At 60.1% G+C, this 114222-nt stretch carries 104 protein-coding genes (2 of these 104 only partly in view); 68 read left to right on the forward strand and 36 right to left on the reverse strand.

Annotation, left to right across the window (positions count from 1 at the left end):
- From CFBP6623_RS22695 to CFBP6623_RS22745, 11 genes are all read left to right on the forward strand, one after another.
- Positions 1 to 277 carry the 3' portion of a hypothetical protein gene (locus CFBP6623_RS22695; RefSeq protein WP_046800947.1) on the forward strand. Its footprint begins 107 nt before the window's first position, so only the last 277 of its 384 coding nucleotides appear in the window; the start codon falls outside the window, past its left edge; the stop codon is at positions 275 to 277.
- Positions 278 to 426: 149 nt separating this feature from the next.
- Positions 427 to 1410: an ABC transporter substrate-binding protein gene (locus tag CFBP6623_RS22700; RefSeq protein ID WP_046800946.1), complete on the forward strand. Its 984-nt coding sequence runs from the start codon at positions 427 to 429 to the stop codon at positions 1408 to 1410.
- 5 nt (positions 1411 to 1415) lie between these two features.
- Positions 1416 to 2225, forward strand: a complete 810-nt coding sequence (locus CFBP6623_RS22705; RefSeq protein ID WP_046800945.1) for an ABC transporter permease — start codon at positions 1416 to 1418, stop codon at positions 2223 to 2225.
- Positions 2222 to 2974 carry an ATP-binding cassette domain-containing protein gene (locus tag CFBP6623_RS22710; protein ID WP_046800944.1) on the forward strand — a complete coding sequence of 251 codons (753 nt, stop codon included), beginning with the start codon at positions 2222 to 2224 and terminating at the stop codon, positions 2972 to 2974. The genes CFBP6623_RS22705 and CFBP6623_RS22710 overlap by 4 nt, the downstream gene beginning before the upstream one ends.
- Positions 2971 to 4158, forward strand: a complete 1188-nt coding sequence (locus tag CFBP6623_RS22715) for an NnrS family protein (protein ID WP_046800943.1) — start codon at positions 2971 to 2973, stop codon at positions 4156 to 4158. Before CFBP6623_RS22710 ends, CFBP6623_RS22715 begins: the two co-directional genes overlap by 4 nt.
- A gap of 198 nt (positions 4159 to 4356) precedes the next feature.
- Positions 4357 to 4542 carry a periplasmic nitrate reductase, NapE protein gene (gene napE, locus CFBP6623_RS22720; RefSeq protein ID WP_046800942.1) on the forward strand — a complete coding sequence of 62 codons (186 nt, stop codon included), beginning with the start codon at positions 4357 to 4359 and terminating at the stop codon, positions 4540 to 4542.
- Positions 4543 to 4549: 7 nt separating this feature from the next.
- A complete protein-coding gene (locus CFBP6623_RS22725) occupies positions 4550 to 5050 on the forward strand; it encodes a ferredoxin-type protein NapF (protein ID WP_046800941.1) in 501 nt (166 codons plus the stop codon).
- On the forward strand, positions 5043 to 5330 hold the full coding sequence (locus tag CFBP6623_RS22730; protein WP_052819247.1) for a chaperone NapD: 288 nt from the start codon (positions 5043 to 5045) through the stop codon (positions 5328 to 5330). The genes CFBP6623_RS22725 and CFBP6623_RS22730 overlap by 8 nt, the downstream gene beginning before the upstream one ends.
- Positions 5305 to 7809, forward strand: coding sequence for a periplasmic nitrate reductase subunit alpha (gene napA, locus CFBP6623_RS22735; RefSeq protein WP_046800939.1), 2505 nt, complete (start codon positions 5305 to 5307; stop codon positions 7807 to 7809). Before CFBP6623_RS22730 ends, napA begins: the two co-directional genes overlap by 26 nt.
- Positions 7779 to 8270: a nitrate reductase cytochrome c-type subunit gene (locus CFBP6623_RS22740; protein WP_046800938.1), complete on the forward strand. Its 492-nt coding sequence runs from the start codon at positions 7779 to 7781 to the stop codon at positions 8268 to 8270. The genes napA and CFBP6623_RS22740 overlap by 31 nt, the downstream gene beginning before the upstream one ends.
- Before the next feature lie 2 nt (positions 8271 to 8272).
- Positions 8273 to 8968 (forward strand): cytochrome c3 family protein, encoded by a 696-nt coding sequence (locus tag CFBP6623_RS22745; protein ID WP_269747854.1) that lies wholly within the window; start codon positions 8273 to 8275, stop codon positions 8966 to 8968.
- 105 nt (positions 8969 to 9073) lie between these two features.
- Here CFBP6623_RS22745 and CFBP6623_RS22750 read toward each other — a convergent pair whose 3' ends face one another.
- The 6 genes from CFBP6623_RS22750 to CFBP6623_RS22775 all read right to left on the reverse strand — a co-directional run bounded on the left by CFBP6623_RS22750 (position 9074) and on the right by CFBP6623_RS22775 (position 16425).
- On the reverse strand, positions 9074 to 10987 hold the full coding sequence (locus tag CFBP6623_RS22750; protein ID WP_046800937.1) for a PhoX family protein: 1914 nt from the start codon (positions 10985 to 10987) through the stop codon (positions 9074 to 9076).
- A gap of 130 nt (positions 10988 to 11117) precedes the next feature.
- Positions 11118 to 11834, reverse strand: coding sequence for a 4'-phosphopantetheinyl transferase family protein (locus tag CFBP6623_RS22755; protein ID WP_046800936.1), 717 nt, complete (start codon positions 11832 to 11834; stop codon positions 11118 to 11120).
- 26 nt (positions 11835 to 11860) lie between these two features.
- Entirely contained in the window at positions 11861 to 12616 is a 756-nt protein-coding gene (dhbA, locus tag CFBP6623_RS22760) for a 2,3-dihydro-2,3-dihydroxybenzoate dehydrogenase (RefSeq protein ID WP_046800935.1), read from the reverse strand.
- Positions 12617 to 12629: 13 nt separating this feature from the next.
- Entirely contained in the window at positions 12630 to 13499 is an 870-nt protein-coding gene (locus CFBP6623_RS22765) for an isochorismatase (RefSeq protein WP_062654457.1), read from the reverse strand.
- A 95-nt stretch (positions 13500 to 13594) separates the two neighbouring features.
- The gene (locus CFBP6623_RS22770; RefSeq protein ID WP_046800933.1) at positions 13595 to 15220 is read right to left on the reverse strand and encodes a (2,3-dihydroxybenzoyl)adenylate synthase; all 1626 of its coding nucleotides are present in this window, start codon (positions 15218 to 15220) and stop codon (positions 13595 to 13597) included.
- A 29-nt stretch (positions 15221 to 15249) separates the two neighbouring features.
- Positions 15250 to 16425, reverse strand: a complete 1176-nt coding sequence (locus CFBP6623_RS22775; RefSeq protein ID WP_046800932.1) for an isochorismate synthase — start codon at positions 16423 to 16425, stop codon at positions 15250 to 15252.
- 81 nt (positions 16426 to 16506) lie between these two features.
- Here CFBP6623_RS22775 and CFBP6623_RS22780 point away from each other — a divergent pair, with 81 nt between their 5' ends.
- Both CFBP6623_RS22780 and CFBP6623_RS22785 read left to right on the forward strand, forming a co-directional pair.
- A complete protein-coding gene (locus tag CFBP6623_RS22780; protein ID WP_080842934.1) occupies positions 16507 to 20955 on the forward strand; it encodes an amino acid adenylation domain-containing protein in 4449 nt (1482 codons plus the stop codon).
- A 53-nt stretch (positions 20956 to 21008) separates the two neighbouring features.
- Complete coding sequence (locus tag CFBP6623_RS22785) at positions 21009 to 22355, forward strand: condensation domain-containing protein (protein ID WP_046800930.1); 1347 nt, start codon at positions 21009 to 21011, stop codon at positions 22353 to 22355.
- 201 nt (positions 22356 to 22556) lie between these two features.
- On the opposite strand, the gene CFBP6623_RS22790 is transcribed toward CFBP6623_RS22785, so the two are convergent.
- From CFBP6623_RS22790 to CFBP6623_RS22820, 8 genes are all read right to left on the reverse strand, one after another.
- Complete coding sequence (locus tag CFBP6623_RS22790; protein ID WP_046801105.1) at positions 22557 to 25382, reverse strand: condensation domain-containing protein; 2826 nt, start codon at positions 25380 to 25382, stop codon at positions 22557 to 22559.
- A 75-nt stretch (positions 25383 to 25457) separates the two neighbouring features.
- The gene (locus CFBP6623_RS22795) at positions 25458 to 25736 is read right to left on the reverse strand and encodes a phosphopantetheine-binding protein (protein WP_046800929.1); all 279 of its coding nucleotides are present in this window, start codon (positions 25734 to 25736) and stop codon (positions 25458 to 25460) included.
- Entirely contained in the window at positions 25729 to 26178 is a 450-nt protein-coding gene (locus tag CFBP6623_RS27125; protein WP_232370462.1) for a siderophore-interacting protein, read from the reverse strand. Before CFBP6623_RS27125 ends, CFBP6623_RS22795 begins: the two co-directional genes overlap by 8 nt.
- 15 nt (positions 26179 to 26193) lie before the next feature.
- On the reverse strand, positions 26194 to 26568 hold the full coding sequence (locus tag CFBP6623_RS27130) for a siderophore-interacting protein (protein WP_232370463.1): 375 nt from the start codon (positions 26566 to 26568) through the stop codon (positions 26194 to 26196).
- A 235-nt stretch (positions 26569 to 26803) separates the two neighbouring features.
- Positions 26804 to 27757: an ABC transporter substrate-binding protein gene (locus tag CFBP6623_RS22805; protein ID WP_046801104.1), complete on the reverse strand. Its 954-nt coding sequence runs from the start codon at positions 27755 to 27757 to the stop codon at positions 26804 to 26806.
- A gap of 23 nt (positions 27758 to 27780) precedes the next feature.
- Positions 27781 to 28845 (reverse strand): FecCD family ABC transporter permease, encoded by a 1065-nt coding sequence (locus CFBP6623_RS22810; RefSeq protein ID WP_046800927.1) that lies wholly within the window; start codon positions 28843 to 28845, stop codon positions 27781 to 27783.
- Positions 28842 to 29855 carry a FecCD family ABC transporter permease gene (locus CFBP6623_RS22815; protein ID WP_046800926.1) on the reverse strand — a complete coding sequence of 338 codons (1014 nt, stop codon included), beginning with the start codon at positions 29853 to 29855 and terminating at the stop codon, positions 28842 to 28844. Before CFBP6623_RS22815 ends, CFBP6623_RS22810 begins: the two co-directional genes overlap by 4 nt.
- Positions 29852 to 30652, reverse strand: coding sequence for an ABC transporter ATP-binding protein (locus tag CFBP6623_RS22820; RefSeq protein ID WP_046800925.1), 801 nt, complete (start codon positions 30650 to 30652; stop codon positions 29852 to 29854). The genes CFBP6623_RS22815 and CFBP6623_RS22820 overlap by 4 nt, the downstream gene beginning before the upstream one ends.
- 214 nt (positions 30653 to 30866) lie before the next feature.
- Here CFBP6623_RS22820 and CFBP6623_RS22825 point away from each other — a divergent pair, with 214 nt between their 5' ends.
- The gene (locus CFBP6623_RS22825; RefSeq protein ID WP_046800924.1) at positions 30867 to 32168 is read left to right on the forward strand and encodes an NtaA/DmoA family FMN-dependent monooxygenase; all 1302 of its coding nucleotides are present in this window, start codon (positions 30867 to 30869) and stop codon (positions 32166 to 32168) included.
- A gap of 3 nt (positions 32169 to 32171) precedes the next feature.
- Here CFBP6623_RS22825 and CFBP6623_RS22830 read toward each other — a convergent pair whose 3' ends face one another.
- Positions 32172 to 32948: an IclR family transcriptional regulator gene (locus CFBP6623_RS22830; RefSeq protein WP_080843255.1), complete on the reverse strand. Its 777-nt coding sequence runs from the start codon at positions 32946 to 32948 to the stop codon at positions 32172 to 32174.
- Positions 32949 to 33261: 313 nt separating this feature from the next.
- Here CFBP6623_RS22830 and CFBP6623_RS22835 point away from each other — a divergent pair, with 313 nt between their 5' ends.
- Entirely contained in the window at positions 33262 to 35328 is a 2067-nt protein-coding gene (locus tag CFBP6623_RS22835) for a TonB-dependent receptor (protein ID WP_080842935.1), read from the forward strand.
- An 86-nt stretch (positions 35329 to 35414) separates the two neighbouring features.
- Here CFBP6623_RS22835 and CFBP6623_RS22840 read toward each other — a convergent pair whose 3' ends face one another.
- Complete coding sequence (locus CFBP6623_RS22840) at positions 35415 to 36602, reverse strand: acyl-CoA dehydrogenase (protein WP_046800922.1); 1188 nt, start codon at positions 36600 to 36602, stop codon at positions 35415 to 35417.
- A gap of 97 nt (positions 36603 to 36699) precedes the next feature.
- Between CFBP6623_RS22840 and CFBP6623_RS22845 the strand changes: the two genes are divergently transcribed.
- The 8 genes from CFBP6623_RS22845 to CFBP6623_RS22880 all read left to right on the forward strand — a co-directional run bounded on the left by CFBP6623_RS22845 (position 36700) and on the right by CFBP6623_RS22880 (position 45343).
- Positions 36700 to 37626 carry a LysR family transcriptional regulator gene (locus CFBP6623_RS22845; RefSeq protein WP_046800921.1) on the forward strand — a complete coding sequence of 309 codons (927 nt, stop codon included), beginning with the start codon at positions 36700 to 36702 and terminating at the stop codon, positions 37624 to 37626.
- Positions 37627 to 37753: 127 nt separating this feature from the next.
- On the forward strand, positions 37754 to 38815 hold the full coding sequence (locus CFBP6623_RS22850) for a LacI family DNA-binding transcriptional regulator (protein ID WP_046800920.1): 1062 nt from the start codon (positions 37754 to 37756) through the stop codon (positions 38813 to 38815).
- The gene (locus CFBP6623_RS22855) at positions 38812 to 39834 is read left to right on the forward strand and encodes an ABC transporter substrate-binding protein (protein ID WP_046800919.1); all 1023 of its coding nucleotides are present in this window, start codon (positions 38812 to 38814) and stop codon (positions 39832 to 39834) included. Before CFBP6623_RS22850 ends, CFBP6623_RS22855 begins: the two co-directional genes overlap by 4 nt.
- A gap of 174 nt (positions 39835 to 40008) precedes the next feature.
- Positions 40009 to 40836, forward strand: a complete 828-nt coding sequence (locus CFBP6623_RS22860; RefSeq protein ID WP_046800918.1) for an ABC transporter permease — start codon at positions 40009 to 40011, stop codon at positions 40834 to 40836.
- Positions 40833 to 41612 carry an ABC transporter permease gene (locus CFBP6623_RS22865; protein WP_006315562.1) on the forward strand — a complete coding sequence of 260 codons (780 nt, stop codon included), beginning with the start codon at positions 40833 to 40835 and terminating at the stop codon, positions 41610 to 41612. The genes CFBP6623_RS22860 and CFBP6623_RS22865 overlap by 4 nt, the downstream gene beginning before the upstream one ends.
- A complete protein-coding gene (locus CFBP6623_RS22870) occupies positions 41605 to 42630 on the forward strand; it encodes an ABC transporter ATP-binding protein (protein WP_046800917.1) in 1026 nt (341 codons plus the stop codon). The genes CFBP6623_RS22865 and CFBP6623_RS22870 overlap by 8 nt, the downstream gene beginning before the upstream one ends.
- A gap of 2 nt (positions 42631 to 42632) precedes the next feature.
- Positions 42633 to 43553 carry a nucleoside hydrolase gene (locus CFBP6623_RS22875; RefSeq protein ID WP_046800916.1) on the forward strand — a complete coding sequence of 307 codons (921 nt, stop codon included), beginning with the start codon at positions 42633 to 42635 and terminating at the stop codon, positions 43551 to 43553.
- Complete coding sequence (locus tag CFBP6623_RS22880) at positions 43550 to 45343, forward strand: adenine deaminase (RefSeq protein ID WP_046800915.1); 1794 nt, start codon at positions 43550 to 43552, stop codon at positions 45341 to 45343. The genes CFBP6623_RS22875 and CFBP6623_RS22880 overlap by 4 nt, the downstream gene beginning before the upstream one ends.
- A 27-nt stretch (positions 45344 to 45370) precedes the next feature.
- Here the strand turns inward: CFBP6623_RS22880 and CFBP6623_RS22885 are convergent, their stop codons facing one another.
- On the reverse strand, positions 45371 to 46294 hold the full coding sequence (locus CFBP6623_RS22885) for a LysR family transcriptional regulator (RefSeq protein WP_046800914.1): 924 nt from the start codon (positions 46292 to 46294) through the stop codon (positions 45371 to 45373).
- Positions 46295 to 46386: 92 nt separating this feature from the next.
- On the opposite strand from CFBP6623_RS22885, the gene CFBP6623_RS22890 reads away from it, so the two are divergent.
- Complete coding sequence (locus CFBP6623_RS22890; RefSeq protein ID WP_046800913.1) at positions 46387 to 47643, forward strand: MFS transporter; 1257 nt, start codon at positions 46387 to 46389, stop codon at positions 47641 to 47643.
- A gap of 12 nt (positions 47644 to 47655) precedes the next feature.
- Here the strand turns inward: CFBP6623_RS22890 and CFBP6623_RS22895 are convergent, their stop codons facing one another.
- Positions 47656 to 48828, reverse strand: a complete 1173-nt coding sequence (locus tag CFBP6623_RS22895; RefSeq protein ID WP_046801102.1) for a M20 aminoacylase family protein — start codon at positions 48826 to 48828, stop codon at positions 47656 to 47658.
- A 211-nt stretch (positions 48829 to 49039) separates the two neighbouring features.
- Here CFBP6623_RS22895 and CFBP6623_RS22900 point away from each other — a divergent pair, with 211 nt between their 5' ends.
- The 14 genes from CFBP6623_RS22900 to CFBP6623_RS22965 all read left to right on the forward strand — a co-directional run bounded on the left by CFBP6623_RS22900 (position 49040) and on the right by CFBP6623_RS22965 (position 63675).
- A complete protein-coding gene (locus CFBP6623_RS22900) occupies positions 49040 to 49747 on the forward strand; it encodes a phosphoribosyltransferase (protein ID WP_046800912.1) in 708 nt (235 codons plus the stop codon).
- Positions 49748 to 49952: 205 nt separating this feature from the next.
- Positions 49953 to 51008, forward strand: a complete 1056-nt coding sequence (locus CFBP6623_RS22905) for a dipeptidase (RefSeq protein ID WP_046800911.1) — start codon at positions 49953 to 49955, stop codon at positions 51006 to 51008.
- A 50-nt stretch (positions 51009 to 51058) separates the two neighbouring features.
- Positions 51059 to 52699 (forward strand): ABC transporter substrate-binding protein, encoded by a 1641-nt coding sequence (locus tag CFBP6623_RS22910; protein WP_046800910.1) that lies wholly within the window; start codon positions 51059 to 51061, stop codon positions 52697 to 52699.
- An 18-nt stretch (positions 52700 to 52717) separates the two neighbouring features.
- Entirely contained in the window at positions 52718 to 53785 is a 1068-nt protein-coding gene (locus CFBP6623_RS22915; protein WP_003499026.1) for an ABC transporter permease, read from the forward strand.
- The gene (locus tag CFBP6623_RS22920; RefSeq protein WP_046800909.1) at positions 53782 to 54714 is read left to right on the forward strand and encodes an ABC transporter permease; all 933 of its coding nucleotides are present in this window, start codon (positions 53782 to 53784) and stop codon (positions 54712 to 54714) included. Before CFBP6623_RS22915 ends, CFBP6623_RS22920 begins: the two co-directional genes overlap by 4 nt.
- Complete coding sequence (locus tag CFBP6623_RS22925) at positions 54711 to 55547, forward strand: ABC transporter ATP-binding protein (RefSeq protein WP_046800908.1); 837 nt, start codon at positions 54711 to 54713, stop codon at positions 55545 to 55547. Before CFBP6623_RS22920 ends, CFBP6623_RS22925 begins: the two co-directional genes overlap by 4 nt.
- Positions 55544 to 56293, forward strand: a complete 750-nt coding sequence (locus CFBP6623_RS22930) for an ABC transporter ATP-binding protein (protein ID WP_046800907.1) — start codon at positions 55544 to 55546, stop codon at positions 56291 to 56293. Before CFBP6623_RS22925 ends, CFBP6623_RS22930 begins: the two co-directional genes overlap by 4 nt.
- A gap of 265 nt (positions 56294 to 56558) precedes the next feature.
- Positions 56559 to 57461 carry a LysR family transcriptional regulator gene (locus CFBP6623_RS22935; protein WP_046800906.1) on the forward strand — a complete coding sequence of 301 codons (903 nt, stop codon included), beginning with the start codon at positions 56559 to 56561 and terminating at the stop codon, positions 57459 to 57461.
- A 182-nt stretch (positions 57462 to 57643) separates the two neighbouring features.
- The gene (locus tag CFBP6623_RS22940) at positions 57644 to 59179 is read left to right on the forward strand and encodes an ABC transporter substrate-binding protein (RefSeq protein ID WP_080843256.1); all 1536 of its coding nucleotides are present in this window, start codon (positions 57644 to 57646) and stop codon (positions 59177 to 59179) included.
- A 194-nt stretch (positions 59180 to 59373) separates the two neighbouring features.
- A complete protein-coding gene (locus CFBP6623_RS22945; protein ID WP_080842937.1) occupies positions 59374 to 60324 on the forward strand; it encodes an ABC transporter permease in 951 nt (316 codons plus the stop codon).
- Positions 60321 to 61139, forward strand: coding sequence for an ABC transporter permease (locus CFBP6623_RS22950; protein ID WP_167379190.1), 819 nt, complete (start codon positions 60321 to 60323; stop codon positions 61137 to 61139). The genes CFBP6623_RS22945 and CFBP6623_RS22950 overlap by 4 nt, the downstream gene beginning before the upstream one ends.
- 53 nt (positions 61140 to 61192) lie before the next feature.
- Entirely contained in the window at positions 61193 to 62590 is a 1398-nt protein-coding gene (locus tag CFBP6623_RS22955) for an amidase (RefSeq protein WP_080842938.1), read from the forward strand.
- A 97-nt stretch (positions 62591 to 62687) separates the two neighbouring features.
- Positions 62688 to 63254, forward strand: coding sequence for a DJ-1/PfpI family protein (locus CFBP6623_RS22960; RefSeq protein WP_167379191.1), 567 nt, complete (start codon positions 62688 to 62690; stop codon positions 63252 to 63254).
- 70 nt (positions 63255 to 63324) lie between these two features.
- Positions 63325 to 63675 carry a ribbon-helix-helix domain-containing protein gene (locus CFBP6623_RS22965; protein ID WP_080842939.1) on the forward strand — a complete coding sequence of 117 codons (351 nt, stop codon included), beginning with the start codon at positions 63325 to 63327 and terminating at the stop codon, positions 63673 to 63675.
- A 39-nt stretch (positions 63676 to 63714) separates the two neighbouring features.
- Here the strand turns inward: CFBP6623_RS22965 and CFBP6623_RS22970 are convergent, their stop codons facing one another.
- From CFBP6623_RS22970 to CFBP6623_RS22980, 3 genes are all read right to left on the reverse strand, one after another.
- Positions 63715 to 64635: an ABC transporter permease gene (locus CFBP6623_RS22970; protein ID WP_046800899.1), complete on the reverse strand. Its 921-nt coding sequence runs from the start codon at positions 64633 to 64635 to the stop codon at positions 63715 to 63717.
- Entirely contained in the window at positions 64628 to 65638 is a 1011-nt protein-coding gene (locus CFBP6623_RS22975; RefSeq protein WP_080842940.1) for an ABC transporter permease, read from the reverse strand. The genes CFBP6623_RS22970 and CFBP6623_RS22975 overlap by 8 nt, the downstream gene beginning before the upstream one ends.
- A gap of 141 nt (positions 65639 to 65779) precedes the next feature.
- Positions 65780 to 67489 carry a peptide ABC transporter substrate-binding protein gene (locus tag CFBP6623_RS22980; RefSeq protein WP_052819286.1) on the reverse strand — a complete coding sequence of 570 codons (1710 nt, stop codon included), beginning with the start codon at positions 67487 to 67489 and terminating at the stop codon, positions 65780 to 65782.
- Between the two features lie 305 nt (positions 67490 to 67794).
- Between CFBP6623_RS22980 and CFBP6623_RS22985 the strand changes: the two genes are divergently transcribed.
- The 11 genes from CFBP6623_RS22985 to CFBP6623_RS23035 all read left to right on the forward strand — a co-directional run bounded on the left by CFBP6623_RS22985 (position 67795) and on the right by CFBP6623_RS23035 (position 81143).
- Complete coding sequence (locus CFBP6623_RS22985) at positions 67795 to 68958, forward strand: M20 aminoacylase family protein (RefSeq protein WP_052819287.1); 1164 nt, start codon at positions 67795 to 67797, stop codon at positions 68956 to 68958.
- Positions 68959 to 69006: 48 nt separating this feature from the next.
- Positions 69007 to 70857 carry an ABC transporter ATP-binding protein gene (locus CFBP6623_RS22990; RefSeq protein ID WP_080842941.1) on the forward strand — a complete coding sequence of 617 codons (1851 nt, stop codon included), beginning with the start codon at positions 69007 to 69009 and terminating at the stop codon, positions 70855 to 70857.
- 306 nt (positions 70858 to 71163) lie between these two features.
- A complete protein-coding gene (locus CFBP6623_RS22995) occupies positions 71164 to 72117 on the forward strand; it encodes a sugar-binding transcriptional regulator (protein WP_080842942.1) in 954 nt (317 codons plus the stop codon).
- A gap of 144 nt (positions 72118 to 72261) precedes the next feature.
- Positions 72262 to 73575 carry an ABC transporter substrate-binding protein gene (locus CFBP6623_RS23000; protein ID WP_052819290.1) on the forward strand — a complete coding sequence of 438 codons (1314 nt, stop codon included), beginning with the start codon at positions 72262 to 72264 and terminating at the stop codon, positions 73573 to 73575.
- A 166-nt stretch (positions 73576 to 73741) separates the two neighbouring features.
- Positions 73742 to 74614, forward strand: a complete 873-nt coding sequence (locus tag CFBP6623_RS23005; protein WP_080842943.1) for a carbohydrate ABC transporter permease — start codon at positions 73742 to 73744, stop codon at positions 74612 to 74614.
- 12 nt (positions 74615 to 74626) lie between these two features.
- Positions 74627 to 75451 carry a carbohydrate ABC transporter permease gene (locus CFBP6623_RS23010; protein ID WP_046800892.1) on the forward strand — a complete coding sequence of 275 codons (825 nt, stop codon included), beginning with the start codon at positions 74627 to 74629 and terminating at the stop codon, positions 75449 to 75451.
- 12 nt (positions 75452 to 75463) lie between these two features.
- Positions 75464 to 76462, forward strand: coding sequence for an ABC transporter ATP-binding protein (locus CFBP6623_RS23015; protein WP_080842944.1), 999 nt, complete (start codon positions 75464 to 75466; stop codon positions 76460 to 76462).
- A complete protein-coding gene (locus CFBP6623_RS23020; protein WP_080842945.1) occupies positions 76459 to 77235 on the forward strand; it encodes an L-iditol 2-dehydrogenase in 777 nt (258 codons plus the stop codon). Before CFBP6623_RS23015 ends, CFBP6623_RS23020 begins: the two co-directional genes overlap by 4 nt.
- A 61-nt stretch (positions 77236 to 77296) precedes the next feature.
- On the forward strand, positions 77297 to 78781 hold the full coding sequence (locus CFBP6623_RS23025) for a mannitol dehydrogenase family protein (RefSeq protein WP_080842946.1): 1485 nt from the start codon (positions 77297 to 77299) through the stop codon (positions 78779 to 78781).
- Between the two features lie 7 nt (positions 78782 to 78788).
- Entirely contained in the window at positions 78789 to 79508 is a 720-nt protein-coding gene (locus CFBP6623_RS23030; RefSeq protein WP_046802083.1) for an HAD family hydrolase, read from the forward strand.
- Positions 79509 to 79568: 60 nt separating this feature from the next.
- Positions 79569 to 81143, forward strand: coding sequence for an FGGY-family carbohydrate kinase (locus tag CFBP6623_RS23035; protein WP_175415506.1), 1575 nt, complete (start codon positions 79569 to 79571; stop codon positions 81141 to 81143).
- A 222-nt stretch (positions 81144 to 81365) separates the two neighbouring features.
- Here CFBP6623_RS23035 and CFBP6623_RS23040 read toward each other — a convergent pair whose 3' ends face one another.
- A complete protein-coding gene (locus CFBP6623_RS23040) occupies positions 81366 to 82199 on the reverse strand; it encodes a MurR/RpiR family transcriptional regulator (protein ID WP_080842948.1) in 834 nt (277 codons plus the stop codon).
- Positions 82200 to 82497: 298 nt separating this feature from the next.
- Here CFBP6623_RS23040 and CFBP6623_RS23045 point away from each other — a divergent pair, with 298 nt between their 5' ends.
- Positions 82498 to 83235: a sulfate transporter family protein gene (locus tag CFBP6623_RS23045; RefSeq protein WP_080842949.1), complete on the forward strand. Its 738-nt coding sequence runs from the start codon at positions 82498 to 82500 to the stop codon at positions 83233 to 83235.
- Here the strand turns inward: CFBP6623_RS23045 and nth are convergent.
- On the reverse strand, positions 83197 to 83979 hold the full coding sequence (nth, locus tag CFBP6623_RS23050) for an endonuclease III (RefSeq protein ID WP_080842950.1): 783 nt from the start codon (positions 83977 to 83979) through the stop codon (positions 83197 to 83199). The genes CFBP6623_RS23045 and nth overlap by 39 nt on opposite strands.
- Positions 83980 to 84016: 37 nt before the next feature.
- On the opposite strand from nth, the gene CFBP6623_RS23055 reads away from it, so the two are divergent.
- Complete coding sequence (locus CFBP6623_RS23055; protein ID WP_046802078.1) at positions 84017 to 84499, forward strand: DUF2244 domain-containing protein; 483 nt, start codon at positions 84017 to 84019, stop codon at positions 84497 to 84499.
- Between the two features lie 132 nt (positions 84500 to 84631).
- Here the strand turns inward: CFBP6623_RS23055 and CFBP6623_RS23060 are convergent, their stop codons facing one another.
- Positions 84632 to 85318 (reverse strand): HAD family hydrolase, encoded by a 687-nt coding sequence (locus CFBP6623_RS23060; protein ID WP_080842951.1) that lies wholly within the window; start codon positions 85316 to 85318, stop codon positions 84632 to 84634.
- Positions 85319 to 85729: 411 nt separating this feature from the next.
- Here CFBP6623_RS23060 and minC point away from each other — a divergent pair, with 411 nt between their 5' ends.
- The 3 genes from minC to minE are packed head-to-tail and all read left to right on the forward strand — an operon-like array spanning position 85730 to position 87568.
- A complete protein-coding gene (gene minC / locus CFBP6623_RS23065) occupies positions 85730 to 86458 on the forward strand; it encodes a septum site-determining protein MinC (protein ID WP_046802076.1) in 729 nt (242 codons plus the stop codon).
- A 37-nt stretch (positions 86459 to 86495) separates the two neighbouring features.
- Positions 86496 to 87311, forward strand: coding sequence for a septum site-determining protein MinD (minD, locus tag CFBP6623_RS23070; protein ID WP_046802075.1), 816 nt, complete (start codon positions 86496 to 86498; stop codon positions 87309 to 87311).
- Positions 87308 to 87568, forward strand: coding sequence for a cell division topological specificity factor MinE (gene minE / locus CFBP6623_RS23075; RefSeq protein ID WP_046802074.1), 261 nt, complete (start codon positions 87308 to 87310; stop codon positions 87566 to 87568). Before minD ends, minE begins: the two co-directional genes overlap by 4 nt.
- A 40-nt stretch (positions 87569 to 87608) precedes the next feature.
- Here the strand turns inward: minE and CFBP6623_RS23080 are convergent, their stop codons facing one another.
- The 3 genes from CFBP6623_RS23080 to CFBP6623_RS23090 all read right to left on the reverse strand — a co-directional run bounded on the left by CFBP6623_RS23080 (position 87609) and on the right by CFBP6623_RS23090 (position 91849).
- Positions 87609 to 88514, reverse strand: a complete 906-nt coding sequence (locus tag CFBP6623_RS23080; protein WP_080842952.1) for an amino acid ABC transporter substrate-binding protein — start codon at positions 88512 to 88514, stop codon at positions 87609 to 87611.
- Between the two features lie 68 nt (positions 88515 to 88582).
- Positions 88583 to 89476 carry an amino acid ABC transporter substrate-binding protein gene (locus CFBP6623_RS23085; RefSeq protein WP_080842953.1) on the reverse strand — a complete coding sequence of 298 codons (894 nt, stop codon included), beginning with the start codon at positions 89474 to 89476 and terminating at the stop codon, positions 88583 to 88585.
- A 30-nt stretch (positions 89477 to 89506) separates the two neighbouring features.
- The gene (locus tag CFBP6623_RS23090; protein ID WP_052820686.1) at positions 89507 to 91849 is read right to left on the reverse strand and encodes an EAL domain-containing protein; all 2343 of its coding nucleotides are present in this window, start codon (positions 91847 to 91849) and stop codon (positions 89507 to 89509) included.
- A 345-nt stretch (positions 91850 to 92194) separates the two neighbouring features.
- On the opposite strand from CFBP6623_RS23090, the gene CFBP6623_RS23095 reads away from it, so the two are divergent.
- On the forward strand, positions 92195 to 93553 hold the full coding sequence (locus tag CFBP6623_RS23095; RefSeq protein WP_080842954.1) for an amidase: 1359 nt from the start codon (positions 92195 to 92197) through the stop codon (positions 93551 to 93553).
- A 163-nt stretch (positions 93554 to 93716) separates the two neighbouring features.
- On the opposite strand, the gene CFBP6623_RS23105 is transcribed toward CFBP6623_RS23095, so the two are convergent.
- The 3 genes from CFBP6623_RS23105 to CFBP6623_RS23115 are packed head-to-tail and all read right to left on the reverse strand — an operon-like array spanning position 93717 to position 96745.
- Positions 93717 to 94358 (reverse strand): ThuA domain-containing protein, encoded by a 642-nt coding sequence (locus tag CFBP6623_RS23105; RefSeq protein WP_003523774.1) that lies wholly within the window; start codon positions 94356 to 94358, stop codon positions 93717 to 93719.
- A gap of 33 nt (positions 94359 to 94391) precedes the next feature.
- Positions 94392 to 95492, reverse strand: coding sequence for a Gfo/Idh/MocA family protein (locus tag CFBP6623_RS23110; RefSeq protein ID WP_046802069.1), 1101 nt, complete (start codon positions 95490 to 95492; stop codon positions 94392 to 94394).
- 53 nt (positions 95493 to 95545) lie between these two features.
- Positions 95546 to 96745, reverse strand: coding sequence for an ROK family transcriptional regulator (locus CFBP6623_RS23115; protein WP_052820683.1), 1200 nt, complete (start codon positions 96743 to 96745; stop codon positions 95546 to 95548).
- A gap of 196 nt (positions 96746 to 96941) precedes the next feature.
- Here CFBP6623_RS23115 and CFBP6623_RS23120 point away from each other — a divergent pair, with 196 nt between their 5' ends.
- The 6 genes from CFBP6623_RS23120 to CFBP6623_RS23145 all read left to right on the forward strand — a co-directional run bounded on the left by CFBP6623_RS23120 (position 96942) and on the right by CFBP6623_RS23145 (position 103643).
- Positions 96942 to 98243, forward strand: a complete 1302-nt coding sequence (locus tag CFBP6623_RS23120; RefSeq protein WP_080842955.1) for an ABC transporter substrate-binding protein — start codon at positions 96942 to 96944, stop codon at positions 98241 to 98243.
- Positions 98244 to 98315: 72 nt separating this feature from the next.
- Positions 98316 to 99254: a carbohydrate ABC transporter permease gene (locus CFBP6623_RS23125; protein ID WP_046802066.1), complete on the forward strand. Its 939-nt coding sequence runs from the start codon at positions 98316 to 98318 to the stop codon at positions 99252 to 99254.
- Positions 99247 to 100095 carry a carbohydrate ABC transporter permease gene (locus tag CFBP6623_RS23130; RefSeq protein ID WP_046802065.1) on the forward strand — a complete coding sequence of 283 codons (849 nt, stop codon included), beginning with the start codon at positions 99247 to 99249 and terminating at the stop codon, positions 100093 to 100095. Before CFBP6623_RS23125 ends, CFBP6623_RS23130 begins: the two co-directional genes overlap by 8 nt.
- A 17-nt stretch (positions 100096 to 100112) precedes the next feature.
- Complete coding sequence (locus tag CFBP6623_RS23135) at positions 100113 to 101186, forward strand: ABC transporter ATP-binding protein (RefSeq protein WP_046802064.1); 1074 nt, start codon at positions 100113 to 100115, stop codon at positions 101184 to 101186.
- Between the two features lie 145 nt (positions 101187 to 101331).
- A complete protein-coding gene (locus CFBP6623_RS23140) occupies positions 101332 to 102384 on the forward strand; it encodes a sugar phosphate isomerase/epimerase family protein (protein ID WP_052820680.1) in 1053 nt (350 codons plus the stop codon).
- Positions 102385 to 102455: 71 nt separating this feature from the next.
- Positions 102456 to 103643: a Gfo/Idh/MocA family protein gene (locus CFBP6623_RS23145; RefSeq protein WP_080842956.1), complete on the forward strand. Its 1188-nt coding sequence runs from the start codon at positions 102456 to 102458 to the stop codon at positions 103641 to 103643.
- 99 nt (positions 103644 to 103742) lie between these two features.
- Here CFBP6623_RS23145 and CFBP6623_RS23150 read toward each other — a convergent pair whose 3' ends face one another.
- The 3 genes from CFBP6623_RS23150 to CFBP6623_RS23160 all read right to left on the reverse strand — a co-directional run bounded on the left by CFBP6623_RS23150 (position 103743) and on the right by CFBP6623_RS23160 (position 106349).
- The gene (locus CFBP6623_RS23150) at positions 103743 to 104687 is read right to left on the reverse strand and encodes a rhodanese-related sulfurtransferase (RefSeq protein WP_080842957.1); all 945 of its coding nucleotides are present in this window, start codon (positions 104685 to 104687) and stop codon (positions 103743 to 103745) included.
- A 281-nt stretch (positions 104688 to 104968) separates the two neighbouring features.
- The gene (locus tag CFBP6623_RS23155; RefSeq protein ID WP_080842958.1) at positions 104969 to 105877 is read right to left on the reverse strand and encodes a CHAD domain-containing protein; all 909 of its coding nucleotides are present in this window, start codon (positions 105875 to 105877) and stop codon (positions 104969 to 104971) included.
- Positions 105861 to 106349: a CYTH domain-containing protein gene (locus CFBP6623_RS23160; protein ID WP_052820676.1), complete on the reverse strand. Its 489-nt coding sequence runs from the start codon at positions 106347 to 106349 to the stop codon at positions 105861 to 105863. The genes CFBP6623_RS23155 and CFBP6623_RS23160 overlap by 17 nt, the downstream gene beginning before the upstream one ends.
- A gap of 181 nt (positions 106350 to 106530) precedes the next feature.
- Here CFBP6623_RS23160 and CFBP6623_RS23165 point away from each other — a divergent pair, with 181 nt between their 5' ends.
- From CFBP6623_RS23165 to CFBP6623_RS23185, 4 genes are all read left to right on the forward strand, one after another.
- On the forward strand, positions 106531 to 107169 hold the full coding sequence (locus CFBP6623_RS23165) for a 2-dehydro-3-deoxy-phosphogluconate aldolase (RefSeq protein WP_052820675.1): 639 nt from the start codon (positions 106531 to 106533) through the stop codon (positions 107167 to 107169).
- Between the two features lie 109 nt (positions 107170 to 107278).
- Positions 107279 to 107974 carry a tellurite resistance TerB family protein gene (locus CFBP6623_RS23170; protein WP_046802057.1) on the forward strand — a complete coding sequence of 232 codons (696 nt, stop codon included), beginning with the start codon at positions 107279 to 107281 and terminating at the stop codon, positions 107972 to 107974.
- Positions 107975 to 108272: 298 nt separating this feature from the next.
- A complete protein-coding gene (locus tag CFBP6623_RS23180) occupies positions 108273 to 108959 on the forward strand; it encodes a GNAT family N-acetyltransferase (protein WP_080842959.1) in 687 nt (228 codons plus the stop codon).
- Positions 108952 to 109161, forward strand: coding sequence for a hypothetical protein (locus CFBP6623_RS23185; protein WP_046802055.1), 210 nt, complete (start codon positions 108952 to 108954; stop codon positions 109159 to 109161). The genes CFBP6623_RS23180 and CFBP6623_RS23185 overlap by 8 nt, the downstream gene beginning before the upstream one ends.
- A gap of 71 nt (positions 109162 to 109232) precedes the next feature.
- On the opposite strand, the gene CFBP6623_RS23190 is transcribed toward CFBP6623_RS23185, so the two are convergent.
- The 3 genes from CFBP6623_RS23190 to CFBP6623_RS23200 form a co-directional block, all read right to left on the reverse strand.
- A complete protein-coding gene (locus CFBP6623_RS23190; RefSeq protein ID WP_080842961.1) occupies positions 109233 to 110294 on the reverse strand; it encodes a nickel/cobalt transporter in 1062 nt (353 codons plus the stop codon).
- The gene (locus tag CFBP6623_RS23195; protein ID WP_046802053.1) at positions 110288 to 110929 is read right to left on the reverse strand and encodes a DUF1007 family protein; all 642 of its coding nucleotides are present in this window, start codon (positions 110927 to 110929) and stop codon (positions 110288 to 110290) included. Before CFBP6623_RS23195 ends, CFBP6623_RS23190 begins: the two co-directional genes overlap by 7 nt.
- Before the next feature lie 91 nt (positions 110930 to 111020).
- On the reverse strand, positions 111021 to 112199 hold the full coding sequence (locus CFBP6623_RS23200) for a hypothetical protein (RefSeq protein ID WP_080842962.1): 1179 nt from the start codon (positions 112197 to 112199) through the stop codon (positions 111021 to 111023).
- Between the two features lie 271 nt (positions 112200 to 112470).
- Between CFBP6623_RS23200 and CFBP6623_RS23205 the strand changes: the two genes are divergently transcribed.
- The 3 genes from CFBP6623_RS23205 to CFBP6623_RS23215 all read left to right on the forward strand — a co-directional run.
- Complete coding sequence (locus CFBP6623_RS23205) at positions 112471 to 112758, forward strand: hypothetical protein (RefSeq protein ID WP_046802051.1); 288 nt, start codon at positions 112471 to 112473, stop codon at positions 112756 to 112758.
- A 488-nt stretch (positions 112759 to 113246) separates the two neighbouring features.
- Positions 113247 to 113894, forward strand: a complete 648-nt coding sequence (locus CFBP6623_RS23210; protein ID WP_080842963.1) for an outer membrane protein — start codon at positions 113247 to 113249, stop codon at positions 113892 to 113894.
- Between the two features lie 288 nt (positions 113895 to 114182).
- On the forward strand, positions 114183 to 114222 hold the beginning of the coding sequence (locus tag CFBP6623_RS23215; protein WP_046802049.1) for an MFS transporter. It continues 1142 nt past the right edge of the window; the window shows 40 of its 1182 coding nt (coding positions 1-40); its start codon is at positions 114183 to 114185; its stop codon lies beyond the right edge, outside the window.

A 114222-nucleotide genomic window follows, 5' to 3' on the forward strand; every position in this document is an offset into this window, starting at 1 on the left:
GCTCGATTGCGGCTGCCGAGACAATGTGCATGAGGCGCTGCGCGAGCTTGAGGATTTTGAGCGCCAGCGCAATATCGTCAAGCTTCTGACCGCCGCCCGCGAGGAGCGGCGCAAGATCACGCTTCTGACCGAGATGCTCTGCGATTTCGCCGAAGACGACACGGTGGATGAAGGCGTCGTCGAGACGGCGAGCCTGATGTTTCTCGACATCGCCGCCGCCGCTCAGGAGGGATCGCGAATTCTGCGCGACGCGCTCTCACTCAAGAAGGGTGAATAAATCCCTGTTTTCGGCCCTGCTTGATCCTGCGCAAAGAGCGGGCGCTTGCAAAATGTCATTTCCGGGTTGGTGACGCGCCGGGACCGGAAGACAGGTCTGAGCGGGCGTCACGCGTATCTGGGCGCTTCCGGCGCGAAAGGATCAGGACCATGGCCCATCTCACCCGTCGTCAGGCTCTTTCAGCCTTTTCTGGGCTCGCGGTTGCGACACTTGCCGCACCGCATGTTGCGAAGGCGGAAGCGCCGCTCACCTTTTATGGCCCTCCGGCCGCGCCCTCCGCCGTGCTGGCTCATGCAGTAAAGGGCGGGTTTCTAAAGGATGTCGCGCCTGGGGCCATATTCAAAGCCTGGAAAACGCCGGATGAAATGCGCGCCGCCGTCGCCTCAGGCTCCATGGGGGCGGTGGTGATGCCGAGTTACGGGGCCGCCAATCTCCACAATCGCGGGCTTGGTCTTGGGCTGATGAACGTGCTGACCACCGGCCTGCTCTATATCGTTTCGAAAGACGAGACATTGAACTCCCTGCAAAGCCTTTCCGGCAAGACCCTCGCTTTGCCGTTCAAGAACGACATGCCCGATTTCGTGCTGCGCCGCCTTGTTGCCGAAAACGGCCTGAAGCCCGACGACATCAAGCTGGAATATGCCGCTTCGCCGCCGGAAGCCGTGCAATTGCTGCTGACGGGCCGGGTGGATGCCGCCCTGCTGAGTGAGCCGGCTGCGACCGCCGTGCTCATCAAGGCGAAGTCGTTTTTCATGACCGTCCATCGCACCATCGATATTCAGCGGGAATGGGCGAAGGTGGCCGGCAAGGCTGAAATTCCGCAGGCTGGCCTTGCCCTAACGTCGCAGGTTCAGCAAAAGTTTGGCAAGGCGGGTATAGAGGCCTTGCAGGCGGGCATGGAAGCCGCGCTCGCCAGTGCCGCCGCTGACCCGCAAACGGCTGCTGCTGCTGCCGCCGATACCCTCGGTTTCCCGGCGGAAATTATCGCCGCCTCCTTTCCGACAAGTCATCTGTGCGCCCTGAAGGCGAGCGCTGCGCGTGCCGATCTCGAGGCATTCTACGATGAACTCGCCAAGGCCGACCCGGCAATCATCGGCGGCCGGCGACCGGATGACGGCTTTTATCTGGTGTAGCAGGCATGAACCGCATTCTTGAAAGTCTTGGCTGGACCGGTCGCTATCTCTGGGCGGGCTGGGCCGGGCTTTCCGGCATTTTCTGTTTTCTCGCCGCCTGGCAGGCCGGGCATGAGATTTACGGCTCCTTCATCCTGCCCTCGCCGGGTGAGACTTTCGCGGCAATCGGGGGTCTGGCGGCGCGGCCGGATTTCTTCACCATCCTGTCGCAGAGTGCCGTCAGGGCATTGACCGGTTTTGCCATCGCCGCCGGCATCGGCACGGTGGCGGGTGTGGCGGCGGGCTACTCATTTGCCGCCATGCGGCTGATGAAGCCCGTTGTCACTGTTCTGCTCGGCGTGCCGCCCATCGGCTGGATCGTGCTGGCGCTCATCTGGTTCGGCTCATCCGGCGGCACGGCCATCATGACCGTTGTCATCGCCTCGGCTCCCGTTTCCTTCGCAGGTGCGCTGGAGGGTGTGGCCAAGCGGGACCGTCAGCTGGAGGTGATGGCGCAGGCCTTTGGCGCTCCGTGGTTTTACCGTCTGCGCACTGTCACCATGCCGCATGTGCTTTCCTATCTTTTCCCGGCCTGGACAACCACGGCCGGAAGCGCCTGGAAAGTGACCGTCATGGCCGAGCTTCTGTCGAATTCCGGCGGCATCGGCGGTGAACTGGCCACCGCACGGGCGCTGTTCGATATCGCGCAGGTGAGCGCCTGGCTCACCATCACCGTCGTGCTGGCGCTCATCACCGATTACGGCCTGCTGCATCTGCTGCGCGAAGCGCTGGAACGTTGGCGTGCCGCCGGACTGCCATGGGGTGTGAAACGATGAGCGACCATTTCGCCTTGAGTTTCGAACAGGTCGGTCACGCCTTTCTCGGCCGCAGCCTGTTCGAGAATTTCGATCTCCGCATCGCTCCGGGGGAAACCGTGGCGTTGCTCGGCCCCTCCGGCAGCGGCAAGACGACGATTTTGCAGATCGCGGCGGGTATCATCGATCCGGTTCGCGGTCGTGTGCGGCGCAATTACCGCCGGCAGGGTCTGGTGTTTCAGGAGCCGCGGTTGCTGCCTTGGATGACGTTGATCGACAATATCGCTTATGGTCTCGCTGCGGCGGGCATGCCGAAACGGCAACGGCGGGAGGCCGCTGGGCAGTTTGCCCTGGAAGTCGGTCTGGAGGAGACGGATTTTCAAAAATATCCGGTCGAGCTTTCCGGCGGCATGCGCCAGCGTGCCGGGGTGGCGCGGGCGCTCGCCGTGGAGCCGGATATGCTGTTTCTGGACGAACCCTTCAGCGCCGTGGATGTTGGCCTGCGCCGGCATTTGCAGGAGCTTCTGGTCGCCGCCGCGCGCAGGCGTGGTTTCTCCACGCTTCTCGTCACCCACGATCTTCATGAAGCGATGTTGGTGGCCGACAGGCTGATCGTGCTCTCTGGTGTCGATGGCGATGTCATTGCCGTACACACTCCGGCCGGTTCGCCGGGGCGGCGCATGGCGCGCGCGGTTTTCGACGAGGTGGAATTTCTGTCCGAAAGCCCGGCTTTCGCTGAATTGTTTTCGGCAAAGGAGCGGATGCGATGAGACAACCGCCGATCCTCTCCGAAGCCCTGCGGCTGTTTTTCCCTTTGGCCGCCCTGCATGGCGCGGTCTGGCCGTTCTTGTGGGTCGCCATCGGCGGCTACGCCCTGCCTTTCGCCGATGCCGTTCCGCCCTCGCAGTGGCATGCCCATGAAATGATTTTCGGCACCTATGGCATGGCGCTCGCCGGTTTTCTCGGTTCGGCAGTCCCTGAATGGACCGATACGAAAGCGGCATCGGGGCGCACGCTGCTTTGTCTCGCCGGCCTGTGGCTGCCGGGCCGGCTCATCGGTTTTGTGGGGGCCGATGCGTGGAGCCTGCTCGCAGGTTTTTTCGATCTGGCCTTTCTGCTCGCGCTCTCCGTCCTCATCGGCAAGGCGATGCTGGTGCGGCGAACGACGAAACATCTGGCGTTCCTCGTCTGGCTCATTCTGTTTGCGGTAATGGAGACGGGCGTGCGCTACGCCTGGTGGACCGGTGATCTGGAACTTGCAGCCCGCTGTCTGGAGGCGGCGCTGTGCATCTTCACCGTGCTGTTTTCGCTGTCGGCTGCGCGCATCAATGTGGTCGTCATCAATCTGGCGCTTGATCCGAGCGGCGAGACCACGCCTTACCGGCCACATCCCGGCCGCCAGCACATGGCGGGCGCCATGGTGACGCTATACATGGTGGCGAAACTCTTCTTTCCGGAAAGCGATGTCTGCGCCTGGCTGGCGCTTGCGGCCGGTGCGGCGTTTTTTGACCGGCTGGCCGAATGGTTCATCGGGCGTGCCGCCTTCAAGACCGAGGTTCTGCTGCTCGGTCTCGGCAATGCCTTTGCCGGTGCGGGTTTTCTGGCGCTCGGGGCGGTGCGGCTCGGTTTTTCCGTCACGCCCGCCGCTGGCCTGCACCTGTTGTCGGTGGGCGCGCTTGGCTGCGCCATCATGGCGGTGTTCATCATCGCCGGGCTACGACATACCGGACGCAACCTGACATATCTGCCGTGGCAGGCGCATGTGGCCGCCGCCTTGATGGTGGCGGCCGGGCTGATCCGCATAATGCCGGAATTCGATTTCGCAGCATTCCTGTCACCCTATCATCACGGCCTCAGTGCTATCCTGTGGGCGACAAGTTTCGGCGTCTGGCTTCAGGGCTTCCTGCCCTTCATGTGCGCGCCCGGTGTTGATGCAGCGGGAGCTTGTGGCTGAGGCGCAACCTGTTTCTCTCACCTTCGACGCTTTCGTATCTCCTGATTATTTTTTCGGCAAAAGCGCAATATGAAATCAGTGACTTAGGTCGACCCTATTGATGAATGTTATTTCTAATAAATAATCAATAAAATCAAGTGGTTGAATATTTCCGCCTTTTGGCCGATGATAACTCGAACAGAACAGGGAAACGCGAATATGCCCAAAATAGTCGCGCCTCTACATGCAGATGGAAAGCCGAGCCGGACGAGGGAGCTTATTACCTTCGCCGTCCTGGCCTTTGGGATCTGGCCTGTGCTGGCGGTCGGATTTGTCGGAGCCTATGGCTTCATCGTCTGGATGTTCCAGATCATTTACGGGCCGCCGGGACCACCCGGTCATTGAGGGTGAAATGACGATGGAAGTCTCTCTCAGCCGGCGTGACTTTCTGCGCGGCGGACAAAAACGGGAAACACGTATCTGTCCCCCCGGGGTCGCGTTGAGCGACCTCGCCGCCTGCAGCGGTTGCGCAAAATGTGTTGAAGCCTGTCCCACCGGCATCATCACCATGTCGGGTGGCTTACCTTCGGTCGATTTCTCGGCCGGGGAATGCACCTTTTGCGGCAAATGCGCAAAAGCCTGTCCCGAACCGGTTTTTACCGCCCCTGCGGCGCAGCGCTTCGATCATGTCATGGCAATTGGCGATGCGTGCCTCGCCTTCGGCAATGTTGATTGCCAGGCCTGTCGCGATGCGTGCCCGACCGAAGCCATTCGGTTTCGTCCCCGCCGCGGCGGCCCCTTCGTGCCCGAGCTTGTTGAGGATGCCTGCACCGGCTGCGGGGCCTGCGTGTCCGTCTGTCCGACGGGTGTGATCAAGATCAAGGAAACAGCCACGGAGATGCAATATGCCTGAAAATACAGGCCGGTATCATGTCTCAAGCGCTGTCGTGGCGGTGATGCCGCAGATGCGGGACGCCGTGTTCGCAACGCTTTTGACGCTCGACAATGTCGAGGTTCATGGCGAGGGCAATGGCAAGATCGTCATCGTCATAGACGGCACGAGCACCGGCATGCTGGGCGATACGCTCACTTATATTTCGACACTCGACGGTGTGATTGCCGCCAACATGGTTTTCGAACACGTCGACACAGAGGAGACAGGCGGCGATGAGCAGCGAACTGACGCGGCGTGATCTATTGAAGGCCCATGCCGCCGGCATTGCGGCGGCAACGGCGGGCATTGCGCTGCCGGCCGCCGCCCAGCCGGTGCCGGGCGGTGTTTCCGCATTGCAGATCAAATGGTCCAAGGCGCCCTGTCGTTTCTGCGGCACGGGCTGCGGCGTCATGGTTGGCGTCAAGGAAGGCAAGGTTGTCGCCACCCATGGTGACATGCAGGCGGAGGTCAATCGCGGCCTCAACTGCATCAAGGGCTATTTCCTGTCCAAGATCATGTACGGCAAGGACCGCCTGCAGACCCCGCTTCTGCGCAAGAGAAACGGCGTCTACGCCAAGGATGGCGAGTTCGAGCCGGTGAGCTGGGACGAGGCCTTCGATGTGATGGCCGCGCAGTGCAAGCGGGTGCTGAAAGAAAAGGGGCCGACCGCCGTCGGCATGTTCGGCTCGGGCCAGTGGACGATCTTTGAGGGCTACGCCGCGACCAAGCTGATGCGCGCCGGTTTCCGTTCCAACAATCTTGATCCTAATGCCCGCCACTGCATGGCGTCGGCTGCTTACGCCTTCATGCGCACCTTCGGCATGGACGAGCCGATGGGTTGTTACGATGATTTCGAACATGCCGATGCTTTCGTGCTCTGGGGTTCGAACATGGCGGAGATGCATCCGATCCTGTGGACGCGCATCGCCGACCGGCGGCTCGGCTTTGACCACGTGAAGGTGGCGGTGCTTTCGACCTTTACCCATCGCAGCATGGATCTGGCCGATGTTCCGATCATCTTCAAGCCAGGTACGGACCTCGTCATCCTCAATTATATCGCCAACCACATTATCAAGACCGGCCGCGTCAACGAAGACTTCGTGAGGAACCACACGAAATTCGTGCGCGGCGTCACCGATATCGGGTATGGCCTGCGGCCCGACAATCCGGTTGAGGTGAATGCCGCCAATTCCGCCGATCCGACCAAGACGGAAGCGATCGATTTCGAGACCTTCAAGGAATTCGTCTCCGAATACACGCTGGAAAAGACCGCCGCCATGACCGGGGTGGAAGCTGGTTTCCTGGAAGAATTGGCCGAGCTTTACGCCGACCCGAAACGCAAGGTCATGTCGCTGTGGACCATGGGGTTCAACCAGCATGTTCGCGGCGTCTGGGCCAACCAGATGGTCTACAACATCCATCTTCTGACCGGAAAGATCTCCGAACCGGGCAACAGCCCGTTCTCGCTCACCGGCCAGCCATCGGCCTGCGGTACGGCGCGTGAGGTGGGAACCTTCGCCCACCGCCTGCCAGCCGACATGACTGTGACCAACCCGGAACACCGCAAACATGCCGAAGAAATCTGGCGCATCCCGCACGGCGTCATCCCGGAAAAGCCGGGCTACCACGCCGTGCAGCAGGATCGCATGCTGCATGACGGCAAGCTGAATTTCTACTGGGTGCAGGTCAACAACAACGTTCAGGCCGGCCCCAACACCAAGAACGAGACCTATCTCGGTTATCGCAATCCCGAAAACTTCATCGTGGTCTCGGATGCCTATCCGACCATCACCGCCATGAGCGCCGACCTTATTCTGCCCGCCGCCATGTGGGTGGAGAAGGAAGGGGCCTACGGCAATGCCGAGCGGCGCACCCATGTCTGGCACCAGCTTGTCGAGGCGTCGGGTGAGGCGCGTTCCGACCTCTGGCAGCTGGTGGAATTCTCCAAGCGCTTCACCACCGACGAGGTGTGGCCGGTGGAACTGCTAGACGCCAATCCGGACTATCGCGGCAAGACGCTGTTTGAGGTTCTCTACAAGGATTGCGATGTCGGCAAATTCCCGCTGAGCGAAATCAATACGGATTATAAGAACCAGGAATCCACGGATTTTGGCTTCTACCTGCAAAAGGGTCTGTTCGAGGAATATGCCGCCTTCGGGCGTGGTCACGGCCACGATCTGGCGCCTTACGATGCCTATCACGAGGTGCGCGGCATGCGCTGGCCGGTGGTGGACGGCAAGGAAACGCTGTGGCGTTACCGCGAGGGTTACGACCCCTACGTCAAGCCGGGCGAAGGCGTGAAATTCTATGGCAACAAGGATGGCAAGGCGGTCATCATCGCCGTGCCTTACGAGCCGCCGGCGGAATCCCCGGATGAAGAATTCGATACCTGGCTGGTGACGGGCCGCGTGCTGGAGCATTGGCATTCCGGCTCCATGACCATGCGTGTGCCGGAACTCTACAAGGCCTTTCCTGGCGCCCGTTGTTTCATGAATGCCGCCGATGCGCGCAAGCGAGGGCTCAATCAGGGCGCTGAAATCCGCATCGTCTCGCGTCGCGGGGAAATCCGTTCGCGGGTGGAAACGCGCGGCCGCAACCGCATGCCGCCCGGCGTCATCTTCGTTCCCTGGTTCGACGCCAGCCAGCTCATCAACAAGGTCACGCTCGACGCAACCGATCCCATCTCCAAGCAGACGGATTTCAAGAAATGCGCAGTCAAGATAGAGCCAGTCGCATGATCAGGAAACACGGATGGATCGCCGCCACTCTTCTGGTCGTGGTGCTGGCGACGGGGGCCGTTGCGCAGATGGTGCCGGAATTGTCCGGCCCGCGCGGCGATGCCATGCGCACCGAACCCGCCAAACCCCTGCCGAAATGGGTGATCGACGATTTCAGGCGCATGCGCGCCTATCCCGAACAGCCGCCGGTCATTCCGCATTCGATCGACGGCTACCAGCTCTCGGTCAACGCCAATCGCTGTCTGTCCTGTCACAAGCGCGAATTCACGCAGGATTCCGGCGCGCCGATGATCAGCGTCACCCATTACATGACGCGGGAAGGCCAGATGCTGGCGGATGTTTCACCGCGCCGTTATTTCTGCACCGCCTGCCATGTGCCGCAGGCCGATACGCGGCCGCTCGTGCCCAACACCTTTCAGGACATGAGCGAGATGGGCGTCAAACCGGCGGGTAGCGAATGATGATCGCCCGTGTGAAAAAACTTCTCGCCTGGTTATGGGCGGTTCTGACCACCCCGGCCGGCACGCTCAGCCTTGCCTTTCTCACGCTTGGCGGCTTCGTCGGCGGGGTGATGTTCTGGGGCGCTTTCAACACCGCTCTCGAAATGACCAACAAGGAAGCCTTCTGCATTTCCTGCCACGAGATGCGCGCGAATGTTTATGAGGAACTGACGCGGACGGTGCATTTCTCCAACCGCTCCGGCGTGCGCGCTTCTTGCCCGGATTGCCATGTGCCGCATGAGTGGACGGACAAGATCGCCCGAAAGATGCAGGCTTCCAAGGAGGTCTGGGGCAAGATTTTCGGCACCATCGATACGCGCAAGAAGTTCCTCGACAAGCGGCTGGAGCTTGCCCAGCACGAATGGTCGCGCCTGAAGGCCAATGACAGCCTCGAATGCCGCAACTGTCATTCCTCCGCCGCCATGGACTTTACCAAGCAGACGCAGCGTGCCGCAGACATTCATTCCAAATATCTGCTGACGGGCAAGGCCACCTGCATCGATTGCCACAAGGGTATCGCCCATGAATTGCCGAATATGGAAGGCATCGATCCCGGCTGGAAAATGCCGCCAGCGCTCAACGATGAACCGGGACAGACGGCGTCCGCAGTCGATGACCTGCGCCGCGCCATGAGCGATGTGCACCGGAACGTTTTCTGATTTTCTTGATGGAATAAACGCCGTGTGTCCTTTGGGCGCACGGCGTTTTCAATGATGGAACCGGATCGTCGTTTTGCCGCGATCCGGTTCTCTTGTGCCTCTGCGTCAGCCGATCTGCGCGTTGTCGTCACGCTTGATGGCGATGACGGCCGAGCGCGGCAACTTGCCTTCGCCGTCCGGGAAGGGCGCGTCGGGGTGCTGGATGCCGACGAAGTGGGTGCGCTTGTCGCCGGACCATGTCTGGCCGGTGACTTCGGAACCCTTCGGTGCTGTCAGGAAGCGCTCGATACGGCCGGTGGCCGGGTCGCCCGCCAGCATCTGGTTGTTGCCCTGGCCGGCGAAGTTGCCTTCATTGCTGTCCTCGCCGTCGGTCTGGATCCAGAGCAGGCCGGTACTATCGAACATCATGCCGTCGGGCGAGTTGAACATGTTGCCTTCGTTGATGTTCGAAGAACCCGCAAATGCGTCCTTGTGAACGGAAGGGTTGCCGGCCATGCAGAACAGGTCCCACTTGAACTTGCCGTCGGCATGGTCGTCATTTTCCGGATACCAGCGCACGATCTGGCCGTATTCGTTCTTTTCGCGCGGGTTGGCGGCGTTGATCGCCATGGCGTCGCCGCCAGCATTGGCGCGCAGCTTGCCGTCCTTCATTTCGCCGCGGCGGCTGTTGTTGGTCAGCGCGCAATAGGCTTCGATGGCGACCGGGTTGATGGCGACCCATTCCGGGCGATCCATCGTCGTTGCGCCCACCTTGGAAGCGGCCTGACGGGTGAAGACGCAGATTTCATCGATCTTCATGCCGGTGGTCTCAGGCGTCAGCGCCAGCCATTCGCCGGCGCCGTCATCGGCGAACTTGGCGACGTAAAGCGTGCCTTCGTCGAGCAGCTTCGAGGTGTCGCCGCCCGGCACGTAAATGCCGTTGGAGACGAATTTGTAGAGGAATTCGCCACGCTCGTCGTCACCCATGTAAACGACGACGCGGCCGTCGCGGGCAATCACCACGGCGGCGTTTTCGTGCTTGATGCGGCCAAGCGCAGTGCGCTTGATCGGGGTGGAGGAGGCGTCCGAAGGATCGATCTCAACCACGTAGCCGGCGCGGCGCGGCTCGTTCGGGTTCTTGGCGACGTCGAAACGTGCGTCGAACTTCTCATAGGCATAACGCGTCTCGGCGACGATGCCGTAACGCTTGTAATCATCCGGCAGCTTGAAGGCGGCATCTGCGGTGCCGAAATAGCCGTTGAAGTTTTCCTCGCAGGTGAGGTAGGTGCCCCAGGGCGTGCGGCCGGCGCCGCAATTGTTGAAGGTCCCGAGACAGTTGATACCATCAGGGTCGGCGGCGGTCTTGACGAGATCGGAGCCTGCGGCCGGGCCGGAAAGCTTCATCGGCGTGTTGTGATGGATACGGCGGTTGAACGGGCTGTCGAGAACGATTTCCCAGCCTTCGTTGCCTTCCGCGACTTCCATGACGGTGACGCCCTGCATGTTCTGCAGGATCTTCACGTCGTCGGCCGTCTTCGGGTTGCCCTTGTCAGTGTGCGGCAGGTTGATTTCCGGGTTTACGTATTCATGGTTGACGGCGATCAGCTGATGAGCGCCCACCATGAAGAGTTCCATGCCGTCGGTGTTTTCACCGAAGACCTTGTCGGAATTCTCAACGCTCACGCCCTTGGCGGGGTCGAGATCGGGAACGTTGGAGAACAGCGGCTGACCCCATTTGGCAACCGGCTTCCAGCTATAACCTTCCGGCACATGGATGGTGTGGTCGGTTGCGGCGGCCACCGGCTTGAAGGGGAAGCGGCCGGCGGCTGCTTCCTGCGCTTCGGCCGAAGTGCTTGCCATCAGGTTGCCGAGCGTGCCCATGGCAGCTGCGGCCGAGCCGAAGGCCAGCACACCGCCGAGGAAACCGCGGCGGGAAATCGCGGTTTCGACCACGCGGTCGAAATCGGTTTCGGCCGGCGGCGGGTTTTGCAGTTCGTCCCATTCGTCCCAGGACAGCTTGCTCGTATCGATGTCGGTCATGTCGTGTCTCCACCGTTTGCATGTTTGGAATCATTCCAACAAGCTGCGTACCGTTTGAGTATTTCACACGGATGACGGGAGGAGCGGCTTTAAATATGAGTTTATGAGAACAGAATCTGTGCTTTTTCCCTCATTGCGGGAGGAGGATACGGGTGAGCAGGAGGCCTTCGAAATGGCCAAAGCGGAAGGAAATCTCCGTTCCCTCAAGCCAATCGCCGCTCAGGTCGGCGGTCAGGCGAAGCGACCCTGAGCCATCCGCATCGTAAGCGGATAATTCGGCCGCCTCGAAAAAGAAAAGCCGCTTTACCGTCGGATAAAGCGCCTTGAACAGGCTCTCCTTGGCCGAAAAAATAAGCCCGGTCATGAACGGGTCGACAATGTTGCCGAGGCTGTGAAGCTCATGCGCCGTCAAGGCCTGCGAAGCGATGTCGCGGGCTTCCTCTTCGGTCAGGCGTTTCTCGATATCGATGCCGATGCCGAGAAACCTGCTGCCGGAGCCGGCAAGGGCGATTGCCCGATCACTGCTATGAGAAATCGCGCCGACTACGCCTTCGGGCCAGATCGGCGCTCGGTCCTCTCCCATTCCGGGAAAGAATGCGTGGCCGGTAAGGCGGCGTATGGCTTCCGCCGCACATTTGCGTCCCGCCAAAAACTCCGCCTTGCGTTTCGGCACTGCCCGTAGCAGCTGCGCGGGCAGGGCAGGGGTGATGTTGGCACCGGTTTCGTGGTGGGGGCTGTAACGAAGGGTGAGGCAATGGCAATCGCTGCTGTCATCCGGCCATGGCCAGACGGCTTCCGGTGGGTCGCCGGAAACAGTCTCGCGATGCAATGCCGGCACGATCGCCATATCTGTCCCTCGTTCGGCCGGCCGGATCAGGCTGCGAGCGTTGCGCCGCCGTCGACCACGATCTGCTGCATCGTCACGTGGCCAGCCTGATCGGAGGCGAGAAACAGCACCGTGTCGGCTATATCATCCGGTCTTGCAATCTTGCCAAGCGGAATGCCGAGCTTGAACTGCTCCGGCAGGCCGGCGACGAGCCGTTCCTTGCCTGTGGGATCGCTCAACATACCGGCCAGCATCGGCGTATCGGTGGAGCCGGGCGAGACAACGTTGCAGCGCACGCCATAGGGCGCAAGCTCAAGGGCGGCGCAATGGCTGAGGCTGACCAGCGCCGCCTTGGAGGCGCAATAAGCCATCATGCCGATGCGCGGCACCACGGCGGCGTTGGAGCCGACGTTGACGATCGCGCCACGCCGCTGCCGTTTGAAGACGCCGCTCCATTGTCGCAGCAGATAGAACGGCCCCGCGGCATTGACATCCATGCAGGCTTTCCAGTCTTCCGGCGTCAGGCTTTCGCTGTCGCCAAGACGCAAAATGCCTGCGGCGTTGACGAGGATATCAAGGCCGCCCCATTCGCTTTCAATTGCCTTGCATACTCTCTCCACCGCCGCAGCGTCGGTGATATCGAGCGCTATCTGGCGGAAGGGTGCTTCCGTTGTGCCGGCCAGAAGGTCGAGGCCGATGACTTCGGCCCCTTCCTCGATGAAACGTTCGGCGATGCGGTGGCCAATGCCCTGGGCCGTGCCTGTCACCAGCACACGCCGCCCGGTAAATCTCTGTTGCGTCATCTTGTCCGTCCGCTCAGGCTGCGAGCCGCTTTTCTTCGATCAGTGCCCACCAGGCGGAAAGTGTGGGTACACGCGCTAGCTCATCGAAACCGACGGTGACGCCGCGTTCCTTCAACTCGCCGGCAAGCTTCATGACCTGCAGCGAATCCAGCCCGTAGAAGATGAGGTTCTCGTCGGGGTCGATGTCACTTTCATCCTCAACCATCTGCAGGACGCGGGCTTTCAGCCATTCGCGGGTGCCGGTGGCCTGCTCGGTACCGGTCAGGCTTGCGGTGTCGATCACCACGCCGCAACGCGTCGCCACATATTGCAGCGCCATGCGGTGTTCGGCTTCGGAAAAATCGGCGACGCCGTCACCGATCATGAAGGGTTGAATATCCTTCATGAAGGCTTCCACCGCCGTCATCATGCAGCCGATATGGGCGTAAACACCGCCGACGATGATCTGGTCGCGGCCCCAGCCTTTCATGCGTTCGGCAAGATCGGAACGCTGGAAGGCGCTGTAGCGCCACTTGGTCAGCACCACGTCGTCAGGCGTTGGCGCCAGCTTGTCCACCACCTTCTGCAATTCCGGATCAACGACGGTGAGACCCGGTCCCCACATGTCGTTCAGCAGCGCCCGGTCGCCCGGCGGCTGGTTGTGCGGCTGGGCGGTATAGATGACCGGCACGCCGTTCTGCACCGCCCATGCCTTTACCTTGGCGAGATTGTCGATGAGGGTCGTCATCAGCTTGCCGTCGGCCTCGTAGAACCGAAGGAAATAACGCTGCATGTCGTGAATGAGCAGCACGGCGCGCTTGGCGTCGGGCTGCCATTTTGTCTTGTTGGCCGGAAAGCTGGCGGCAACCGGCATCGGATAGTCGGAAATGGTGGGGATTGTCATGATGACCTCGGTTTTGTGCTGCGCCGGCTCGGGCGGCGCGTAATCTTTGGAGTTTGGGACGCCCTTTAGAGCGTCCCTTCGATTGGCGTTGCCTGTCAGGCGCTGATGGCGACGGGGGTTGTCAACAAATCGCGCAGGCGCTTCTTGTCGATCTTGCCGACGGCGGTGAGCGGCATCGCGTCGATGAAACGCACCCGGTCCGGCAACTTGTAATCCGCGACGCCGAGACCGGCGAGATGCTGGCGGATGGCCGGCGCTTTCAGCGCGGGATTGCGGGAGACGACGAAGACGCAGCTTTTCTCACCGAGAAGTTCGTCCTGCATCGCCACCAGTGCGGCATGCGTCACATCAGGATGCCGCAGGATCAGGTTTTCCACCTCCTCCGAAGCGACCTTTTCGCCGCCGCGGTTGATCTGGTCCTTCACCCGGCCGACGACCCGCAGATAGCCTTCGGGCGTGCGCTGCACGACATCGCCGGAATAATAGAAGCCATCCTTGTCGAAGACACGGGCACTGTGTTCGGGCGCGCGATAATAGCCCCGGAACGTATAGGGGCCACGGGTCGCCAGCATGCCGGCCTCGCCCTCGGGCACATCATTGCCATCCTCATCGACGATGCGGATTTCGTCGTCCGGGCTGATTGGCCTCCCTTGCGTGGTAAACACGATATGGTCGGGGTCACCGAAGCGGGTGTAGTTCACCAGACCTTCCGCCATGCCGAAGACCTGTTGCAGCGCGCAACCGAGCACTTCCGGCACCTGGCGGGCAAGAGCTTCGGCGAAGCTTGCGCCGCCAACCTGGAGGAGCTTGAGGGATTTCAGCCTTTGGCGATGTGCGGGGGCTGCCTGCAACCACAACGCCACGGCCGGCGGTACCAGCGGCACCATGTCGATGCCGTGTTTTTCGATGAGATCGAAGCAGGCGAGCGGCTCCGGATTGGCGGCCATGACCACAGTGCCGCCGGCGTGAAAGACACCGAGCGCACCGGGTGAACTCATCGGGTAATTATGCGCCACCGGAATGGCGCAAAGAAAACGGGTCTGCGGCGAGAGTTCGCAAATCTCCGCGCTGGCCCGTGCGCTGTAATCATAGTCGTTATGCGTCCGGGGGATCAATTTTGGCGTTCCGGTGCTGCCGCCGGAGAGCTGGAACAGAGCCACCTCGTCCGCCGCCGAAGGGGCGTAGGCGGGCGGATTTTCCGCAGGCGCGGCAAGCATCCGTTCAAGGCTGCGCTGCGGTTCCGTCGCGCCCAGCAACAGGGTCAGGGAAAGCTGTGGAGAGGAAGCCTTAAGCCCGTCCAGGAACGCGTCATTGGCAAAAAGCTCATGGCTGCGAGAGGCAATCACCAGTTTTGGCGCGATCTGTTCTGCATAGGAGGTCATTTCCAGCCGACGGTGGCTGAAGAGCGCGTTGACGGGTGCAACGCCGATTTTGATCAATGCAAAAAAGACGAGATAAAACTCGGCGATATTAGGCAATTGCACCAGCGCGGTATCGCCCTTGCCGATGCCTGCGGCCGCAAGATGGCCTGCGAGATTGGAGGATTGCCGGTCGAGTTCGGCATAGGTGAAGCGGCGATCACCGCAGATCAGCGCCGTTGCATCCGGCCGGTGTTGCACCTGTTCGGCGAGGATGCGGCTCAATGGCCTGTCGATCCAATAGCCGCGCTCGCGGTATCGGCGCGCCAGATCGTCGGGCCAGCGTGAAAATTCGATTGTCATGGTTTGTCCCCGGGAAAGTTCGGTCGTGCTCAGGCGGAGAGACCGCAGGCATTCAGCATGGTTTTGAGCTTGGTCTGCACCTCGGCCCATTCGGATTCGGGTTCCGAGGCCTCCACGATGCCGGCGCCGGCGAAAAGCCGCACGGTCTGGCGCTGCACGGTGCCGCAGCGGATTGTCACTACCCATTCGCCGTTACCTTGGGCATCCGTCCAGCCCACCATGCCGGTGAACAGGCCACGCTCGAAGGGTTCGACGAAACGGATGAGGCGATGGGCGCGCTCGGTCGGGAAACCGCAAACGGCCGGTGTCGGGTGCAGCAGGCACGCCAGTTGCAGCGCGTTGGTCTCGGGATCGGCGAGGCGGCCTTCGATGCGCGTCGAAAGATGCCAGAGCGCGGCCGTATTGATGAGGGAGGGTTTTTCCGGAACGTCGAGTTCCGCGCAGCATGGCGAAAGCAGCGAGCGGATATCCTCGATCACCAGGCTATGCTCATAATGGTCTTTTTCCGATGCCGAAAGCCGGTCCGCATTGGCCTTGTCCGCCACCGGGTCGGTCATGCGTTTTGCCGATCCGGCCAAGGGGTTCGAGATGATCTTCTCACCCTGCTTGCGGATAAGCAGTTCCGGGCTGACGCCGATCAGGTCGCCGCCATCCGGAAGCGGAATACGGAACTGGTAACCCTCGCGATTCTGCTTGGCGAGGCTGGCCAGCAATCTCTCGACATTGACCTCGGAGGCGAAGGTCAGTTCACGCATGACGGAAAGCACCGCCTTGCGCACTTCGGAATGGCGGAAATTGAGAATGGCATGCTCGACGGCATGTTTGAAACCAGCCTCGTCCGGCAGGCTGTTCTGGCCGACAAGCGCCGGCATGGCCGAATCAGTGGCAACCGGAACCGCGTCGCGCGGACTCCACTCATAGTTGTTGGGGATGTAAAGGCATGATGGTTCGCTGACATCGAAGGGGATTGCGCCGATGGCGATCGGATTGTCCTGTCCGGCCCGGCGTGCCCGTTCAAAAGCGCCTTTAATCGCCTGCTGCAAAGGGCTTTCCATGTCTTCGCCACCGCGGGCTGGAAGGGTTATCCTTTCGCGAATCCCTTCGGCCCGCAATTGCCCCGTGCCGGAGGTGAATAAAAATTCTCTATTAAAATCAGTAATTTCGTCGGATTCGACGTCATTCGTCCTGAGTGCTCCCGTTTTCATGGGATGCCTCCTGTTCGAGTGGTTGACGATGGCATATACTTGATTATGATAATCATGTTTTGTCAATCGGTGCAAACTCACATGCTAAATTTAACCCCGATGCAGGTGGCCTATTGGGTCGGACGCGAGGCGGATGGGATACTCGGAAAAGTTACGCCCCATCTTTATCTTGAGTTCGAGGGGCGGGCGTTTGACGTGGAAAGACTGGCTGTTGCGGTCGAAAGGCTTTGCCGGCGTCACCCCACGCTGAGCCTCAGGATCGATGCGGAAGGGCGTCAATCCGTCGATCCTGCCGGCAGGCCGCTCCGCCTTGATGTAGAGGATCTGACCGCGCTCGATTCGGAGGCGCTTGTGCACCGGCTCGAGGCAAAACGGCGGGATTGGAGCCATCGACAAACCGATCTGCGCAATGACTCACCCGCCGCGATCTCGCTCAGCCTGTTACCGCAGGGACGCAGCCGGCTGCATGTGGACACCGACATGCTGGCGATCGATCCGGCCAGCGTCCGGATCGTGATGGAGGACCTTGCCCGGCTTTACGAAGAGGGTGAAGGAAAAGACGAAGCCACGCTATCGGGAGAGGTGACGCCATCCTTTTTCGACTGGGCGAAGCAGCTTGCCTCCGATCCGCACCAGAGGACCCTGCGTGAAAGGGACCGGTCGTGGTGGCGGCAACATATTGCGGATATTCCTGATGCGCCGCCGCTGCCATTTTTTCCCAATGACGCTACGCGTGTCGTTCACACGGATCGCTTTGCCACCATGCTTTCAGCGGCCGAACGAGGCAGTCTGGAACAGGCGGCGCGGCGTTGCTCGGTGACGACATCGGCCCTGTTGCTCGGTATTTTCGCCGTGGCGCTGTCGCAGGCGACACAGGCACAAAAGTTCAGGCTCTCCGTCCCGGCTTTCTGGCGCACGCCGCTGGTGGAAGGGGTCGATGGCATCGTCGGCGAATTTTCCAATGTGCTGGTGCTCGGCATCGATATCAGGCCGGATGAAAGCCTCGAAGCGCTGCTCCGACGGCTGTTCAACGGGATGAACGACCGTCTTGCCCATCAATCCTATCCGGGCGTCAGCGTCATGCGTGACCTATCCCGTCTGCGCGGTAGTTTGCAGAACTCGCCAGTCGTCTTTACCGCCGGTGTCGATCTGGCGGGAGGAGAGCTGTTTTCGGAGAAGGTTGGGCGGGTATTCGGTCAGATGGTCCACACCGTCTCGCAGGGGCCGGGGGTCGCACTGGATGCGCAGGTCGCGGCGCTCGATGGCGGATTGCTGATCAACTGGGATGTGCGGCTGGACGCCTTGCCGGAACGCTGGTTGCGCGCCCTGTTCGAAACCTACACTGCCTTTCTTCGCCAACTGGCTGCCAGCCCCGATCTCGTTTACGCGAATGCGCAGCGATTCGGCGCACAGGTGCCGAGAGCCACAGCCGAGACAAAAGGAAAACTGATGGAACGTCCGCTTTCGCCCCTGCAACAGGCCTATCTTCTTGGTCGTGGCACCCATCTGCCGCTCAGCGGCGTGGCAATGCAGGAGTTTCGCGAATATCGCGGCAGCATCAACCCGGCCCTGCTTCAGTCACGTCTCGCCGCAATGGTGGAGCGACATGAGAGCCTGCGCACCCGCATCGACGAGCGGCGTCTGGTGCAGGTCGTCAGCGACGAGCCGAATATCAACCTTGATATTGTTGATCTTTCCGCCCTGTCTCCTGCCGATGCGGAAGCGCGGATGAACGCCGTGCGCCGTGATTTTTCCCATGCGCATTTCGATCTTGCCGCCTCTCCCTGGCAGGTCACGATCTTCCGCCTGCCGGTGGGTGAGGCAACGGCTGACCGTGTCGCGGCCTTCCTGCGTTTTGATGCGCTCATCCTCGACGGGCGGGCCATCGCCAGCCTGGCGGCGGAACTTTTCGACGGCGTTCTGCCCTTGGAGACCGCTGGTGCTGTAGCCACGCCGCACGCGGATATCGCGGCGGCTCGCGCCGAGGACGCCGCCTATTGGGCTGACAAGCTAAAAGATGCCGAGGTGCCCTCGCAACTGCCATGGAAGGCAGCGCTCGAAACCATTTCCGTTTCGCGCTACAGCCGCCAAAGCCTGACTGTGGAAAAGCAGCGCTTCGCCGCCTTTTCACGCATTGGCGCAAAGGAGCGGCTGTTCAAGAACTCGGCACTGACAGCGGTGATCCTCGATGTGCTGTCGCTCTGGCTGAACGAGGGCGCGCTTGTTGTCGGCATTCCCGTTGCGCCGCAGGTGGAAGGAGCTTTTGCCAATCGCTCAAGCTTCATCGCGGTCAAATGGGATGGAGCCAAGGGCAATTTTGCCGAGCGGGCGGCAGGCCTGCAGACGGATGTGCTGGAAGGGCTGAACCACCTTGCTTTTTCCGGCATCGATCTCAATCGTGTGCTTCTCAACGCCAATGCGGGCGGGCTCGCCTTGCCAGTGGTCATCACCAACGGCCTGAGCTGGCCGACGCTGTCGCCCGAATCGACCATGCGCTGGACGGACGGTCTCACACAGACGCCGCAGGTGGCACTGGATTTCCGCTTTTCACAAAATCCGCAGGGTGATCTCGTCCTCGATATCGACTATGCCGAAGAGGCGATCGATGCCGCGATGGTCGGGAATATTCTCGCCGCCATCGAGCGCACGATTGCCGCGATCACGGACAACGGCGCTTACTCTTTCAATGCGCGAGATATTGTCGACCTGTCCCATTATCGGCTGAATAGCGACGAGCGGAGCTTCGTCTGCCCGTCTTTTCTGGAACGGATCGCCGCGCATCTTTTCGAGAGTGATCCTTCGCGCACCGCGCTCGTCAGCGGCAAAAGGCGTATCTCTTACGGTGAACTCGGTGAGATGGTGGCTGGGGCAATGGCAGGCCTCAAGGCCCGAAATATCGGCCGAGGAGATGTCGTGGCGGTGTGCCTGCCACGCAGCCCTGAACATACGGCCATCACACTCGCCGCAGCACTGACAGGCGCCATCTGGGTGCCTGTTGATGCCGGCTCGCCGGAAGACCGTCTGCACTATCTGCTGACAAATTGCCGCCCGGCCATCATCGTCGCCCGCAATGTTCCGCAGGGCTTTGAAGCTGTCGATCCCGCGGTGCTGTTCGCCACGCCCGCACCGGTGGGAACGCCCGTTGCTACGGCGGAGATGGCGGCGCTGTCCCACAGCGAAGAGCCGGCTTATTATCTCTACACGTCAGGCACCACCGGCAAGCCGAAATGCGTCGTGCTTTCCAACCGCGCCACTGCCAATGTCATTGGCAGCACGCTTGCGGAATGGGCGGTGACGGAAAAAGACGTGTTCATTTCGGTCACGCCGCTGCACCACGACATGTCGGTCTTCGATGTTTTCGGCGCGCTGGCTGCGGGTGCGACGCTGGTCCTGCCGGAACCGGGCGAGGAAAAGGATGCGGTCCGCTGGAACGAGCTGGTGGCCGAACACGGTGTGACGCTCTGGTGCTCGGTGCCGGCCATCCTCGAAATGCTTCTGTCGTGCCGCCGTGGCGACCAGCTTGCTTCGCTCCGGCTCGTGGCGCAGGGCGGCGATTACATCAAACCCATGATCATCGAAGAACTGCGCCGGCTGAAGCCCGATCTGCGGCTGATATCGCTCGGCGGCCCAACCGAAACGACGATATGGAGCATCTGGCACGAGATCGTTGCGGAGGATGTCTCGGCCATCCCCTATGGCCATCCCCTGCCGGCCAATCGTTATTTTATCCTCAATGATCGGGGCCAGCATTGCCCTCCCGGTGTCGTTGGCCGCATCCATACGGTGGGCGTGAATGTGGCGATCGGTTATCTGGAGGACGGGGCCATCACCCAGACGGATTTCGCCACGGTGGATGATCCGGAAGGCAAGCCGGTACGTGCCTTCCGCACCGGAGATCGCGGCCGTTATCGGCCGGATGGCAAGATCATGTTTGCGAGCCGGGTCAATGGTTACGTCAAGGTGCGCGGCGTGCGCGTCTCGCTGCCGGATGTGGAAAACGAACTCATCCGTCATCCTGCCATCCAGCGGGTGCTGGTGGTGGATTACGGCGTCGAACAAAAAGGCGAGGCGGCCATCGGCGTGCTCTATGTTACAGCACCCGGCCTTGAACTCCCCTCCACTGAATTGCGCAATTTCGCCCGCAGCCATCTGCCGGAATCGCATGTACCCGGCCGGTTTCTCAAGGTTGACGATCTACCGCTTTCAGCCAATGGCAAGCCGGATCGCCGCCGCGCCCGCGAATTGCTGATGGGAGCCGCTGTTGGCGCGGAACCGGCGAAAGTCGCCGTCCCTGCCGTCAATCAGGACGACCGCCGGGTGCTGGATATCTATCTCGGTGTGCTGGGCAAAAAGCCGGGGAATGTGGATGCGAGCAGCGACCTGCTCGCACTCGGCCTCCTGCCATCGCATCTGAAAACCGTTTCAGCGGAAATCCACACCGTTTTCGGTGTGGAACTGACGCCACAACAGCTCCTGCGGTGCCGCAATGCCAGGCAGGTGCTTTCGCTTTTGGCTGCGGAAGCGGCCTGAACCCAGGCATTTCGGGCAGCATCCGACAACAGGAATAGTTCAAGGAAAAACAGATGGCGCATATCGATCCTGCCGGCGGCTGGCTTCCGCTGACCCAGCCGCAACTCGACTTCTGGGAGGAGTTCTCCTTCCATCCCGACGAGCCGGTTTCCACGGTCGCCCATTACATCGATCTTTCCGGTGCGGTGAATGAAAGCGCGCTCCTTCAGGCGATCGCCCGCACGGTGCGCGAATCCGAGGTTCTGTCGATCCGTTTTCGTATCGGTGAGGATGGCGAGACGCCGCAGCAATGCTGCGATGCCGGCCATGCCCCGGTGGTTGAGCTTGTCGATCTCCGCACCGATCCGGCGCCCTTTGAAGAGGCGCTGCGACGCATGAACGTCGATGTGGAGGCGAAGCTGGACCTCAGAACCGACAGGCTTTCCGCGCAGCTTCTCTTCCGCATCTCCGATGATCGTTACCTCTGGTATATTCGCGCCCATCACATCGTCGTTGATGGCTATGGGCTGACGCTGGTGGAGCAGCGCTGCGGCCAGCTTTACGGATATTATTGCGGCAAGGGCGAAGCGGGACCGGATTTCCACCCCTTCGCCAGTTTCCTCGCCGAAGAAGATGCCTACAGGCAGAGCCGCCGTTTCGAGAAGGATCGTGATTTCTGGGAGGCCTATCTCGTCGCATCCGCCGATCTGCCCGTGCTGGACAAGGATTGCGAGGATTATGGCGGCGGCGGCCTGCATGCCGATGCGGCCTTGCCGCAGGGTTTCAGCACGAGGCTACAGCAGATAGCCGGCCGTCTGGAAATCGGCTGGCCTGACCTTCTGGTGCTGCTGTCCGGCCTTTATCTGCACCGGGTTTTACCCCGTCCGGACCGTGACGTGCTGACCTTGTGGTTGCCTTTCATGAGCCGTTGGGGCAGCGTCGGTGCGCATATGCCGGCCATGCTCGTCAATATTTTGCCCTTCCATCTCACGATCGAACCGCAGGAAACCGTGAGCGCATTTCTGGCACGCAACGCCGCCAATCTGCGCAGGCAACGCCTGCATGGCCGTTACCGCATCGAGCAGATTGCCGCCGACCGGGAAATATCGAAGGGCCGGCGCTTCTTCTTTTCGCCGCTCATCAATGTGTTGCCCTTCAGCGCGCCGGTCTTTGCCGGGCTCGGTGTCTCGCGGCATATTCTCGCCAATGGTCCGGGAGACGGCTTCAATCTCACCTTCCGCGGCGAGGATGACGGCAGCGATCTGAACCTGCATATCGATGCGGATTCTGCACTGACGGAGGCCGAGGATTTCGCCCGCTACCGGGAGGAGTTGCCAGTGTTCCTCGATGCCATGCTGCAGGGAGAGGCGCTGACGCTTGCAGCGGAAGAGGCGTCCTCGAGCGTCCGTCTGGCGGTTTGAGGGGAAGGCCGACAACGCTTTCCCTATACTCCACGTTATCCTCGGCCCTGTGCCGAGGATCTAATCACGTCCAATAAAATCGAGGCGTTGCAGATGCTCGGGACAGGCCCGAGCATGACGGAAACGGGCTTTCAGGACTTCGTCTACGAACTGAACCCGGCTCTGCGCCGCAAAGCCGGGTTTTCCTCGCACAAATCCAGCTCAGGCGAGCGTCGTCAACACCCTGTTCGAAGCGCCGGCTTCGGCAAAGCGGCTGAAGACGCCGCTGGTGGTGTTGCGCAGCCGCTCGACATCTTCAGGGCCGTAGCGGTCCGAACGGTAGCTCATCAGCACGCGAATTGAGCGCTCGCCGCCGATCATTTCTTCCATCACCTCGAATTGCAGCCCCAGCATGGATTCGTGCTTGTCGGGGTCGATCTGGCGGAACTCCACCGGCTTGCCTTCCGGTCCGGCAAGCGTGCCGTTCAGCTTGTTCCTGGCGTGGATCTGGATGAAGACCTCGAACAGATGGTCGCGGCCCGGCGTCATACCAAGCGCCTCCTCGACGAGATCGATCGGGATTTCGCTATGTTCCAGCGAGCCGTTGATGGTGTTCTTCACCGAAGAAATCAGGTCGCCAATGGTCATGGTCTCGTCGAAACGCATGCGATGGGCGACGACCGTGGTGAAATAACCGATCGTATCGAAATAACCGCTATCGGTGCGGCCCGAAGCCGAGGTGCCGACCACGAGATCGCTCAATCCGCCAAGATGACGCAGCGATGCGGCTATGGCGGCGTAAACCACGTTGAACAGCGAGGCGCTGTTCTGCTTGGCAACGGCGTAAAGTCCGTCGCTGACGTGTTTTTCCAGCTTGAATTCGACCCAGCCGCCCGCCGGTGCTTCGTCCTGCGGTGCCTCGTGCAGCGTGCCAGCCTGTCCGTTGAGGGTAAGGCCTTTCGGCGCATCCCGCAGCATATCGGTCCAATAGGCAAGGTGGTCGGCATTGACGCCTGAGGCCACCTGTTTTCTGGCGAATTCATGGAAGGGTGCAGGTTTGGTTGCAAAGATCGGGGCCTTGCCCGCCGCTCTTGCCCGGTAGGCTTCTGTCAGTTCGTCCATCATCAGGTTCACTGACCATTCGTCCAGCACGATGTGATGGAAGAGGAAGGACAGCACCTGCCTGCCGGTCTGCGCATCACGCAGGAAACGCAGCCGCATCGGCAGTTCACGCTCAAGATCGAACCGCCAGCCGGCTTCCGCATGCCGGTCCACACCTTCGCTTTCTTCACTGGTCCAGAACCATTTGTAACCGGGCAGGTCATGCATCGGCACGATCTTCTGAAGAACCGTGTCGTTTTCGACGTAGAAATGGGTGCGCAGGCCGGGATGGCGCTCGATGATGTCGAGGAAGGCGCATTCGAAAGCGTTTTCATCGACGGGACCAAGGAAATCGAGCGCGAAGGGGATATTGAATATGTCGCCGAAACCGAAGGCGGCATAGGCCTTCCAGAGCGACATCTGCGCCAGAGAAAGCGGCGCGGTCAACGAGCCGGTTTCCGTTGCTTGCGCATGTGCGGGCGCTGCAGTTTCGAGGCGGGTCGCCTGTGTAGCGAGCGCGGCTGCGGTTGGATAGCTGAAAAGGTCGTTGAAACGCAGCTCTATGCCGTGATTGCTGAGCAGACGTCCGATGATGCGGGTGGCGATCAGCGAATGACCGCCAAAATCGAAGAAATCGTCGTCCGGCCCCATATCAGGTGAGGCAAGCGCCTCGCGGAATTCGGTGAGGATGGTCGCGGTGGTGGCGTCATCGCCAAGGCCGGTGGATAGGCGAGCCGCCTGCTCCGGGGTTGCGGAGGCATTTTGAGGTACGATGGCGGAAAAATCTGCGCCGCCTTCGAGATGGCTGACGAAACGCTCCAGCAGGAAGGCCGTCGCATGCGGCGACATTTCCTTACCGCCGGTCAGTTCGAGACGGATGTCACCGGCGGCTGTCGGACCGGCGGCAAGCGTCAGGCCGAGACCGGATTGCAGGGAGGGCAGGAGCAGGGGTTCGAACTGGAGGCCATGCTCCGATACGGGCTGAACGGGTGCCGCCAGCGCATGAAGTGTGAAGGTGGCGGGCTCGTCATCATTGTCGTTTCGCTGTTCCAGTCCCGCCAGTACGGCTTTTTCAGCCTGTTCTGGCGATTGGTGACGCGAGATCGATATCCGTGATGCAGCCTCCGCTGAAGGTGGTGTGGGGGCGTCGGGGTGCAGGCGGAGCATCACGGTTTCCGGACCGTCGCTCGCGGCAAGGAACAGGGCGAAACGCGCACCGGCACGCGCCAGAAGCGCATTCGTCGCAGTAGAGCCGTTGAGGCCGAGCAGGGTGGCGGGAAGATCGACGCCGTGGCTGTGGCTTGCCGGCCTCTCCAGCCTGTTTTGCCGCAACGCCACGACGGCTGAGCCGGAGACCGGGCGCTGCAGCCAGCCGAGTGGAAGCGGATTGATGCCACCATCTTCGAGCTTGCGAGCGGAAAGCGGCTTCGGTGTCTCACCGGCATAGGCGGCGGAAATGCCATCCAGCAATATCTTTGGCGAGAGAACTTCGCCAAGCAGGCCGTGGACCAGAAAGGCCAGCAGGATTTCCCCTTCATTCAACAGTACCACCGCCTGGAAGGACGGGTCGGTTTCGGCATCGAAGGGCCGTGCCTGAAGGTCGTGCAGAAGGGCGAGGGCTTCTGCTGATGATGGCACCTGCAGCAATTGCACATCGGATGCGGACAGGGTTTCGATATTTTTTGAAAGGGCGCCTTCCTCTCCGAAGGCAAAGCGTGCGCGAAGCTCGGGCCAGGCCTCGCAAATCGTCTTCAGCGCTGCGGTCAGGCGCAACAGGTCGCATTCTTCGCCGATGCGGTAGGCGAGAAGATGCCGGAAGACCTGATCGGGATCCTGAAACTGCTTAAACCAGATCCGCTCTTCGTATTGGCTCGGCGGTGCTGCGTCGCCTCTGTCAAAGCTTTCTTCGATGCGACGTGCGAGCATACGCGTATTGTCTGCGGCCATGGTCCTCTCCTTGGACATGTTCTGGGAAATGTTCAGGGACATCGCGCCGGGCGCGAAAAATCCTGTTGGCGGGGATCAGCCTTCCACGCGCACCCGTTCGATCAACGCCTGCCAGGCGGCAAGCGTGGGCTGCCGGGCCAGGTCGTCATAGTCGAGACGCGTTCCGGCAAGCTGCGAAAGCGGCGGGATGAGGCGCATGAGGGCAAGCGAATGAAGCCCATGACCGAACAGGTTGTCCCCCGGTTCGATATCGCGCACCTCATCCTCCAGAACTCTGGCAAGAAGGGCCTTGAGGTCCGTCAGCATCGTTCCCGCCTCCCGCATCACACTCGACGTGATTGCCGGTTCATTCATCGAAATGATCGTGCACGCCGCTGGCGCCCCGCCGCCAGTAACCGGAGGCGCGTGTCCATTTGGGGTTTGCGCCGAATTCTTCGATCAGGAGGGCGCGAATCTCCTTTGCGGTCTTCGATTCGCAGGCAACCCAGCTGAAGAAATCGCCCTTCGGCAGATCGAGCTTGCGCAGCGCGCCCGTCAATGCGTCGTGATCGGTTCCGCTTGTGGTGTTTTGCGTCACCCAGACGATCGAAGCGTCAGCCTTGGTGGCGATGTCCAGGCGGTCCGCATCCGTCTCGACCTCGATCAGCGCCACGGCCCGTGTGCCTTCAGGCATTTCTTCAAGCCGTCGGGCCAGCGCAGGAAGGCCGGTATCGTCGGCGATCAGCAGATGCCAGTCATAGGTGAAGGGAACGGTGAAAGAGCCGCGTGGACCGGCAATCCACGCCCTGTCGCCCACTTTGGCGGCTTTTGCTCAGTTGCTGGCGGGGCCGTCATGATGGGTGGCGAAATCGATGGCGAGTTCGCCCTTTTCGGCATCGAAGCTGCGCGGCGTATAATCGCGCGCTAGCGGGCGCGGCGCGCCTTCCGGGAATTCAAGGCCGTTCGGGCCGATCACCGGCAGGTTCGGCTCGGTTTGGCCGGGAAGCGGGAAGAACATCTTGACGTGGTCGTCAAAACCGAAGCTGGCAAAACCCTCCAGTTCCGGTCCGGTGAGGACGATGCGCACCATGGACCGGCTGAGCTGTTCCACCCGCGCAACATCGAGGCAGCGCAGCTTGACGGCGTGGCGATGACGTTTCGGAGTACGGTCCGGAACGGCGGTTTCAATGCTGTCGGTTATGCTCATGCTGTTGTCTTTCGTGGGATGTTGCCGACGGGTTCGGCTGTCTCGCTGTCCCGGATCGGCGTGCGGGATGATCGCTAATCGGAAGTGTTATCCGGCGCGATAATCCGGCATCGTTGCGTCAAGATGTGCAAACCATAACAGGCGCTTCCGGCTGTCGCAATATAACTTTACATAAAAACTCAAGTTTATAGCCGGCGCATGAAGTACGCGCCGGTATTCGCCGTTTTCGAGAAAATCAGGGGCGGGCCGCCCAGCCTTCCACCGCGTCCAGCGTGTGCAGGGCGCTGGGAATGGAAGGCGTCGTGACCCTGGTGGAATCGAGGAACACGATCCTGCCTTCGCGGGCCGGTTTCACGAAACGTTCCCAGCCGGGAATGATCTTTTCCAGTGCCGCGCGCGTTCCGGCCTCACCCCGCGCAGGGCTCGTATAGCTGTTCATCACCACCAGCAGATCAGGATTGAGCTTGCCGAAAGCCTCGGCACTCAGCGGCATGGTGAGGGTGGAGCCAAGTCCGCCGGAAGAGGCGGCGTTATCGATCTTTAACCGGGCATAACCCAGATCCTCCAGTGCCTGCACCGCGCCGGACATGTCGCCAACCGCATTGATCTGATCGGTCAGCAGGATCGCCAGATAGGTCTTGCCTTTGACATCTTCGCCCAGCGTCTTTTTGACGGCGGCAAGTTTGGTGTCATAGGTCTTCCGGCGTTCGGCGAAAGCGTCGCTCCGTCCCACGAGACCGGCAAGGTTCTCCTCCACGCTGAAACCATAGGCATGGCCGGTGCTGACCTTTTGCAGATAGACGGGGGCGACGGTGGAAAGCTGTTCGGCCTTGCCGCCATCCATTTCCGTTGCCACGATCAGATCCGGTTGCAGCGCCCGCAGCTTTTCAAGATCAATCTGGCCGACAGCGCCAAAACCTTTGGGTTTCGTGCGGCCTTCACCAAGGACGGTATCGATAAAATCGACGGCGGTGGCGAATTTGCCGTCGCTATTGCGGCCATAGGCGCCAACCACATTGGCGCCGAGATCCATCAGCGGCACGCCCAGGAGCGGCTCATGCATGACGACGATGCGTTGCGGCTTTTCCGGAACGGAGACAGTGCGGCCGGCGGCATCGGTCACGCTGCGCTCGGCCGCAAGGCTCGTTCCAGCGGCCAGAAAGGCGGCGAGTAGGATGGCAATTCGCATGGCATTCCCTTTATTCAGTTCATTCAATGGCTGTTGGTTCTGCGCAGCGCCTGCAGGCGCAGCGTGAGGATGAAAAGCGGCACGCCGATCAGCGTCAGTGCAAGGCCGATCGGCATCGGCGTATCAGCCACCAACCCGCGCGACAGCGTATCGGCGGTTACCACCAATATGCCGCCGGTGAGCCCGGAGAGAAAAAGCCTGGCGCGGCCGACGGCGGGCGAAACGAAAGTGGCGAGATGCGGGGCTATGACGCCGAGAAAGGTGAGCGGGCCGACCGCGGTGACGGATGAGGCACTGAGGATGACCGCGAAAACGATGACGAGCGGGCGCGAATGCCTGATGGTTTCGCCAAGCGCCATGGCCATCTCGTTGCCGAGATCGAAGACCGCAAGTGCCCGACCGAGCAGAAAGATGCCGGCGAGACTTGCGGCAAAGAGGGGCGCAAAAACGAGATTGGTGGACCAGCTTGCCTGAAACAGCGAACCCGCCATCCAGTCGGCCAGTGAAAGTGAAATTTCCGCCGGCGTGTAGAGCAAAAGCACGGAGGAGACGGATGAAAGGGCGGATTCTATCGCTATCCCCATCAGCAGAATGGCAAGTCCGCTGGAGCGTTCACGTCCAACGAGGGCGATCAGGAGGAAGGCCACTGCCAGACCGCCGCCGACGGCCGCAAGCGCTACCATGGTTTTTGGCGCGGCCGGCACCAGCACCAGAAGCAGCATGATGGTGGTCATCGACCCCTGGCTCAGACCGAACAGGCCTGGATCGGCGAGAGGATTGCGGGCAACGGATTGTAGCATGGCGCCGGCCAATGCCACACTCCAGCCGGCCATGAAGCCGAGCAGAATGCGCGGCAGCCGCACCGTCCACAGTGCATAGGCCTGATCGTCGCCCAGATGCCCGCCGGCAAGGCCGTGCAAAAGGTCGAATAAACCGGTTTCAGTATTGCCGAGGCTAACGGATATGGCGGCGAGCACCAGCGCCAATCCAATCAGCGCGAGGCCGGCCTTCAGATTGCCGATGCCGATTTGCAGGCGGCTCGGCAGCCTGAGTACCGCTTTGCCGTCGGTGGCGAAATGCCGTTTCATGACAGCCCCCTCTGCGAAGGCGAAAGATAAAAGCGCTTGACGATGACGATGAAGACGAGGCCTCCGAGCAGATCCATGAACAGCCCGGTATTGACCACATAAGGCGCAAACAGGGTCTGTGCGCCAAGATCGGCCAGCACGCAGAGTCCTGCGCCGACAAGAGCGGAAGCCGGTAGAGCGAGTGTGAAATTCACCCCCACCAGCGGTCGGATCATATGCGGCACAATGAGGCCGACGAAGCCAATCGGGCCACAGATCGCCACCGCCGAGCCCGATGCCAGCATGGTGGCAAAAAGCGCGACCCGGGAAATACTTGTCACGTTCACACCGGCGGAGGCGGCTTTTTCCGCGCCCAGCAGAACGAGCGTCAGCGGCCGGGCGACCAACAACAATATCGCCAGCGCAATGGCTCCAATCCACCAGAAATCGATGAGCCGTGCGGCATAGACGTGGTTGATATTGCCGCCCACCCAGCTCAGAAATTCGCTGCGCCGTGTGGGGTTTGATAACAGCAGGGCATTGGTCACGCCGATCAGCAGCATCGAAACCAGGGCACCGGCGAGGATGAGCGACAGGCCGCGCGGATCGTTCGACCGACCGGCAAGACGGGCGACGAGGAAGCAGGCGCCAAAGCCGAGACCGGCGCCGACGAGTGCCGCTAATCCCTGCACCTCCGGAGAAAGATCGAACACCAGCGCGCCGGCAACCACAAAAAGCGTCGCGCCGGCATTCAGGCCCAGAGTGGAGGGCGAGGCGAGGGGATTGCGGACAAGCCCCTGTAGCACGCAGCCGCTGACGGCGGTGGTGGCGCCCACATAAATCGCAATCAGTAAGCGCGGGATCTGCTGATAGAGCAGCACCGACTGTTCATAGGTGTCGGCCTCACCGCGCCAGAGCGTCGTCGCGATCTCGGCAAGCGGCATATCGCCGGTCATAAGGAGCAGATTGACGGCGAGAATGGCGGCCAAGAGCAGCGCGGCGGCAAAAATCAGCATTACTTTCGAGGTCATGCCGGGATGGCCTGTTCCTGCCGTTCCAGCCGGGGCAGGCAGATGAGCCGTCCCTGACGGGAGAAGATATCGGCTTCGAGATCGAAGACCTCGGCGACATTTTCAGGGGTGACCGTTTTTTCAACGGGCCCTGACGCCAGAACCCGTCCGGCTTTCAGCATGATGACATCGTCAGCGAAAGTGGAGGCGAGGTTGAGATCGTGCAGCACGACGATAACGGTTTTGCCGTGCCTGTCGGTCAATTCGCGCACGAGGCCGAGAACGGCATATTGATACTTCATGTCGAGATGGTTGACCGGTTCGTCCATCAGGATCACGTCGGTATCCTGCGCCAGCACCATGGCGATGAAGGCGCGCTGGCGCTGGCCGCCGGACAGCGTGTTGACCTGTGCTTTCGCCTTGTCTTCCAGCCCGACGGTCCTCAGCGCCTCGGCAAAAAGCGCCCGGTCGCGTTCAGTCGGGCCGCCTGCAAGACCGTATCGCGCATAACCGGCGAGCTCGATCAGCTCGCCAAGCGTCATATAGTCAGGGCAATGGCATTCCTGCGGCAGATAGGCGATACGGCGGGCGAGTTCCCGGCGTCCGATTTCGCTGATCGAACGCTCGCCAAGCCTTATTTTGCCTGATGACAAAGGCAGGAAACCCATGATGGTTTTCAACAGCGTCGACTTGCCGCAGCCATTCGGGCCGACCAGCGCCGTCACCCGCCCGGCTTGGAAACGGGCAGACAGTCCCTTCAAGACGGGGACGTGTCCGTAGCTGGCGTGAAGGTCTGTCGCATCAAGCACCGGATACAACTCCTGTTATTCGTGCGGCCATGCGTCGAGACGCCGCACAGCCGTTATAAGCATTTGAAATTAAATATCGATCTTGCGAAAAACGGGTCCCGTTCAGGCAAGCGCGACGCTCTGATCTTGAAGCGACACTAAACTATAGTAAAACTCTCCACAAATCGAAATTTGCCGATTCAACCCGCGGATTTCTTGCCCGTTATTTCAATCGAGGTGCATCATGTCAGTCGCAGCCAAGCTTCATGTCGGTATGTCGCTGGCCCCAACCTGGCTCAGTGGCGAGGCGTGGCGGCGCGCGGACAGCGATATAGGTGGGGTGTTTTCCAGCGATTATTTCGTCGATCTTGCCCAGCGCGCCGAGGCCGCATATGTGGATTTCGTGTTTCGGCCTGATACGCTTTTTCTGCGTACCGAAGGGCTGGAGACCGGCGGCGGATTTGCCAGCATGGACCCGACCATGCTTCTCGCCGCAATTGCCCGGGAGACCAGTCGCGTCGGCCTGTTATCCACCGTTTCGACGACCTTTTTGCCACCCTATGTGGTTGCTCGCCAGATTCAGTCGCTGAACTGGCTGAGCAACGGCCGGGCGGGGTGGAACATCGTGACTGCACTTGAAGGCCACGAAAATTTCGGCCTCAAGCAAATGCCGTCGCCGCAGGAGCGCTATGAACGCGCCGCCGAATTCACGCAGGTGGTGCGGCAGCTCTGGGCAAGTTTTCCGAACGAGGCGTTGAAGCTCGACAGGGAAAGCGGGCGGTTTGCCGATTCCTCGCTGGTGCGGCCGGTGGCTCATGAAGGGCCGCATTTCAGCGTCAAAGGCCCGCTCAACCTGCCGGCCCATGCCAGCCGCATTCCGCTGGTGCAGGCGGGCGCTTCTCCCGAGGGCCGTGATTTCGCCTCGTCGGTGGCGGATGCGGTTTTTGCCTCGACGCCGGATATGCAGGCGGCCATCGAACTCAGGGCGGATTTGCGCCGCCGGGCCGAGGGGCATGGCCGCAGGGCGGACGAGGTGAAGTTGATGCCGGGCCTCAGCCTCTATCTGGCGAGCAGCCGAAAGGAGGCGCTGGAACTCTTTGCGGAGACCCATGCGCGCGCCAACCGCGCCCGCGCCTTTGCCTCCATTCGCGATATGACGGGCCTTGATCTTTCGGAGTGGCCGCTCACGCGGATCGTCACCGCTTCGGATCTGCCGCTGCCGCCTGAAACACCGAGAAGCCGCACCCATGCCAACCTTTTACGCCGGCTGATCGAACGGGAGACCCTGAGCGTCGCAGACCTGCTGCAACGGCCGGAAGTGATGGGGTCTGGCCACTGGCAAATCATCGGCACCGTCGAGGATGCTTTTGAAACCATTCGGGAATGGGCGCAGGCCAGTGCGATAGACGGTTTTGTCGCGGTGCCCGGCGGGTCTGTCGCTTCGATGCGGCTGGTATTGGAGCAGCTGCTTCCCAAGCTTGGCGATGCCGGGCTTTTCCGCACCGGCTATTCCGGCCACACATTTGCGGACCATCTGGCCGAATAGGGTTTACGATCCGCCGGATTCGCTCGTCGCCTTTGTGGCTGCTTCGAGCAGTCGCGAAAAATGCCCTTCGGCCTCGGCTGTCGCCAGGAAGGATACGGTGGTGACGACGCAACAGATTTCGCGCTGGGCATCGAAAACCGGGGCCGCCTTGCCCGTCAGGGCCGAAAACAGATGCTCGTTGAGTTCCGCACCACCTGCCTCGCGGATGGCGTTGAGAACCTTCGCCTCGGGGCGTGAGCCGCGAAAGGTGGCCGGCTGCAATTTGCGCACGGCGGCAATTCTATCCGGTGGCAGGTAAGCCTGAAAAACCAGTCCGCAGGCGCTGTTGTCCAGCGGCAGAACATCACCGAGCGCTACGGTACTGATGGAGAAGCTGGCGCTCCTGTGCCATTGCACTACGGTCGGGCCGCGATCGGTCCAGATCGCCACGCCGCAGCTGGCGCCGATCTGCGAAGCCAGATTTTTCATCTGGCGACCGGCGGTCTCGACCGGATTGATTCGTCTCAACGCGCTTATGCCTATCCCCAGTGCCGCCGGCCCGAGATCGTAGCAACCGCTTGCGGGGTCCTGGGTCACCAGTTCTTCCCGCACCAGGCTCTGCATATAGCGGTGCGCGGTCGAACGGCCGGTGCCGGCGCGTTTGGCCAGTTCGCCAAGCGCGAGTGCCGTATCTGATTTTGCGAGAAGGTCGAGGAAACGCGCCGCGATCGATACGGATTGAATGAGCGCTGAGCGCTTCTCGCCCTCGTTTTCCGGCAGATCATCGGCATCGTCATTCATGGCCTTCAAGCCTATTCCCCTTGTACGGCCCAAATTGTATGGCCCGGACATGCCTAACGCATCGGCCAGAAAATCGGAATTGATTTCTGGCAGGAAAACAGGCCGTTGCGACGCTTTGCCAATCGTGGCCCAGAGGGGTGGTCGATAAACTTTGTTGTAAATATGGCACATCCCGTTACGGAACCCCGATTGTCCGCAATGCAGAACGTATTCTCTATTGCGAAACAGATAACGCATCCGTTACTTGAATATGACTTTAATACTCATGTTTATTTAGGGGTGTGTTATGGGGTTTCGCTCTAACGGTCGTTTGATGAACGGGGTCAGCGTTCTGACGCTGGCGACGCTGTTTGTAACGCCGGTCCTGGGTCAGGATCAGCAGGCTGAGACAGCAGGGACGACAGTTCTTAAACCGATCGTCGTGACCGGTGAAAAAGTGGCGCGCGATATGAAGAACACGGCGTCGTCCGTTTCGGTCATATCCAGCGAGAAAATCAAAAAGGAAAAGACCGGCGATCCGACCGTTTCGGAAGCGATCAAGGATATTCCGAACGTCGTTTATACCGACAATGTCAGCGCGCCCATCATTCGCGGACAGGACACGCAGGGACCTAATACCGGCTCCATCGCCTTCTTCACCGGCACGGTGCCGCGCGCGACGATCAATGTCGACGGCCATTACCTCGGTTATAACGAGTTCATCTATGGCGCGAGTTCCATCTGGGATGTCGAAAGCATCGAGGTGTTCCGCGGTCCGCAGACCACCTCCCAGGGTGCGAACGCCATTGCCGGCGCTATCCTCGTCAATACCAAAGACCCGACGTTTACGCCGGAGGCGAGCTATCAGGCCGAGATCGGCAATTATCACCAGAAGCGCGGTTCCTTCGCCTTTTCCGGCCCGCTGATCGAAGACGAACTGGCGGCGCGTATGGCGATCGATTATTCCGGTCGTGATACCTTCATCGACTACATCAATTCCGCTTTTGCCCATGACGGCACGGACCAGAACTTCAAGGAGTTCAACGGTCGTTTCAAGCTTCTGTGGGAACCCTCGGAAATCCCCGGCCTTTCGACCAAGCTCACCTATTCCTATAACGCCTCCAACCGTCCAAGCCAGGAAGCGGCGTCGCGTCCCTTCGAGGACCTGAACCACATCACCAACACGATGCCGAGCTTCAGCCAATATACCAATACCGGCATTCTCGACATCAACTACGATTTCGAAAATGGTTTGAAACTGTTCAACCAGACGCAGTTTTCCTCGTCCATCGCCAAGCGCAGGGTCGGCATTGCCAATACCGGCGATGCCGATATCGACCTCAAGAACACCTCCCACGAAACCCGTGTGACCTTCGGTGATCAGGAGGATGTGCTGAGTGGGGTGGCGGGTATCTTCTACGCGCATACGAAAGCCGATGAAGTGCTTTATCTGCGCGGAACATCGCGCTTCAACGACACCAAGGACAATCTCGGTCTTTTCAGTGAACTGAGCTATCGCCTGACGGATCAATGGACCCTGACCGGCGGGCTGCGCTACCAGCAGGACCAGATTCAGCGCAACGGTTACAGAACGCTGAGCGCCACAAGCAGAAGTTCGGTCAATTATGACGAAACTTTCTCTGAAATTCTGCCGAAGGCCTCGCTCGCTTATGCCGTGAATGACGACTGGACGGTGGGTGGTTTGATCAGCCGCGGTTACAATCCCGGCGGTGTCGCATTTGACCTGACGACCAGCAAATGGCGGACCTTCGACAAGGAAACCATCTGGAATTATGAGCTTTTCACCCGCGCCAGCCTGCTGGATGACACGCTGACGATCAACGGCAACCTGTTCTACATGGACATGAAGGATGCGCAGTTCAACGTGCCGATCGTCGTGTCCACGGGCATCAGTGAATCCTACACTGTCAATGCCGAAGAGGCGCATGCTTACGGCCTGGAAATCGGCGCCGATTATCAGGTTCTCGACAATCTGACGCTCAAGGCCAGCGCCGGTTTGCTGAAGACGGAAATTGACGAGATTTCCAGCAATTCCGCCTATCTCGGCAAGGAATTCGCCAAGTCACCCGGTTACAGCTTCACCATCGGCGCCAGCTGGGATGTGACGGACAAGTTCACCGTCTCGGGGCAGGTGCGCCATCTCGACGGTTATTATTCCGACACGGATAACAAGGCCGTTTATGCGATCGAGCCTTATACGATCGCGGATGTGCGGGCGAGCTACAAGTTCCAGGAGGAGCTTGAGTTCTACGCTTACGTCAAGAACGTCTTCGACGAACGCGCACCGACGCTGATGAAGGAAAATCGCGGCATTGGCGGCATTGAGGCCAGCATGACCGAACCGCGCATGTTCGGCATCGGCGTTCGCGGCACCTTCTGAGCCACCGCGCGAACTAGAAAGACAAGAAAGGCCTTCGAAGATAGCTTCGAAGGCCTTTTTCTTATTGGGAATGATGGGACAAAGCCTCAGAAAAACGCCTGAATGCCAGTCTGCGCCCGGCCGAGGATCAGCGCGTGAACGTCATGCGTGCCCTCATAGGTATTGACCGTCTCAAGGTTCTGGGCGTGGCGCATGACGTGATATTCGATCTGGATGCCGTTGCCGCCATGCATGTCGCGGGCCTGGCGGGCAATATCCAGCGCCTTGCCGCAATTGTTGCGCTTGACGATGGAGATCATTTCCGGTGCCATCCTGTGCTCGTCCATCAGCCGGCCGACGCGCAGCGATGCCTGTAGGCCGAGCGCGATTTCGGTCTGCATGTCGGCGAGCTTCTTCTGGTAAAGCTGCATGCCGGCCAGCGGCTTGCCGAACTGCTTGCGGTCGAGACCATATTGAAGGGCACGGAACCAGCAATCTTCGGCGGCGCCGAGCACGCCCCAGGAAATGCCGTAGCGGGCGCGATTGAGGCAGCCGAACGGGCCCTTGAGACCGGAAACATTCGGCAGCAATGCGTCTTCGCCGACCTCCACGCCATCCATGACGATCTCGCCGGTGATCGAGGCGCGCAGCGAGAGTTTGCCGCCGATCTTGGGTGCGGAGAGGCCTTTCATGCCCTTTTCCAGCACGAAGCCGCGAATCTGATTGTCATGGGCTTCCGATTTTGCCCAGACGACGAAAACATCGGCAATCGGCGCGTTGGAAATCCACATTTTCGAACCGCGCAGGCGATAGCCGCCGGCGATCTTTTCTGCGCGGGTCTTCATGCCGCCCGGATCGGAGCCGGCATCCGGCTCGGTCAGGCCGAAACAGCCGATCAGCTCGCCGGAGACGAGGCCGGGCAGGTATTTCTTCTTCTGTTCGTCCGAGCCATAAGCGAAGATCGGGTGAATGACGAGCGAGGATTGCACGCTCATCATCGAGCGGTAACCACTGTCAATCCGTTCCACCTCGCGGGCGACGAGGCCATAAGCCACATAGCTGGCATTGGCCGCGCCATATTCTTCCGGCAGGGTAACGCCGAGCAGGCCGGTGCGGCCCATCAGGCGGAACAGTTCCGGTTCGGTGGTTTCGGAAAGATAGGCCTCGGAGACACGCGGCAGAAGTTCCGATTTGCCGAAGGCGGCGGCGGCGTCGCGGATCATCCGCTCGTCGTCGGTCAGTTGGTCTTCGAGCAGAAAAGGGTCCTGCCAATTAAATGCTGCGCGTTCGCTCACTTTATGCCTCCGGATTTGCTGGCCGGATTATTGGTAATCGGCCCTGCTGGCACAAGCCATGTTTACTCATTTTCGCATTACCTTTAGTAATAGGCTCATGACATCTCTCAGCCGTAAACTCCTGCCGTCCACCAGTGCGCTTGCCGCCTTCGATTCCGTCGCCCGGCTCGGCAGCTTTTCCGCCGCAGCCGATGAGTTGGCCCTGACGCAAGGGGCGATCAGCCGGCAGGTTATGTCACTGGAAGAACAGCTTGGCGTGCGCCTGTTCGAGCGCGGTGCGCGCGGTGTGGCGCTGACGGCGGAGGGTAAAACTTACGCGAAATCGATTGCCTCGGCCCTTGGCGAGATACGCTCCGCCTCCCTGCAGCTCATGACCAAAACGCATGGCAATACGCTGAACCTCGCGATGCTGCCCACCTTCGGCACCCGCTGGCTTCTGCCGCGTATTCCCGATTTCGTCTCCAGTCATCCGGAAATCACCATCAATTTCGCCACCCGCATCGGCCAGTTCGATTTCGAGCGTGAACAGCTGGATATGGCAATCCATATCGGTCAGGCGGATTGGCCGGGGGCGGAAAGCACCTTTCTGATGCATGAAATGGTCGCTCCGGTATGCAGCCCTGAGTTTCTCAATACGCATCCGGTCGAAAAGGCAGGGGATCTCGCCACCCTGCCGTTGCTGCACATGGCCTCGCGGCCAGGGGCATGGGGCCACTGGTTCGAAAGCCTCGGCCTTTCACTCGCCCTGCCGCAGGGCATGCGGTTCGAGCAATTCTCCAGCGTGGCGCAGGCCTGCATCGCTGGGCTTGGCGTGGCGCTGATGCCGCTTTTCCTGATCGACAACGAGCTGAAATCGCGGCAGTTGCTGAAGGCGTTCGATCATCAGGCAAAAAGCCCAAGCTCCTATTATGCGGTGGCGCCGCTCTCTCGCGCCAATCATGTTCCCGTCGTCCTGTTTCGCGACTGGCTGGTGCGACAGGTGGAGGCCTATCATGCGGCGAACGGTTCGCCACTGCAAAAATAACCGCACTTTTTTCGGGCATTTATGTCTTATGCCCAGCTTTTCGCCGATTTTGCCGTCCATTGGACTCGACAGGGCGGTTTCGCTCGATTATCGTGATTAAACGTTTAATCAGCCCTTTCGGTCCACCATGGCGTCTTCACGGCCTGCCACCAATCTGAGCGCGATAGCAACGGCACTCGGCGTGTCGGTGGCAACCGTGTCCAATGCGCTGTCGGGCAAGGGCCGGGTTTCGCCTGATCTGGCGGAGCGCATTCGCAAGACGGCAAGCGAGCTTGGTTATGTGCCGAGTTCGGCGGGCAGGGCGCTACGCACCGGCAGATCAGGTGTTCTGGGGCTGGTTCTGCCCGATATTGCCAATCCTCTCTTTCCACAGATTGCGCAGGCCATCGAAAAGGCCGCAGTGACTGCCGGTTACGGTGTGCTGATCGCCGACTCGCGTGGTGAGATCGCCATGCAGACGGATGCCATCAACCGGTTGATCGAGCGCGGCGTGGATGGAATGGTTATCGTTCCCCGCCGTGGCACGCGCATTACCGATGTTGATTGTCCTGTTGCGGTGATCGACAGCCCCTCGACCCCCGGAAACACTGTTGCCGCCGACCACTGGGATGGCGGCCGGCAGGTTGGCGAATATCTGGGGGCACTTGGCCACAAAAAGGTGGTGCTGGTCGGCAAGAACCGGGATTCCAACGTGCAGAACGACCGCCTCGGCGGCATTCGCGATGGTCTTGGCAAGGCCTGCGTCACACAGACGCTGTGGATAGACGCCATCGAAAAGGCCGGCGGTGCGGGCTGCCGGCTTGGCCTTGCCGACAGGGTCGCGGATGGTTTCACCGCTTTTGCCGCCGTTTCCGATCTGCATGCGCTGCGGGTGCTGACCGAATTGCAGCGCGAGGGCATCGAAGTGCCGGAAGAGGCCAGTGTCACAGGCTTCGACGATCTGATTTTCTCGGCCGTGGTCACGCCGCCGCTGACGACGATGCGCATGGATATGGGCCGCATCGCCGATCTCGCGGTTGGAGCGCTGCTGCGTGCGATTGACGATGTCAGCGAAGGCGGCATCGCCGTCGATGTTACGGCAGAAATCTCGAAAGTACCGATGGCGCTGATCATGCGCGGCTCCACCGGCAAAGCAAAGCATGATGCGATTGAAGCCAAAAAAATCACAGCAGGAGAACTCACACCATGAAAAAGATCATTCTTGCATCGGGCGCGGCCTTGATGCTGACGATGGGAGCCGCTGAGGCGCAGGACAAGACGCTGACGATTTCGGTCTACGCCTTCGCGCAGGACGAATTCAAGGAACTGGTCTATACGCCGTTTGAGCAGAAATGCGGCTGCAAGCTGGTCGTCGAGACCGGTAACAGCGTTGAGCGTCTGGCCAAGATGGAGGCCAACAAGGCCAATCCGGTGGTCGATCTCGCCATCGTTTCCATGGCGGATGCACTTTCCGCCACCCGTAAGGACCTGATCCAGAAGATCGACGCGTCCAAGGTTCCGAATATCGAAAACCTCTATGATATCGCCAAGGACCCGAATGGCGACGGCATGAGCGTCGGCGTCAATTTCTACGCCACCTCCATCGTCTATCGTACCGACAAGATGAAAATCGATAGCTGGGCCGATCTCCTGAAGGACGGCATTGTCGATCACGTCGCCTTCCCGAACGTCACCACCAATCAGGGCCCGCCGGCGCTCTATATGCTGGGCAAGGCCATCGGCAAGGACACGCCTGATCTTTCCGGCGCCATCGAGGCCGTGGGCGAAAAGAAGGACGATATCGTTACGTTCTACGTCAAGTCCTCGCAGCTGGTGCAGCTGATGCAGCAGGAAGAAATCTGGGCAGCGCCGATTGGCCGCTTCTCCTGGGCGCCCTTTACCAAGCTCGACCTGCCGCTTGCCTGGGCCACGCCCAAGGAAGGCCAGACCGGCGGCATGAACGTGCTCGTGGTGCCGAAGGGCACGAAGAACCAGGAACTGGCGCTGCAATTCATGGATTTCTGGCTCTCGACCGACGTTCAGAAGGCGTTGGCCGAAAAGCTGGTGGACAGCCCGACGAACAAACAGGTCAAGGTTTCCGACGAGGTGGCGAACAATATCACCTATGGTGATGAAACCGCACGCAGCCTGCAGCTTATTCCGTCTGACGTGACGCTCGATAACCGCGACAAGTGGTTGTCGGAGTGGAACTCCAAGGTCGGGCAATAAGCCGAGACAATTTCAGTCAGGAACGGGGTGATTTTCAGCGTCCGCAAGGGCTCGCCCCGTTTCAGGAAAAGCGGTTTGGTCGTCCCCTGACCGCTTTTCCAACCTTTTCAGACCGCAAGCCGGCACGCCGGCTTCAACCGTAACCGGCCGTGTGGCCGTTCAGGGAATAAACCAATGTTTCAGAACCGGGCCGAAGCGCTGGCGCTTGCCTTGCCCGCTGCGATTTTTGCGGCGGCGGTTTTTCTTGTGCCGGTCTTCATGCTTTTGTCGGAGGGCTTTCGCACCGCTGACGGCTGGACATTGTCGGCCTACGCCGATTTCTTTTCCGATCCGCTGAACCAGACGGTTTTCCTGCGCACCCTCAAGCTCGGCGCGCTCGTCACTGTCGTTTCGGCGGTGGTGGGCTATGCAGCGGCCTTCGCCATCATCAACCTGTCGCAGGGGACGAAGGGCCATGTGGTCAATCTCGTTGTACTGCCGCTGATGATTTCGCCGGTCGCCCGCACCTATGCCTGGATCGTCATTCTCGGCAGAACCGGCATCGTCAACCAGGCGCTGCAGGCGGTGGGCCTGAGCGATGCGCCGATCCGCATCCTGTTTTCCGAAACGGCTGTTTTCATCGGCCTTCTGCAATTGTTCCTGCCGCTGATGATCATCTCGCTCATCAGCGCGCTGGAGAATATGCCGAAGGATACCATCGCCGCTGCCCGCGTTCTCGGCGCAAACTGGTTGCAGGTGTTCTGGAAGGTCATCCTGCCGCTTACCAAGGAAGGGCTGGTCGTTGGCGGCACGCTGGTCTTTACCGGTTCGCTGACGGCCTATATCACGCCCGCCATTCTCGGCGGCTCCAAGGTGCTGATGCTGGAAACCCTGCTTTACCAGCAGGTGACGGTCTCCAACAATTTCGTTGCCGCCAGCGTCATCGCCTTCATCCTGATCGTCATGAGCTTTGCCGCCAATATCCTGCTGAAGCGCATCGCCACCGCAAGGAACAAGAAATGACCCGGCAGCTCTTCATTCCGCTCACGCTTCTTCTCGTTGTCGGTTTCCTCATCGGGCCGTTCCTCATCATCGTTGCGGCCTCGTTTTCGGCCGGCGATACGCTCGCTTTTCCGCCGCAGGGCTTTTCGCTGAAATGGATCGCCAAGGTCTTCACGGTCGAAAGCTTCCGCGAAAGCTTTGCGATGTCGATGTTCCTTGCCATCGGCGGCACGTTCACGGCGCTCATCCTCGGCATTCCCGCCTCTTACGCCATGTCGCGCTACAAGCTGCCCTTTGCCGAGACCGTGCGCACCATCGTTTCCGCGCCGATCATCGTGCCCGGCATCATCGTTGGTCTGGCGCTGCTGCGCTATTTCGTCGTGCCCTTCGGCATTGGCATCACGCTTGCTTTGTTTCTCGCCCACACAGCGCTCATCCTGCCCTATGCGGTCAGGGTCGTATCGGCCAGCCTCAACAATCTGCGCTCGGATATTGAGGAGGCGGCGGTGCTGCTCGGTTCGTCGCGCCTCGGCGCATTTTTCCGGGTGGTACTGCCCAATATTCGCGGCGGCATTCTCTCCGCCTTCATTCTCGGTTTCGTGACGAGCTTCAACCAGGTGCCGGTATCTCTGTTCCTGTCGGGCCCGGGCGTTCGCACGCTGCCCATCGACATGCTGGGTTACATGGAAATCGTCTTCGATCCTTCCGTGGCCGCACTCTCCTCGCTGCTCGCCTTCCTTTCCATCGGCATCGTCTTCATGGCCGAACGTTTTCTGGGGTTCTCCCGTTATGTCTGACGCAAATTACCTTTCGCTCCAAAAAGTCTCGCTCGCTTATGGCAACAGCATCGCCGTCAAGGATCTCGATCTCGATATCCGCAAGGGCGAGCTGCTCGCCCTTCTCGGGCCTTCCGGCTGCGGCAAGACAACGACGATGCGCGCCATTGCCGGGCTGATGCCGGTGGCGGGCGGGCGCATCGATCTCGACGGGGCCGATATTACCCGCGTCGCGGCCAACAAGCGCGCCGTGGGTCTGGTGTTCCAGTCCTATGCGCTCTTCCCGCATCTGACGGTTTACGAAAACGTCGCCTTCGGTCTGAAACTCAAGGGCATGAGCGGCAAGGCGCTTGAGGACAAGGTCGCCTCCGGCCTGAAATCGGTGGGCTTGTCCAACTTCGCCTCCCGCAAGCCGGCCGAACTTTCCGGCGGCCAGCAGCAACGTGTCGCGCTGGCGCGCTCCATGGTCATGGAGCCCAAGGTGCTGCTGCTCGACGAGCCGCTTTCCAATCTCGATGCCCGTCTGCGGCTTGAAATGCGCACCGAATTGCAGCGTGTGCAGAAGGAAACCGGCGTGACGATGATCTTCGTCACCCACGACCAGATCGAGGCTTTGGCGCTGGCTGACCGCATTGTCGTCATGAAGGGCGGCAAGATCGAGCAGATCGGCACACCGGAGGAGATTTATAACGCACCGGTTTCCTCCTTCGTGGCTGACTTCGTCGGCTTTGAAAACATCTTCGCGCTGGAAGGCGGCGCGCTGAAAACCGCAAACGGCACAACACCGCTTCCCGGACCAGTCCCTTCAGCATCTGGACTGGCCTGGCGGCCGCGCATGGTCACCCTCGGTTCAGGTCCTTTCCAGGGAACCGTGCGCGGCACATCCTTTGCCGGCAACAGCCGCGAATATCTGCTGGATACGCCGCTCGGGCCCATCAAGGCGGAAACCGATGCGGCGCTTGCCGCGCATGTCATCGGTGATACGCTTGCCTTCGACCTGCCGGTCGAAAAGGCGGCAAGTCTCAAGGTGTTCAACTGACCATGGGTGTGTGGATCGATACCGATATGGGCTTCGATGACATTGCCGCCATATTGGTCGTGCAATCGTCCGGCCTTGCCATTGACGGCGTTTCGCTGGTGTTCGGCAATACGACGCTTCAGGCGGTCTGCGGCAATGCCGCAGGCGCCGTTGCCGCGTTCGGCTGGTCCATGCCGATCCATCAGGGCAGTGCCAAGCCCGTGCTCGGCGCGCTCGAAACCGCCCAGTCGATCCTTGGCGATAGCGGCATCCCGACTGTCGGCCAAAGCCTGCCGGATGCACCGGCATTGCCGAAAAGCGATGCCTTTGCCTCGCTCTGCGGCTGGCTGGAGGGGGAAGGCGAAAAGCGCATTCTGGCGCTTGGCCCGCTCACCAATATCGCCGCGCTTTGCCTTGCCCGGCCGGATCTTGCCGCCCGAATTTCTGACCTCACCTGGATGGGTGGCGGTCTGACCAGCGGCAACCATACCGCATCGGCCGAATTCAACGCCTTTGCCGATCCCGAGGCGCTGGCCATCGTGCTCTCCCACGGCCTGCCGCTGCGCATGGTCGATCTGGACGCCTGCCGCAAGGTCACCGCCTCGCCGGTCGATGTGCTGCCGATCCGCAATGCCGGCGGTAAAAACGCTGCGCTGATTGCCGATCTGCTGGAAGGTTTCATCGGCATCGCCACCAGCCGTGGCCGAGCCGCCATGGCGCTTTATGATCCTGTGGCCGCCGTTGCCTTCACGTCCGGTCTCATCGGCTGGCGGCAGGCGCGGATCGATATTGAGCTTCATTCCGCCTTGACCCGAGGCAGAACGGTGGTCGAGGGGCGTGCCGACAAGGTGGAAACCTTTAATGCGCACTTCGCCGAAACCGTTGATGCTGAAGGCACAAAGGTTGCCGTTCTCGAGTCATTACGCCGGGAGGCCGCCCGATGAGTGCGCAATTCCCGATACGAGAGCCGGCTGATCTTGCTGATGATGCACTGCGCACCCACGCGGTTGCCGCTGCGCGCGGTGACCAGCCTTTCGACGTCCTCATCACCGGCGGAACATTGGTGGATGTGGTGACGGGAGAGCTTCGCGCCGCCGATATTGGCATTGTCGGCCCGCTGATCGCCAGCGTCCATGAGCCCGCAAGCCGCAGCGACGCCGCAAGCATCATCGATGCTGCCGGTGCTTTTGTCTCGCCCGGCCTCATCGACACACATATGCATATCGAAAGCTCGATGGTCACACCGGCCGCCTATGCGGCGGCGGTGGTCGTCCGCGGTGTTACCACCATCGTCTGGGACCCGCATGAATTCGGCAATGTGCACGGTGTCGATGGTGTCCGTTGGGCGGCGAAGGCAATCGAAAACCTGCCATTGCGCGCCATTCTGCTCGCACCTTCCTGCGTGCCATCAGCTCCGGGGCTGGAGCGCGGCGGTGCGGATTTCGATGCCACCATTCTCGCCGATATATTGTCGTGGCCGCAGGTCGGCGGCGTTGCGGAAATCATGAACATGCGCGGCGTCATCGAGCGCGATCCGCGCATGAGCGGCATCGTACAGGCCGGGCTTGTCTCCGGCAAACTGGTCTGCGGCCATGCCCGCGGCCTGAAAGATGCCGATCTCAACGCCTTCATGGCGGCGGGCGTTTCTTCCGATCACGAGCTGGTCTCGGGCGAAGACCTGATGGCGAAACTGCGGGCAGGAATGACCATTGAGCTGCGCGGCTCGCATGACCATCTTCTGCCGGAATTCGTGGAAGCGCTGAACGCGCTCGGCCACCTGCCGCAGACGGTGACGCTATGCACCGACGATGTGTTCCCGGATGACCTGCTGCAGGGCGGTGGGCTTGACGATGTGGTGCGCCGCCTTGTCCGTTATGGCCTGAAGCCCGAATGGGCGCTGCGCGCCGCAACGCTCAATGCCGCGCAAAGGCTCGGCCGTGCCGATCTCGGCCTCATTGCCGCCGGCCGTCGCGCCGATATCGTCGTCTTTGAGGATTTGAGCGACTTTGCGGCCCGCCAGGTGATCGCGAATGGCAGGGCTGTCGCTGAAGGCGGCCGCATGCTTGTGGATATCCCTGCCTGCCACGCAACCGCGCTCGAAGGCTCGATGAAGCTGCCGCTTCGCGAACCCGATGATTTCCGGGTTGCATCCAAAGGCGCGAAGGTGCGCCTCGCCACCATCGACCGCCCGCGCTTCACCCAATGGGGAGAAACGGAGGCTGCGGTAAAAGACGGTTTCGTTATTCCGCCCGAAGGCGCGACGATGATTTCCGTCACCCATCGCCACGGCATGGCCGAGCCGATCACCAGAACCGGCTTCCTCACCGGCTGGGGAAACTGGAACGGCGCCTTCGCCACTACCGTCTCGCACGACAGCCACAACCTCACCGTTTTCGGCGGCAATGCCGAGGACATGGCGCTCGCCGCCAATGCAGTGATAAAGGCAGGCGGCGGCATGGCTGTCGCCTCCGAAGGCAAGGTGACTGCGCTGCTTTCGCTCCCGCTCTCCGGCCTCGTTTCCGATGCCCCGCTTGAAGACGTGGCAAAGGCTTTCGAAGAGTTGCGCGAAGCCGTCGGCAGGGTGGTGGAATGGCAGCCGCCCTATCTCGTCTTCAAGGCCTGCTTCGGCGCCACGCTCGCCTGCAATATCGGCCCGCACCAGACGGATATGGGCATTGCCGATGTGTTGACGGGCAACGTGATGGAAAGCCCGGTGATTGCCGTTCTCGAATAGCGGCGGCCCGCATCTGCGGGCTGCGATTTATTCGACGCCGGTCACGTCAGGCGTCTGTGTTTCGCGCGCGGCAATGCGCGCTGCCAACACGAAATTCTTCACCACCGGCGATGTCGTTCCGCGCCGATAGGCCAGCGATATGGAAAGCCGTGGCGGCGGGCCGCTGGAGGGAAGCAGGATGATGTTCTGCATCTTGACCTGCGCGACGGATTCCGGAAGGAGGGAAACCCCGAGTTCGGCCGCGACCAGCGACAATATCGAGGCGATTTGCGGTGCCGCCGGCCCGAGGCGCGGCGTGAAACCGGCCTCCTGGCAGGCTTTTATCGATGCATCATGAAGGCTGGTGCCGACGTTGCGTGGCGTCAGAATGAAAGGGTCGTCGCGCAATTCCATCAGGTCTATGGCGGTGCCGCGCCGCGCGAGCGGATGGGATGCCGGCAGGGCGACCAGAAGCGGTTCGTCGGTGAGCACTTCCTCAAGCAATGTATCGGGGTCGGATTGAGAAGGGCGCAAAAGCGCCACGTCCAGCCGATCTTCGAGCAGGGCCGGCGTCAACGCCAGGGCGGCTGCCTCCATCACCTGAAGTTCCACGTCGGGATATTGGCGCCTGTAGGTGCGGATGCAGGCCGGAACCAGAGGATTGAGCGCCGCCGTGCCGGTAACGCCTATTCTCAGAATGCCGGTTTCACCGGCCGCCGCCCTGCGTGCGAGCCGGACACCTTCGCCCACCTGATGCGGAATATGGGTCACCGCAGCACGAAAGGCATGGCCCGCCGGTGTCAGTTCCGCGCCATGCGCGAGACGCCGGAATAGCCGCACGCCGATTTCCTGTTCCAGAACCTTTATCTGCTGGCTGAGCGGTGGCTGCGCGATTCCCAGATGTTCTGCCGCCCGCGTAAAACTGCCTTCATTGGCGATGGCCAGAAAATAGCGGATGTGCCTGAGTTCCATGATATTAGATCCAGATATGATGGGAACGCCTTCCATATATTAGAATGAAAGACAAAGCTGCGCTATAGCTGGGAGCGAAAAGGACAAACCCGATGCGCCAGCTCAAAAAACAGGATTTCACCCCGCCGATCGTCAAGACGGAGGAGCCGCCGGATGTGCTCTGGATACGGCAGGGAAGCCGCCAGTTTCGCCGGGCGAGCTGGGCGCTTTTCCTCGCGGGCTTCGCCAGCTTTTCGCTGATCTATTGCGTGCAGCCGCTCTTGCCGGAATTTCCGGCGGAATTCGGCATCAACCCTGCAACCGCATCGCTCGCTTTGTCGCTGACGACCGGAACGCTTGCCTTCGCCATTCTTCTCAGCGGGGCCTTTGCCCAGCTCTTCACCCGCCGAAATCTGATGTTCGTTTCGATGATGCTGGCCGCCATCGCCAATATTATCGCAGCAAGCACGCAAGGATGGGCATGGCTGCTTGCTGCCCGCGCGCTGGAAGGCTTCGTGCTCGGCGGCGTGCCGGCCGTCGCCATGGCTTATCTAGCCGAGGAGATCGAACCTTCCAGTCTCGGCAAGGCAATGGGGCTTTATGTCGGCGGCACGGCCTTCGGTTCCATGGCGGGACGCGTCGGCATGGGGCTGGTGTCCGCTTATACCTCCTGGCAGGTGGCAATGTATGCGTTGGGGGCGGTCTGCATCCTCGCGGCCATCGGCTTCCTGCTGCTGCTTCCGCCCTCGCGGAATTTCCGGCCGCAGCACATGCCGCTTAAAAATCATCTGAGAATATGGGCGCAACATCTTGGAAACCCGGAACTTCGGCGGTTCTATTTCCTCGGCGCGATGCTGACGAGCGTGTTCACCACCGTTTTCAACTATTGCGCCTTTCGCCTCGTCGCGCCGCCTTACGAATTGGGCCGCACGGCCGTCAGCATGATTTTCCTGACCTTCGCCTTGGGCATCGTCGCATCCTCCTATGGCGGCGCGCTGGTAGACCGGTTCAGCCGGCGGATCATGCTGGTGGTCGCCTTTTCCACCATCCTTGCCGGTATCCTGCTGACCTTCGCCTCCAGCATCGTCCTCATCGTGGCAGGGATTGCGGCGATAACCGTCGGATTTTTCATCGGGCATTCGGCCGCCAGCAGCGGTGTCGGCGCCAATGCGGGCGCCGCCAAAAGCCATGCTTCCGCGCTTTATCTGCTGTTTTATTATTGCGGAGCGAGCATCACCGGCTGGGTCGGCGGCTGGTTCTGGATCCATGCCGGCTGGCCCGGCATCATGGCCATCACCGCCGGCTGCGCGCTTGCCGGAATTTTCGCCAGCCTGGCCCGACCGGGCGCACGGCGCGCCCGGATCGTCTGAGGGCCGTCGCCATCACTCCGCCGCCAGTTCCTGCTCCACCAGCGTTGCCCAGAACGCCACGCCCGGCACGATGGCCGCATCGTTGAAGTCGTAGGAGGTGTTGTGGTGCAGCGCGCCATCCACTGCCGGGCCGTTGCCCAGCCAGACATAGCAACCGGGAGCTTCGCCCGCGAAGAAAGCGAAGTCGTCGCCGGCGGTCGAGGGCGGGAAGGCGGTGCGGGCCTTGGTGCCGAACACTGTTTTTGCGGCCCTCAGCGCCCGTTTCGTCGCATCCGCCTCGTTGATGACGGGTGGAATGCGGCGGATGAATTCGTAATGCGCCTCGATGCCGAACATCGCCGCCGTGCCCTTCGCCAGCCTGCCGATTTCCGCTTCGAGCTGGTCGCGCACGTCAGCCGCATAAGCGCGCGCCGTGCCGCCGATTTCGACGAGATCGGGAATGACGTTGAGCGCCTTCGGGTCGCCCGCCTGCACCGAGCAGGCGCTGACCACAGCGGGTTGCAGCGGATCGACGACGCGGCCGACGATGGTTTGCAGTGAGGCGAGGAAGGTGCCCGCCGCCGTTATGGGGTCACGGCCGAGATGTGGCTTGGCGCCATGGGTGCCGATGCCCTTGAAGGTCACGCGCCAGCTATCGGAAGAGGCAAGCTGCGGGCCTTCCACCACCGCCATCTCGTCGATGGCTAACCCCGGCATATTGTGCAGGCCATAAACGGCATCGCAGGGGAACAGCGAGAAAAGCCCGTCCTCCACCATTTTTTTCGCGCCACCACGGCCTTCTTCGGCCGGCTGGAAGATGAAATGCACGGTGCCGGAAAAATCGCGGGTCTTTGCGAGATAGCGTGCAGCACCCAGCAGCATGGCGGTGTGGCCATCATGGCCGCAGGCATGCATCTTGCCGGGAAATTTCGATTTATAGGGCCTGTCGGGCATTTCCGGCATGGCAAGCGCATCCATGTCGGCACGCAGGCCGATGCTGCGGGTGCCGTTGCCCACCTGCAGGGTGCCAACGACGCCGGTGCCGCCAAGACCACGATGCACCTTCAGCCCGGCCCGTTCCAGAAGGTCAGCGACGATGGCGCTGGTTCTCTCCTCTTCGAAACCCAGTTCCGGATGCGCGTGCAGATCGTGGCGAAGCTCCGTCAGGAATGGCAGGTCCTCACCGATCCGGTCCAGCAGTCTCATGGGCAGCTTGTCCTTGAATATGGGAAAAACCCGAGTCATAGGTGGGTTCGTCCGAATGCCTGTTGCTTTGTTTCCTTCTAGCTGAAAAAGCCAATGAAATGAACCCGCCGCATGTGTGCGGTTGCTGAAATGCTGAATATGCCGAACGGGGTTGGCGTGGCTGAAAAAACCGCGTCCGCTTTGCGCCATCCCGGTCCCGAAAGGAAAACCGATGCCGTCATCCGCATCGCCCGATACCCAGTCCCCGGCCGCTCCTCATGAGTTCTGGCAGGCGATAGCCGCTCCCCGCACATTTGAAACGGCCGGGCCACATTCCACCTTCTTTCCTGCAGTACTCGATGACGGAAGGCAGATTTGCCTGCCGATAAGGCCGCTCGCGGATGGTGAACATGCGCTTGCCTCGCTCATCGTCAATCAGGCGTCTTTTGAGGTGCTTGAAGTGCTTGCGGCTGATCTTGCCCGCAAGCTTTCCACCTTCGAGCCGGATGTCGTCATCGGCCTGCCGACGCTGGGGTTGACGCTTGCCGCCGCCGTTGCCCGCCATCTTGGCCATTCCCGTTACGTGCCGCTCGGCACGTCGCGCAAATTCTGGTATCTGGAGGAGCTGTCGGTGCCCATGTCCTCCATCACCACCAAACAGGAAAAGCGGCTTTATATCGATCCGCGCATGTTGCCGCTCATCGAGGGCAGGCGGGTGGCTCTGGTGGATGATGTCATCTCCAGCGGCAGTTCCATCATTTCAGGTCTTTCACTTCTCGCGTCGTCCGGTATTCAGCCGGTTGTCATCGGTGCGGCCATGCTGCAATCGGATCGCTGGCGGCAGAAAATCGCCGCTTTCGGGCCGGAATGGCCGGAGCGGGTGAGAGGTGTTTTCACCACGCCGCTGTTGACGAAAGCGCATGACGGCTGGCTGGCTTGACGTTGCGCAAATTCCGGCAAAACGCAAGTGGTGATAATTTCATCATTGCCTAATTTGCGTCTTGCGAAGCTGCGAGAGATCGTCCTAAGATCACCTTCGACAGATTATAGCGCTCGGCGAAAAACGCGCCGATTTGCTTTCGTTCGGTGTCATTCCGGCGTCTGCCCGCCCCCTTTGGTTTTGCCGCTTACTGGAATTTCTTCCCATGCATGCAGTGTTCGACGGTCATAATGATGTGCTGCTTCGATTGTGGCGCAACAGCAAGGCCGGTGCCGATCCGGTTGCGGAATTCAAGAACGGCACGCGCGAAGGTCATATCGATGGTCCGCGTGCCAGGGCCGGCGGTCTTGGCGGCGGAATCTGCGCCATCTATATCCCCTCCGGCGACCTCATCTTGCAGGAGCCTGACGAAAACGGTCACTACGACACGCCGCTCGCCGCGCCGCTGGAGCGCTTGCCTTCGCTCGATATTGCCATGGAGAAGGCGGCAATTGCACTGAGGCTCGATCGCGCTGGCGCCTGGCGGCTTTGCCGTTCCACGGCCGATATCCGCAAGGCCTTTGCCGAGGATGTTTTTGCCGCCGTGCTGCACATGGAAGGCTGCGAGGCGATCGGTGCCGATCTCGATGCGCTCGAGGTGTTTTATGCCGCCGGCCTGCGCTCGCTCGGTCCGGTCTGGAGCCGGCATAATGTTTTCGGCCATGGTGTTCCCTTTTCTTATCCCATGTCGCCCGATACTGCGCCGGGTCTCACCGATGCCGGTTTTTCGCTGGTGAAGGAATGCAACCGGCTCGGTATTCTCATCGATCTCGCGCATATCACCGAAAAAGGCTTCTGGGATGTGGCCAAGACCACCAACCAGCCGCTGATCGCAAGCCACTCCAACGCGCACGCGCTTACCCCCGTTGCCCGTAATCTCACGGACCGCCAGTTGGACGCTATCAAGGACAGTCACGGTCTGGTCGGTCTCAACTATGCCGTGACCATGCTCAGGCCGGATGCGCGCGACATTGCCGACACGCCGCTTTCCGACATGGTGCGCCATATCGACTATATGGTGGAGCGCATGGGTATCGACTGCGTGGCGCTCGGATCGGATTTCGACGGCGCGACAGTACCCGTTGGCATTGCGGATGCGAGCGGCAACCACAATCTGGTTGCGGCGCTGAAATCGGCAGGTTACGGTGACGGGGAGTTGGCCAAAATCTGCCGGGAAAACTGGCTGCGCGTTCTGTCCCAGGCCTGGCACGAACCGGCCTGAAGACGCCCTATAGCGAATGAAATCAATCTTATAACAAAAGGGGAGATCCTATGATCAAATCGCTCAACAAATCCATGCGTATTCTCAGCACCAGCGCCGCTCTGTCGCTGATGATGCTGTCGGCTCCGCACGCTTTCGCCGCCACGCCGGCCGATACCCTGGTCGAAGGTTTTGCCATCGACGACATCATCACGCTTGATCCGGGCGAAGCGTTCGAACTGTCCGCCGCCGAAGTCACCGGCAATACCTACAGCAAGCTGGTCTCCATCGATCTCAACGACACGTCCAAGGTTATCGGCGATCTGGCCGAGAGCTGGACGACCTCCGAGGATGGCCTCACCTACACCTTCAAGCTGAAGTCGGGCCTGAAATTTGCCTCCGGCAATCCGGTGACGGCTGATGACGTGGCCTTTTCCTTCGAGCGCGCCGTGAAGCTCGACAAGTCGCCGGCATTCCTGCTGACGCAGTTCGGCCTCAAGGGTGATAACGTCAACGAAAAAGCCAAGGCGACGGATGCGAATACCTTCGTGCTAACCGTCGACAAGCCCTATGCGCCGAGCTTCGTGCTGAACGTGCTGACGGCAACTGTCGCTTCGGTGGTCGACAAGAAGCTCATCACCGAAAAGGCGAAGGCGGTCACGCCCAGCGCCGATTACAAATATGACACCGATTTCGGCAATGAATTCCTGAAGACCGGTTATGCCGGTTCCGGCCCCTACAAGATCCTTGGCTGGAAGGCCAACGAGGCGGTCATCCTCGAAGCCAACCCGAATTATTACGGCGAGAAGCCGAAGCTGAAGCGCGTCGTCTACCGCCACATGAAGGAAAGCTCCGGCCAGCGTCTGGCGCTTGAAAACGGCGATATCGACGTTGCCCGCAACCTCGAGCCCGGCGATATGGAAGCCGTTTCCAAGAAGGAAGGCCTTGCCGTCACCTCTGCGCCGAAGGGCACCGTTTATTACTTCAGCCTCAACCAGAAGAACGAGAACCTGAAGAAGCCTGAGGTCATCGAGGCTTTCAAATATCTCGTCGATTATGACGCGATCGGCGCGACGATCATCAAGGGCATCGGCGAAGTCCACCAGACCTTCCTGCCTAAGGGCCAGCTCGGCGCGCTCGACGAAAACCCTTATAAGCTCGACGTCGCCAAGGCGAAGGAACTTCTCGCCAAGGCCGGCCTGAAGGATGGCTTCACCGTATCCATGGATGTGCGCAACACGCAGCCGGTGACCGGCATTGCCGAAAGCGTGCAGCAGACGCTGGCGCAGGCGGGCATCAAGCTGGAAATCATTCCGGGCGATGGCAAGCAGACGCTGACCAAATATCGCGCCCGCACCCATGATATCTACATTGGCCAGTGGGGTTCGGACTATTTCGATCCGAACTCGAATGCTGAAACCTTCACCATCAACTACGACAATTCCGATGAGGGCAAGAACAAGACACTCGCCTGGCGCAATGCCTGGGACGTTCCTGACCTGACCAAGGAAACGCAGTCGGCGCTGCTGGAAAAGGACACTGCCAAGCGCGCCGCCATCTATGAAAACCTGCAGAAGGAAGTTCTGGCGAAGGGTCCCTTCGTCATCATCTTCCAGCAGACGGAAGTGGCGGGTTATTCCGCCAAGCTCAAGGGTCTGAAGCTCGGACCGAGCTTCGACACCAACTACGTCTATACGATCTCCAAGGAATGATCCGGAAGGATCGGTCTCTTGAGCATCGTTGAAACGAACAGCCGGGCGAGGCAGGGCAAACGCCGTGCCAACGCCCGTGTGAAGGCCGTTCTCGGCTTCGCCGTCACCGTCATCACCACCTTTCTGGGGTTGATGGCGGTCACATTTTTCATTGGCCGCGTCGTGCCGATCGATCCCGCGCTGGCGATCGTCGGCGACCGTGCGCCTGCGCATGTGGTCGAGCGGGTGCGTGAGCAGCTCGGCCTCAACCTGCCGCTCTGGCAGCAGTTCTTCCTTTATCTGAAGCAGGCGCTTTCGGGAGACTTCGGCATCTCCGTCCTCACCACCAATCCTGTCATGGAGGACATCAAGCGGGTGTTTCCGGCGACGATTGAGCTGGCCACGATCGGCACCATCATCGGTGCCGTCTTCGGCATACCGCTAGGCGTCCTTGCCGCCGTCAAGCGCGGCAGCTTTGCCGACCAGGTCGTGCGCGTCATCGGCCTCATCGGTTATTCCGTGCCGATCTTCTGGCTCGGCCTTCTGGCGCTGCTGGTGTTTTACGCCCGGCTGCAATGGGTGGCTTATCCCGGCCGCATGGATATCGTCTATGAATTCACCTTCACGCCGGTCACGGGCTTTTTCCTGATCGACGCGATCTGGCAGCGGCAATGGGACGTCTTGTGGGATCTCTTCCGCCACATCATCCTGCCCGCCTCTCTGCTTGGTTATTTTTCGCTGGCCTATATCAGCCGCATGACGCGCTCCTTCATGCTGAACGAGCTCGCCCAGGAATATATCGTTGCGGCCCGCGCCAAGGGGCTTTCGGAAACCCGCATCATCTGGTTCCACGCGCTGCGCAACGCCGCCGTGCCGCTGGTCACGGTGATTGCGCTGTCCTATGCCGGCCTGCTGGAAGGTTCGGTGCTGACCGAAACCATCTTCGCCTGGCCGGGGCTCGGCCTCTACATCACCAATTCCCTGCAGAATGCGGATATGAATGCCGTTCTCGGCGGCACGATCGTGATCGGCGCCATCTTTGTCGGCATCAATCTCTTCTCCGATCTGCTTTACCGGACGCTCGATCCAAGGACGCGCAGCCGATGACGATTTCGACTGACACACTGAAACCTTACAGCCGCGAATGGCTGCTCTCCGACCGGCCGGCCTCGCGCAAACAGGCGCGCCTTGGCCGGGCCTATGTCATCTGGCGGCGCTTTTCGGAAAACCGGCTGGCGCTGCTCGGCCTCGGCATCATTGTTGCGCTGCTGTTCGTCGCGCTGTTTGCCAATGTGCTGGCGCCACACAATCCGGTGCAGGGCGATCTGCGCAATGCCCGGCTTCTGCCTCCGGGGACCGAAGGTTACCTGCTCGGCACGGATGATCAGGGGCGCGATATTCTCTCGCGTCTCATTCATGGCTCCCGGCTGACCCTCTTCGTCGTGCTGCTGGTGGCCATCATCGCGGCACCCATCGGGCTCATCGTCGGCACCGTCTCGGGCTATGCCGGCGGCTGGGTCGATGCCGTTCTTATGCGCATCACGGATATCTTCCTCGCCTTTCCGAAGCTGGTTCTGGCGCTGGCGCTGGTGGCCGCACTTGGGCCGGGCATTGAAAACGCCGTGCTCGCCATCGCGGTCACCTCATGGCCGCCCTATGCGCGCATCGCGCGCGCCGAGACCATGACCTTCCGCAATTCCGATTTCATTGCCGCGGTGAAGCTCATGGGGGCCTCGCCCTTCCGCATCGTCCTGAAACACGTCATGCCGCTTTGCATGTCGTCGCTCATCGTGCGTGTCACGCTCGACATGGCGGGCATCATCCTCACCGCCGCCGGTCTCGGTTTTCTCGGCCTTGGTGCGCAGCCGCCTCTGCCGGAATGGGGCGCGATGATCGCTTCCGGACGCCGTTTCATTCTCGATCAATGGTGGGTTGCCGCCATGCCGGGTATTGCGATCCTGATCGTCAGCCTCGGTTTCAACCTTCTGGGCGATGGCCTGCGCGATGCGCTGGACCCCAAGGAGGCGAACCAATGAGCGCACCGCTTCTGACTGTCGAGAACCTGCGCGTTTCCTTCCCCACCCGCACCGGGCTGGTGGAGGCGGTACGTGGTGTCTCCTTCACGCTGGGACGCGAACGCCTCGGCATTGTCGGTGAATCCGGCTCCGGCAAGTCGCAGACCGGCCGCGCCATCATGGGGCTGACCCCGAAAAGTGCGCGCATCGAGGCCGATGCCCTGCGCTTCGGGGATATCGATCTTCTCAACGCTTCGGCGAAGGAAAGGCGACTCATGCGCGGCAAGCGCATGGCCATGATCCTGCAGGACCCGAAATATTCGCTGAACCCTGTCATGACAATCGGCCGCCAGATCATGGAAACGCTGCGCACCCACGAGAATATCGGCGCAGGCGCGGCGCGGCAGCGAACGCTCACCATGCTGGAGTCAGTGCAAATCCGCGATCCCGAGCGCGTGTTCGATCTATATCCGCATGAGGTATCCGGTGGCATGGGCCAACGTGTCATGATTGCCATGATGCTGGTCTGCGGCCCGGAGCTTCTGATCGCCGACGAACCGACTTCGGCGCTCGACGTGACGGTCCAACTGGAAGTGCTCGACATTCTCGACAAGCTGGTACGGGATCGCGGCATGGGGTTGATCTTCGTCAGCCACGATCTGCGCCTCGTCTCTTCCTTCTGCGACCGCGTCCTTGTCATGTATGCCGGCAAGGTGGTGGAAGAGCTTGCTTCCGCCAATCTGAAGGAGGCGAAGCACCCCTATACGCAGGGCCTGCTGAACTGCCTGCCGGAAATCGGCGGCCACCGGCATCCGCTGCCGGTTCTGGAACGCAAGCCGGAGTGGCGCGCATGAGTTCAGTTCTTTCTGTCCGCGACATGGTGGTGGATTTCGACGGTTACATCGCGCTCGACAGCGTCAGCATCGATGTGGCCGAGGGTGAATCATTCGGCATCGTCGGCGAGTCCGGTTCCGGCAAGTCGACACTGCTGCGCGCCATTGCCGGCCTCAACCATTTCGATGAAGGCTCCTTGATGGTGGCCGGGCGCTCCTATGCCGGCAAGCACCGCGACAAGAGCTTTTATAGCGATGTGCAGATGGTGTTTCAGGATCCCTATGGCTCGCTTCACCCGCGCCAGACGGTGGATGCGCTGCTGCTCGAACCGCTGGTCATCCACGGTCTGGATAATCGCGAGCAGCGCATTGCCCGGGCATTGGACGAGGTGGGCCTCGGCACCGGCTTCCGTTTCCGTTATTCGCACCAGCTTTCCGGCGGCCAGCGGCAACGTATCGCCATTGCGCGTGCGCTGATTGTCGAGCCGAAAATCCTGCTGCTGGATGAGCCGACCTCGGCGCTCGACGCCTCCATTCAGGCGGAAATCCTCAACCTGCTGGAACAGGCCCGCAAGGATCGTAACCTCACCTTCGTCATGGTTAGCCACGATCTCGGCGTCATCAGCCATATGTGTGATAGGCTGGCGGTGATGAAAAGCGGCAAGGTGGTGGAAATGCTGGAGGCGGAGGCGCTGGAAAGCCGCGAATTCAGTGCGGATTATACGAGGCAGCTGCTGGTGGCGAGCGAGGGTTTTAAGCGCGCGTGATGGCGCTTTTTGATGGGCAAGAGGTTTCTTCTCCCCGAGGGGGAGAAGATGCCCCGAAGGGGCAGATGAGGGGGCAAGCTCTCCGCATATCTCTGCCGTCGCCCCCTCATCCGTCGCTGCGCGCCACCTTCTCCCTGGCGGGGAGAAGAAACAAGCGGCACGCTTTGCTTTCACGAGCGATCTTCCTGGGTGAGGTATTTTCTCGCGACGCTGCGATGATATGGTGAGCCCCCACACCTGCCCACCCGAACAAGGTATCCACCCCATGCAACTGCGCGCATTGATGTATTTCGACGAGCTGGTCCGCACCAATTCCATGCGCGCAGCTGCGGAAAACCTGAATGTCGCGCCGACAGCGGTGAGCCGCCAGATCGAGAACCTCGAATATTATTTCGGCTCACCGCTGGTGGAGCGCTCCAGCCGTGGCGTGAAACTGACGGCGGCAGGCGAACTGCTCGCCGCCCGCGCCGGCAAGACGCTGCGCGAGCTGGACCATGTGCATCAGCTGATCGATGACCTGAAGGGGCTGCAACGCGGCCGGGTCACGGTCTATGCCAATGGCGCAACCGTGGCCAATCTTCTTGCGCCGGTGCTGGCGCAGTTCAGCCTCAAATATCCGAAACTGCGTTTCGAGGTGCATATCACCAGCGCCCGGCAGGCTATGGAGGCGCTGGGCGCGGCGGAGGCCGATCTGGTGGTCAGCCTGTTCGCGCCAAAGGTTTCCGGCGTAAAAGTGCGCTCGCGCACCCGTATCAGCTATGATGTCATCTTTCCGGCCGGCCATGCGCTCGCGGCCCAGCCGGAAGTCTCGTTGAAGGAGCTGGCCAGCCTGCCGCTCGCCCTGCCGGACAAGAGTTTTGCCGCGCGTCAGGCATTCGACACGCTGTTTGCCGATGCGGGCATCGAACTCGATCCCGTCTTCATCACCAGCTCGCTGGAAATGCTGAAGGAGCTGGTGCTGGGCCACGCCGCCGCCACGCTGCTGCCGGCGCTTTCGGTCGCGCGTGAAATCCGCAGTGGCCAGATGGTCGCCATACCCCTTGCCGGCAAGAAGGGCATCCACACCCAGATCGATCTCTGTGTTGCTCCTGACCGGCAATTGTCCTTCGCCGCTTCCAAGCTTGCTGATTTCATCGAGCGCTTCATGCGCGAGGCGACGGCGGGGTAAGCGGGCAGTCCCGTGTCTCTGTCCGAGAGGTTGATTTCCATCCGCATTTCCGTGTAGCCATTTCAGCTACACGGAGCACACAAAAATCGAGATTGTGTGTGCGCCTGCAACATGACACTCTTTTTGCAACGGGTGGTCTTTGGAAGGGCAAAAATGCCCCGGCCGCCAGACAGGGGACAATGATGCCACGCACTTATCTTTCGCAGGCGGCAACGCTTTCGCGCCGTACCGCGCTGAGCCTCGCATTGGGCACGGCGCTCTGGCTGCCGCTTTCGGCAACGGTTGCCGAAGCCGCGCCGAAAACCGCGCTGACGCTTGGCATGGCCGTCGAGCCGGCCGGTCTCGATCCGACCATTGCCGCCCCCGTCGCCATCGGTCAGGTCACCTGGCAGAATGTCTTCGAAGGTCTGGTGAAGATCGACAGCGAAGGCAAGGTGAAGCCGCAGCTTGCCGAAAGCTGGGAAATTGCGCCTGACGGCAAGACCTATACGTTCAAGCTGCGCAAGGGCGTTACCTTCCATGATGGCGAGACCTTCGATTCCGCTGTCGCGAAATTTGCGCTGGATCGAGCACGTGGCGAAAACTCGGTCAATCCGCAGAAACGCTTCTTCGCCGCCATCGACAGTATCGAGACGCCGGATGCCGCAACGCTGGTGCTGAAGCTGAAGCAGCCGGCCGGCAGCCTTCTCTACTGGCTCGGCTGGCCTGCCTCCGTGATGGTGGCGCCGAAAAGCGCGGAGAATAACCGCACCACACCTGTCGGCACCGGCCCGTTCAAATTTGCGAGCTGGGCCAAGGGTGACAAGGTGGAGTTGCAGAAGAACGGCGCCTATTGGGACAAGGCGGTCGCGGTGAAGCTGGAGAAGGCAACCTTCCGTTTTGTGTCCGATCCGCAGGCGCAGGCCGCCGCGCTGAAATCCGGCGATATCGATGCTTTCCCGGAATTCGGCGCGCCGGAGCTGATGACCTCCTTCGATGGCGATGCGCGTCTCGGCACTTTCGTCGGCAATACCGAGTTGAAGGTCGTGGCCGGCATGAACAATGCCCGCAAGCCCTTTGACGACAAGCGCGTGCGCCAGGCGCTGATGATGGCGGTGGATCGCGGCACTGTCATCGAAGGCGCATGGTCGGGCTTCGGCACGGCCATTGGCAGCCATTACACCCCGAATGACCGCGGCTATATCGACACCACCGGCGTGCATCCTTTCGATATCGACAAGTCGAAGGCACTGCTTGCCGAGGCAGGCTATCCGGATGGGTTCAGCTTCACCATCAAGGCGCCGCAGATGGCTTATTCCCAGCGCACCTCGCAGATACTGCAGGCCATGTTTGCCGAAATCGGCGTGACGATGACCATCGAAACCACCGAATTCCCGGCAAAATGGGTGGCGGATGTCTTGAAAGGTGCGGATTACGACATGACCATCATTGCCCATGCCGAGCCGATGGATATCGATATCTATGCGCGTGACCCCTATTACTTCAATTACAAGAACCCGGCCTTCAACGAGGTCGTGGCGAATGTCGAAAAGACGGCGGATGCTGGGGAGCAGGAAAAGCTCTACGGCGAAGCCCAGAAAATTCTCGCCGACGACGTGCCGGCACTGTTCCTTTTCGTGATGCCGAAGCTTGGCGTGTGGGACAGGAAGGTGAAGGGGCTTTGGGAAAACGAGCCAATTCCGTCGAATGTGCTGACGGACGTGCATTGGGAAGAGTGACGTTTGTCGATAGCCGTTTCTTCCGTCATGCCGGACTTGATCCGGCATCCAGCCAGCCCAAGTCCTTGGGCTGAAAGGGCTCTCTCCGCCGCGCAGACGCGCGTCGGCTGGATTCCGGCTCAGGGCCGGAATGACGGGAGAGAGATAACTGGACCTTCGACCGCAGGTGAAACAAAGCAAGGAGAAGATGCCAGATGTTAGCCGTCCTCATCCGGCGTCTTTTAAGCCTCGTCATCACCCTGTTTGCCGTTTCCCTCATCATCTATCTCGTCATGGGGCTCTTGCCGGGTGACCCTGCGGCCATCATGCTCGGCACTTCGGCGAGCCCCGATACGCTGGCCGCCCTGCAGAAGCAGATGGGCCTCGATCAGCCGCTGCCGCTGCGTTATCTCCACTGGCTTGCGGGCGTCTTCCGGGGCGATCTCGGGCAATCCTATACCTATGGCGTGCCGGTGGCGGGGCTGATCCTCGAGCGGCTGGCCGTCACCCTGCCGCTTGCGCTGCTGGCGGTCTGCCTTTCGGTCGCTATTGCCATTCCGCTTGGTGTGGCGGCTGCGAGAAGCCGCAACGGGCCGGTCGATTTCGCAGCCGGGCTGTTTTCGCATGTGGGTATCGCCGTGCCCGGTTTCTGGGTCGGGCTGCTGCTCATCATCGTCTTTTCCACCACGCTCGGCTGGATGCCGGCTGGCGGCTTTCCCGGCTGGACGCCTAGCTTTCTGGCAGGTTTCACCGCTCTGGTCCTTCCGGCAATCGCCCTCGCGTTGTCGCAGGCCGGTGTCCTTACCCGCGTCTGCCGCTCGGCGGTACTGGAAGTGATGAACGAGGATTTCGTACGCACCGCGCGCGCCAAGGGCCTGAGCGAACGGGTGGCGCTGTGGCGACATGCGGTGCCGAATGCGATGATCCCTGTTGTCACCATGATTGGCCTGCAATTCACCTTCCTCATTGCCGGCGCGGTGCTGGTGGAAAATGTCTTCAACCTGCCGGGTCTCGGACGGCTTGCCTACCAGGCGCTGACCCAGCGCGATATCGTCGTCATGCAATCCGTCGTGCTGTTTTTCTCGGCGCTGGTGATCGTCATGAATTTCGTGGTCGATATCGCCTATCTCTTCATCGATCCAAGACTGCGGGCAGGTGCGCGATGATGCGATTGATCCGCCGCCCCGCCTTTGCCGTCGGCATCGCCGTCACGGTCTTTCTGGTCGCAGTCGCCCTGCTGTCGCTGGTCTGGACGCCGGTGTCCCCCACAAAGATGCAGATCGTCCAGAAGCTGAAATCGCCCTTCGTGTATGGCGGTCTCGGCACGGATCATTTCGGCCGCGACGTGTTGTCCATGCTGATGGCCGGTGCGTGGAATTCGCTGTCCACCTCCATCGCCGCCGTCGCCATCGGTGCATTTATCGGCACGACCATCGGCGTTGCGGTTGCGGCGCTGCGCGGTTTCACCGAAACCGTGGTGATGCGTATCTGCGATATCATCTTTGCAGTTCCGCCGATCCTGTCGGCCATGATGCTTGGCGCCTTCATCGGCACGGGGCGCTTCACCGCCATCATCGCCATCGCCACCTTCATGGTGCCGGTGTTTGCCCGGCTGACACTGGGGGCGGCGTTGCAGATATGGTCGCGGGAATATGTCACCGCCGCCACCAGCATCGGCCAGAACCGCGCCAGGATAACGCTCTTTCATGTCGTGCCGAATATTTCCAACCAGATCATCGTGCAGGTGACGATCCAGCTGGGTCTTGCGATATTGACGGAAGCGGGCCTTTCCTTCCTCGGTCTCGGCATGCCGCCACCTGCCGCCACCTGGGGGCGGATGCTCGCGGACGCCCAGACCTATCTGGGTGTGGCGCCCTGGCTCGCCATCATGCCCGGCCTTGCGATCGCGCTCGCCGTCTTCGGCCTCAATCTTCTCGGCGATGGCCTGCGCGACCTGCTGGACCCGCGCGATACCAGCTGACCGTTTCAAGCCGATATCTCCCCTATTTCCTGTTTTTCTGACGAGACGATGCCATGACCGATCTCATAGACCTCAACACGCTCGAAATCCTGGCGCTTTACCGGGACAGGAAGCTTTCGCCATCGGAATATTGGCAGGTGGTGGAGGCGCGTATCGATGCTTTCGAGCCTGTCGTGAACGCGCTTTACGCTTACGATCCGGAGGATGCACGCAGGCAGGCGCTGGCCTCGACGCAGCGCTGGCAGAAGGGTGAAACGCTCGGCGCCCTCGATGGCATTCCGGTCTCGCTGAAGGAACTGATCGCCACCAAAGGCCATCCCGTTCCGCTTGGCACGAGGGCGGTGGACCTGGTGCCTGCGGTTGAGGACGCGCCGGTGGCCGCCCGCTGCCGCGAGGATGGCGCAATCCTTTACGCCAAGACCACCTGCCCGGATTACGGCATGTTATCATCAGGCCTTTCCAGCTTCCACAAGCTCAGCCGCAATCCGTGGGACCCCACCCGGAACCCCGGCGGCTCCAGCGCCGGTGCTGCTTCGGCAGGGGCTGCGGGTTATGGCACGCTGCATATCGGCACGGATATTGGCGGCTCGGTGCGGCTGCCGGCGGGGTGGACCGGCCTGTTCGGTTTCAAGCCAAGCCAGGGCCGCATCCCGGTCGATCCCTATTATACCGGCCGTTGCGCCGGACCGATGACCCGCACCGTTGCCGATGCCGCCTATGCCATGGCGACGCTTTCCCGCCCCGACTGGCGCGATGGCACCTCTCTGCCGCCCAACGATATCAACTGGATGAACCTCGATATTAATGTGAAGGGCCTGAAGATCGGCCTGATGCTGGATGCGGGCTGCGGCCTGCCGCTGGAGGATGAGGTGCGCGACGCCGTGCTCTCCGCCGCCAGGCTGTTCGAGGCGGCGGGCGCGATCGTGATACCCGTCGAGCCGGTGCTGACGCGGGAAATGCTGGATGGGCTGGACGATTTCTGGCGGGCGAAATTCTGGGGTGACATGGCGGCGCTGAGCGTGGATCGCCGCGCGGCGATCCTTCCCTATATTCACGCATGGGCACAGAAGGGGGCGGAGGTCTCCGGCGCGCGCGCGGTTTTCGGCTTCAACCAGACCATGGAAATGCGTAAGACCTGCGGGCGCTTGATGCAGTCCGTCGATGCGGTGATTTCACCCGTCAATCCCATCGTCTCCTATCCGGCCGACTGGGCCTCGCCCACCAATGATCCCGAACTTCCCTTCGAACATATAGCCTTCACGGTGCCGTGGAACATGTCGGAACAGCCGGCCTCCTCGATCAATTGCGGCTTCTCCAGATCGGGAATGCCCATCGGCTTGCAGATCGTCGGGCCGCGTTACGAGGATTTGTTCGTGCTGAAGCTTTCAAAAGCCTTCGAGAATTGGGGTGGCGGTGTGCGGCGCTGGCCGGAGCTGCCGCAGGCCCGCTGATCCCACCTTTATCGGGCTTGTAGTATTGCCATAATACCCGCATCGCGATCCCGCCTGTTAGGGTGCCCAAAGGCATTCGAAAACGGGAGGAGCAGACATGCCGAAGAAGATTTTGATGATCGCCGGCGATTTCGCCGAGGATTATGAGACCATGGTGCCGTTCCAGACCTTGGCTGCGGTCGGTCACGCGGTCCATGCCGTCTGCCCCGGCAAGAAGGCGGGCCAGACCATCGCTACCGCGATCCATGATTTCGAGGGCGACCAGACCTATTCGGAAAAACGCGGCCATAATTTCGCGCTCAACGCCACCTTCGCCGATATCAGGGTTGCGGATTACGATGCGCTGGTCATTCCGGGCGGCCGCGCGCCGGAATATCTGCGGCTGAATGCGGATGTGCTTGCGGCGGTGAAACATTTCTTCGAAGCGGACAAGCCGGTGGCCGCCGTCTGCCACGGCGCGCAATTGCTGGCGGCAGCCGGTGTTCTGAAAGGCCGCACCTGCTCGGCCTACCCGGCCTGCCGTCCCGAGGTCGAGCTTGCCGGCGGCACCTATGCCGATATCGCCATCGATGCGGCCGTTACCGACGGCAAGCTGGTGACGGCGCCCGCATGGCCGGCTCATCCGGCATGGCTTTCGCAATTCATGGCGGTGCTCGGCAAATAAGCTGTGGCGAACGGGGCTTTTGCAGGCCCCGTTTTCCGCCTATCTTTCAGGCGTGGTGAGGGAGGAGACCATGTGCAAGCTTTTCATCAAGGCAGACCCTGCGCTCTGGGAAAGCCATACAAGGTCGCTCAGGATCGATGGCATGGTCACGAGTGTGCGGCTTGAAAATTTCTTCTGGACAACGCTGGATGAGGTCGCGCGCCGCGATGGCATGAACAGCGTGCAGCTCATCGCCAAGCTTTATAATGAATCGATCGATGCCGGGCACGATCTCGGCAATTTCACCTCGTTCCTGCGGGTCTGCTGCGGCCGTTATCTCGCGCTTCAGCTTTCCGGTGATATTCCGGCGCGCAGCGATATTCCGATTGCCGCGCTGGATGCGGACAGCATTCTCGATGCGGAAAAGGTGAATTATCATTGATGACGGTAAGCGCGGCGCGGGAATGCGCCGCGCGTCTTCTTAGCTCTTCAGCGCCCTTGGATCGAGCGCATCGCGCACGGCGTCGCCGATGTAATTCACACTCAGAACCGTCAGTGAAATCGCCAGCCCCGGCCACAACACGCGCGAGGGTGTCAGTTGCAGGAAGTTGGCGCCGTCGAACAGCAGCCGCCCCCAGGTCGGGAAATCGGAGGGGAAGCCGAGGCCGAGGAAGGAGAGTGCGGATTCCGTGATGATGGCCGAGGCGATGCCGAGCGTGGCCGAGACCATGATCGAACTCAGCACATTCGGCAGGATATGCCTGAGGATGATGCGGTATTCGCGCATGCCGCTCGATTTTGCCGCCATGATGAATTCCTGGCTTTTGATCGTCAGCACATCGCCGCGCACGATACGGGCGGTATGCATCCAGCTGGTTATGCCGATCACGAAGACGATGAGGATGAAGATGCCGGTTTCCGGCCCGAAGGCCGCGCGCAGCGTATCGCGGAACAGCATCAGGATGACGAGCAGCAGCGGCAAAAGCGGCAGGGCTAGGAACAGGTCGGTCAGCCGCATCAGCGGACCGTCCAGATTTCGGAAATAGCCTGACAGCACCCCCACCAGCGTACCGAGAAACAGCGCCAGCAGCATGGCGGTGATGCCGACGGCAAGCGAGATGCGCCCGCCGGCCAGAACCTGCGCCAGCATGTCCTTGCCGAGATTATCGGTGCCGAAGGGATGCGCCCATGATGGCCACTGGTTGCGTTCCCTCACATTGATGGCGTTGGGTGCGACGGTGTGGATATAGGGCCCGACATAGACCGCCAGCAGGATGAAGATGAAGACGAAGAGGCCCGCCACACCGCCCTTGTGAACGCGGAACTGCTTCCAGATATCGGCAAGGGCGGATTGCGTGGGGGTGGCCGCAACCGTCGGCGCTGCGATGGTGGCGTCAGTCATAGCGAATCCTCGGGTCGAGAATGCCGTACAGCACGTCGGCAATCAGATTGAAGAGCACGATAAGCACCGCGAAAATGAAGGTCAGAGTCTGCACCAGCGGAATATCCGCGCCCTGAACGGCTGTTATCAGCAATTGGCCAAGCCCGTTTACGCGGAAAATCTGCTCGGTGATGATGGCGCCGGAAAAGATTGTCGGCACGCCGAGCGCAATCACGGTCACGACCGGAATGAGGCTGTTGCGCAGCACGTGGACGAGCAGAACGGATTTTTCCTTCACGCCCTTGGCGCGGGCGGTGCGCACATAATCCTGATGCAGATTGTCGAGCATGGAGGCGCGCACGAAGCGGCTGATCTGCGAGACGTTGTAGAGCGTCAGCACCAGAACCGGCAGGAACATCTGCTTGATCTGCGCGACGAAGCTTCCCCAGTCGGTCACCTGCAGATTGGTGTCATAGACGGAAGGGAACCATTGCAGGTAGGAGCTGAAGATGACGACCAGCAGCACGCCGGTGAAGAAGGTTGGCACCGAATAGCCGACCATCGAAACGAAGGTGCCGATCTGGTCGAAGATCGAATATTGCTTATAGGCGGAAATGACGCCGATCGGGATCGCCAGCAGCGCCCCGAACAGATAGGCAAGGCCCACCACCCACAGCGTCTGCGGTATGCGCTGGATGACGAGATCGACCACCGGGCTGCGTGTCGCCCAGGACAGCACACGCATGCGGTTGCCATCGCCGATCTGCCAGCCGGTCAGTTTTTCGAAAAGGTTCAACGGTTCGTTGATGAAGAACTGCTGCAACCAGAGCAGGTAGCGGATGAGAAACGGCTGGTCGAGGCCGAGGGAGGCGCGGATCTGCTCACGCACTTCGGGCGGAATGGTCAGCGGCAGGTCGCCGGTCGGGTCGTTGGGCGCGAGATCGAGCAGGGCGAAAATGACGAAGCTGATGACGAGCAACGTCGGTACGGCAAAGGCAAGCCGCCGGAGCGTAAAGGCAAACATCTGAAACTCTCCAGACTCAGAGCGCGGCAGGACGAAAATTGAGAGCATCTTCGCCGTGACGCTGCAAATGTGTCTTCAGATCATGGTCCAGGGGCATGCAAAAGGCCGGCCCCCTTGTCGGGGAGCCGGCGCATCTGCGTGTTACTTCTTGCGGGACCAGTCCGCGACGTTCCAGAGTTCCGAATCCCAGGCGTTCATGCGAACGCCTTCCAGCGTCAACGAATGCGAGGACACGTTGCCGCGATGAATGAGCGGAATATGCGCACCTTCCTCCGTCAGCATGTCGTTCAGCTGCTTGGCGATTTCCCCGCGCTTGGCAAAGTCCGTCGTTTTGGAAAGCACGTTCACCAGCTTGTCGAATTCCGGGTTGCAATAACGCGGAACATTCTGTCCCTGCCAGCCATTGGCGGGGGTGGGGATCTTGTCGCACAGCCATTCCGCCAGATATTTTTCCGGGTCCGTGCCGTCGAAGTTGTTGGTATACATTTCGACGTCGGCATAAAATTTCTGGAAGGTATCGGGGCTTGCCGGGTCGCCGCCGAAGAACACCGAGGCGCTGACATTGCGCAGCTCGGAAGCAACGCCGATCTGCGACCACATGTCCTTCACCAGTTCCTGCGCCGCCTGGCGAACAGAGTTGGTTGAGGTCTGGTAGAGGAAGGACAGCTTCACGCCGTTCTTGGCGCGGATGCCGTCGGATCCCTTCACCCAGCCGGCATCATCCAACAGCTTGTTTGCACCTTCGACATCCTGTTTCAGGCACCAGCTGTCATTCTTGGTGGAAGCGACGGCTTCCGGGGCCGGCACGATGTTGCAGGTCGGCTTGCCCGCTTCGCCATAGCCCGTCTCATCGATGATGTCGCGGTCGATCGCAAGCGACAGCGCCCGGCGCACGGCCGGATCGGACAGGGCCGGATGCGGGCCGCCCTCCTTGGTGGAGCGCTTGTCACCCAAGGCGGGATCGGCATTGTACCAGTTGAGATTGATACGCTCGACCTGGGTGCCGAAGGCGGTTTCCAGCTTGCCCTTGCCGGCGGCCACCATGGTGGCCAGAATTTCCGGCTCCACCTGCATGTTCCAGGCGTAATCAAATTCGCCCGTTTCAAGAACGGCACGCGCAGCGGAAGCCGCATCGCCGCCGCCCTTCAGGGTTACCGTTGCGAAAGCGGGCTTGGCCGGATCGCGATAATTGGTATTGGCGACGAAGCTGATGACGTCGTTCGGCTTGAAATCCTTGACCACGAAGGGGCCGGTGCCGATGGGGCCGAAATTGGCGGATGTGCAGCCAGGGGCGGCTGCCCCGACGCATTTCTCAAACTGCTTCTTCTGGATGACGGGGGATTGTGCGCCGACGAAGGCGGAATAGGGGTAGGGTTTCTGTTCGGTGAAGCTGACCTTGACGGTATGGGCGTCGACGGCCTCGACATTCTTCACGCCCTCATATTGAGCCGCCTGCGCGCAGCCGCCATCCGGCGCGGTGCAATATTTCCAGGTGAAGATGACGTCATCGGCGGTCAGCGGCGTGCCGTCCGACCATTTGACGTCGCTCTTCAGCTTCCAGGTCATGCTGAGCAGATCCTTCGCGACGCCGCCATTGTCGACCGTCGGGATTTCGCTCACCAGCATCGGTACCAGCTCGCCCTTTTCGTCGTAGCGCGCCAGCGGCTCGATCACCATGGACGAGCTGTAGACTTCCTTGGTGCCAGCGGAAAGATAGGGATTGAGGGTCGATACGGCCTGCCAGAACAGGATTTTCAGTTCGCCGTCACTGCCGCGCTCGGCATGGGCGGCAGAGCCTGCCAAGGCCATGGCCGCCACCGTGCTGGCAAAGAGAACGCTGCGCTTCTTCATTGTGGTTTTCCCCTTTTTAGATTTTATCTATTTGAATGTTTGACGCTTTTCCCGTCGTCATGTGCAAGGTCTATTTTTATAAGTATTTGACTTTGCTAAGGAATATTCCTCCATTCCCGATGATGCTATTGTCAGTTTTTTTGAAAAGCAAGCCCCAAACTTTTATTGATGAACAAAATTTGAGCCATTCGCCTCTTGGCCTATTTTTCGCTCATGCAGCAAAATTCAGACTTGCAAAAGTAGAAATTCCAAACGCAATATGGTTCCCGACAACCCGGCGGGGAACAAAAAAAGGGAAAAAGAGAATGCCGATATTGAACCGTGTGGCCGAAATGCAGGAAGACGTTGCCGGCTGGAGGCGCCATCTGCATGAACACCCGGAGCTGCTTTACGATGTCTACGAAACATCGAAGTTCGTGGCCGAAAAACTGACATCCTTCGGCTGCGATGTGGTCGAGACCGGCATCGGCAAGACCGGCGTGGTCGGCATCATCAAGGGGCGGCACGGCGACGGCCCGACCATCGGTTTCCGTTCCGACATGGACGCGCTGCCGATCCTCGAGACCAGCGGCAAGCCTTGGGCTTCGAAAATCCCTGGCAAGGCCCATTCCTGCGGCCATGACGGGCATACCGCCATGCTTCTGGGTGCTGCGCAATATCTGGCCGAAACTCGCAACTTCAAGGGTTCCGTCGCGGTCATCTTCCAGCCGGCGGAAGAGGGCGGGGCAGGGGCGCTTGCCATGCTGAACGACGGCATGATGGAAAAATTCGGCATTTCGCAGGTCTATGGCATGCATAATGAGCCGGGCATTCCCGTCGGCCAATTCGCCATCCGCAAGGGATCGACCATGGCGGCGGCGGATAGTTTCGAAATCATCATCACCGGCAAGGGCAGCCATGCGGCCGCACCGCATCTTTCCATCGATCCGGTTCTAACCTCTGCTCATATCATCATCGCCCTGCAATCCATCGTCTCGCGGGAGACGGACCCGCTTAAATCGCTCGTCGTCACCGTCGCCACCACCCATGGCGGCACGGCCGTCAATGTCATTCCCGGTGCGGTGACGCTGACGGGGACGGTGCGCACCTTGCTTCCGGAAACCCGCGATTTCGCCGAAAAGCGCCTGAAGGAAGTGGCGACCGCAACCGCCATGGCGCATGGCGCCACCGTGGAGGTGAAATATCATCGCGGTTATCCCGTCACCTTCAACCACAATGACGAAACCGAATTTGCGACCGGCGTGGCGATGGGTGTGGCCGGTGCCAACGCCGTCAACACCAATCCCAACCCGCATATGGGGGCGGAGGATTTCTCCTATATGCTCGAAGCGCGTCCCGGCGCCTTCATCTTCATCGGCAATGGCGATACCGCCGGGCTGCACAATGCGGCCTATGATTTCAACGACGATGCGCTGCCTTACGGTATCAGCTACTGGGTCTCGATGGCCGAAAAGGCACTTGCTGCGTAAGACATCCGGCGGCCCGCGTGGCCGCCTTCTGCTTTTCAGGAGATCGGCATGCTTTTGGCGGCAACATCCATGGAACAGACCGGCGGTTCAGTCAGCCCGGTTTTATCGGTTCAGAATCTCACTACGTCCTTCCGCGTTGATGGCGGCTGGAAATCCGTGGTGCGCAATATGAGTTTCGAGATCGCGCCGCGCGAGACGGTGGCGATCGTCGGCGAGAGCGGCTCGGGCAAAAGCGTCACCTCGCTCTCCATCATGCGGCTCCTCGATAAAAAAACGAGCCAGATCGAGGGCAGCGTCATGCTCGGTGGGCGCAATCTCCTGGCGCTGCCGGAAGAGGAGATGCGCAAGGTTCGCGGAAAAGACATTTCGATGATCTTCCAGGAGCCGATGACCAGCCTCAATCCGATCTTCCCGATCGGCAAGCAGATCGCCGAAGCGCTGACCGTGCATCAGGATATTTCTTCATCGGCCGCCAAGGCCGAGGTAATACGCCTGCTGGAAAAGGTCCGCATTCCCAATGCGAAGAACCGTTTCGACGATTATCCGCACCAGTTTTCCGGCGGCATGCGCCAGCGCGTAATGATCGCCATGGCGCTCGCCTCCAAACCGAAGCTGCTGATCGCCGACGAGCCGACAACGGCGCTCGACGTGACCATTCAGGGCCAGATCCTCGACCTCATCAAGACGCTTCAGGAAGAGGAGGGCATGTCGGTCCTGTTCATCACCCATGATATGGGCGTGGTGGCGGAAGTCTCGGACCGAACCATCGTCATGTTCCGCGGCGATGTGGTGGAAACCGGCAGCACCGACGACATCTTCCATCACGGCCGCCACCCTTACACGCGCGCTTTGCTTTCAGCCGTGCCGAAGCTCGGCTCAATGAAGGAGCGGGTGCTGCCGGCCCGCTTCCCGATCATCGATATCAAGACCGGCGAAAGCCAGCCTGTCGCGGAGGTGAAGGACACGGTTTCCGGCGGCCGCACGCCCATTCTCTCGGTCAAGGATCTGACGACCCGCTTCGATATCCGCTCCGGCCTTTTCGGTCGCAAATCCGGCGCCGTGCATGCGGTGGAAAAGGTCTCCTTCGATCTCGCCGAAGGTGAGACCCTGTCTCTCGTGGGCGAATCGGGTTGCGGCAAGTCCACCACGGGCCGCTCCATCACCCGGCTGATCGAGCCTACCTCCGGGAATGTGACGCTCGACGGTTACGAGGTGCTGAAACTCGACAAGACGACGCTGCGCACCATGCGCCGCAGCGTGCAGATGATCTTCCAGGACCCCTTCGCCTCGCTCGATCCGCGCATGAGCATCGGCACGGCGATCATGGAACCCTTTATCGAGCACCGGCTCGGGTCCAAGCCGCAGGCGCGTGAAAAGGCGGCCGATCTTTTGGAAAAGGTGGGCTTGAGTCCGGATATGATGCGGCGCTTCCCGCATGAATTTTCCGGCGGCCAGCGCCAGCGCATCGCCATTGCCCGCTCGCTGATGCTCGACCCCAAGGTCATTGTCGCCGACGAGGCGGTGTCTGCGCTCGATGTGTCCATCAAGGCGCAGGTCTGCAATCTGCTGCTCGACCTGCAACAAAGCCTCAATCTGGCCTTCCTGTTCATCTCGCACGATATGGCAGTGGTGGAGCGCGTCAGCCATCGTGTGGCGGTGATGTATCTCGGCGAGATCGTCGAAATCGGGCCTCGCGCGGCGGTTTTCGACAATCCGCAGCACCCCTATACGAAAAAGCTCATGTCTGCCGTTCCGGTGCCGGATCCGGCGCGGCGGCAGATCCGGCGCAACATGGCGACGGATGAGATCAAAAGCCCGATCCGGCCGGTGGATTATGTGCCGCCGCAGCGGCATTACCGCGAGGTTTCCGCAGGGCATCTGGTGCAGGAAGCGGCGTGATTGAACAGTGTCGGCTTCGGGCTGAGGCTGATACGGGAGCGAGTGGTTGCCCCTTGTTTCTTCTCCCCACCGGGGAGAAGGGCGCGGCAGCGGGATGAGGGGGCGAGGGTAGCGTTATTCGGAGAGGGTTCCCCCTCATCCGACCCTTCGGGCCACCTTCTCCCCTCGGGGAGAAGAAGCGCGCCGCATTGTTGTGCCAATGCATTTTTCAGTCCGCCGCACGCTCCCTCCCGCATCCCGCCGTTTGACAGCCGACGCAAAAAAATGCCAGCAAATGCTCTAGCATAATTCCTAGAGGGCAGCGGCATGGCCAGACGAAACGACGCACATGGACGGCTGGACGATGCGGCCCGCGCCGGCTGGCTTTATTATGTCGCCGGCCGCACGCAGGATGAGATCGCCGCCGCCATGGGCATTTCCCGGCAATCGGCGCAGCGGCTGGTGTCGCTTGCCGTCGCCGAGCGATTGATCAAGGTTCGGCTCGATCATCCCATCGCCGCCTGTCTCGAAAAGGCCGAACGGCTGAAGCAAAAATTTGACCTTAGATATATCGAGGTGGTGCCGAGCGATCCGGCCGGGGTTTCCTCGACTGTCGGCATTGCCGAGGCCGGGGCGGCGGAAATCGAGCGCTGGCTGAAGAGTGCCGACCCCATCGTGCTGGCCATCGGCACCGGCCGCACGCTGAAGGCGGCCGTGGACCAGCTTCCGCCAATGGAATGCCCGCAGCACCGCATCGTGTCGCTGACAGGCAATATCGGGCCGGATGGCTCGGCTGCCTATTATAACGTCATCTTCAGCATGGCTGACGCCATCAAGGCGCGGCATTTTCCGATGCCGCTGCCGGTGCTGTGCTCCTCTGCGGAAGAGCGGGAACTGCTGCATGACCAGTCCATGGTGCGCTCTACCCTGGCGCTGGGGTCCGCCGCCAACGTCACCTTTGTCGGAGTCGGTGAACTCGGTGAAAACGCACCGCTCTGCGTCGATGGTTTCCTCGGTGTCGATGAGATGAAGGCGCTGATGGCAAGCGGGGCGGTCGGCGAGATTTGCGGCTGGATGTATGATGCCAATGGCCGCATTCTCGAGCACTCCGTCAATGAGCGTGTCGCTTCCGTTCCCATCCCGTCCAGAGACACCTGCACGGTCATCGGCATGGCCCAGGGTGCGCGCAAGAGCGCCTCGATTCTGGCGGCGCTGAGGGGCGGTCTCTTGAACGGCCTCATCACCGACGAAGCAACGGGTGAATATTTGCTCACGCATTGAGCAAAAATTAATTCAACAAAATCAGATGTTTGATTTTTCCATGTGCGCCGCAGCACAGGATGTCGCTTGACTTTTTTGCTCATGAGGTGAGTAAATGCCCCAGAGCAAAGCGAATGCTCATCATTTTTCTTCTGGGAGGAAGATATGACATTGAAGACCATTTTGCTGGGCGCATGCTCGGCACTCGCCCTTTCGACCCTTGCTTCCGCCGAAACGCTGACCATCGCCACCGTCAACAACGGCGATATGATCCGTATGCAGGGGCTGACCTCCGACTTCACGGCAAAGAACCCCGACATCAAGGTCGAATGGGTCACGCTTGAGGAAAACGTCCTGCGTGAGCGCGTGACGACCGATATCGCCACCAATGGCGGTCAATATGACATCATGACCATCGGTAACTACGAAGTGCCGATCTGGGCCAAGCAGGGCTGGCTGCTGCCGCTCGAAAAGCTTGGCGACAAATACGACATGGATGACCTTCTGCCGGCCATCCGCGGCGGCCTCTCCAGCGAAGGCAAGCTTTATGCTGCACCCTTCTATGGCGAATCCGCCATGATCATGTATCGCAAGGACCTGTTTGAAAAAGCTGGCCTGAAGATGCCGGATAGCCCGACCTGGGAATTCATCGGCGACGCCGCCCGCAAGATCACCGACCGCAAGGCCGATATCAACGGCATCTGCCTGCGTGGCAAGGCTGGCTGGGGCGAAAACATGGCCTTCATCAGCGCGCTCACCAACTCCTTCGGTGGCCGCTGGTTCGATGAGAACTGGAAACCGCAGTTCGATCAGCCGGAGTGGAAAAGCTCCCTGCAGTTCTATGTCGATCTGATGAAGGATGCCGGTCCGTCGGGCGCTTCCTCCAACGGCTTCAACGAAAACCTGACGCTGTTCCAGCAGGGCAAATGCGGCATGTGGATCGATGCCACGGTGGCTGCCTCCTTCGTGTCCAACCCGAAGGACTCGACCGTTGCGGACAAGGTCGGTTATGCGCTCTTCCCGACGCATGGCGAACTGAAGAACCATGGCAACTGGTTGTGGTCCTGGAACCTTGCCATCCCGAAGAGCTCGCAGAAGGCGGAAGCCGCCGAAAAGTTCATCTCCTGGGCAACCAGCAAGGACTACACCACGCTCGTCGCTTCCAAGGAAGGCTGGGCAAACGTGCCTCCGGGCACCCGCACCTCGCTTTACAAGAATGCCGACTATGAAAAGGCCGCCGCCTTCGCCAAGCCGACGCTTGCCGCCATGGATGCCGCCGATATCACCAAGCCGACTGTAAAGCCCGTGCCTTATACGGGTGGACAATTCGTGGCGATCCCTGAATTCCAGGCGCTCGGCACCACGGTCGGTCAGCTGTTCTCGGCGGTCGTTGCCGGCCAGTCCAGCGTTGATGATGCGCTTGCAGGCGCCCAGTCGACTGCGACGCGTGAAATGACCCGCGCCGGTTACATCAAGTAATCCTCCCGAAGATCGCTGTCCGGCCTGAGTGCCGGGCAGCGAATGCTCCGGGTCGGAAAGCCGCCAGGCGGCTCTGATACCTTTCAATCAAAACAAGAATGAGCCGGTTCTTCCGGATATGCCGGGCGCATGTCGTGACGCCTCGGCCCAAGGGGAGGTGAGTGTAATGGCAACCCGAAACACGAGCGGTCTTGCGCGGGTTATGCTTGCGCCATCGGTGCTGTTATTGCTGGTGTGGATGATCGTGCCTCTGGCGATGACCCTTTGGTTCTCGTTCCAGAACTACAATCTCCTCAACCCGGCCAATGTCAGCTTTGCCGGCCTGTTCAATTACCAGTATTTCTACACCGACCCGGCCTTCTTCCAGTCGATCTGGAACACGCTTTTGATCGTCGGCGGCGTGCTGCTGATCACCGTCATCGGCGGCATCGCCATTGCGCTTTTGCTCGATAATGACATTTTCGGCCAGGGCATCGTCCGCATCATGATCATCTCGCCATTCTTCGTCATGCCGCCGGTGGCCGCATTGGTGTGGAAGAACATGATCATGCATCCGGGTTACGGCGTGCTCGCCGATCTCTCCCGCTTCTTCGGTTTTCAGCCGGTCGACTGGTTCGCGCAGTTTCCGCTGCTGTCGATCATCATCATCGTCGCCTGGCAATGGCTGCCCTTTGCGACGCTGATCCTCCTGACGGCCCTGCAGTCGCTCGATGGCGAGCAGAAGGAAGCCGCCGAGATGGATGGCGCCAACTTCCTCAACCGCTTCATCTACCTGACCCTGCCGCACCTGTCGCGCGCCATCACCGTCGTCATTCTGATCCAGACGATCTTCCTGCTCGGCGTCTACGCGGAAATCCTCGTCACCACCAATGGCGGCCCGGGTTATGCCTCCACCAACCTCGCCTTCCTCATCTATCGCACCGCACTTCTGGGCTACGACGTCGGCGGCGCTTCGGCCGGCGGTATCATCGCCGTCATCCTCGCCAATATCGTCGCCATCTTCCTGATGCGCGCCGTCGGCAAGAACCTCGACCGGTAAAGGGGAAACATCATGGCCCGCAAGACAACCACACGTGCGAAGATCGGCTTTTCCATCGCGGCCTGGGCCGTGGCGCTCCTGCTGTTCTTCCCGATCCTTTACGCCTTCCTCACCTCGATCAAGACCGAGCCCGAAGCAATCGCCGGCTTCAGCCTCATTCCCTCGGGCACGCTCGAGAATTACGTGACGGTTCAGACCCAGCGCGATTACTTCAAGCCGTTCATGAACTCGGTGGTGCTGTCGCTCGGCTCGACGATCATTGCGCTGATCATCGCCATTCCCGCCGCCTGGGCCATGGCCTTCTCGCCGACCAAGCGCACCAAGGACATATTGATGTGGATGCTCTCCACCAAGATGATGCCGGCCGTCGCCGTTCTGGTGCCGATCTACCTGATCTTCCGCAATGCCGGCCTGCTCGATACCCGCATTGGGCTCACCGTCATGCTCACCTTCATCAACCTGCCGATCGTCGTGTGGATGCTTTACACTTACTTTCGGGAAATCCCCGGCGAGATTCTGGAAGCCGCCCGCATGGATGGCGCATCGCTGTGGAACGAGATCGTGCATGTGCTCACCCCGATGGCGGTGCCCGGCATTGCCTCGACGCTGCTTTTGAACGTCATCCTTGCCTGGAACGAATCCTTCTGGACTATCAGGCTGACGACCACCAATGCCGCGCCGCTGACGGCCTTCATCGCCTCCTTCTCCTCACCGCAGGGGCTGTTCTGGGCAAAACTCTCGGCCGCCTCGATGATGGCGATCGCCCCCATTCTCGTCATCGGCTGGTTCTCGCAGAAACAACTCGTGCGTGGCCTGACCTTTGGCGCCGTGAAATAAGGAACGACAAACATGGGCAGCATTTCCCTTCAGAACGTGTCCAAGCTCTTCGGTGAGGCGAAAGTCATCCCGTCGATCGACCTCGATATCAATGACGGCGAATTCGTCGTCTTCGTCGGCCCCTCCGGCTGCGGCAAGTCCACGCTTCTGCGCCTCATCGCCGGGCTGGAAGACGTCTCCGGCGGCAAGATCGTCATCGACGGCAATGACGCCACCGAAAAGGCGCCGGCCGAGCGCGGCCTTGCCATGGTGTTCCAGTCCTATGCGCTTTATCCGCATATGAGTGTCAGGAACAACATCGCCTTCCCGCTGAAGATGGCCAAGCTCGACAAGTCGGTGATCGATAAAAAGGTCGAAGATGCCGCCCGGGTGCTGAACCTTACCGATTATCTCGAGCGCCGGCCCTCGCAGCTGTCGGGCGGCCAGCGCCAGCGTGTCGCCATCGGCCGCGCCATCGTGCGTGAACCGAAAGCCTTCCTGTTCGACGAGCCGCTTTCCAACCTCGATGCGGCGCTGCGCGGCACCATGCGGCTGGAAATCTCAGAACTGCACAACACGCTGAAGACGACGATGATCTACGTCACCCACGACCAGGTGGAGGCGATGACCATGGCCGACAAGATCGTCGTCCTCAACCGCGGCAATATCGAGCAGGTCGGCTCGCCGATGCAGCTTTACCGCACCCCCGCCAACCTCTTCGTCGCCGGCTTCATCGGCTCGCCGCGCATGAACCTCATCACCGGCGACTTCGCCCGCAGCAAGAACGCCGCCACCGCCGGCGTGCGGCCCGAACATCTGCTGCTGTCGAAAGAAAGCGGCCTGTGGCAGGGCAAGGTCACCGTCGCCGAACATCTCGGATCCGATACCTTCCTGCATCTCGAGGTCGACGGCATCGGGCCGATCACCGCAAGGACCGATGGCGAGTTCGACTGCAGGCATGGCGATACCGTCTTCATCACCCCGGACGAGACAAAGATCCACAGGTTCGATGACAAGGGTGGGGCGATATGACGGGGAGACTGGAAGGCAAATCCGCGCTGATAACAGGTTCGGCGCGCGGCATCGGCCGTGCCTTTGCAGAAGCCTATCTGCGTGAGGGGGCGAGGGTTGCCATTGCCGATATCGATTTCGAGCGCGCCAGCAAGACCGCCCGCGAGATCGGCGAGAATGCCTATGCCGTCGAACTTGATGTGACCAAGCAGCATTCCATCGACACCGCCATCCGCACGGTGGAAGGCCAGACCGGTGGGCTCGATATCCTCATCAACAATGCCGCGCTGTTCGATCTGGCACCGATTGTCGAGATCAAACGCGAGAGCTACGAGCGGCTGTTTTCGATCAACGTATCAGGCACGCTGTTCATGATGCAGGCCGCCGCAAAAACAATGATTGCTCGGGGAAAAGGCGGCAAGATCATCAACATGGCAAGCCAGGCGGGCCGGCGCGGCGAGGCCTTGGTGGCGATCTATTGCGCCACCAAGGCCGCCGTCATCAGTCTCACCCAATCGGCCGGTCTCGATCTCATCAAGCATGGCATCAACGTCAATGCGATTGCGCCGGGCGTGGTCGATGGCGAGCACTGGGACGGTGTGGATGCGCTGTTTGCGAAATATGAAAACCGCCCCGCCGGGGAAAAGAAGCGGCTGGTCGGTGAGGCCGTGCCCTTCGGCCGCATGGGCCGTGCCGAGGATCTGACCGGCATGGCGATCTTCCTTGCCTCCGATGAGGCCGAATACATCGTCGCCCAGACTTACAATGTCGACGGCGGCAATTGGATGAGCTGAGTATCGGGCGCCTGCCGCCCGGCCTTGGCACGAACAACGTTTCCCCTTCGAGGATCGTGACATGACATGCAAACTCTCCCTCGCAACGCTTGACGACGCCAGAAAAACGGCGGCTGTTCCGGCCTATTCCCGGACCGATCTTTCCGCCGGCATCGTGCATTTCGGCGTTGGCAATTTCCACCGCGCCCATCAGGCGGTCTATCTCGATGACCTGTTCAACACGGGCGCGGATCATGACTTCGCCATCATCGGCGCGGGCGTTCTGCCGTCGGATGCCACGATGCGCGAAAAACTCGCCGCGCAGGATTTCCTGACGACGGTGGTGGAGCAGGACAATAACCGTACCGGTGCGCGCGTTACCGGCCCGATGATAGACATATTGCCGGTTGGTGACAGCAAGGCCATCATCGATACGCTCGCCGATCCGAAAATCCGCATCGTGTCGATGACGATTACCGAGGGCGGTTACTTCATCGATGCTTCCGGTTCCTTCAACCCGCAGCATCCGGCCATTGCCGAAGACGGGAAGAACCCGGCTACGCCGAAAACCGTGTTCGGCCTCATCGTCGCCGGGCTGAAGGCACGGCGCGACAAAGGGCTGCAACCCTTCACCGTCATGTCCTGCGACAACATTCCGCATAATGGCAAGGTCACGAAAAATGCGGTGGTCGGGCTGGCGGCCTTGTCCGATCCGGCCTTCGCCGACTGGATCGGTGAAAACGTCGCGTTCCCCAATTCCATGGTCGACCGCATCACGCCTGCTACCGGCGAGCGCGAACGCAATATCGCCCGCGACGATTTCGGCATCGAGGACAATTGGCCTGTTTTCTGCGAGGAGTTCAAGCAATGGGTGATGGAGGATAATTTCCCCGCCGGTCGCCCGGCGCTGGAGAAGGCGGGCGTGCAGTTCGTCAGGGACGTCGCACCCTATGAGCACATGAAAATCCGCATCCTCAATGGCGGCCATGCGGCAATTGCCTATCCGGCGGCGCTGCTCGATATCCATTTCGTGCATGAGGCGATGGAACATCCGCTGATCCGGGCATTTCTGGCAAAGCTTGAAAATGAAGAGATCATCCCGGTCATTCCGCCGGTTCCGGATACAAATCTTGCCGATTATTTCGGGCTGATCGAACGGCGGTTCCTCAATCCGAAGATCGGCGACACCATTCCGCGTCTGGCGCAGGACGGTTCCAACCGCCAGCCGAAATTCATTCTGCCTTCCACCACCGACCGTCTGGCGCGCGGTGAAGATATTGTCGGCCTGTCGCTGGTCTCGGCGCTCTGGTGCCGTTATTTCCAGGGTACTTCCGATAGCGGCAAGGAAATCGCCTTCAACGATGCCAGCGCCGACCGGCTTCAGGCGGCGGCCATCAAGGCGAAGGACGATCCGATGGCCTTCCTCGCGCTTGACGATATTTTCGGAGAGGTTGCCGAATCGGAGCTTTTCCGTAAACGCTTCGCCCATGCATTGAAGACGCTGTGGCAAGAAGGCACGGCGAAGACCTTGCAGCTTTATCTGGATGACAAGCTGGCTGAAAAGTGACCGCGAGATGGAAGACGAAACCGGGCCTCTTTTGATTTTCGATTGCGACGGCGTTCTCGTCGATAGCGAGCCGGTCTCCATTTCCGTCCTTCTCGACATGCTCTCCCATCTCGGCGTGACGATGGGGGAGGAAGAGGCCTATGAACGCTTTCTTGGCCGCAGTGTTGCCAGCATGACGGCGACGCTGTTTGAGGATTACGGTGTCGAAACCGACATCGATTTTCTCGACCATATGCGAGCGACGTTGTTCGAGCGCTTCCGCACCGAGCTGCAGCCGATCGACGGCATTGGCGAAACGCTGGACAGGCTCCTGCCGCTGAGGCGCTGCGTTGCTTCCTCAAGCCAGCCGGAGCGCATCCGTTATTCGCTGGGGCTGACCGGCCTGATTGACCGGTTCGAGCCGCATGTCTTCAGCGCCACCATGGTGAAGAACGGCAAGCCGGCGCCCGATCTGTTCCTGCATGCGGCGCGCGAAATGGGCGTCGAGCCGCGTCACTGCATCGTGATTGAGGACAGCCCGGCCGGCATTGCCGCCGCAAAGGCCGCAGGCATGGGCGTTTTTGCCTTCACCGGCGGCTCGCATGCGCGCTTTCCCGCATTCCGCGAAAAGATCGCCGGGCTTGGGGCGGATGCCGTGTTTGACGCGATGCCGGATTTGGTCCACCTTGTCGGCAGCTATGTGGGGAAGGGCGGTTTTGACGGCCAAGTGGAGCGTGATGCGGGCTGAAGCAGATTTTGCCTGCCGCCATCGCCGGGTCGTTACGCAAGGGATGGAATTGCAGTCTTGATGCGTCAAAATCTCGTCGCTGTCGATGTCGGTACAGCCAGCGCGCGTGCTGGGATTTTCGATCCGACCGGCAGGCTTCTCGCCCGCTCCACCCACCCGATCCTGATGCAGCGTCCGCGTGAAAACCACGCCGAGCACGATTCCACTGATATATGGAATGCTGTCTGCATTGCTGTGAAAGCAGCCCTTGCCGATGCTGGCATTCTGCCGCAAAGCGTCGCCGCCATCGGGTTTGACGCCACCTGTTCGCTTGTCATTCGCGACGCGCGGGGAGAGCCGGTTTCAGTTTCCGTGACGGGTGAAGACAGGTTCGACACCATCGTCTGGCTCGATCATCGGGCGATAGGCGAGGCCGACCGGCTGACGGCATCCGGCCACCGGGTGCTGGATTTTGCCGGCAACAGCGTCTCGCCGGAAATGCAGATGCCGAAGCTGATGTGGCTGAAGGCCCATATGCCGGCAAGCTGGGCGCGCATGTCCTTCGCCTTTGATCTGGCGGATTTTCTGACGTGGAAAGCGACCGGTTCAGCGCAGCGCTCAAATTGCACGCAGACCGCGAAGTGGAATTTCCTGGCGCAGGAAAATCCCGGCTGGCAGGCGGATTATCTCGAACTGGCGGGGCTTGCCGATCTGAAGGAGCGCGCCAGCCTTCCCGAAACCACGGTGATGCCGGGGGCGAGCATCGGCCCGCTTTCGCCCGATGCGGCGACTGAACTCGGTCTCGATACCGGCTGCCAGGTGGCCGCGGGCATGATCGACGCCTATGCCGGAGCGCTCGGTGCGCTGGGCGGTTGCCTTTCGGACGATGTCGGTCGGCATGTGGCACTGATCGCCGGCACCTCAAGCTGCCTCGTTGCCATGTCCGAGCGGCAGATGCCCGGCCACAGCCTCTGGGGTCCCTATTGGCAGGCGATCCTGCCCGGCCACTGGCTGGTAGAGGGTGGGCAATCGGCGACCGGCGCGCTGCTTGATCATATCGTGCGTATGCATGCGGCTGGCGGTGAGCCGGACACGGCACTGCATGCCCGCATCGTTGCGCGGGTAACGGAATTGCGCGCGCTTGAGGGTGAGGCCTTTGCCGAGCGGCTGCATGTGCTGCCGGATTTTCACGGAAACCGCTCGCCGCTCGCCGATCCCCATGCTGTCGGTGTTATCAGCGGGCTGACGCTGGATACGTCCTTCGACAGTCTCTGCCGCCTTTACTGGCGCACCGCCGTGGCGATTGCGCTCGGCGCGCGCCATGTGCTCGACTCCATGGAGCGCTTCGGTTATTCGGTCGAAAGCCTGCACGTCACCGGCGGGCATGTGAAGAACCCGCTCCTGATGGAGCTTTACGCCGATGTGACGGGCAAGCGCATCGTGGTTCCCGCCACCGCCGATGCCGTACTGCTTGGCACGGCGATGACGGCGGCAGCGGCCGGCGGTGTGCATGCGAGTATTGAAGCGGCTGGCGCGGCCATGTATCCGGGCAATGCGGAAATTACCGGAAATCCGGAGCTCACGCCCCGTTATCAACGGGATTACCGCCGTTTTCTCGCCATGCACCGTCATCGCCAGGAGCTGGAGAGCCTCTGACTTATCAAGGCAAATGGCAAGGCGGAAATATGGCTGACGGGTGCGGCTTGTTTCTTCTCCCCGCCGGGGAGAAGGTGGCCCGAAGGGTCGGATGAGGGGGTAAGCTCTCCGCATATCTCTACCCTCGCCCCCTCATCCCGCTGCCGCGACCTTCTCCCCGACGGGGAGAAGAAACAAGCTGCAATCGCTTGATTTATATGCCCGCCCGCCCTAGGGCGTAGATCAAATGCCCAGCGAACGCTTCAGGCCGGAGAGGTTTTTCATCCGCGTTTTGCGTGTTTCATCGGCTTCCGCCACCAGGCTGCAGAGGGTAAATTCCATCAAAGAGACGAGTTGCAGCAGACCCTGACCGCCATTCTGGGCTTGAGGCAGCGCAAGACAGATATCGGCGCTTTCAGGACCCCATTCGTAAAACCGGGTGGTGATCAACAGGGTTCTGTAGCCGCCTTTGCGTGCGGTTGCCGAAAGGTGCTGCAGGGGCGAGAGGCTGCCACCGCAATCCATGATGACGAGAAGCGTCTGGGCCGGTTCGAAATCCCACAGGGCGACATAGGCAGCACTGCCGCTGCCGAGATAATGGACGTGGCCGCGACACTCCAGAAGCCGTCCATGGAATTGACGCGTGGCCCCAAGACCTTCCGGCGATGTCGCCAGAAAAACATCGGCTGCCGAGGCGATTTCTGCCATCGCCAGACGCCACATTGGCTGGGCGGTCATGTCGAATGCGGTCTGGATGGCCTGGATTTGCTGTGAGAGGAGCTGGGAAAACGGGTTGGACTGGCGCTCTCCGCTTTCACCAATCGTTGGCTGATCCGGGCCAGCCGTCTGTTCCGCATGGCGCAGATCCGCGCGAATGTCGCTGAACTGCCGATATCCGAGCGAACGTAAGAAACGGCCGACCGTCATCGGGCTGAGGCCGAGCTTGGCGGCCAGCGTCTGCGCCGTTTCGAAAGGTAGCTCATCCAGATGCTCGATCAGATATTTGGCGATCTTGCGCTCGGAAGGTGTGCCGGCCTTCATGGCACGGGTAAGATTCAACAGCAGCTTTTCCACCAACGCCTCATTCTTTTATCTTTATTGAACGATGATGCATCCGCGCGCCCGAAACGGGCGTGCGAACCGCGTTTTGACGGTGGGGAAGCTTTCCCGGCCTTGCCCTCCACCGGACAGGAATGCGAAATATTATAGATGGATTATTATATTTTAGAGATACCTCTTATTCAAGGGAAATTCCATCTCCGGTTTAATTTCAGACCTTTGGCGGTTTTTACCCAATCTTGCAGAGCGCAGGCCCAGTTCTTATCTGTCGTCTGGTCAGAGAATTTCAACGCGAGAGGCCCCAGGGGAGTTCCGAATGATTCTTGATGCAGCGAGGCTGGCATTCCAAAATCTCTTTGCGACCGAGACCCGGTCGGTGTTCTGGAAGGTTTTGGGGCTCACGCTTCTCGTGCTGGCGGCACTGTGGTTCGCCATCCGCTCCATCTTTATCTACTTCGCCCTGCCATGGGTGGATACGCTTATCCCCGGCGTACCGGACTGGGCGGGGTGGCTGACCTTTGTTTTTGCCATTTTTGCCGGCATAGGACTGGCGCTGGCGCTGGCATTGCTGATTTCGCCGGTCACCGCCGTCATCGCCGGCCTGTTTCTCGACGATGTCGCCGAAGTGGTGGAGAAAAAGACCTATCCCGATGACCCGCCGGGCAAGGCAATGCCCATTGGCGAGGCCGTGCTGTCGTCGATCAAGTTCTTCGGTGTCGTTATTGCCGGCAACCTCATTGCGCTTTTGCTGCTGCTGGTACCGGGCGTCAACCTCATCGCGTTTTTCCTGGTGAACGGCTATCTGCTCGGCCGGGAATTCTTCGAATTCGCGGCAATGCGTTTCCGCTCGCCTGCCGAGGCAAGGTTGTTCCGCTCCAAACACCGCACTACGGTGTTCATGGCCGGTCTGGTGATCGCCGCTTTTCTGGCCGTCCCGTTCCTCAACCTTTTGACGCCGCTTTTCGCCGCCTCGATGATGGTTCATCTTCACAAGGCCGTCAGCCGGCGTGACCCCTTATTCGCCGCCGGCCGCACCGAACAGCTGCGCGGGTAACTCCACCAGCGGCGCTGGAATATCGAAGGTCTTTTCCGGCGATTTGCAGATATCGGCGATCACGCAGCGCTCGCATTCCGGCTTGCGCGCCTTGCAGCAATAACGCCCGTGCAGGATCAGCCAGTGGTGGGCATGGAACAGATATTGCTCGGGAATGATGCGGACGAGCCGGTCTTCCACCTCGTCCGGGGTTTTCCCCGGCGCAAGACAGAGCCGGTTGGCGATGCGGAACACATGGGTATCCACCGCAAGCGTGGGTACGCCGAAGGCCATTGACATCACCACATTGGCCGTCTTGCGGCCGACGCCGGGTAGCATGACCAGCTCTTCCCGGGTCTTCGGCACTTCGCCGCCGAAGCTGTCGATCAGCATCTGCGACAGGGCGATGACGTTTTTCGCCTTGTTGCGATAAAGGCCGATGGTCTTGATATGGCCAATCAGCTGTTCTTCGCCGAGCGCCAGCATCTTTTCCGGCGTGTCGGCCACCTTGAACAGCGCCCTTGTCGCCCGGTTCACGCCGACATCGGTCGCCTGCGCCGAAAGCGCTACCGCTACTAGGAGGGTGAAGGGATTGGTATGCTCCAGCTCGCCTTTCGGCTCCGGCCGCTGAATGGAAAAACGTCGAAAGATTTCGGTCAGCTCGTCCTTCGAATAGGCCGTCTTCACCCGTGCCGACTTACGCACGGATGCCGGATTTGACTTTTTCAAGGTTTGGGTGCTGGATCGTTTTTTGGCGACTGTCATGGTCTATCTATAGCCAGCCCGCCCAAAGGAAAGCAACGTGGATACGCTCAACGACCAACCGATTTTCGCGGCGGAACTCGTTCCGCACCGTTCGCTTGGAAGAAGGGGTTTCCGGCTGCTTCTTGCCTTGTCGGGGCTCGCCTGCCTGATCTATGGCGGCTTTTTCCTCGCCACCGGGGCATGGCCGGTCGGCCTGTTCTTCGGGCTGGATTTTCTGCTGCTCTACCTCGCTTTCCGCGCCAATTATCGCGCCGCAAAAGCACGGGAAGAGGTCCGCATCTCCCGCACCAGCCTGTCGATCCGCAAATTTTCTCCGGCCGGGCGCATGGTGGAACATCGCTTTAATCCGTTCTGGGCGCGCTTCAAGGTGCGGCGGCACGACGAGATCGGCATCGTCTCCATGCATGTGACGGGTGAGGGGCGGGCGACCGATATCGGTTCGTTTCTCAACCCTGATGATCGGGAAAGTTTCGCCAAGGCATTCGGCGGCGCGCTCGCCACCGTCCGACGACGGACGTGACAGCGCGGTACTCCTCAGTCTCCGTTATGCCCGGGAGAGGCGCTAGGATGACGTTGCATATGGGGGCGTTGGCGGACCGGGAGACCTACCTGCGAACGAAATCATTGTTTCGCGCGTTCCGTGGTCGGCTCTTCAGCCCCTGCTGCCGGTAAGTTTCAGACTGCCATCCTCGCTGATGCTGACATCCAGTTCACCATAACCGGCAATGGAAAGATGCGGCGTTTCGATGGGATGGGAATGGGTGGCGTTGATGACCACCACTGTCGCGCCCATGCTTTCCCCAGCCTGAATACCGGCGGGCGCGTCTTCGAAGACAACGCAGCGTTCCGGCGAGACGCCGAGCTTTTCCGCTGCCTTTTTGTATCCTTCCGGGTCCGGCTTGCCGTTCACCACGTCTTCGGCGCAGATCATAACCGGGGGCGGTGTGAGGCCTGCCGCTGCCAGCCGGCGTTCAGCAAGCGCGCGGGCAGCCGAGGTGACGATGGCCCATTTGCCGGCTGGCAATTTCTCGAGAAATGCAGCCGCTTCAGGAATCTGAAGAATGCCGTCCACATCGTCCATTTCCTTTTGCAGCAGCATATCGGCCTCTACCTGGACATCGAGACCTGGAACGGCCTCGCGGCGCACCACTTCCGAAGCGCGCATGCCGTGAATGCGCTGCAGGAAGGCGTTGGGCTCTATGCCGTTATCCACCGCCCATTCGCGCCAGACCCGCTCCACCACAGCAATCGAATTGAGCAGCGTTCCATCCATGTCGAACAGGAAAGCGGCATAGTCTTGCGAAAATGTCTGGTTCTGCGGTGGGACTTTGCTGTGCATTTCATTCTTCCGTTGAAGGTGTCGGGCTTGCCCCCCGTGTCTATAGCATCGGACGGCATAACGAAATCGCTTTTTCCCGCTTGGAAGCCCAGGACGGGCATCCGGCTGACGGCGGATAGTGTCCCGGAATCGGACGGTTCGCATCTTACCGACTCGGGTGAGATGGGTTAGGGATGCTGGCGGTGGATCCGGTCTCACGGAGCGTCAGGTTGCAGCAAGGCTCAGCCACTATCATGAGTTTTCGCAAGCGATGGAAATGCGCAAAATCAAAAGCTAATGGACGTTTTTGAATGTTTTGCTTGAGATTTTTCCTGGCGAAAATTTCTTAACGAAACTGTCGTCTTAAGGGCGCCGTTAACCATTTGTTAACCATATTCGAGGTACCTAATTGTCAACGATTTGTTTACCAAGATGACCAAAGTGCTAACAGACCAGCGTTCGATCCGTATCAAAGGCCGCTCCTTCCTCGCGGTCGTCCTGTCTCCCGAATCTCCGGTCGATCAATGGCTGGAAAGGCTTGATGATCTCGCCGCCCGCTCGGCCGGTTTCTTCCTGTCGCGTCCGGTTGTTCTGGATGTGTCGGAACTGACACTCGACAAGGCGGGACTGAAGTCGCTCCTTGCGGCGTTGACGGAGCGCAATGTCGGTATCATGGGCATTGAGGGCGTTCGCCCTTCGATGATCGAGCCGGGCATGCCGCCGTCGCTGAAGGGCGGGAAGCCCGCTTCCGACGTCGAGGTGGAGCCGGTTGCTGTCGCTGCGGAATTGCCGGAAGAAAAGCCGCGTGCTGCGGGCGAGATCCGTGCCGTGGTGCAGTCGCTGGTCATCAACGAGCCGGTTCGCTCCGGCCAGTCGATCATGTTTCCCGAAGGGGATGTGACGGTTATCGGTTCGGTCGCCTCGGGTGCGGAAATCATCGCCGGTGGTTCGGTGCATATTTATGGCGCCCTGCGTGGGCGTGCCATGGCCGGTTCGCTCGGCAACGTCTCGGCGCGCATCTTCTGCCGCAAGCTCGAGGCGGAGCTTCTGGCCATCGATGGTGTCTACAAGGTTGCTGAAGACATCGACGAAAAGCTGCGCGGCCAGCCGGTCCAGCTGTGGCTGGAAAACGATACGATCAAGGCCGAAAAACTTGGCTGATAAAACAGAGAAACAACTATTGGAACAGGAGAGCCATATGGGGAAGGTAGTCGTTGTTACTTCCGGCAAGGGCGGGGTTGGCAAGACCACCTCGACTGCAGCGCTTGGCGCCGCGCTGGCGCAGAACAAGCAGAAGGTCGTGGTCGTCGATTTTGATGTCGGTCTGCGTAACCTCGATCTCGTCATGGGTGCTGAACGCCGGGTGGTTTACGATCTCGTCAACGTCATTCAGGGTGATGCCAAGCTGACGCAGGCGCTGATCCGCGACAAACGCCTCGAGACGTTGTTCCTGCTGCCTGCCTCGCAGACGCGCGACAAGGACAATCTGACGCCGGAAGGTGTCGAATGGGTGATCAACGAGTTGAAGAAACATTTCGACTGGGTGATCTGCGACAGCCCGGCCGGCATCGAACGTGGTGCGACGCTGGCCATGCGCCATGCGGATGTGGCCGTTGTCGTCACCAACCCGGAAGTCTCCTCGGTGCGCGACAGCGACCGCATCATCGGCTTGCTGGATTCCAAGACGCTGAAGGCTGAACGCGGCGAGCGCATGGAAAAGCATCTGCTGCTGACGCGTTACGATTCCGCCCGCGCCGAACGTGGCGACATGCTGAAGGTGGATGACGTTCTGGAAATCCTCTCCATTCCGCTGCTCGGCATCATCCCCGAAAGCACGGACGTGCTGCGCGCTTCCAACGTTGGCGCGCCCGTCACGCTGGCGGATGCCCGCTGCGCCCCGGCCATGGCCTATTTCGATGCCGCTCGCCGCCTCTCCGGCGAGGACATTCCGGTTGTCATCCCCGGTGAGAAGCGTGGCATCTTCTCCAAGATCTTTGCAAGGAGGGCTGCATGAGCATCTTCAGTCTCTTCCGTAAACAGAAGTCGGCACCGCTTGCGCGTGAACGCCTGCAGGTGCTGCTTGCCCACGAGAGGGCATCGTCGGGAACCGATCTCGTCGCTGTCCTGCGGGAAGAAATTCTCGCCGTGATCGCCAAGCATGTGCAGATCGACAGCGACAGGGTGCATGTGAAGATGGATCGCGACGAGCATGTCTCCATCTTGGAGATCGATGTCGAGATACCGTTGAGCGCGGATTTGCGCGCTGCATAAGATATTTTGCGAAAACGCCGCCCCTCGCAGGGCGGCGTTTTTATTTCTCGGCCGTCGTATCGACCGGCTTTCGAAACGCCTCGGCCAGATCGCCGGGCAGCGGGCGCTTCAGGTTGATGCCGTTCGGCGGTATCGGCGCATTGAACCATTTATCGTAGATTTTTTCGATTTCGCCGCTCTCATAGATTTGCCCCAACGCTTGGTTGACCGCGTCCCGAAAACCGGTATCGCCGCGGCGAAGCATCAGGCCATAGGGCTGCGGCGGGGCGAGATATTCGTTGGAAATAGAATAGTCGTCCGGCTTGCCTGTTTCAGCGACGAAGGACCGCAGAAGAATATCGTCCATCACAAAGGCGGAGGCGCGGTTTTCCGTTACCATCTCGAAACCGCCCTCAGTGCTGTCATTCTGCAGAACGGCGACGTTCAGCCCCAGCTTGCGGTTGAGCACATTCAACTGGCTGATATTGATGGTTCCGGTCGTTACCACCACGGTGCGGCCAGCAAGATCGGCAACCGTGTTCAAGCGGCTGGATTTCAGCGCCACATAACGCGTGCCGGTGATGAAATGGCTGTAGGAAAACCACACCGCCTTGCGTCTTTCTTCCGTATTGGTACTCGCCACGCATTCCATGTCGATCGTGCCGTCATTGAGAAGCGTAATGCGGTTGCTGGGGGTGCGTTTGACGAAGTCGATCTTCAGTTCCGGCAAGCGCAGTTTCTTCTTGATGGAATCCGCCACCCTCAGGCAAAGCTCGATGCTATAGCCGATGGGTTCTGCGCCGGTGCCGAGATAGGAAAAGGGAATATTGTGATCGGCATAACCCAGCCGGATGGTGCCGGTTCTGACAATGGTTTCGAGCGTCGGCGGCTGGCTGTCTTCACTTGCCGCGTGGGTGGATAAAAGACTTAAAATTCCGAATGCAAGCCCCAATGTCGATCTCTGCATCGCGCATCTCCAGCTAAAATGATCTGCCAAAACATGTCTTCATAAAATGCAGGTGGGAGGGAGCGCCCTCAGTCACGATATTCAATCGGATGTTCGTAGGCCTGTTTCAAAGTAGCCGCCATCGGCAGATTCAGGTTCATACTGTTGGGCGGAATGGGCTTGGTGAACCATTTTTCATAGAGGTCGTGAATGGCGGGACCGGCGAAAATCTGCTTGAGGCTCTCGTTGACGGCGGCCTTGAAGGCCGGATCGTCGCGCCGGAAAACCAGCCCATAGGGTTCTGGTGCGCTCAGCGTTTCCTCTGATAATGCATAGAGGTTCGGGTTTTCTGACGTCGCAGCCAGGGCTGCAAGCAGGATGCCATCCATGACGAAAGCGGAGGCCTTGCCGGCAACGACGAGTTCGAAGGCCTCCTCGTTGGTTTTCGTCGGCATGACCGAGATATTGAGGTTCTTTTCCCGGTTTATGGCATTCAGCTGTTCGATATTGACGGTGCCGGAAGCGGAGGTGACGGAACGGCCAGCCAGATCGGCAAGGCTTTTCAGATTGTCCTGCCTGCGCGATAGAAACTGCGTTGCGGTCATGAAATTCGGATAGGAGAAATCGACGATTTTCCGGCGCTCACTGTTATTGGTCGTGGCGGCGCATTCGATGTCGATCTGGCCGCTGCGGACGAGAATGAAGCGGGTGGCGGGCGTGGCTTTGACATATTCGAGGTCAAGCCTGTCGAGCTTCAGCTTCTTTCGGATATCCTCACTGATCGTCCGACAGAGATCGGTCGAAAAACCCGTCACTTCCCCATTCGGCAGCTGGTAGGAAAAAGGCGGCTCGGCTTCGCGATAACCGATGCGGATTTTTGCGGTCCTGGCAATCTGCTGCAGCGTGTCGCCTTCGCTGGCGGCCTGCAGCGGGGTGATGGGGGCAAAGCATGTGACGAAAAGGCAAAATACCGCAAGACGCATGTTATTTCCTTTTGGCCGGCGGCCGGTTTCTTAAATCGCTTTTTGTGGCGGGTTATAGGTTTCCTGTATCGGACGCCCGGTGTCGCGCAGCGACTGACCGTCCCCGCCACCAAACCCGTCTTTCCCGGCCGGCGTGATGATGGCGCGATTTTTGAGGATGTGCGCAAGTGGCGCCGGTTCGGCGAAATAATAACCCTGAGCCTCGTCGCACCCGCAAAGCTTGAGTGCGGCGACCTGTTCACTGTTTTCCACGCCCTCGGCGGTCACCTTCAGGCCGATCTGATCAGCCATGTCGATGATGGTGTTGACGATCGCCGAACACATGGGATTGGTGGGCAGGCCGGAGACGAATTCGCGGTCGATCTTTATCTTGTCGAAGGCCACATGGGTCAGCGTGCTCAAACCGGCGTAACCGGTGCCGAAATCGTCAAGGGCGAGACGAACACCTCTTTCTTTCAGCAGCTTCAAGGCTCTGGCGCTGCTGTCCCGCTCCAGCATCGCCGTTTCCGTCACTTCCAGCTCCAGCCGTTCCGCCGGAAAACCGGATGTTTCAAGGGCGCGATCGACAACGGGGACGATGTCGTCATTGCCGAGCTGGACGGCAGAAAGATTGACGGCGAGCCTGATGTCCTTCGGCCAGGCCATGGCATCCATACAGGCCTGCGCCAGAACCCATTCGCCGAGCGGCTTGATGAAGTTGTTTTCTTCGGCAATGGCGATGAAGCGGTCCGGCGTTATGAGGCCAAGCTTGCTATGCCGCCAGCGGGCAAGCGCTTCATAGGCGACGATGCGGCCGCTCTGCAGGTTGACCACGGGCTGGTAATGCAGCTCGAATTCGTGGTTTTCGAGGGCGGATTTCATATCTATTTCCAGCGCGTGCTTGTGCTGCGCCGCCATGTCCATGCCGGGCTCGTAAAAAACGAAAAGGCCGCAGCCCATGGATTTGGCGCGGTAAAGTCCGAGATCGGCCTGCTGCAGAAGCTGGGTGGCTGAGGTTCCGTGATCCGGCGCGCAGGCGATGCCGATGCTGGTATCGACGCTGATGTCGCTGCCTTCAAGATTGAAGCTGCGTGAGACCGCGTGCACCACCCGCTTTGCCAACAGGGCCGCATCTGCCCGGTAGTCGTCGCTTCCCGCCTGAATGATGGCGAATTCGTCGCCACCGAGCCGGCTCACCATGTCGTTTTCACCGAGCACGGAGGAAATTCGCGAAGCAACGGCCACCAGCAACGCATCGCCGGCGGCGTGGCCGAGCGTATCATTGACCGCCTTGAAGCGGTCGAGGTCGAGCAGCATGACGTTGAATGGCTGGCCGGATGCGGCGAGATGGTCGAGACGGTTTTCCAGCGTTTTCCTCAGCAATACGCGGTTGGGAAGACCGGTCAGCGCATCGTGATGCGCCATATGTTCCAGCTGTTCCGCCATATCCCGTATCTGCCTGAGGCGCCCGCGTTCCAGAACCGCTTCGCGCAAGGTTTCGATAGCCGTTGCCATGTCGCCGATCTCGTCTCTGCGTTCCTGAAACGGCGTGACAATATCGGTTTCCTCACGGGCGATCCGCAGTGTCGCCTGCACCAGAGCCGGAACGGGCTTCAGGAAATGCCGGGCGATCACCGTTACGAGAACGCCTGTGACCGTCAGCACCACGATCAGCGCGGCGAGCGAATTGTAGATCAGCTTGCGCTGCGCGCCGTAAAGCGCATCCGAACCGCCGATACTGACGGCAACCGCACCAATCGGCTTTTTTGTCTCCGTGCTGATGATCGGCAGCAGGCCGATATAATGACTGGACTCACCAATGGTCGCAAAGCCGGTGGCAAAACGTGCCGCCACACCATCCTTGGCGAAAATGGGATCCGTCGCGAGCGGCTTTTCAGCGTCATCTGTGGCGTTATCGAAGGCTGCGGCGATTTGTCTGAAGCCGGCATCGGTCTCGTCATAGCGGAAAAGCCAGACGGCATTTTTGGTCTGTGCGCCGATGAGGGCGAGAACATCGCTGGGATTGAAGCCGGTAACGAGAATGGATTCGTCGTCGCCGATCGGCTTGTCGGTCAATATGCCGTTGACCTGGCCGCCGTCGTCGGCGGTAACGCTGACATAGGTATAGATGCTGCGCAGCGTCGCGCTGGCGATCTGCGAATTGACGCGGGCCTGATTGAGCCATTGCTCGCTGGCGGCGGCAACGAACATGTACCAGCCGACAAGCGCACCGATGCTGTAGGCGAAGATCACACCGCCCAGAAATATCAGGGTTATCTTGCTGGCAAGCGAACGGCGGCGCGAAAACCGGCCATTTTCCGGCTGCGTCGTTAAGTCAAGCGTGTGGCCGGGTTCAGTCTGTCTATCTATCCCCCGATAGGCAGTCTCTTCCATTCGCGATATTCCCCCGCGATGTCGCGTTATGATTGTTTTATGGAATTTTTATAGGGCATGCATTTCAATGCTGTCTGCTAAATAATTCAACAAAGTTTAGATGCGATTAAGAATTAATCCGTCTTTTTATAGTCGTCTCTTATATAAGGCGCTGCTTGCCTACACCCCGGGTTGAAAAAACCGGGTGCTGGCGATTATATTCTGTGGCGACGCCACCAAGACTTTATGACACGCTTTACGTGTTCTTCAAGGTGGATTCCCGGCTGCATGGGGGCGAAATTGACCTTGCCAAGGAGCGGATAAACGGCATGTTGTGCGCAACATGCCGGTTTCAGGGAAGATATCATGGCTCACAGGGGCAAGAACATCGCGCAACTTTCGGTTCTCATCCAGAGCGGCCATCTCGATACACGTAGCTTGGTGGAGGAGACGCTCGATGTGATCGGTAAGGACGATGACCAGGCGATTTTTATCTGCCTGACGGCAGAGCGCGCCATGGCGGAGGCGGAAGCGGCATCGAAACGTATTCGCGAAGGCCGCTCCTGTGGTGTACTCGATGGCATTCCGGTGGCATGGAAGGATCTTTTTGATCTCGCGGGCGTGGCAACCACTGCCGGATCGACGGTGCTGTCGAACGATGCGCCTGCTGCCCGTGATGCAGATGTGGTGACGGCGCTGAAGCAGGCGGGCATGGTCTCCATCGGCCGCACCAATATGAGCGAGTTTGCTTTTTCCGGTCTCGGCATCAATCCGCATTATGGCACGCCGCGCAATCCCGCCTCACAGGATGGCCATCGTTTGCCCGGCGGTTCGTCTTCCGGTGCGGGTGTGGCTGTGGCCGCCGGTCTCGTGCCGGTGGCGATCGGTACGGATACCGGCGGATCGGTGCGCATTCCCGCCGCCTTCAACGGCGTGGTAGGCTACAAGGCAAGCCGCGGCCGTTATTCGATGCGCGGTGTTTATCCCCTGGCGAAAAGCCTTGATTCACTTGGGCCACTCACCCGCACCGTGCAGGATGCCGTCTGGGTGGATGCGGCCATGCGCGGCAAGGCCACGGCTGATGTGGCGCGCTCACCTCTTTCCGGCCTATCGCTGGTGGTGCCAGAGACAGTGTTTTTCGATGCAGTTGAGGATGGCGTTGCGGCTGCTTTCGAGCAGGCGGTGGAGCGGCTTGTTCGCGCCGGTGCTAAGGTGCGGCGGCAGGCATTTCCGATCTTTTCGGAACTGTTCGATCTTATCAGGCAAAAGGGTGCGCTGGTAACGGCGGAAGCTTTTACCCTGCATAAAGCCCGGCTGGAAGGTGCGGATGCCGCACGCATGGACCCGCGCGTTGTTGCCCGAACGAAGCTTGGCGCAAATATCTCCATGCCCGACTACATCGCCATTATCGAGGCGCGCGAACGCATGACGGCGGCGTTTATGGGCATGATCGGCAAGGACGAACTGCTGGTGTCACCGACATTGCCGCATGTGGCCGCACAGGTCGCGCCGCTTGTCGATGATGACGATGCCTTCTTTGCCATGAATGCGAAGACCCTGCGTAACACCCAGATCGGCAATTTTCTCGATCTCTGCGGTGTTTCCATTCCGTGCGGAACAGGCGAGGCGGGAATGCCCGTGGGGCTGCTGCTCTCCGGCCTGCATGGAATGGATGAGGATGTGCTGGGTGTTGCGATGGCTGCGGAAGAGATTGTGCGGGGTTGAGGGGCAGTTTCATCCCCTCTTGTTGTCGGCAACGTAAAAACCTGTCCTCGGTCATCCTCGGGCCTGTCCCGAGGATCCGCTGCCGATTGATTTTTGATGCGTGGTTAGATCCTCGGCACAAGGCCGAGGATGGCGTCGCGTGGGGAGAGGACTCCCGACAATCTCACCGCGCCGCCCAGTTGGCGCCGCGGCGGAACATGGTCTTCATCTGCGGCACGGAAAATTCCTTGGCCTGATGGCCGAGCGCCGAATAGAAAACCCGGCCCTTGCCGTATTTGCGTTTCCACACCACCGGCATCACCACGCCGTCGATCCACCAGGCATGATCGCCGGTGAATTTCGTCGTCGCCAGCACCTCGTTGGAGGGGTCGACATGCATGTAATATTGCTCCGACGTGTAGGGAAAATCGGAAATTCCCTCCATCAGCGGGTCATCGGGGCGGGTGATGTTGACGTGATAGTCGATGATATTGCCGGGATGGGCGACCCACTGGCCGCCGATCATGAACTGATATTCGACGCATTCGCGGAAACTGTCGCCAGCACCACCATGGAAACCGGCAATGCCGACACCGTTTTCGACGGCGGCGGTGAGGTTCTTGATCTCTTCCTTCTCGATTTTCGACATGGTGACGATGGGCACGACGAGGCTGAGATCATGCACCGAAGGATCGGCAAAAGCCTCGGTTGAGTGCTCCACATAGACTTTGAAACCGTCTTCCTCCAGCATGTCCTTGACGATGGTGGCGCATTCCTGTGGCTCGTGGCCGCTCCAGCCGCCCCAAACGATGAGTGCTTCACGCATTTATTTCCTCCTCCGGATTATTGGATGACTTGGTTATTTGCCGAGCTGGCCGTCGACCAGCGATGTTTCCAGCGGAGCAGGGCGCTCCGCCTTGGTGGTGATGGAAACGGCGGTGCCGCTGTCCGATGCCGTCTGGAAGGCTTCCATCACCTCCAGCACATGCAGGGCGAGATCGCCATTGGCGCGGTGCGGGCGGTTTTCGCGGATCGCATACGCCATATCAGCGACGCCGATGGAGCGGTAGTTACCGTCGGCATAAGGCGACGACAGTGCCTGCGGCTCGAACTGGCCGCCCTTTTTCAGCAATTGCACCTCGCCGCCGAAATGGTTGGGATCGGGCACGAGCAGCGTGCCTTCCGTGCCGTAGAGTTCCAGCGGCACATGTTTGTGGCCTGCCACATCGAAGCTCATACCCACCTGCACCACGGCACCATTCTGGAAGGCCAGCACGCCGGAAACATGGGTGGCGACATGGACGGGGATTTTCTCGCCGTTCTTCGGCTCGCTGGTGATGAGGCGCTGATTGCGCGGCGCGATGGCAAAACCAGCCACCTTGGCGACCGGACCGAACAGGTTGACGAGATCGGTAATGTAATAGGGTCCCATATCCAGCATCGGGCCGCCGCCAACCTCGTAATAAAAGGCCGGGTTGGGGTGCCAACGCTCATGGCCGGGGCACATGAAGGTGGCCGTTCCGCCGACTGGCTGGCCCAGCACGCCCTCATCGATCAGCCGGCGTGCGGTCTGGTGGCCGCCGCCGAGGAAGGTGTCGGGGGCCGAGCCGATGCGCAGGCCCTTGGCTTTTGCCGCATCCGCGAGGCGTTTGCCTTCGGTGAAATTGATGCCGAGCGGCTTTTCGGAATAGGCGTGTTTGCCGGCGTGCAGTGCGCGCAGGCCCACCTCCACATGCGCCTTGGGGATCGTCAGGTTGACGATGATCTCCACGGAGGGATCGGCCAGCAATGCGTCGATGCTTTTTGCCTGAAGGCCGAATTCATCGGCCCGCGCCTTTGCAGCCTCCTCGTTCATATCCGCCAGTCCGCGAATGTCGAGAATGGGAAACGACGCCATGGCCTTGAGATAGGCGCTGGAGATGTTGCCGCAGCCGATGATGCCGATACCGACCTTGTTCATGTGATTTCCTCCCGTAAATCAGAAATGCCGAAGCCCGCTCTCAACCCTGCCGGCTAGAGCGCCGGCCCTGTTGTGTTCCATGGCGATTCGTAAAGCTCGTAAAGCGCGACGGCTGCAGCCCCTTGCGCCCATAATTCATCGCTCGCAACGTCGAAAACCAGTTCCGCGACGCCGGCCAGCGAAGGCGGCACGGCGGCGTTGTAACTGTCACGGATGCTGGCAATGAAGGGTTCGCCAAGTTCAAGGCTGGAGCCGGTGATGATGACGCGTGGCGGTGCAAACAGTGTAACGATATTGGCAAGTGTCAGGCCCAGTGCCGCGCCGGCGCGCAGGGCTGCCGCAATGAGATCGTGATCTTCGGCCGCAATCAGCGCATGGGCATGCTGCATGCCGCGACCAAGCCGGATGGCCTCGGCAAATCGCCCGTCCACCGGGCGCGAGCCTAAAATAGCGTTTTCACCCGCCTGGCTCGCCAGCCGGACTGTGCCTTCATTGGCAAGGCCGATGACGAGGTCGCCGAGATTGTGGCTGAGGCCGCCGGCACCACGGAACAGCTGATTCTGGTGCAAAACGCCAAGCCCGAGCGTCTGTTCGAGCGAAATCAATACCATGTCTTCCAGATCGCGCGCATGGCCGAACCAGTGGTGGGCAAGCGTGATGGCGTGGGCGTCGCTTTCGATGATGGTCGGCGAGCTCAGCCGCGACGTCATTTCCTCGGCGAAATTGACATTCACTTCACGCAAAATCGGGCTGCTGCGGATTTTCCCGGTGCGATGCTCGATGACGCCGGGAAGGCCGAGGCAGACCATGTCGACATCTTCCAGCGACAGACCGGCATCGACCACGCAGCGCCGCACGCCGTCCTCCACCAGATCGGCAATGACGCCGATCGGCTGGCGATCGACACGGATCGGCAGGGCGAGGGTGGATAGCACATTGCCGCAGAAATCGGTGACGACGAAGACCATGCGGCTTGCGGCGATCTTGGCACCCACGACGCGGGCAGCATCCGGGTTCAGTTCCAGCATCACCCGCGGCCTGCCGCGCGCGCCTTCTGTGCGGATATCACCGAGATGACGGGTCAGAATCAGTCCGTCATCAAGCAGCGAGGCGGTAATCGCCGAAACGGTGGTGGTGGAAAGTTGCGTTCTTTCGCTGATTTCCACCCGCGAGATCGGCCCATGGCGGCGGATGCTGTCCAGCACGCTTAGCCTGTTGATCGCGCGCATCAATTCTGGGTCTGCGGTCTTCATGGTGTCCTGCTGCGATCGATGCCGGTTCGAGAACCGATTTATGTCGGGTTGCGGATTAAATAACGGTGTAGGGGAGGGGTGTGTCAAGCGGTTCGCGCAAAAAATCGGCATAGTGCCTTGACATTGAGCGAGGCCTAATGTGAATTAATCCGCATTGGGGAATAAATGAGGAAATCCCCGAGGGAGGATCATCATCATGACGATTTGGCACGCAGGCGCAAGCCTGAGCGGCAGGCTGACAGGCTTTGCCGCAACGACAAGCATCGCTCTCATGCTCGGCGCGGCCAGCGCCTCGGCCGCAACGGTCGTTAAATGGATGCATGTGGAACTGGACCCGAAAGCCGTGGCCGTCTGGGAGGAGATTGCCAAGGATTTCGAGACCAAGCACCCTGATGTGGATGTGCAGCTGCAATTCCTGGAAAACGAAGCCTTCAAGGCGAAATTGCCGACCCTCTTACAGTCCAACGACGTACCGGATTTCTTCTATAGCTGGGGCGGCGGCGTTCTTGAGGAGCAGTCCAAAACCGGTGCGCTGAAGGATTTGACCGAGGTTTTCGACGCTGACGGCGGCAAGCTGCGGCAGGCCTATAATGCATCCGCAATCGACGGCTTGTCCTTCGATGGCAAGGTCTGGGCCGTGCCTTACAAGGTCAGCCTCGTCAGCTTCTTTTATAACAAGGCGCTGTTTGCCAAGGCCGGTGTGAAGGCGGAAGACATCAAGAGCTGGGACGATCTCGGCGCCACGGTCAAGAAGATCAAGGAAGCCGGCATCGTGCCGATCGCCGGTGGCGGCGGTGAAAAATGGCCGATCCATTTCTACTGGAGCTATCTCGTCATGCGCAATGGCGGGCAGGCCGTGTTCGATGCCGCCCGCAAGGGCGAGGGCGAAGGTTTCATGGATCCGGCCATCATCAAGGCAGGCGAACAGCTGGCCGAATTCGGCAAGCTGGAACCCTTCCAGCCCGGTTATCTCGGCTCCACCTGGCCGCAGGCGCTTGGCGTCTTCGGTGATGGCAAGGCGGCGATGATCCTCGGTTTTGACAATACTGAAGCCAACCAGCGCAAAAATGCCGGTGACGGCAAGGGCCTTGCCGCCGACAATATCGGCCGCTTCGCATTCCCCGCCGTCGAAGGCGGTGTCGGCAAGGCCACCGATACGTTGGGCGGCCTGAATGGCTGGGCGGTCACGAAAAACGCCTCCAAGGAAGCGATCGATTTCGCGACATTCCTGACCAGCAAGGAAAGCGAAGAGAAGATGGCGGCTGCCGGCATGATCCTGCCGGTTGCGAGCGGGGCGGACGGCGCGGTCAAAAACCCGCTGCTGGCGGATTCGGCCAAGCAGCTTGCCGGTTCCACCTGGCACCAGAACTTCTTCGACCAGACGCTGGGTGCTGCCGTCGGCCGCGTCGTCAATGACGTCTCCGTCGAGATTGTTTCCGGCCAGATGAGTGCGGAAGAGGGCGCCAAGCAAATCCAGGATGCTTTCGAGCTTCGCTGATTGTCGCCTGCGATGCGGCTGCCGCGTTAAACCGCGGCGCCGCGATATCTGCACAAAAGAAAGCGGATAGAGATGACGGATATTTCCATGACTTCTGCGTCCATACCGGCGCGCGGCGCAACGAAGACAAAGCGCAAGCAAAGCTCGGTCGCACATGACCGGGCGCTGACCCTGCTGGTTTTCCTGCCGCCCGCACTTCTGCTCTTTACCCTGTTCGTCATCCTGCCCATGGGCGAGGCTGCATGGTACAGCCTTTACCGCTGGAACGGTTACGGCACGCCTACCGACTTTGTGGGCCTGAGGAATTTTCAGGTCCTGTTCGGCAATGCCGCCTTTTCGCAGGCGCTGCTCAATAACGGCCTCATCATCCTGATTTCCGTGTTGATCCAGATTCCGCTGGCGATCTGGCTTGCCATGATGCTGGCGCATCGCATTCCCGGCGTCGTCGCCTTCCGGCTGGTTTTCTTCCTGCCCTATGTGTTGGCGGATGTCGCAGCCGGTCTGATCTGGCGTTTTGTTTATGACGGCGATTATGGCCTGTTTGCCGCCATCTCCAATTTCTTCGGCTTTGCCAATCCTTATGTGCTGGCTGACAAGGATGTGGCGATCTATGCCGTGCTCGGCGTCATCGTCTGGAAATATTTCGGCTTTCACATGATGCTGTTCATCGCCGGACTGCAATCCGTCGACAAGAACGTGCTGGAGGCCGCCGAAATCGATGGCGCTTCCGGCTGGCAGAAATTCCGTTATGTCACGCTGCCGATGCTCGGCTCCACCGTTCGCCTCTCCGTCTTCTTCGCGGTGATCGGCTCATTGCAGCTGTTCGACATGATCATGCCGCTTACCGGCGGCGGCCCGTCCAACTCCACGCAAACCATGGTCACCTTCCTCTATACCTACGGCGTCATGCGCATGCAGGTGGGGCTTGGCAGTGCGGTGGGCGTCGTTCTCTTCATCATCTGCGTGACGCTCGCCTTCGGTTATAAAAGGATTTTCATGCGCCATGACTGACACATCCACCTCCGTCCGCATGCCGCTGCAAACGAAGCTCTATCTCTATATATCGCTGAGCCTTATCGCGGCCATCGTGCTCATCCCCTTGCTCACCACCGCACTTGGCGGCTTCAAGACGCTGGGAGACCTGCGCGTCAACCCGTTCGGCATCCCGGCTGAATGGCAATGGGCCAATTACGGCGATATCCTTCTTGGCAAACGTTACTGGCTGCAAATCTTCAATTCGCTTGTCATCGCCCTATTGACGGTGTTCCTGACGCTTACCGTCTCGGCCATGGCGGCTTTCACCTTCGCGCATGTGAAGTTCTTCGGCTCGTCCTTCCTGCTCAATTATTTCCTGCTGGGGCTGATGTTCCCGGCGGCCACCGCCATCCTGCCGCTGTTCATCCGCATCCGCGATCTGGGCCTCTTGGATACCTATTGGGGTGTGGTGCTGCCACAGGTGGCCTTCGGGCTGGGCATGAGCATTCTCCTGTTCCGCAATTATTTCCGCAATCTGCCGGAGGAGCTGTTTCAGGCCGCCTTCGTGGATGGCTGCGGATATCTGCGGTTCTTCTGGCACATTTCCATGCCGCTTTCGCGACCCATTGTCGCCACCGTCGGCATCGTTTCCTTCGTCGGCAGCTGGAACAGCTACATCCTGCCGCTGATCATGCTGAATTCGGAATCGAAATATCCCTGGCCGCTTGGCATCATGGTCTATCGCGGTGAATTCGGCACCGAATGGCAGCTGGTGCTCGCCTTCATCACGCTGACGATCCTGCCGACCGTCATCGTCTTCTTCCTTGCACAGAAACACATCATCGCGGGCCTGACGGCCGGTGCCGTCAAATCGTGACTTGAAAGGAGCAAAACATGGCTTCCGTCGAACTTAAGGATATCCGCAAGTCCTATGCCTCGCTTGATGTTATCCACGGCATCTCGCTTGATATAGCGGATGGTGAATTCATCGCGCTGGTCGGCCCTTCCGGTTGCGGCAAGTCCACGCTTTTGCGCATGATCGCCGGGCTGGAGGAGATTACCGATGGGGACATCCTAATCGGCGGCACCGTCGTCAACTCCATGACCCCGCGTGAGCGCAACATCGCCATGGTGTTCCAGTCCTATGCGCTTTATCCGCATATGACAGTGGCCGAAAACATGGGCTTCAACCTGAAGCTCGCCGGCCAGCCGAAAAACGTCATCGATGAGCGCGTGGCGGAGGCCGCCCGCATGCTCGATCTCGGCAAGCTTCTGGATCGCAAGCCCTCGCAGCTTTCAGGTGGCCAGCGCCAGCGTGTCGCCATGGGCCGCGCCGTGGTGCGCAACCCGGCGGTCTTCCTGTTCGATGAGCCGCTGTCCAATCTGGACGCCAAGCTGCGCGTGCAGATGCGCAGCGAAATCAAGGCGCTGCATCAGAAAGTTGGCACGACGTCGATCTATGTCACCCATGACCAGATCGAGGCGATGACGCTGGCGGACCGGGTGGTGGTGCTCAATCACGGTCGCATCGAGCAGCAGGGCACGCCGCTGGAACTCTACAAGACGCCGGCCAATCTTTTCGTTGCTGCCTTCATCGGCTCGCCGGCCATGAACCTCATCGAAGGTGTGGTCGATGGCGAGGGCGATCAGCCCGCCGCCCGGTTGAAGGATGGAACCGCGATCCGTATTGCCGCGACACGCAAGGTCAAGCGCGGCCAGCCTGTGACGATCGGGCTTCGCCCCGAACATATCGGTTCGACCATCGGTGGCGATATCTCGCTTTCCGGCCGCACCGTGCTGGTGGAGCCGACGGGGGCGCAGACCCATGTGGTCTTCGAACTGGCGGGCGATCAGGTGACGGCCGTGGTGGATGGCGAGCAGCCGGTGAAGGTCAACACACCCTTTGCCGCCACCGTGCATCATGAGCGTGTGCATGTGTTCGACAGGGCAAGTGGGCTGGCGCTTTAAACCTATTTCGCTTTTTTAGTGAAATAGCGAAATTCTCTTGCCCTTCCGCTTTTGGGGCTTGTCTGAAAATTACGAGCGGTTAGCTTGGCGCTGGGAGTCAAAGCGGTTTTACCGCTCAACTGTATCGATACAGGGAGGTTATTTTATGAGAACGATCAAGGGACCGGGTCTTTTTCTCGGCCAGTTTGCCGGTGATGTCGCCCCCTTCAACAGCTGGGATGGCATTACCAAATGGGCGGCGGAAAAGGGTTATGCCGGCGTGCAGGTTCCGACCTGGGCCGGGCAATTGATCGATCTCAAAAAAGCGGCGGAATCGAAGGATTATTGCGATGAGTTCGCCGGCGTGGCGCGCCAGAACGGTGTGGAAGTCACCGAGCTTTCCACCCATCTGCAGGGCCAGCTGGTTGCCGTTCATCCCGTCTATGACGAGGCATTTGACGGCTTTGCAGTGCCTGAAATGCGCGGCAATCCCAAGGCCCGGCAGCAATGGGCCGTGGAGCAGGTGAAGCTGGCGCTGAAAGCCTCGAAAAATCTCGGCATCAAGGCACATGCGACCTTTTCGGGCGCTCTCGCTTGGCCCTTCATCTATCCTTGGCCGCAGCGGCCGGCCGGTCTGGTGGAAACCGCCTTTGACGAGCTGGCAAAACGCTGGACGCCGATCCTTGATTATGCCGATGAGCAGGGTGTGGATGTCTGCTACGAAATCCATCCCGGCGAAGACCTGCATGACGGCGTGACCTTCGAGATGTTTCTGGAGCGGGTGAAGAACCACAGCCGCGCCAACATGCTCTACGACCCCTCGCATTACGTGCTGCAATGCCTCGATTATCTCGATAATATCGATATCTACAAAGACCGCATCAAGATGTTCCACGTCAAGGATGCGGAGTTTAACCCGACAGGCCGGCAAGGCGTTTATGGCGGTTATCAGGGCTGGGTGGAGCGCGCCGGCCGCTTCCGTTCGCTGGGCGACGGGCAGGTGGATTTCGGTGCGGTCTTCTCGAAAATGGCGGCCAATGATTTCGACGGCTGGGCCGTGGTCGAATGGGAATGCGCGCTGAAACATCCCGAAGACGGCGCCCGCGAAGGGGCGGAATTCGTTAAGGCGCATATCATCCGCGTCACGGAAAAAGCCTTTGACGATTTCGCATCAAGTGGCACCGACGATGCGGCCAACCGCCGTATGCTGGGGCTTTAAGAACATTTCCAGGAAAAGTGTGAAGCGGTTTTCCGTCCGGAAATGCGCTCAAAAAATGCCGAGGAGATATTATGGCTATTGAAGGAAAGACAACCGACAAGGCGAACAGGCGCATTCGCCTTGGCATGGTCGGTGGTGGTTCGGGCGCATTCATCGGCGGCGTCCATCGTATGGCAGCAAGGCTCGACAATCGCTTCGATCTGGTGGCGGGGGCCTTGTCCTCAACGCCGGAGAAATCCCTCGCTTCCGGCCGCGAGCTGGGGCTTGATCCGGAGCGTTGCTACGGCTCCTTCGAGGAAATGGCCGAAAAGGAAGCGTTGCGCGAGGACGGCATCGAGGCGGTGGCGATCGTCACGCCCAATCATGTGCATTATCCGGCCGCGAAAGCCTTTCTCGAGCGCGGCATCCATGTCATCTGCGACAAGCCGCTGACCTCTAATCTGGAAGACGCCAAAAAGCTGAAGGACGTGGCCGACAAGGCTGATGCGCTGTTCATCCTCACCCATAACTATACCGGTTATCCGATGGTGCGGCATGCGCGGGAACTGGTGCAGTCCGGCGCGCTCGGCACGATCCGTCTGGTGCAGATGGAATATCCGCAGGACTGGCTGACGGAAGCGGTGGAACAGACCGGCGCGAAACAGGCGGTCTGGCGCACCGATCCGGCACAATCCGGCGTCGGCGGCTCCACCGGCGATATCGGCACCCACGCCTATAATCTCGGCTGCTTCATTTCCGGTCTGGAAGCCGATGAACTGGCAGCGGATGTCCACACTTTCGTCGAAGGCCGCCGGCTGGATGACAATGCGCATGTCATGCTTAGGTTCAAGGCTAAGGACGGCAAGCAGGCCGCCAAGGGCCTGCTCTGGTGCAGCCAGGTGGCGGTTGGCCATGAAAACGGTCTGAAGATCCGTGTTTATGGTGACAAGGCGGGTATTGAGTGGACGCAGGCCGATCCGAACTATCTGTGGTTTACGAAGCTAGGCGAGCCGAAGCAGCTGATCACCCGCGGTGGTGCTGGCGCCGGGGCAGCCGCCGCACGTGTGACCCGCATCCCGTCAGGGCACCCGGAAGGATATCTGGAAGCCTTCGCTACCATCTATACCGAGGCAGCGCATGCCATCGAAGCCCGTCGCACCGGCTCGCCGCTGGACAAGGCGGTGATCTATCCGACCGTCGATGACGGTGTAAAGGGTGTTGCTTTCGTTACTGCCTGCATCGAATCCGGCAAAAACAATGGCGGCTGGGTGAGGCTGTAGGACTGGATACGACGTTACCGCGCCATCTTCTCCCCGCCCGGGGCAGAAGATGGCGCGGGGTCGATCACTAAATGAGCGGCATATCGATCGCTGGCCGTTTTATCGTCCCAGATGCTGCTCGCCGCGCTTTTTCGCCAGCTCGATCTGCTGCTGGCGATCGCGGAAACGCTGGCGGTCCTCTTCCGTGCGGTCGTCGTAACAGCTCGGGCAGGAAACGCCTTCCTCGAATTTGGGTGACAGGCGTACGTCCGGTGTGATCGGGTTGCGGCAGGCGTGGCAGAGCTGATGGTCACCTTCGGCAAGACCGTGCACCACCGAAACGCGCTCATCGAAGACGAAACAGGCGCCTTCCCAGAGACTTTCTTCTTCCGGTACCTCTTCCAGATATTTCAGGATACCGCCCTTGAGGTGATAGACCTCATCGAAACCCTGCTCTTTCATGAAGGCGGTGGCCTTCTCGCAGCGAATGCCGCCGGTGCAATACATGGCGATCTTCGGCTTGTTGTGCAGGCCGGGATTGTTCTTCACCCAGTCGGGAAACTCGCGGAAGGTCTTGGTCTTCGGATCGACCGCACCCTTGAAGAGGCCGATGGCGGTCTCGTAGTCATTGCGCGTATCGATGAGGATGGTGTCCGGATCGGAGATCAACGCATTCCAGTCCTGGGCCTCGACATAGGTGCCGACGATGCGGTTCGGATCGATATCCGGCACGCCCATGGTGACGATCTCTTTTTTGAGCTTCACCTTCAGCCGCACGAAAGGCATGTGCGAAGCGCGGCTTTCCTTGTGCTCCAGCGCGGTAAATTCCGGCTGGGCGCGCAGGAAGGAGAGCACGGCGTGAATGCCCGTATCCGGCCCGGCAATCGTGCCGTTGATGCCTTCAGCGGCAAGCAGCAATGTGCCCTTGACGCCGTTTTTCTGGCAGAGCTCGAACAGCTGTTCGCGCAGGCTCTCGAACCGAGGCAGGCGGGCAAAATGGTAAAGTGCTGCCACAAGGAAATCACCAGAGACTTCCGGGCGGGGGAGAATGGTCGTGTCGGTCATGGGCGCTGAAATACAGCGACGGCGGCCGCAAAGCAATATTTATCCGCCGCGGCCAGCATTTTGAAAATCGTCAAATATCAAGCGATGTGGGGGGAAATGAGGGCGGTTTGTGCCTCGAGTTCCGTGTTTGGAAGACGGCAAAACCTCTCTTCCGTCATCCTTGGGCTTGACCCGAGGATCCACAACCCGACGTACCATGGATCCTCGGGTCTAGCCCGAGGATGACGGAGCGTATGGCTTTGCCGCTGTCAATAAGTCGGGCCATGCCATTGTTTCTCATCCTATTTCGCCGCCTGCTGCCACAAGAGGCCGATGATGCGGCTTTCGGTGCGGGCGGACTCGGAAAAGACTTCGTCCGCCAGTTCAAGGCCTTCCGCGCGTAGCGCCTGCTGCCTTTCGATGATCGCATCGAGAAGAAGCGCCAGTCGTTCGCCATTGCCGAAACGGTCCGGTTCCCGGTCGGCAACGGCGGCGAGGACCGAAAGGTCATGCTCATGGCCGAGAATATCGACAAGCCGTTTGGTGTCGGCGCGCTTGGCGCGCATGGCGGAAGGCCAGAGGCGGCGCATGAGGCCAAGATGCATCCAGTGGGTCTGCCCCGCTTTGCGCAATTCGTGAAAATGCTCGACATCCGCCTGGTCGCGACAATCGGAGAGTGCTTTTCGCGCCTTCACCCGTTGTTTTGCCCAGCTGCTTCTCACCAGTCTGGCCGTCTTTTTCAGGTCATCCGGCAGGGAGAGGGCTTGAAGCCGTTCGTGTCCGGTCTCGCAGCCGGCGATCGCCGCCGCTATGGCGTCGTCAAGATCCACCTCATGGTTAAGGGCATCGTCGCGACGCTCGCGCAGCATTGCCGTGATCGATCGCAACGCCTCACCCTGCGCGTCGGAGAGCGCAAAAGCCTCGAGATATTCCGCCGTTTCCACCAGCGCCGTCGCATCCCGTGCAAAGGCGAGTGAACGGGCGATATCGCGAAAACGGGCATTCTCCTCGCGGCTGAAATCGGGCGCCGCCTTGCGGATGAGGCGGTAGAGCGCCCGCAGCCGCTTGAAGCGCTTGCGCGCATCGTGCACCGCCTCATGTGATCCGGAGGGCTGGTCGCGAAGGATGGTGATCGCGTCCTTAATCAGCTCTAGCCCGGCGCGGCGGATTTCGTCGCCAAAGGGCTTTTTCGGATCAATCCTGAAGGGCATCCGGCAGGCCTCCACTTGAACAGTCCATGGCGAGTGACTGGTTGGAGAAGCGACGGTCACCCGTCACCTCTTTCCCGAGCCAAGGAGGCAGGTCTGGGTTGGCATTCTCATCGTTCATTTCGACTTCCGCGACGACCAGGCCCTGATACCGGCCCTCGAAAACATCGATTTCCCAAGTGAAGCCGCCATGATCAACGGTGTGACGCGTCTTTTCTATCACCACACCCGGTGCGCTTGCCATCAGCTCTTCCGCGTCCTGGAGGGGAATGGAATATTCATATTCGTCGCGGACAAGCGCGCTTGCGCCTATCTTGATGGTCAGTGTCGCATCACGCCCATTGACGATCCTGACCCGGACCGAACGATTTTCCAGCGAAGCGACATATGCCTGCCGGAAAGCCATGCTATGCGTCACCTCATCGCGCCATTCACCGCCTGCAACAAGAAACTTCCGTTCAATTTCCTTGGCCATGCTGTCTCCGCAAACTGGTGCGCCAGATTATCGCAAGATGATGTCGCGAAGAAGCGAATTGATTGAAGTATCTGGATAAAAAATGGCCCTGCCATGCCTCGACATCATAGCCGGGGCAGGCTAATCGGTAAACGGGATTTCAATCGTTTCAATCGTTTCAATCGCGCAAGGGAGGCTCATCTTGGCCCAGGACTCCGAAAAACTTCTTTCCATCCTCAAACTTCAGCCGGTCGTGCCGGTGCTGATCGTGGATGATGCCGCTTCCGCCGTGCCGCTGGCGCGCGCTTTGGTCGCGGGCGGCCTGAAGGCAATCGAGATCACCATGCGCACCCCGGCGGCACTGGATGCCATCCGTGCGGTAGCGGCGGAAGTGGAAGGCGCCAATGTCGGTGCCGGCACCATTCTCAACGCCCGGGATTTTGAAGCCGCAGCCGAAGCAGGCTCCACCTTCATCGTCAGCCCCGGCATCAATAAAAGCGTGCTGGAGGCGGCGCGCGGTTCCAACGTGCCGTTGCTTCCGGGTGCAGCCACCGCCAGCGAAGTCATGGCGCTGCGTGACGAGGGTTACAAGGTCCTGAAATTCTTCCCCGCCGAACAGGCTGGCGGTGCGCCTTACCTCAAGGCCCTGTCGTCGCCGCTCGCCGGCACGGTGTTCTGCCCGACCGGCAGTGTTTCTCTGAAAAATGCCAATGACTATCTGTCTCTGCCGAACGTCGTCTGCGTCGGCGGCTCCTGGGTCGCACCGCGCGAACTGGTGGCGACCGGCGACTGGGCTGGCATCACCAAGCTTGCCGCTGAAGCGGCCGCCCTGCGCGGCTGATTGACATTACTTCAAACCCGTTCACGAAGGCGTGAGCGGGTTTGACATTTATATTCGCGCCGCGGCTTCCTATCTCACCTGTAGATTTTGACCTTTACAGGAGATTTTGATGTTCGACGCCAAGAAGCTTCTTGAACAATTCCTCGGCTCGCAGGTGCCGGGCCTTTCGGGAAGCGTCCGTGACAGAGCCGGGCAGGCCGCCGATATCGCCAAGAACAATCCCCTCAAGGCAGGTGCTCTCGCCGCCGCCATTCTGGGCACCAAGACCGGCCGCAAGCTCGCCGGCAATGTCGCCACTATCGGCGGTGTCGCCGCCATCGCCGGCCTCGGTTATCTCGCCTATAAGAATTACAAGTCCGGCCAGGCTCCGGAAGTCGCGCCGAAACCCGAGCCGGAGCTTCTGGCGCCGCCCGCTGATTCCGCCTTCCATCCGCAATCGCCCGCTCTTTCCAATGATTTTGCCCTGAAACTCATTCAAGCGATGATCGCTGCCGCCAAGGCCGACGGTCATATCGATGAAAAAGAGCGCGCCAATATCATGGACAAGGTGCAGGTCTCCGGTCTCGATACGGAAGCGGAGCGGTTCCTGGAAAAGGAATTGGCCGATCCGCTGGATATCGATGCGCTGGTGGCCGCCGCCCGCACGGAAGAACAGAAGGTGGAGCTTTATACCGCCTCGCGGCTTGCCATCGAGGCCGATACGCGCGCGGAGCGAGGGTATCTCGATCTTCTTGCCGGGCGGCTTGGGCTGCCGGATGCGCTGGTGGACCACATTGAAGCGACGGTGGTGGCGGCGAAGGTTTGAGGTTAGGTGGCCTGGGGCTTGAGCATGAGGGTTTGAGCGAGTGGGTCACCCCCCTCTGCCCTGCCGGGCATCTCCCCCACAAGGAGGGAGATCAGCCAGTAGGCGACGTCCGCTCACTCGCAACGTCGGAGATGGCCGAGAGGTCGCCGCGTATCGATCTCCCCCCTTGTGGGGGAGATGCCCGGCAGGGCAGAGGGGGGTGACCCACACCCGCCAAGCCGGCAAGTCGCGCCTCACATGCACTGTTGTCATCCCATCCCGCTTGCCCTAATCCTTGTCCCAGACAATGGGGAAGAGAATGCGCGATCTGAGTGATTTCAAGGGATGTCCGGCACCAAAGCCGGTGGTGTTGAAGGGCCGTTACGTGACGGCGGAGCCGTTTGATCGTGACAGGCATCTCGCAAAGCTCTGGGCCGCACTTGGCGGTGAGGGCGTCAATGCACTTCTCAAATATTTCCCGCAAAACGCCTTTCCCGGTGCCGACGCCTTTGGTGATTGGCTGATCGGTGCAGGGCAAAAACTCAACTGGGTTACGCTGATCTTCGTGGAAAATGCCAGCGGTGATGTGGTGGGCATGGCGAGCTACATGCGGCCTGATCCTGCCAATGGTGTGGTCGAGGTCGGTTCCGTCGCCCATGGCGGCAGGATGAAGCGCTCGCCTTTATCCACTGAGGCGCATTACCTGATGGCGAAACATGTTTTCGAGGATCTGGGTTACCGCCGCTATGAGTGGAAATGCCACAACGAAAACGAGCCCTCCAAGATCACCGCGAAACGTTATGGTTTCACCTTTGAGGGCGTCTTCCGTCAGCATATGATCTCGAAGGGTGAGAACCGCGATACCGCGTGGTTTTCCATGATCGATGGCGAATGGCCGCTGATCGGCAAGGCCTTTGAAATCTGGCTTTCGCCGGAGAATTTTGCAGATGACGGGGCGCAGAAGCGCAAGCTCGAGGATATCCGTGCGGAGCTTGCCAATGGCTGAGAAGAAGGATTGGTCGCCGGCTTTAGCAGCCGCCCTCATCATCATCGGCTTCGGGCTGGTGTTCTTCGTCATGCCGAAAATTATGCTGTGGCTGGGTGATTATTCACCCTGGCTTGCGGCTGCCTTCGGCACGGTTGCGGTGCTCTGTTTCTTTCTGGTGTTCTGGCTGCGCGCGCGTTACCAGCGCCGTCGTGACGGTTAGAGCACCCAAGTACTTTAACTCTTCTGTTTTAACCAGAACGTAAGCCGCTACGCATTTTTACTGGAAACGCCCTAGAGCCGAAGCGAAGCGCCGAGCAATAACAGACCCATGATCAAAACGAACAGCGCACCGGCGATCTCGATCGCGTGGCTGATGCCAGCTGCCTTGCGGCTGCCGGGGCCGGCGAAACGCACCGCAAGACCCTTGGCCGATACCGCCATGATGGCGAGAACCGAAACCATGATGGCGGTGCCGAGCGACATGGCCAGCACGGAAAGCACGCCGCCGAGATAAAGTCCGTTTAAGAGCGCGAAGCTCATGACGATGATGGCGCCCGAGCATGGCCGCAGCCCGACCGCAATGATGGCCGACCAGGCTTCGTGCAGGCTGAAATTCTTGCTTTTCAAAAGCATGGGGTCGGGCGCATGGGATTTGCCGCAGGCCGAGCAGAGGTCGCCCGCGCCATCATGGTCGTGATCGGCAAAGACCGGCTTGCCCTGGAACCGCAACCCTGTGCCCATGCCGCTGGTTCTGCCCGCCGCTGTTTCGCCCGCCGTAGCGAAGACGGCGACGGGTTCGCGCTTTATGCGCAGCGACCAGAGTTTGCGCGCCAGAAGCCAGGCGCCGAACAGCGCCACCATGGCGAAACTGGCGATCTCCATCGCCTGTGTCGCCTTGGTCATGGTGATCGAGGTGCCGCGCAGCACGAGCCAGGCCGCGCCGACGAGGCCGATGGCGACTGCGCCCTGAATGAGCGCCGAGACGAAGGAAATGAGAATGCCGCGTCTCAGCTGTGTTTCATTGGCGATCATGTAGGACGAAATGACGGCCTTGCCATGGCCGGGCCCGGCGGCATGGAAAACGCCATAAGCAAAGGAAAGGCCGATCAGCGAACCAAGCGCCCAGCCATCCTCGCGCATCGCCTTCAACGCGCCGGTCAGCGCCCTGTAGAACATCTGCTGATGTACATTGATCCATTGCATTAGCGGCGCAAGTGGCCCGCCGACGGAAAAGGAAGGTTCGGCCGAACCGATGCCAAGTGGCGACTGTGCATGTGAAGCGCCGGCAACGGCAAGCAGGGTGATGGCCGCAATGACCAGAGGCCCCGCCAGACGGCCGCTGCGGCTCAGCATGTCACCTCCAGCCGGGTGGCGAAGAGCTTCGTCATGTCGGTACCGGTCGGATCATTGAAGAATGCATCGGTAAGCGAACTCTGGTTCTGCGAGATCACCTCGTCGGGATCGGGGCGAACGACATGGTGCTTGCAGGCATTCAGATCCTTGCCCTCGGTGGCAATATCGGCGTCTTTGGCAAAATCGATTGCCGTATACATGGTCGGATCCCAGGCGCCGAAACTCAGCTTGCCTTTCACTGCAAGGGGTTTGGCGGGCTTTACGGAAAAGAACATCAGGATCTGCTGATCCTTGTAATCCACGTGAATGGCGTCCGGTTTGGCAAATTCTACCGGTTTTCCGTTGGCAGTGATGAAGGTGTAATAGGAATATTCGGCGAGCGACTCCAGTACGGTGGTGCCGATTTCGGCCAGCTCGTCCTTGTCCAGCTTCAGGTCGCTGTTCTTGTCGTAGTCCATTACCACGCTTGCCGAGAACATCTCGTCAAAACGCCAGATATTGCGCACTTCCTGAACGGTGCCGTTCGGCCCCTCGACAATTTCCATGCGCGCTTCGGCGAAGATATGTGGATGCGCCGAGGCCGCGACGGGAATACAGGCAAGGCCAGCCGCGAGAAGCAAAAATCGTCTGTTCATTATCCGCTTTGTCCTGCCTTCGAATCTCGAAGGCTCGAGTCTAGCAGAAATTGGGACCGAATTTCGACCCGGTGCTGACCGACGGGATATTTCAGAATGTGCCGGTGAAACGTGAGGTGACGCTGGAGCCGCTATAAGAGAAGTCTGTGTCGCGCTCGCCATGCAGCAGACGGTTGAATTCCACTTCAAGCTTGCTGCTCTGGCCGGTATCGATTGACAACGTGGCCACAAGCCTGCGTTCGCTGGTATCGTAGTTGTAGTAAATCCAGTCCTTGTGAACGCGCTGCAGCGCAAGGTTGAGCCCCACCTTGTCGGTAAGCCTGCTTTTCATGACCAATTGCCAGCGCCGATGGAATTCGGCGATCGGGTCATCGGGGTCGAAAAGCGCATAGTCCTGCGAAAAACCGGCGCCGAAGGCGATGCGGTCAGTGGCTTTTACCTCGGCTTCTGTTCGCAGATAGGGCCGGGTGCGTTTCACCTTGTCGCTGATCTCATCGCCGGAAATGGTTGTGAGGCCCGCCTCGGCCAGAACCGCGAAACGGTCGGAGAACTTGTAACCATAAGCAAGCGAGCCGCGCAGCGTATTGGCCTCAAACCGCTCGTATTTTTCCTGTTGGCTTTCCGGCACGACGATGCGGTCATAAGCGAGTGTCAGCCCGGCTTCGCCGCTGGCCAGCGGTCGTTCATGTTCAGCCTTGAGGGATAAAAGTGCCTCATTGGCCTCCAGCCGGGTGGGCAGGAAATAGGCGGGCCTGAAACGCGCCTTGCCTTTCATCAGGCTGGCAAGGCTTGCCGTCAGTGTGTTCTTGCCGCCCAAGGCCAGGATGCCGAGCTGCGAAGAGGCCTCCAGTTTGTGGTCCAGCCGCCGATAACCGATGTCTTCTTCTGGCAGGTGCACGAAGATATCACCGGCATCGCTGCGCGTGCCGCGCAATTCGATTGCCCATTCCAGTTTTTCAGAAAAACGCCTGGTCAACCCCAGCGAGGCAATGGTGTTATGTTCATTGGCAAAACTATATCGGGGGAGACGGACCTCTTCATGCTCGAGTGCATAACGCAGTTCTGCCCCTTCCAGCGCGACCTTGCCATTGAGCCCGAAGCCGGCGCGCAGCGAAATCGCGCTCAGACGGTTGGTATCGGCGAAATAATTTGTGTCATAGGCGACGCCCGACTTGTAGGTGACAGTGTGCTCATCCGCACTTTCGCCCGCCCGTGCGCCGGGGCCACAGGCAAGTCCAAGAACAAGCGCGATACATCCCCCCAGCCGCATTCGCATCTCCGGTCTCTAATTAAGCAATATCTTATATTTAGATGGTTAATAAAGTTTCCGGGGATTGTTTACTGTCATAGCGGCAAATGATCACTCACAGCAATCGAGTTCAGTGAGATGAACGCGACGCGAGATAGATAAAATTTTATTAAAATTACAAGTATTAGTGTTAATTATTTATTGTAATATTAGCGTTTGCTTGAATTAGAATCCTCTAAATATACAGTCCGGTTACGCCAGATGGCGTGATCAAACATAAGAGGAGAGAGAAATGATTGCTAAATTTGCTTGCGTAGCCGCTATTCTTACTGTCGCTTCCGTTGGTCAGGCCAATGCTGGCGGTCTTCTGGGCGGTATCCTTTCCGGAAACAGCAACAAGGGTGGCGCGCTTGTCGTCGTGTCGCCAAGCGTCGATCTGGGGCTCAACGGTATCCTGTCCAATAACGGGATTCTGAACGGCAACAAGACCGGTATCCTGAGCGGTATCCTGAATGGCAACAAGACCTCTGTCGACGTCATCGACAACAAGAATGACGGCGGCAAGAAGCGCCGGCACTAACAGGCCAGACCGAAAATCGACAGGGATTTTCGACGAGAACGATGTGCGCAGGACATAAGCCGGAAATAATCCCCGCGTTGCGTGTGTATGACGCATGGCACTTCCGGAAACAACAAACGGCGCATCGCACAACTGAAAGGGGGCCTCATGGCCTCCTTTTTTTGAAATACTCTCGGCCATGCCTTCACAAAGTTGCGTGCTGGACGCTACTTCTGATGGGTTTTGTTGATTGGATGTAGCTGTGGTGGCTTAATTCTGGTCGCTCGGATTTATGTGTTTATTACCTAATTAATATATTATTAGACATCAGAATATTAACGGATTTATATCGATCATACTTATGTTTTTTAAATTTTTACACGATGTTAACCTTGTTGAGCTTCAATCATAAGGTGCGTTCACCTCGTTAATTGCGTTGTGTTTTCCGTGGCGGATTTGTTCGCGTCCCGCAACGTGGTGGGTGAAGATATTTTTCAAGGAGCTATCGCATGTTGAAACAATCATTTCTGGCACTCGTCACTCTCGGCGTGTTTTCGGGGGCCGCCGCTGCCGCTGATGCGGTCAATGACATTCCGGCTGCACCGTATGTCAATGACGTTGCGCCTTCCTTTTCCTGGGAGGGTTTTTACGCCGGTGGTTCGGCTGGTTATGGCTGGAACCGTGTGAAGTCGACCACTTTTGGCGTCACGACGAAGCATGAATTCGATGGCGCCCGTTTTTCCGGTTTTGCCGGTTATAATTTCGAGGTGGCACCATCCGTCGTTCTCGGCGTTGAGGGCGACCTTGGCTATGCCTGGGGCGACAAAACCATCGTTACCAGCAAGGTTTCCGCAGGTCTTAACGGCTCCGCACGTCTGCGTGCCGGTTATGCCGTCGATCGTGCCTTGATCTACACTGCCGGCGGCTACACCGCGACCGATAGCGAAGTTGATGCACCGTTCGGCAAGGACAGCAAGGTGCTGCATGGCTGGACGGTTGGCGCGGGTATTGATTACGCTTTCACAGACAATTTGTTCGGCCGCGTTGAATATCGCTACAACGATTTTGGTAAGGCGACCTACAGAACGGGTGCGATCTCATCGGTGGGCGATGTCAATGAACATCTCGTCAAGGTTGGTCTCGGCGTAAAGTTCTGACCAAGGGCGCTTCCGCTCTTCGGAGCGGCCGAGGTCGCTGACAGCGCCAACGCCACGGGCGCCATGGGACTGTTTTATCGATCCATACCGGCCCGGCGGGAAATATTCTGCCGGGCCGGATAACTTATTGCGAGCCTGTGCTTGCCGTGAGACACGAAAGAAGCGGGCATGTTTTCGTTCGAAACCAAAAACGTGCGCTTCCTGACATACGAGCTTGAACCGTGGGTGGTTTTGGTGTGATGGTGCGATCCGATCCCGTCCCGTCTCCCAGCATCCAGTCGATTCCCCATGCTACAGAAAAGCACTTCGCCGGGCGCTTTTGATCGTC

The sequence above is a fragment of the Agrobacterium tumefaciens genome, from assembly GCF_005221385.1.
Classification (GTDB): Bacteria; Pseudomonadota; Alphaproteobacteria; order Rhizobiales; family Rhizobiaceae; genus Agrobacterium; species Agrobacterium tomkonis.

Coding starts and splice junctions, on each gene's coding strand:
- CFBP6623_RS22700 (WP_046800946.1), top strand. CDS start 427: ATGGCCCATCTCACCCGTCGTCAGGCTCTTTCAGCCTTTTCTGGGCTC.
- CFBP6623_RS22705 (WP_046800945.1), top strand. CDS start 1,416: ATGAACCGCATTCTTGAAAGTCTTGGCTGGACCGGTCGCTATCTCTGG.
- CFBP6623_RS22710 (WP_046800944.1), top strand. CDS start 2,222: ATGAGCGACCATTTCGCCTTGAGTTTCGAACAGGTCGGTCACGCCTTT.
- CFBP6623_RS22715 (WP_046800943.1), top strand. CDS start 2,971: ATGAGACAACCGCCGATCCTCTCCGAAGCCCTGCGGCTGTTTTTCCCT.
- napE (WP_046800942.1), top strand. CDS start 4,357: ATGCCCAAAATAGTCGCGCCTCTACATGCAGATGGAAAGCCGAGCCGG.
- CFBP6623_RS22725 (WP_046800941.1), top strand. CDS start 4,550: ATGACGATGGAAGTCTCTCTCAGCCGGCGTGACTTTCTGCGCGGCGGA.
- CFBP6623_RS22730 (WP_052819247.1), top strand. CDS start 5,043: ATGCCTGAAAATACAGGCCGGTATCATGTCTCAAGCGCTGTCGTGGCG.
- napA (WP_046800939.1), top strand. CDS start 5,305: ATGAGCAGCGAACTGACGCGGCGTGATCTATTGAAGGCCCATGCCGCC.
- CFBP6623_RS22740 (WP_046800938.1), top strand. CDS start 7,779: ATGCGCAGTCAAGATAGAGCCAGTCGCATGATCAGGAAACACGGATGG.
- CFBP6623_RS22750 (WP_046800937.1), bottom strand. CDS start 10,987: ATGACCGACATCGATACGAGCAAGCTGTCCTGGGACGAATGGGACGAA.
- CFBP6623_RS22755 (WP_046800936.1), bottom strand. CDS start 11,834: ATGGCGATCGTGCCGGCATTGCATCGCGAGACTGTTTCCGGCGACCCA.
- dhbA (WP_046800935.1), bottom strand. CDS start 12,616: ATGACGCAACAGAGATTTACCGGGCGGCGTGTGCTGGTGACAGGCACG.
- CFBP6623_RS22765 (WP_062654457.1), bottom strand. CDS start 13,499: ATGACAATCCCCACCATTTCCGACTATCCGATGCCGGTTGCCGCCAGC.
- CFBP6623_RS22770 (WP_046800933.1), bottom strand. CDS start 15,220: ATGACAATCGAATTTTCACGCTGGCCCGACGATCTGGCGCGCCGATAC.
- CFBP6623_RS22775 (WP_046800932.1), bottom strand. CDS start 16,425: ATGAAAACGGGAGCACTCAGGACGAATGACGTCGAATCCGACGAAATT.
- CFBP6623_RS22780 (WP_080842934.1), top strand. CDS start 16,507: ATGCTAAATTTAACCCCGATGCAGGTGGCCTATTGGGTCGGACGCGAG.
- CFBP6623_RS22785 (WP_046800930.1), top strand. CDS start 21,009: ATGGCGCATATCGATCCTGCCGGCGGCTGGCTTCCGCTGACCCAGCCG.
- CFBP6623_RS22790 (WP_046801105.1), bottom strand. CDS start 25,382: ATGGCCGCAGACAATACGCGTATGCTCGCACGTCGCATCGAAGAAAGC.
- CFBP6623_RS22795 (WP_046800929.1), bottom strand. CDS start 25,736: ATGAATGAACCGGCAATCACGTCGAGTGTGATGCGGGAGGCGGGAACG.
- CFBP6623_RS27130 (WP_232370463.1), bottom strand. CDS start 26,568: ATGAGCATAACCGACAGCATTGAAACCGCCGTTCCGGACCGTACTCCG.
- CFBP6623_RS22805 (WP_046801104.1), bottom strand. CDS start 27,757: ATGCGAATTGCCATCCTACTCGCCGCCTTTCTGGCCGCTGGAACGAGC.
- CFBP6623_RS22810 (WP_046800927.1), bottom strand. CDS start 28,845: ATGAAACGGCATTTCGCCACCGACGGCAAAGCGGTACTCAGGCTGCCG.
- CFBP6623_RS22815 (WP_046800926.1), bottom strand. CDS start 29,855: ATGACCTCGAAAGTAATGCTGATTTTTGCCGCCGCGCTGCTCTTGGCC.
- CFBP6623_RS22825 (WP_046800924.1), top strand. CDS start 30,867: ATGTCAGTCGCAGCCAAGCTTCATGTCGGTATGTCGCTGGCCCCAACC.
- CFBP6623_RS22830 (WP_080843255.1), bottom strand. CDS start 32,948: ATGAATGACGATGCCGATGATCTGCCGGAAAACGAGGGCGAGAAGCGC.
- CFBP6623_RS22835 (WP_080842935.1), top strand. CDS start 33,262: ATGAACGGGGTCAGCGTTCTGACGCTGGCGACGCTGTTTGTAACGCCG.
- CFBP6623_RS22845 (WP_046800921.1), top strand. CDS start 36,700: ATGACATCTCTCAGCCGTAAACTCCTGCCGTCCACCAGTGCGCTTGCC.
- CFBP6623_RS22850 (WP_046800920.1), top strand. CDS start 37,754: ATGGCGTCTTCACGGCCTGCCACCAATCTGAGCGCGATAGCAACGGCA.
- CFBP6623_RS22855 (WP_046800919.1), top strand. CDS start 38,812: ATGAAAAAGATCATTCTTGCATCGGGCGCGGCCTTGATGCTGACGATG.
- CFBP6623_RS22860 (WP_046800918.1), top strand. CDS start 40,009: ATGTTTCAGAACCGGGCCGAAGCGCTGGCGCTTGCCTTGCCCGCTGCG.
- CFBP6623_RS22865 (WP_006315562.1), top strand. CDS start 40,833: ATGACCCGGCAGCTCTTCATTCCGCTCACGCTTCTTCTCGTTGTCGGT.
- CFBP6623_RS22870 (WP_046800917.1), top strand. CDS start 41,605: ATGTCTGACGCAAATTACCTTTCGCTCCAAAAAGTCTCGCTCGCTTAT.
- CFBP6623_RS22875 (WP_046800916.1), top strand. CDS start 42,633: ATGGGTGTGTGGATCGATACCGATATGGGCTTCGATGACATTGCCGCC.
- CFBP6623_RS22880 (WP_046800915.1), top strand. CDS start 43,550: ATGAGTGCGCAATTCCCGATACGAGAGCCGGCTGATCTTGCTGATGAT.
- CFBP6623_RS22885 (WP_046800914.1), bottom strand. CDS start 46,294: ATGGAACTCAGGCACATCCGCTATTTTCTGGCCATCGCCAATGAAGGC.
- CFBP6623_RS22890 (WP_046800913.1), top strand. CDS start 46,387: ATGCGCCAGCTCAAAAAACAGGATTTCACCCCGCCGATCGTCAAGACG.
- CFBP6623_RS22895 (WP_046801102.1), bottom strand. CDS start 48,828: ATGAGACTGCTGGACCGGATCGGTGAGGACCTGCCATTCCTGACGGAG.
- CFBP6623_RS22900 (WP_046800912.1), top strand. CDS start 49,040: ATGCCGTCATCCGCATCGCCCGATACCCAGTCCCCGGCCGCTCCTCAT.
- CFBP6623_RS22905 (WP_046800911.1), top strand. CDS start 49,953: ATGCATGCAGTGTTCGACGGTCATAATGATGTGCTGCTTCGATTGTGG.
- CFBP6623_RS22910 (WP_046800910.1), top strand. CDS start 51,059: ATGATCAAATCGCTCAACAAATCCATGCGTATTCTCAGCACCAGCGCC.
- CFBP6623_RS22920 (WP_046800909.1), top strand. CDS start 53,782: ATGACGATTTCGACTGACACACTGAAACCTTACAGCCGCGAATGGCTG.
- CFBP6623_RS22925 (WP_046800908.1), top strand. CDS start 54,711: ATGAGCGCACCGCTTCTGACTGTCGAGAACCTGCGCGTTTCCTTCCCC.
- CFBP6623_RS22930 (WP_046800907.1), top strand. CDS start 55,544: ATGAGTTCAGTTCTTTCTGTCCGCGACATGGTGGTGGATTTCGACGGT.
- CFBP6623_RS22935 (WP_046800906.1), top strand. CDS start 56,559: ATGCAACTGCGCGCATTGATGTATTTCGACGAGCTGGTCCGCACCAAT.
- CFBP6623_RS22940 (WP_080843256.1), top strand. CDS start 57,644: ATGCCACGCACTTATCTTTCGCAGGCGGCAACGCTTTCGCGCCGTACC.
- CFBP6623_RS22945 (WP_080842937.1), top strand. CDS start 59,374: ATGTTAGCCGTCCTCATCCGGCGTCTTTTAAGCCTCGTCATCACCCTG.
- CFBP6623_RS22950 (WP_167379190.1), top strand. CDS start 60,321: ATGATGCGATTGATCCGCCGCCCCGCCTTTGCCGTCGGCATCGCCGTC.
- CFBP6623_RS22955 (WP_080842938.1), top strand. CDS start 61,193: ATGACCGATCTCATAGACCTCAACACGCTCGAAATCCTGGCGCTTTAC.
- CFBP6623_RS22960 (WP_167379191.1), top strand. CDS start 62,688: ATGCCGAAGAAGATTTTGATGATCGCCGGCGATTTCGCCGAGGATTAT.
- CFBP6623_RS22965 (WP_080842939.1), top strand. CDS start 63,325: ATGTGCAAGCTTTTCATCAAGGCAGACCCTGCGCTCTGGGAAAGCCAT.
- CFBP6623_RS22970 (WP_046800899.1), bottom strand. CDS start 64,635: ATGACTGACGCCACCATCGCAGCGCCGACGGTTGCGGCCACCCCCACG.
- CFBP6623_RS22975 (WP_080842940.1), bottom strand. CDS start 65,638: ATGTTTGCCTTTACGCTCCGGCGGCTTGCCTTTGCCGTACCGACGTTG.
- CFBP6623_RS22980 (WP_052819286.1), bottom strand. CDS start 67,489: ATGAAGAAGCGCAGCGTTCTCTTTGCCAGCACGGTGGCGGCCATGGCC.
- CFBP6623_RS22985 (WP_052819287.1), top strand. CDS start 67,795: ATGCCGATATTGAACCGTGTGGCCGAAATGCAGGAAGACGTTGCCGGC.
- CFBP6623_RS22990 (WP_080842941.1), top strand. CDS start 69,007: ATGCTTTTGGCGGCAACATCCATGGAACAGACCGGCGGTTCAGTCAGC.
- CFBP6623_RS22995 (WP_080842942.1), top strand. CDS start 71,164: ATGGCCAGACGAAACGACGCACATGGACGGCTGGACGATGCGGCCCGC.
- CFBP6623_RS23000 (WP_052819290.1), top strand. CDS start 72,262: ATGACATTGAAGACCATTTTGCTGGGCGCATGCTCGGCACTCGCCCTT.
- CFBP6623_RS23005 (WP_080842943.1), top strand. CDS start 73,742: ATGGCAACCCGAAACACGAGCGGTCTTGCGCGGGTTATGCTTGCGCCA.
- CFBP6623_RS23010 (WP_046800892.1), top strand. CDS start 74,627: ATGGCCCGCAAGACAACCACACGTGCGAAGATCGGCTTTTCCATCGCG.
- CFBP6623_RS23015 (WP_080842944.1), top strand. CDS start 75,464: ATGGGCAGCATTTCCCTTCAGAACGTGTCCAAGCTCTTCGGTGAGGCG.
- CFBP6623_RS23020 (WP_080842945.1), top strand. CDS start 76,459: ATGACGGGGAGACTGGAAGGCAAATCCGCGCTGATAACAGGTTCGGCG.
- CFBP6623_RS23025 (WP_080842946.1), top strand. CDS start 77,297: ATGACATGCAAACTCTCCCTCGCAACGCTTGACGACGCCAGAAAAACG.
- CFBP6623_RS23030 (WP_046802083.1), top strand. CDS start 78,789: ATGGAAGACGAAACCGGGCCTCTTTTGATTTTCGATTGCGACGGCGTT.
- CFBP6623_RS23035 (WP_175415506.1), top strand. CDS start 79,569: ATGCGTCAAAATCTCGTCGCTGTCGATGTCGGTACAGCCAGCGCGCGT.
- CFBP6623_RS23045 (WP_080842949.1), top strand. CDS start 82,498: ATGATTCTTGATGCAGCGAGGCTGGCATTCCAAAATCTCTTTGCGACC.
- nth (WP_080842950.1), bottom strand. CDS start 83,979: ATGACAGTCGCCAAAAAACGATCCAGCACCCAAACCTTGAAAAAGTCA.
- CFBP6623_RS23060 (WP_080842951.1), bottom strand. CDS start 85,318: ATGCACAGCAAAGTCCCACCGCAGAACCAGACATTTTCGCAAGACTAT.
- minC (WP_046802076.1), top strand. CDS start 85,730: ATGACCAAAGTGCTAACAGACCAGCGTTCGATCCGTATCAAAGGCCGC.
- minD (WP_046802075.1), top strand. CDS start 86,496: ATGGGGAAGGTAGTCGTTGTTACTTCCGGCAAGGGCGGGGTTGGCAAG.
- minE (WP_046802074.1), top strand. CDS start 87,308: ATGAGCATCTTCAGTCTCTTCCGTAAACAGAAGTCGGCACCGCTTGCG.
- CFBP6623_RS23080 (WP_080842952.1), bottom strand. CDS start 88,514: ATGCAGAGATCGACATTGGGGCTTGCATTCGGAATTTTAAGTCTTTTA.
- CFBP6623_RS23085 (WP_080842953.1), bottom strand. CDS start 89,476: ATGCGTCTTGCGGTATTTTGCCTTTTCGTCACATGCTTTGCCCCCATC.
- CFBP6623_RS23090 (WP_052820686.1), bottom strand. CDS start 91,849: ATGGAAGAGACTGCCTATCGGGGGATAGATAGACAGACTGAACCCGGC.
- CFBP6623_RS23095 (WP_080842954.1), top strand. CDS start 92,195: ATGGCTCACAGGGGCAAGAACATCGCGCAACTTTCGGTTCTCATCCAG.
- CFBP6623_RS23105 (WP_003523774.1), bottom strand. CDS start 94,358: ATGCGTGAAGCACTCATCGTTTGGGGCGGCTGGAGCGGCCACGAGCCA.
- CFBP6623_RS23110 (WP_046802069.1), bottom strand. CDS start 95,492: ATGAACAAGGTCGGTATCGGCATCATCGGCTGCGGCAACATCTCCAGC.
- CFBP6623_RS23115 (WP_052820683.1), bottom strand. CDS start 96,745: ATGAAGACCGCAGACCCAGAATTGATGCGCGCGATCAACAGGCTAAGC.
- CFBP6623_RS23120 (WP_080842955.1), top strand. CDS start 96,942: ATGACGATTTGGCACGCAGGCGCAAGCCTGAGCGGCAGGCTGACAGGC.
- CFBP6623_RS23125 (WP_046802066.1), top strand. CDS start 98,316: ATGACGGATATTTCCATGACTTCTGCGTCCATACCGGCGCGCGGCGCA.
- CFBP6623_RS23130 (WP_046802065.1), top strand. CDS start 99,247: ATGACTGACACATCCACCTCCGTCCGCATGCCGCTGCAAACGAAGCTC.
- CFBP6623_RS23135 (WP_046802064.1), top strand. CDS start 100,113: ATGGCTTCCGTCGAACTTAAGGATATCCGCAAGTCCTATGCCTCGCTT.
- CFBP6623_RS23140 (WP_052820680.1), top strand. CDS start 101,332: ATGAGAACGATCAAGGGACCGGGTCTTTTTCTCGGCCAGTTTGCCGGT.
- CFBP6623_RS23145 (WP_080842956.1), top strand. CDS start 102,456: ATGGCTATTGAAGGAAAGACAACCGACAAGGCGAACAGGCGCATTCGC.
- CFBP6623_RS23150 (WP_080842957.1), bottom strand. CDS start 104,687: ATGACCGACACGACCATTCTCCCCCGCCCGGAAGTCTCTGGTGATTTC.
- CFBP6623_RS23155 (WP_080842958.1), bottom strand. CDS start 105,877: ATGCCCTTCAGGATTGATCCGAAAAAGCCCTTTGGCGACGAAATCCGC.
- CFBP6623_RS23160 (WP_052820676.1), bottom strand. CDS start 106,349: ATGGCCAAGGAAATTGAACGGAAGTTTCTTGTTGCAGGCGGTGAATGG.
- CFBP6623_RS23170 (WP_046802057.1), top strand. CDS start 107,279: ATGTTCGACGCCAAGAAGCTTCTTGAACAATTCCTCGGCTCGCAGGTG.
- CFBP6623_RS23180 (WP_080842959.1), top strand. CDS start 108,273: ATGCGCGATCTGAGTGATTTCAAGGGATGTCCGGCACCAAAGCCGGTG.
- CFBP6623_RS23185 (WP_046802055.1), top strand. CDS start 108,952: ATGGCTGAGAAGAAGGATTGGTCGCCGGCTTTAGCAGCCGCCCTCATC.
- CFBP6623_RS23190 (WP_080842961.1), bottom strand. CDS start 110,294: ATGCTGAGCCGCAGCGGCCGTCTGGCGGGGCCTCTGGTCATTGCGGCC.
- CFBP6623_RS23195 (WP_046802053.1), bottom strand. CDS start 110,929: ATGAACAGACGATTTTTGCTTCTCGCGGCTGGCCTTGCCTGTATTCCC.
- CFBP6623_RS23200 (WP_080842962.1), bottom strand. CDS start 112,199: ATGCGGCTGGGGGGATGTATCGCGCTTGTTCTTGGACTTGCCTGTGGC.
- CFBP6623_RS23205 (WP_046802051.1), top strand. CDS start 112,471: ATGATTGCTAAATTTGCTTGCGTAGCCGCTATTCTTACTGTCGCTTCC.
- CFBP6623_RS23210 (WP_080842963.1), top strand. CDS start 113,247: ATGTTGAAACAATCATTTCTGGCACTCGTCACTCTCGGCGTGTTTTCG.